This window comes from Virgibacillus ainsalahensis, from assembly GCF_055380755.1.
In genome coordinates, this window is the sequence record NZ_AP043943.1 from 749,728 (window position 1) to 865,070 (window position 115,343).

116 protein-coding genes, 2 pseudogenes and 1 riboswitch (1 of these 119 running past the window's edge) are annotated in these 115,343 nt (G+C 40.6%); of the genes and pseudogenes, 91 read left to right on the plus strand and 27 right to left on the minus strand.

Annotation, left to right across the window (positions count from 1 at the left end; genetic code table 11):
• A protein-coding gene (gene dapA / locus ACZ427_RS03425; protein WP_461178320.1) for a 4-hydroxy-tetrahydrodipicolinate synthase crosses the window boundary here: on the minus strand, window positions 1-559 show its 5' portion. 344 nt of this gene lie to the left of the window's left edge; only the first 559 of its 903 coding nucleotides appear in the window; it begins with the start codon at window positions 557-559; its stop codon lies beyond the left edge, outside the window.
• A gap of 128 nt (window positions 560-687) precedes the next feature.
• Window positions 688-867, minus strand: a riboswitch (Lysine riboswitch).
• A gap of 425 nt (window positions 868-1,292) precedes the next feature.
• On the opposite strand from dapA, the gene ACZ427_RS03430 reads away from it, so the two are divergent.
• From ACZ427_RS03430 to ACZ427_RS03440, 3 genes are all read left to right on the plus strand, one after another.
• On the plus strand, window positions 1,293-1,451 hold the full coding sequence (locus ACZ427_RS03430; protein ID WP_461178321.1) for a hypothetical protein: 159 nt from the start codon (window positions 1,293-1,295) through the stop codon (window positions 1,449-1,451).
• A gap of 559 nt (window positions 1,452-2,010) precedes the next feature.
• Window positions 2,011-2,772, plus strand: coding sequence for a DUF4352 domain-containing protein (locus ACZ427_RS03435; RefSeq protein ID WP_461178322.1), 762 nt, complete (start codon window positions 2,011-2,013; stop codon window positions 2,770-2,772).
• Window positions 2,773-2,796: 24 nt separating this feature from the next.
• Entirely contained in the window at window positions 2,797-4,146 is a 1,350-nt protein-coding gene (locus ACZ427_RS03440) for an outer membrane protein assembly factor BamB family protein (RefSeq protein ID WP_461178323.1), read from the plus strand.
• A gap of 127 nt (window positions 4,147-4,273) precedes the next feature.
• On the opposite strand, the gene ACZ427_RS03445 is transcribed toward ACZ427_RS03440, so the two are convergent.
• The 4 genes from ACZ427_RS03445 to ACZ427_RS03460 form a co-directional block, all read right to left on the minus strand.
• Window positions 4,274-4,483, minus strand: coding sequence for a DUF2187 family protein (locus tag ACZ427_RS03445; RefSeq protein WP_461178324.1), 210 nt, complete (start codon window positions 4,481-4,483; stop codon window positions 4,274-4,276).
• A 16-nt stretch (window positions 4,484-4,499) separates the two neighbouring features.
• Window positions 4,500-5,063: a MerR family transcriptional regulator gene (locus ACZ427_RS03450; protein ID WP_461178325.1), complete on the minus strand. Its 564-nt coding sequence runs from the start codon at window positions 5,061-5,063 to the stop codon at window positions 4,500-4,502.
• Between the two features lie 674 nt (window positions 5,064-5,737).
• On the minus strand, window positions 5,738-6,604 hold the full coding sequence (locus ACZ427_RS03455) for an SDR family oxidoreductase (protein WP_461178326.1): 867 nt from the start codon (window positions 6,602-6,604) through the stop codon (window positions 5,738-5,740).
• Window positions 6,605-7,026: 422 nt separating this feature from the next.
• Complete coding sequence (locus ACZ427_RS03460; RefSeq protein ID WP_461178327.1) at window positions 7,027-7,458, minus strand: S1 domain-containing RNA-binding protein; 432 nt, start codon at window positions 7,456-7,458, stop codon at window positions 7,027-7,029.
• Between the two features lie 233 nt (window positions 7,459-7,691).
• Between ACZ427_RS03460 and ACZ427_RS03465 the strand changes: the two genes are divergently transcribed.
• The 3 genes from ACZ427_RS03465 (at window position 7,692) to ACZ427_RS03475 (ending at window position 13,751) form a co-directional block, all read left to right on the plus strand.
• The gene (locus ACZ427_RS03465; RefSeq protein WP_461178328.1) at window positions 7,692-8,885 is read left to right on the plus strand and encodes an exonuclease SbcCD subunit D; all 1,194 of its coding nucleotides are present in this window, start codon (window positions 7,692-7,694) and stop codon (window positions 8,883-8,885) included.
• Between the two features lie 31 nt (window positions 8,886-8,916).
• The gene (locus tag ACZ427_RS03470) at window positions 8,917-12,009 is read left to right on the plus strand and encodes an AAA family ATPase (RefSeq protein ID WP_461178329.1); all 3,093 of its coding nucleotides are present in this window, start codon (window positions 8,917-8,919) and stop codon (window positions 12,007-12,009) included.
• Window positions 12,010-12,344: 335 nt separating this feature from the next.
• Window positions 12,345-13,751, plus strand: a complete 1,407-nt coding sequence (locus ACZ427_RS03475) for a dipeptidase (RefSeq protein ID WP_461178330.1) — start codon at window positions 12,345-12,347, stop codon at window positions 13,749-13,751.
• Window positions 13,752-14,054: 303 nt separating this feature from the next.
• On the opposite strand, the gene ACZ427_RS03480 is transcribed toward ACZ427_RS03475, so the two are convergent.
• Entirely contained in the window at window positions 14,055-14,222 is a 168-nt protein-coding gene (locus ACZ427_RS03480; protein ID WP_464883526.1) for a hypothetical protein, read from the minus strand.
• A 95-nt stretch (window positions 14,223-14,317) separates the two neighbouring features.
• On the opposite strand from ACZ427_RS03480, the gene ACZ427_RS03485 reads away from it, so the two are divergent.
• The 7 genes from ACZ427_RS03485 to ACZ427_RS03515 all read left to right on the plus strand — a co-directional run bounded on the left by ACZ427_RS03485 (window position 14,318) and on the right by ACZ427_RS03515 (window position 20,938).
• Window positions 14,318-15,646 (plus strand): sigma 54-interacting transcriptional regulator, encoded by a 1,329-nt coding sequence (locus ACZ427_RS03485; protein ID WP_461178331.1) that lies wholly within the window; start codon window positions 14,318-14,320, stop codon window positions 15,644-15,646.
• 17 nt (window positions 15,647-15,663) lie between these two features.
• A complete protein-coding gene (locus ACZ427_RS03490; RefSeq protein WP_461178332.1) occupies window positions 15,664-16,968 on the plus strand; it encodes an aspartate aminotransferase family protein in 1,305 nt (434 codons plus the stop codon).
• A gap of 43 nt (window positions 16,969-17,011) precedes the next feature.
• A complete protein-coding gene (locus tag ACZ427_RS03495; RefSeq protein ID WP_461178333.1) occupies window positions 17,012-18,385 on the plus strand; it encodes a YjiH family protein in 1,374 nt (457 codons plus the stop codon).
• A gap of 63 nt (window positions 18,386-18,448) precedes the next feature.
• Window positions 18,449-19,804: an FAD-binding oxidoreductase gene (locus tag ACZ427_RS03500; protein ID WP_461178334.1), complete on the plus strand. Its 1,356-nt coding sequence runs from the start codon at window positions 18,449-18,451 to the stop codon at window positions 19,802-19,804.
• 263 nt (window positions 19,805-20,067) lie between these two features.
• Window positions 20,068-20,238 carry a hypothetical protein gene (locus ACZ427_RS03505; RefSeq protein ID WP_461178335.1) on the plus strand — a complete coding sequence of 57 codons (171 nt, stop codon included), beginning with the start codon at window positions 20,068-20,070 and terminating at the stop codon, window positions 20,236-20,238.
• Window positions 20,228-20,395 carry a type II toxin-antitoxin system PemK/MazF family toxin gene (locus ACZ427_RS03510; protein ID WP_461178336.1) on the plus strand — a complete coding sequence of 56 codons (168 nt, stop codon included), beginning with the start codon at window positions 20,228-20,230 and terminating at the stop codon, window positions 20,393-20,395. The genes ACZ427_RS03505 and ACZ427_RS03510 overlap by 11 nt, the downstream gene beginning before the upstream one ends.
• A 297-nt stretch (window positions 20,396-20,692) precedes the next feature.
• On the plus strand, window positions 20,693-20,938 hold the full coding sequence (locus ACZ427_RS03515; RefSeq protein WP_461178337.1) for a TIGR04104 family putative zinc finger protein: 246 nt from the start codon (window positions 20,693-20,695) through the stop codon (window positions 20,936-20,938).
• 124 nt (window positions 20,939-21,062) lie between these two features.
• Here the strand turns inward: ACZ427_RS03515 and ACZ427_RS03520 are convergent, their stop codons facing one another.
• Window positions 21,063-21,788: a YczE/YyaS/YitT family protein gene (locus ACZ427_RS03520; protein ID WP_461178338.1), complete on the minus strand. Its 726-nt coding sequence runs from the start codon at window positions 21,786-21,788 to the stop codon at window positions 21,063-21,065.
• Window positions 21,789-21,902: 114 nt separating this feature from the next.
• On the opposite strand from ACZ427_RS03520, the gene ACZ427_RS03525 reads away from it, so the two are divergent.
• The 19 genes from ACZ427_RS03525 (at window position 21,903) to fbp (ending at window position 36,920) form a co-directional block, all read left to right on the plus strand.
• A complete protein-coding gene (locus ACZ427_RS03525) occupies window positions 21,903-22,775 on the plus strand; it encodes a LysR family transcriptional regulator (RefSeq protein ID WP_461178339.1) in 873 nt (290 codons plus the stop codon).
• Between the two features lie 312 nt (window positions 22,776-23,087).
• Window positions 23,088-23,387, plus strand: a complete 300-nt coding sequence (locus ACZ427_RS03530; RefSeq protein ID WP_461178340.1) for a DNA-binding protein — start codon at window positions 23,088-23,090, stop codon at window positions 23,385-23,387.
• Between the two features lie 172 nt (window positions 23,388-23,559).
• Window positions 23,560-23,937: a VOC family protein gene (locus ACZ427_RS03535; protein ID WP_461178341.1), complete on the plus strand. Its 378-nt coding sequence runs from the start codon at window positions 23,560-23,562 to the stop codon at window positions 23,935-23,937.
• A 557-nt stretch (window positions 23,938-24,494) separates the two neighbouring features.
• On the plus strand, window positions 24,495-24,761 hold the full coding sequence (locus ACZ427_RS03540) for a DUF4190 domain-containing protein (protein WP_461178342.1): 267 nt from the start codon (window positions 24,495-24,497) through the stop codon (window positions 24,759-24,761).
• A gap of 212 nt (window positions 24,762-24,973) precedes the next feature.
• On the plus strand, window positions 24,974-25,168 hold the full coding sequence (locus ACZ427_RS03545) for a DUF6366 family protein (protein ID WP_461178343.1): 195 nt from the start codon (window positions 24,974-24,976) through the stop codon (window positions 25,166-25,168).
• A 178-nt stretch (window positions 25,169-25,346) separates the two neighbouring features.
• Window positions 25,347-26,360, plus strand: a complete 1,014-nt coding sequence (locus ACZ427_RS03550; protein ID WP_461178344.1) for a C45 family autoproteolytic acyltransferase/hydolase — start codon at window positions 25,347-25,349, stop codon at window positions 26,358-26,360.
• 67 nt (window positions 26,361-26,427) lie between these two features.
• Entirely contained in the window at window positions 26,428-26,667 is a 240-nt protein-coding gene (locus tag ACZ427_RS03555; RefSeq protein ID WP_461178345.1) for a hypothetical protein, read from the plus strand.
• The gene (locus tag ACZ427_RS03560) at window positions 26,651-26,794 is read left to right on the plus strand and encodes a hypothetical protein (protein WP_464883527.1); all 144 of its coding nucleotides are present in this window, start codon (window positions 26,651-26,653) and stop codon (window positions 26,792-26,794) included. The genes ACZ427_RS03555 and ACZ427_RS03560 overlap by 17 nt, the downstream gene beginning before the upstream one ends.
• A 295-nt stretch (window positions 26,795-27,089) precedes the next feature.
• Complete coding sequence (locus ACZ427_RS03565; protein ID WP_461178347.1) at window positions 27,090-27,533, plus strand: regulatory YrvL family protein; 444 nt, start codon at window positions 27,090-27,092, stop codon at window positions 27,531-27,533.
• 61 nt (window positions 27,534-27,594) lie between these two features.
• Window positions 27,595-27,765 (plus strand): hypothetical protein, encoded by a 171-nt coding sequence (locus ACZ427_RS03570; protein WP_461178348.1) that lies wholly within the window; start codon window positions 27,595-27,597, stop codon window positions 27,763-27,765.
• A 31-nt stretch (window positions 27,766-27,796) separates the two neighbouring features.
• Entirely contained in the window at window positions 27,797-28,267 is a 471-nt protein-coding gene (locus ACZ427_RS03575; protein ID WP_461178349.1) for a GNAT family N-acetyltransferase, read from the plus strand.
• A 123-nt stretch (window positions 28,268-28,390) separates the two neighbouring features.
• Complete coding sequence (locus tag ACZ427_RS03580) at window positions 28,391-28,726, plus strand: hypothetical protein (protein WP_461178350.1); 336 nt, start codon at window positions 28,391-28,393, stop codon at window positions 28,724-28,726.
• Window positions 28,727-28,878: 152 nt separating this feature from the next.
• Window positions 28,879-29,358, plus strand: coding sequence for a GNAT family N-acetyltransferase (locus ACZ427_RS03585; protein WP_461178351.1), 480 nt, complete (start codon window positions 28,879-28,881; stop codon window positions 29,356-29,358).
• Window positions 29,359-29,490: 132 nt separating this feature from the next.
• Window positions 29,491-30,057, plus strand: a complete 567-nt coding sequence (locus ACZ427_RS03590) for a DUF5412 family protein (RefSeq protein WP_461178352.1) — start codon at window positions 29,491-29,493, stop codon at window positions 30,055-30,057.
• Between the two features lie 353 nt (window positions 30,058-30,410).
• Window positions 30,411-31,022, plus strand: a complete 612-nt coding sequence (locus ACZ427_RS03595; protein WP_461178353.1) for an FMN-binding negative transcriptional regulator — start codon at window positions 30,411-30,413, stop codon at window positions 31,020-31,022.
• Window positions 31,023-31,139: 117 nt separating this feature from the next.
• A complete protein-coding gene (locus ACZ427_RS03600) occupies window positions 31,140-31,844 on the plus strand; it encodes an ABC transporter ATP-binding protein (RefSeq protein ID WP_461178354.1) in 705 nt (234 codons plus the stop codon).
• Complete coding sequence (locus ACZ427_RS03605; protein ID WP_461178355.1) at window positions 31,834-32,976, plus strand: ABC transporter permease; 1,143 nt, start codon at window positions 31,834-31,836, stop codon at window positions 32,974-32,976. The genes ACZ427_RS03600 and ACZ427_RS03605 overlap by 11 nt, the downstream gene beginning before the upstream one ends.
• A gap of 664 nt (window positions 32,977-33,640) precedes the next feature.
• Window positions 33,641-34,858 (plus strand): MFS transporter, encoded by a 1,218-nt coding sequence (locus tag ACZ427_RS03610; RefSeq protein WP_461178356.1) that lies wholly within the window; start codon window positions 33,641-33,643, stop codon window positions 34,856-34,858.
• A 130-nt stretch (window positions 34,859-34,988) separates the two neighbouring features.
• A complete protein-coding gene (gene fbp, locus ACZ427_RS03615; RefSeq protein ID WP_461178357.1) occupies window positions 34,989-36,920 on the plus strand; it encodes a fructose-1,6-bisphosphatase in 1,932 nt (643 codons plus the stop codon).
• Between the two features lie 468 nt (window positions 36,921-37,388).
• On the opposite strand, the gene ACZ427_RS03620 is transcribed toward fbp, so the two are convergent.
• Both ACZ427_RS03620 and ACZ427_RS03625 read right to left on the minus strand, forming a co-directional pair.
• Window positions 37,389-38,558 carry an IS256 family transposase gene (locus tag ACZ427_RS03620; protein WP_461180031.1) on the minus strand — a complete coding sequence of 390 codons (1,170 nt, stop codon included), beginning with the start codon at window positions 38,556-38,558 and terminating at the stop codon, window positions 37,389-37,391.
• A 597-nt stretch (window positions 38,559-39,155) separates the two neighbouring features.
• Entirely contained in the window at window positions 39,156-40,199 is a 1,044-nt protein-coding gene (locus ACZ427_RS03625; RefSeq protein WP_461179015.1) for a C45 family autoproteolytic acyltransferase/hydolase, read from the minus strand.
• 169 nt (window positions 40,200-40,368) lie between these two features.
• Here ACZ427_RS03625 and ACZ427_RS03630 point away from each other — a divergent pair, with 169 nt between their 5' ends.
• The 7 genes from ACZ427_RS03630 (at window position 40,369) to ACZ427_RS03660 (ending at window position 45,041) form a co-directional block, all read left to right on the plus strand.
• Window positions 40,369-40,689 carry a cupin domain-containing protein gene (locus ACZ427_RS03630; protein WP_461179016.1) on the plus strand — a complete coding sequence of 107 codons (321 nt, stop codon included), beginning with the start codon at window positions 40,369-40,371 and terminating at the stop codon, window positions 40,687-40,689.
• A 232-nt stretch (window positions 40,690-40,921) separates the two neighbouring features.
• Window positions 40,922-41,245 (plus strand): PadR family transcriptional regulator, encoded by a 324-nt coding sequence (locus ACZ427_RS03635; RefSeq protein ID WP_461179017.1) that lies wholly within the window; start codon window positions 40,922-40,924, stop codon window positions 41,243-41,245.
• Window positions 41,238-41,798 (plus strand): DUF1700 domain-containing protein, encoded by a 561-nt coding sequence (locus ACZ427_RS03640; protein WP_461179018.1) that lies wholly within the window; start codon window positions 41,238-41,240, stop codon window positions 41,796-41,798. Before ACZ427_RS03635 ends, ACZ427_RS03640 begins: the two co-directional genes overlap by 8 nt.
• Window positions 41,791-42,591 carry a DUF4097 family beta strand repeat-containing protein gene (locus ACZ427_RS03645; RefSeq protein ID WP_461179019.1) on the plus strand — a complete coding sequence of 267 codons (801 nt, stop codon included), beginning with the start codon at window positions 41,791-41,793 and terminating at the stop codon, window positions 42,589-42,591. The genes ACZ427_RS03640 and ACZ427_RS03645 overlap by 8 nt, the downstream gene beginning before the upstream one ends.
• Window positions 42,592-42,624: 33 nt before the next feature.
• Complete coding sequence (locus ACZ427_RS03650; RefSeq protein WP_461179020.1) at window positions 42,625-43,062, plus strand: DUF6220 domain-containing protein; 438 nt, start codon at window positions 42,625-42,627, stop codon at window positions 43,060-43,062.
• Window positions 43,063-43,454: 392 nt separating this feature from the next.
• Entirely contained in the window at window positions 43,455-44,159 is a 705-nt protein-coding gene (locus ACZ427_RS03655; protein ID WP_461179021.1) for a hypothetical protein, read from the plus strand.
• 96 nt (window positions 44,160-44,255) lie between these two features.
• On the plus strand, window positions 44,256-45,041 hold the full coding sequence (locus ACZ427_RS03660) for an MBL fold metallo-hydrolase (RefSeq protein WP_461179022.1): 786 nt from the start codon (window positions 44,256-44,258) through the stop codon (window positions 45,039-45,041).
• A gap of 189 nt (window positions 45,042-45,230) precedes the next feature.
• Here ACZ427_RS03660 and ACZ427_RS03665 read toward each other — a convergent pair whose 3' ends face one another.
• Window positions 45,231-45,911, minus strand: a complete 681-nt coding sequence (locus tag ACZ427_RS03665; protein ID WP_461179023.1) for a phosphoribosylaminoimidazolesuccinocarboxamide synthase — start codon at window positions 45,909-45,911, stop codon at window positions 45,231-45,233.
• 618 nt (window positions 45,912-46,529) lie between these two features.
• Between ACZ427_RS03665 and ahpC the strand changes: the two genes are divergently transcribed.
• The 7 genes from ahpC to ACZ427_RS03700 all read left to right on the plus strand — a co-directional run bounded on the left by ahpC (window position 46,530) and on the right by ACZ427_RS03700 (window position 52,846).
• Window positions 46,530-47,096, plus strand: coding sequence for an alkyl hydroperoxide reductase subunit C (gene ahpC / locus ACZ427_RS03670; protein WP_461179024.1), 567 nt, complete (start codon window positions 46,530-46,532; stop codon window positions 47,094-47,096).
• Between the two features lie 12 nt (window positions 47,097-47,108).
• Window positions 47,109-48,674 carry an alkyl hydroperoxide reductase subunit F gene (gene ahpF, locus ACZ427_RS03675; RefSeq protein ID WP_461179097.1) on the plus strand — a complete coding sequence of 522 codons (1,566 nt, stop codon included), beginning with the start codon at window positions 47,109-47,111 and terminating at the stop codon, window positions 48,672-48,674.
• A gap of 321 nt (window positions 48,675-48,995) precedes the next feature.
• Window positions 48,996-49,730, plus strand: a complete 735-nt coding sequence (locus tag ACZ427_RS03680) for a helix-turn-helix transcriptional regulator (RefSeq protein ID WP_461179025.1) — start codon at window positions 48,996-48,998, stop codon at window positions 49,728-49,730.
• Between the two features lie 51 nt (window positions 49,731-49,781).
• A complete protein-coding gene (locus tag ACZ427_RS03685; protein WP_461179026.1) occupies window positions 49,782-50,819 on the plus strand; it encodes a PTS sugar transporter subunit IIC in 1,038 nt (345 codons plus the stop codon).
• Between the two features lie 98 nt (window positions 50,820-50,917).
• Window positions 50,918-51,580: an L-serine ammonia-lyase, iron-sulfur-dependent subunit beta gene (gene sdaAB / locus ACZ427_RS03690; protein ID WP_461179027.1), complete on the plus strand. Its 663-nt coding sequence runs from the start codon at window positions 50,918-50,920 to the stop codon at window positions 51,578-51,580.
• A 23-nt stretch (window positions 51,581-51,603) separates the two neighbouring features.
• Complete coding sequence (gene sdaAA, locus ACZ427_RS03695; RefSeq protein WP_461179028.1) at window positions 51,604-52,497, plus strand: L-serine ammonia-lyase, iron-sulfur-dependent, subunit alpha; 894 nt, start codon at window positions 51,604-51,606, stop codon at window positions 52,495-52,497.
• A gap of 175 nt (window positions 52,498-52,672) precedes the next feature.
• Window positions 52,673-52,846 (plus strand): hypothetical protein, encoded by a 174-nt coding sequence (locus ACZ427_RS03700; protein WP_461179029.1) that lies wholly within the window; start codon window positions 52,673-52,675, stop codon window positions 52,844-52,846.
• 91 nt (window positions 52,847-52,937) lie between these two features.
• Here ACZ427_RS03700 and ACZ427_RS03705 read toward each other — a convergent pair whose 3' ends face one another.
• Window positions 52,938-54,302 carry an alanine/glycine:cation symporter family protein gene (locus ACZ427_RS03705; RefSeq protein ID WP_461179030.1) on the minus strand — a complete coding sequence of 455 codons (1,365 nt, stop codon included), beginning with the start codon at window positions 54,300-54,302 and terminating at the stop codon, window positions 52,938-52,940.
• A gap of 466 nt (window positions 54,303-54,768) precedes the next feature.
• On the opposite strand from ACZ427_RS03705, the gene ACZ427_RS03710 reads away from it, so the two are divergent.
• The 6 genes from ACZ427_RS03710 to purU all read left to right on the plus strand — a co-directional run bounded on the left by ACZ427_RS03710 (window position 54,769) and on the right by purU (window position 60,911).
• The gene (locus ACZ427_RS03710; protein WP_461179031.1) at window positions 54,769-55,185 is read left to right on the plus strand and encodes a helix-turn-helix domain-containing protein; all 417 of its coding nucleotides are present in this window, start codon (window positions 54,769-54,771) and stop codon (window positions 55,183-55,185) included.
• 426 nt (window positions 55,186-55,611) lie between these two features.
• The gene (locus ACZ427_RS03715) at window positions 55,612-55,662 is read left to right on the plus strand and encodes a hypothetical protein (protein ID WP_464883570.1); all 51 of its coding nucleotides are present in this window, start codon (window positions 55,612-55,614) and stop codon (window positions 55,660-55,662) included.
• Between the two features lie 407 nt (window positions 55,663-56,069).
• Complete coding sequence (locus tag ACZ427_RS03720; RefSeq protein ID WP_461179032.1) at window positions 56,070-57,725, plus strand: ATP-binding protein; 1,656 nt, start codon at window positions 56,070-56,072, stop codon at window positions 57,723-57,725.
• Entirely contained in the window at window positions 57,718-58,416 is a 699-nt protein-coding gene (locus tag ACZ427_RS03725; RefSeq protein ID WP_461179033.1) for a response regulator, read from the plus strand. Before ACZ427_RS03720 ends, ACZ427_RS03725 begins: the two co-directional genes overlap by 8 nt.
• Before the next feature lie 159 nt (window positions 58,417-58,575).
• Window positions 58,576-59,916 carry a CitMHS family transporter gene (locus ACZ427_RS03730; RefSeq protein ID WP_461179034.1) on the plus strand — a complete coding sequence of 447 codons (1,341 nt, stop codon included), beginning with the start codon at window positions 58,576-58,578 and terminating at the stop codon, window positions 59,914-59,916.
• Window positions 59,917-60,023: 107 nt separating this feature from the next.
• Entirely contained in the window at window positions 60,024-60,911 is an 888-nt protein-coding gene (gene purU, locus ACZ427_RS03735; protein WP_461179099.1) for a formyltetrahydrofolate deformylase, read from the plus strand.
• On the opposite strand, the gene ACZ427_RS03740 is transcribed toward purU, so the two are convergent.
• The gene (locus ACZ427_RS03740; RefSeq protein ID WP_461179035.1) at window positions 60,877-61,530 is read right to left on the minus strand and encodes a hypothetical protein; all 654 of its coding nucleotides are present in this window, start codon (window positions 61,528-61,530) and stop codon (window positions 60,877-60,879) included. The two genes, purU and ACZ427_RS03740, sit on opposite strands and share 35 nt — an antisense overlap.
• A gap of 233 nt (window positions 61,531-61,763) precedes the next feature.
• On the opposite strand from ACZ427_RS03740, the gene ACZ427_RS03745 reads away from it, so the two are divergent.
• From ACZ427_RS03745 to ACZ427_RS03840, 20 genes and pseudogenes are all read left to right on the plus strand, one after another.
• Window positions 61,764-63,317, plus strand: a complete 1,554-nt coding sequence (locus tag ACZ427_RS03745; protein WP_461179036.1) for a Na+/H+ antiporter NhaC family protein — start codon at window positions 61,764-61,766, stop codon at window positions 63,315-63,317.
• A gap of 119 nt (window positions 63,318-63,436) precedes the next feature.
• Window positions 63,437-63,667: a hypothetical protein gene (locus ACZ427_RS03750; RefSeq protein WP_464883528.1), complete on the plus strand. Its 231-nt coding sequence runs from the start codon at window positions 63,437-63,439 to the stop codon at window positions 63,665-63,667.
• 140 nt (window positions 63,668-63,807) lie between these two features.
• Entirely contained in the window at window positions 63,808-64,725 is a 918-nt protein-coding gene (locus tag ACZ427_RS03755; RefSeq protein WP_461179038.1) for an endonuclease I family protein, read from the plus strand.
• A gap of 173 nt (window positions 64,726-64,898) precedes the next feature.
• Window positions 64,899-65,711, plus strand: a complete 813-nt coding sequence (locus tag ACZ427_RS03760) for a glycerophosphodiester phosphodiesterase (protein ID WP_461179100.1) — start codon at window positions 64,899-64,901, stop codon at window positions 65,709-65,711.
• Window positions 65,712-66,040: 329 nt separating this feature from the next.
• Complete coding sequence (locus ACZ427_RS03765; RefSeq protein ID WP_461179039.1) at window positions 66,041-66,745, plus strand: GntR family transcriptional regulator; 705 nt, start codon at window positions 66,041-66,043, stop codon at window positions 66,743-66,745.
• 224 nt (window positions 66,746-66,969) lie between these two features.
• Window positions 66,970-67,395 (plus strand): phosphonate C-P lyase system protein PhnG, encoded by a 426-nt coding sequence (gene phnG, locus ACZ427_RS03770; protein WP_461179040.1) that lies wholly within the window; start codon window positions 66,970-66,972, stop codon window positions 67,393-67,395.
• Between the two features lie 34 nt (window positions 67,396-67,429).
• Window positions 67,430-68,026: a phosphonate C-P lyase system protein PhnH gene (phnH, locus tag ACZ427_RS03775; protein WP_461179041.1), complete on the plus strand. Its 597-nt coding sequence runs from the start codon at window positions 67,430-67,432 to the stop codon at window positions 68,024-68,026.
• Window positions 68,026-69,141: a carbon-phosphorus lyase complex subunit PhnI gene (locus ACZ427_RS03780; RefSeq protein ID WP_461179042.1), complete on the plus strand. Its 1,116-nt coding sequence runs from the start codon at window positions 68,026-68,028 to the stop codon at window positions 69,139-69,141. The genes phnH and ACZ427_RS03780 overlap by 1 nt, the downstream gene beginning before the upstream one ends.
• Entirely contained in the window at window positions 69,131-69,997 is an 867-nt protein-coding gene (locus ACZ427_RS03785) for an alpha-D-ribose 1-methylphosphonate 5-phosphate C-P-lyase PhnJ (protein WP_461179043.1), read from the plus strand. The genes ACZ427_RS03780 and ACZ427_RS03785 overlap by 11 nt, the downstream gene beginning before the upstream one ends.
• Window positions 69,990-70,829 carry an ATP-binding cassette domain-containing protein gene (locus tag ACZ427_RS03790; RefSeq protein WP_461179044.1) on the plus strand — a complete coding sequence of 280 codons (840 nt, stop codon included), beginning with the start codon at window positions 69,990-69,992 and terminating at the stop codon, window positions 70,827-70,829. Before ACZ427_RS03785 ends, ACZ427_RS03790 begins: the two co-directional genes overlap by 8 nt.
• A 14-nt stretch (window positions 70,830-70,843) precedes the next feature.
• A complete protein-coding gene (gene phnM / locus ACZ427_RS03795; protein ID WP_461179045.1) occupies window positions 70,844-72,025 on the plus strand; it encodes a phosphonate metabolism protein PhnM in 1,182 nt (393 codons plus the stop codon).
• 13 nt (window positions 72,026-72,038) lie between these two features.
• Window positions 72,039-72,755 carry a phosphonate C-P lyase system protein PhnL gene (phnL, locus tag ACZ427_RS03800; protein WP_461179046.1) on the plus strand — a complete coding sequence of 239 codons (717 nt, stop codon included), beginning with the start codon at window positions 72,039-72,041 and terminating at the stop codon, window positions 72,753-72,755.
• Window positions 72,752-73,582, plus strand: a complete 831-nt coding sequence (locus ACZ427_RS03805; protein ID WP_461179047.1) for a PHP domain-containing protein — start codon at window positions 72,752-72,754, stop codon at window positions 73,580-73,582. The genes phnL and ACZ427_RS03805 overlap by 4 nt, the downstream gene beginning before the upstream one ends.
• A gap of 171 nt (window positions 73,583-73,753) precedes the next feature.
• Entirely contained in the window at window positions 73,754-74,791 is a 1,038-nt protein-coding gene (locus ACZ427_RS03810; RefSeq protein WP_461179048.1) for a PhnD/SsuA/transferrin family substrate-binding protein, read from the plus strand.
• Between the two features lie 134 nt (window positions 74,792-74,925).
• On the plus strand, window positions 74,926-75,690 hold the full coding sequence (phnC, locus tag ACZ427_RS03815) for a phosphonate ABC transporter ATP-binding protein (protein ID WP_461179049.1): 765 nt from the start codon (window positions 74,926-74,928) through the stop codon (window positions 75,688-75,690).
• Window positions 75,691-75,704: 14 nt separating this feature from the next.
• The gene (locus tag ACZ427_RS03820; protein WP_461179050.1) at window positions 75,705-76,490 is read left to right on the plus strand and encodes a PhnE/PtxC family ABC transporter permease; all 786 of its coding nucleotides are present in this window, start codon (window positions 75,705-75,707) and stop codon (window positions 76,488-76,490) included.
• Window positions 76,490-77,347 carry an ABC transporter permease subunit gene (locus ACZ427_RS03825; RefSeq protein WP_461179051.1) on the plus strand — a complete coding sequence of 286 codons (858 nt, stop codon included), beginning with the start codon at window positions 76,490-76,492 and terminating at the stop codon, window positions 77,345-77,347. The genes ACZ427_RS03820 and ACZ427_RS03825 overlap by 1 nt, the downstream gene beginning before the upstream one ends.
• Before the next feature lie 225 nt (window positions 77,348-77,572).
• Window positions 77,573-78,820, plus strand: coding sequence for a flavin-dependent oxidoreductase (locus ACZ427_RS03830; protein WP_461179052.1), 1,248 nt, complete (start codon window positions 77,573-77,575; stop codon window positions 78,818-78,820).
• A 12-nt stretch (window positions 78,821-78,832) separates the two neighbouring features.
• The gene (locus tag ACZ427_RS03835; protein WP_461179053.1) at window positions 78,833-79,132 is read left to right on the plus strand and encodes a Dabb family protein; all 300 of its coding nucleotides are present in this window, start codon (window positions 78,833-78,835) and stop codon (window positions 79,130-79,132) included.
• A 195-nt stretch (window positions 79,133-79,327) separates the two neighbouring features.
• Window positions 79,328-79,537 (plus strand): annotated as a pseudogene (locus ACZ427_RS03840) (PTS transporter subunit EIIC); the annotation flags it as partial.
• On the opposite strand, the pseudogene ACZ427_RS03845 reads toward ACZ427_RS03840, so the two are convergent.
• A pseudogene (locus ACZ427_RS03845) lies at window positions 79,526-79,801 on the minus strand (GntR family transcriptional regulator); the annotation flags it as partial. The pseudogenes ACZ427_RS03840 and ACZ427_RS03845 overlap by 12 nt on opposite strands.
• 313 nt (window positions 79,802-80,114) lie before the next feature.
• On the opposite strand from ACZ427_RS03845, the gene nagA reads away from it, so the two are divergent.
• The 6 genes from nagA to ACZ427_RS03875 all read left to right on the plus strand — a co-directional run bounded on the left by nagA (window position 80,115) and on the right by ACZ427_RS03875 (window position 87,977).
• On the plus strand, window positions 80,115-81,290 hold the full coding sequence (nagA, locus tag ACZ427_RS03850; RefSeq protein ID WP_461179054.1) for an N-acetylglucosamine-6-phosphate deacetylase: 1,176 nt from the start codon (window positions 80,115-80,117) through the stop codon (window positions 81,288-81,290).
• Between the two features lies 1 nt (window position 81,291).
• Window positions 81,292-82,014 carry a glucosamine-6-phosphate deaminase gene (gene nagB / locus ACZ427_RS03855; protein WP_461179055.1) on the plus strand — a complete coding sequence of 241 codons (723 nt, stop codon included), beginning with the start codon at window positions 81,292-81,294 and terminating at the stop codon, window positions 82,012-82,014.
• A 94-nt stretch (window positions 82,015-82,108) separates the two neighbouring features.
• A complete protein-coding gene (glcT, locus tag ACZ427_RS03860) occupies window positions 82,109-82,954 on the plus strand; it encodes a glucose PTS transporter transcription antiterminator GlcT (protein WP_461179056.1) in 846 nt (281 codons plus the stop codon).
• A gap of 169 nt (window positions 82,955-83,123) precedes the next feature.
• On the plus strand, window positions 83,124-85,175 hold the full coding sequence (ptsG, locus tag ACZ427_RS03865) for a glucose-specific PTS transporter subunit IIBC (protein WP_461179057.1): 2,052 nt from the start codon (window positions 83,124-83,126) through the stop codon (window positions 85,173-85,175).
• Window positions 85,176-85,347: 172 nt separating this feature from the next.
• Window positions 85,348-86,364, plus strand: coding sequence for a hypothetical protein (locus ACZ427_RS03870; protein ID WP_461179058.1), 1,017 nt, complete (start codon window positions 85,348-85,350; stop codon window positions 86,362-86,364).
• Window positions 86,365-86,906: 542 nt separating this feature from the next.
• Window positions 86,907-87,977 (plus strand): AbrB family transcriptional regulator, encoded by a 1,071-nt coding sequence (locus ACZ427_RS03875; RefSeq protein WP_461179059.1) that lies wholly within the window; start codon window positions 86,907-86,909, stop codon window positions 87,975-87,977.
• Between the two features lie 122 nt (window positions 87,978-88,099).
• Here the strand turns inward: ACZ427_RS03875 and ACZ427_RS03880 are convergent, their stop codons facing one another.
• From ACZ427_RS03880 to ACZ427_RS03895, 4 genes are all read right to left on the minus strand, one after another.
• Window positions 88,100-88,279 carry a hypothetical protein gene (locus ACZ427_RS03880; protein ID WP_461179060.1) on the minus strand — a complete coding sequence of 60 codons (180 nt, stop codon included), beginning with the start codon at window positions 88,277-88,279 and terminating at the stop codon, window positions 88,100-88,102.
• A gap of 314 nt (window positions 88,280-88,593) precedes the next feature.
• Window positions 88,594-88,719 (minus strand): hypothetical protein, encoded by a 126-nt coding sequence (locus ACZ427_RS03885; RefSeq protein ID WP_461179061.1) that lies wholly within the window; start codon window positions 88,717-88,719, stop codon window positions 88,594-88,596.
• Window positions 88,720-88,987: 268 nt separating this feature from the next.
• Window positions 88,988-90,160 carry a pyridoxal phosphate-dependent aminotransferase gene (locus tag ACZ427_RS03890; RefSeq protein WP_461179062.1) on the minus strand — a complete coding sequence of 391 codons (1,173 nt, stop codon included), beginning with the start codon at window positions 90,158-90,160 and terminating at the stop codon, window positions 88,988-88,990.
• Between the two features lie 33 nt (window positions 90,161-90,193).
• The gene (locus ACZ427_RS03895) at window positions 90,194-90,988 is read right to left on the minus strand and encodes a carbon-nitrogen family hydrolase (RefSeq protein ID WP_461179063.1); all 795 of its coding nucleotides are present in this window, start codon (window positions 90,986-90,988) and stop codon (window positions 90,194-90,196) included.
• A gap of 328 nt (window positions 90,989-91,316) precedes the next feature.
• Between ACZ427_RS03895 and ACZ427_RS03900 the strand changes: the two genes are divergently transcribed.
• Together ACZ427_RS03900 and ACZ427_RS03905 are read left to right on the plus strand one after the other, a co-directional pair.
• Window positions 91,317-91,961: a 5-bromo-4-chloroindolyl phosphate hydrolysis family protein gene (locus tag ACZ427_RS03900; RefSeq protein WP_461179064.1), complete on the plus strand. Its 645-nt coding sequence runs from the start codon at window positions 91,317-91,319 to the stop codon at window positions 91,959-91,961.
• The gene (locus ACZ427_RS03905) at window positions 91,958-93,112 is read left to right on the plus strand and encodes a toxic anion resistance protein (protein WP_461179065.1); all 1,155 of its coding nucleotides are present in this window, start codon (window positions 91,958-91,960) and stop codon (window positions 93,110-93,112) included. The genes ACZ427_RS03900 and ACZ427_RS03905 overlap by 4 nt, the downstream gene beginning before the upstream one ends.
• Window positions 93,113-93,392: 280 nt before the next feature.
• Here ACZ427_RS03905 and coaW read toward each other — a convergent pair whose 3' ends face one another.
• The gene (gene coaW, locus ACZ427_RS03910; RefSeq protein WP_461179066.1) at window positions 93,393-94,193 is read right to left on the minus strand and encodes a type II pantothenate kinase; all 801 of its coding nucleotides are present in this window, start codon (window positions 94,191-94,193) and stop codon (window positions 93,393-93,395) included.
• A gap of 191 nt (window positions 94,194-94,384) precedes the next feature.
• Here coaW and ACZ427_RS03915 point away from each other — a divergent pair, with 191 nt between their 5' ends.
• Window positions 94,385-95,227: an HAD family hydrolase gene (locus ACZ427_RS03915; protein ID WP_461179067.1), complete on the plus strand. Its 843-nt coding sequence runs from the start codon at window positions 94,385-94,387 to the stop codon at window positions 95,225-95,227.
• Window positions 95,228-95,462: 235 nt separating this feature from the next.
• On the opposite strand, the gene ACZ427_RS03920 is transcribed toward ACZ427_RS03915, so the two are convergent.
• A complete protein-coding gene (locus ACZ427_RS03920) occupies window positions 95,463-96,770 on the minus strand; it encodes an FAD-binding oxidoreductase (RefSeq protein ID WP_461179068.1) in 1,308 nt (435 codons plus the stop codon).
• 107 nt (window positions 96,771-96,877) lie between these two features.
• The gene (locus tag ACZ427_RS03925; protein ID WP_461179069.1) at window positions 96,878-98,257 is read right to left on the minus strand and encodes a tetratricopeptide repeat protein; all 1,380 of its coding nucleotides are present in this window, start codon (window positions 98,255-98,257) and stop codon (window positions 96,878-96,880) included.
• A gap of 433 nt (window positions 98,258-98,690) precedes the next feature.
• On the opposite strand from ACZ427_RS03925, the gene qoxA reads away from it, so the two are divergent.
• The 5 genes from qoxA to ACZ427_RS03950 are packed head-to-tail and all read left to right on the plus strand — an operon-like array spanning window position 98,691 to window position 102,811.
• Window positions 98,691-99,629, plus strand: coding sequence for a cytochrome aa3 quinol oxidase subunit II (qoxA, locus tag ACZ427_RS03930; RefSeq protein ID WP_461179070.1), 939 nt, complete (start codon window positions 98,691-98,693; stop codon window positions 99,627-99,629).
• A 24-nt stretch (window positions 99,630-99,653) separates the two neighbouring features.
• The gene (qoxB, locus tag ACZ427_RS03935) at window positions 99,654-101,600 is read left to right on the plus strand and encodes a cytochrome aa3 quinol oxidase subunit I (RefSeq protein ID WP_461179071.1); all 1,947 of its coding nucleotides are present in this window, start codon (window positions 99,654-99,656) and stop codon (window positions 101,598-101,600) included.
• The gene (gene qoxC / locus ACZ427_RS03940; protein WP_461179072.1) at window positions 101,593-102,198 is read left to right on the plus strand and encodes a cytochrome aa3 quinol oxidase subunit III; all 606 of its coding nucleotides are present in this window, start codon (window positions 101,593-101,595) and stop codon (window positions 102,196-102,198) included. Before qoxB ends, qoxC begins: the two co-directional genes overlap by 8 nt.
• Before the next feature lies 1 nt (window position 102,199).
• Complete coding sequence (gene qoxD / locus ACZ427_RS03945; RefSeq protein ID WP_461179073.1) at window positions 102,200-102,559, plus strand: cytochrome aa3 quinol oxidase subunit IV; 360 nt, start codon at window positions 102,200-102,202, stop codon at window positions 102,557-102,559.
• A gap of 30 nt (window positions 102,560-102,589) precedes the next feature.
• The gene (locus ACZ427_RS03950) at window positions 102,590-102,811 is read left to right on the plus strand and encodes a hypothetical protein (RefSeq protein WP_464883529.1); all 222 of its coding nucleotides are present in this window, start codon (window positions 102,590-102,592) and stop codon (window positions 102,809-102,811) included.
• A gap of 68 nt (window positions 102,812-102,879) precedes the next feature.
• Here the strand turns inward: ACZ427_RS03950 and ACZ427_RS03955 are convergent, their stop codons facing one another.
• Both ACZ427_RS03955 and ACZ427_RS03960 read right to left on the minus strand, forming a co-directional pair.
• Window positions 102,880-103,152, minus strand: coding sequence for a hypothetical protein (locus ACZ427_RS03955; RefSeq protein WP_461179075.1), 273 nt, complete (start codon window positions 103,150-103,152; stop codon window positions 102,880-102,882).
• Between the two features lie 227 nt (window positions 103,153-103,379).
• Window positions 103,380-104,537, minus strand: coding sequence for a glycerate kinase family protein (locus ACZ427_RS03960; RefSeq protein ID WP_461179076.1), 1,158 nt, complete (start codon window positions 104,535-104,537; stop codon window positions 103,380-103,382).
• 142 nt (window positions 104,538-104,679) lie between these two features.
• Between ACZ427_RS03960 and ACZ427_RS03965 the strand changes: the two genes are divergently transcribed.
• From ACZ427_RS03965 to ACZ427_RS03975, 3 genes are all read left to right on the plus strand, one after another.
• Window positions 104,680-105,777, plus strand: a complete 1,098-nt coding sequence (locus ACZ427_RS03965) for a CdaR family transcriptional regulator (protein WP_461179077.1) — start codon at window positions 104,680-104,682, stop codon at window positions 105,775-105,777.
• 56 nt (window positions 105,778-105,833) lie between these two features.
• The gene (locus ACZ427_RS03970) at window positions 105,834-106,577 is read left to right on the plus strand and encodes a sulfite exporter TauE/SafE family protein (RefSeq protein WP_461179078.1); all 744 of its coding nucleotides are present in this window, start codon (window positions 105,834-105,836) and stop codon (window positions 106,575-106,577) included.
• Between the two features lie 188 nt (window positions 106,578-106,765).
• Window positions 106,766-108,175, plus strand: a complete 1,410-nt coding sequence (locus tag ACZ427_RS03975; protein ID WP_461179079.1) for a hypothetical protein — start codon at window positions 106,766-106,768, stop codon at window positions 108,173-108,175.
• Window positions 108,176-108,426: 251 nt separating this feature from the next.
• Here the strand turns inward: ACZ427_RS03975 and ACZ427_RS03980 are convergent, their stop codons facing one another.
• Together ACZ427_RS03980 and ACZ427_RS03985 are read right to left on the minus strand one after the other, a co-directional pair.
• Window positions 108,427-108,975, minus strand: a complete 549-nt coding sequence (locus ACZ427_RS03980; RefSeq protein WP_461179080.1) for a hypothetical protein — start codon at window positions 108,973-108,975, stop codon at window positions 108,427-108,429.
• Between the two features lie 33 nt (window positions 108,976-109,008).
• Window positions 109,009-110,235, minus strand: coding sequence for an FAD-dependent oxidoreductase (locus tag ACZ427_RS03985; RefSeq protein WP_461179081.1), 1,227 nt, complete (start codon window positions 110,233-110,235; stop codon window positions 109,009-109,011).
• Window positions 110,236-110,480: 245 nt separating this feature from the next.
• Between ACZ427_RS03985 and ACZ427_RS03990 the strand changes: the two genes are divergently transcribed.
• Window positions 110,481-111,260: an IclR family transcriptional regulator gene (locus tag ACZ427_RS03990; RefSeq protein WP_461179082.1), complete on the plus strand. Its 780-nt coding sequence runs from the start codon at window positions 110,481-110,483 to the stop codon at window positions 111,258-111,260.
• On the plus strand, window positions 111,257-112,036 hold the full coding sequence (locus ACZ427_RS03995; protein WP_461179083.1) for an IclR family transcriptional regulator: 780 nt from the start codon (window positions 111,257-111,259) through the stop codon (window positions 112,034-112,036). Before ACZ427_RS03990 ends, ACZ427_RS03995 begins: the two co-directional genes overlap by 4 nt.
• Window positions 112,037-112,100: 64 nt before the next feature.
• Here ACZ427_RS03995 and ACZ427_RS04000 read toward each other — a convergent pair whose 3' ends face one another.
• The 3 genes from ACZ427_RS04000 to ACZ427_RS04010 form a co-directional block, all read right to left on the minus strand.
• Window positions 112,101-113,369, minus strand: coding sequence for a TRAP transporter large permease (locus tag ACZ427_RS04000; RefSeq protein ID WP_461179084.1), 1,269 nt, complete (start codon window positions 113,367-113,369; stop codon window positions 112,101-112,103).
• The gene (locus ACZ427_RS04005) at window positions 113,370-113,855 is read right to left on the minus strand and encodes a TRAP transporter small permease (protein WP_461179085.1); all 486 of its coding nucleotides are present in this window, start codon (window positions 113,853-113,855) and stop codon (window positions 113,370-113,372) included.
• Window positions 113,856-113,975: 120 nt separating this feature from the next.
• The gene (locus tag ACZ427_RS04010; RefSeq protein ID WP_461179086.1) at window positions 113,976-115,043 is read right to left on the minus strand and encodes a TRAP transporter substrate-binding protein; all 1,068 of its coding nucleotides are present in this window, start codon (window positions 115,041-115,043) and stop codon (window positions 113,976-113,978) included.
• Between the last annotated feature and the right edge of the window lie 300 nt (window positions 115,044-115,343).

The window sequence follows — 115,343 nt, forward strand, 5'->3', positions numbered from 1 at the left end:
CGCTGTACAATGTGAAATCATCTGGTGTGTTGCGGATGATTTTTGTCATGGCGCCAAGATCAGCGCTTGCTTCTTTGACTGATACAATATTTTCGATTTCTGAAAGACGCAAAATGGTTTCCACAGACATATTAACACTGCTTCTGCCAGGAATGTTATACATCATTACAGGTAAGTTGGTGGAACTTGCAATTGCCTGAAAATGCTGGAATAATCCTTCCTGGTTTGGTTTGTTATAGTATGGTGTAACGAGCATGATCCCATCAACACCGGCTTCCTCTGCCTGTTTCGTCAACTGGATAGAGGCTTTCGTTCCATTGGAACCTGTTCCGGCAATCACCGGGACACGTCCATTGACAGCCTTCACAACGAATTTGAAAAGATCGACTTTCTCTTCCGGTATCAATGTCGGCGATTCACCGGTTGTACCGGCTACCACCAAACCATCTGATCCGTTCGCAATCAGATAATCCACTAATGTTTGCGTCGCATGATAATCAATTTCTTCCTGGTAATCAAATGGTGTCACCATTGCTGTTAAAACTTGCCCAAAATACATAACTTCCACACCCTTTGCCAAAATTTTAAAAAACAGTAGGTGGAAAGGCCATGCATGGGAAATGCAAAAAAGCAGCAGCGAGGGATTTCGCTACTGCTGTAGAAAGTCATTTTACAATTCGTTTCCATGCGCAAGATAGCCCTCCATATAGTTCCCTATATGACAGTTCCATATTTATTCAATAGCAGAACCAGTCCCGAGAAATATGAGTTTCCCGCCACTTCGGCAATTACCCCTTTTCACAATCCTCATAGAATCTCATCATCCTCCGATTGTGTAGTGATGGCAGTTGCACCTCTATCCTCATTTCAAACTTATGAAATAAGAAAATATTTAATTGACTGTAATATAACAGAAAATATTGAATTGCGCAAGGGAAAGAATGAATAAATTTTATTTTCGTTCAAGCCATGATGGAAATTGGGTGGGGAAAATCCGTTGCAATGTTTAATAGTTTTCGTCGAGAGTCATAAGGAATGATGAATAAATTTTAGGTAGATGTAGGGTTGTAATGGTGAAAACACCCTTTATGATAGGGGGATTAGAAAGCTGAAGATTCTAAAAAATAGGGAAAATATGATAGGGGTTGCATGCGAGAAAGAATATGATAAAATGAGTAGCTGTATGATTAAGTATAAAAATAAAAATTCGGGCGAAAGTCATAGGTTATTGTTCTATTACCACACCGCCACAAGAATATACATGTTCAGGATAGAAAGGAGCTATCATATATATGCTAAGTGACTATCACATCACGTACCAAACAGAGGATGGTCTTGTAAAGCAAACAATTGTTCAGGCAAAGACAAAGAAAGAAGCGGACGAAAAAACAAAAGATCAGCTAAAGGCAATCAAAGTTATTCATACGGAAGAAGGAACACATACAATATAAACGATAGGAAAACCATCAATCGGCGGCCGCTCGATTTGAAACTTCCCACTTGGGTCTGGAAAAGAGGAATTTTTTTCAGGCTTTTCTTTTTGCTCAAAAAGCAGCGATTAAAGGAACGATCAGGAAAATCTGCTGCATGGGAAAGTATATCCATTTCAAACTCGATTTTCATACGCTTTCTTCATTTAGATTTCATCAAATGTGCAGCAGAATCACCTAACATTATAGGACTACCATCGGATGAATATCCAATATCGATTCCATGCACGAATCCCCTCTTTTTCACCCGTATTAAACCTCAATTAATGTTCACCAGTCCTGCCTCGTTACTTTAAGCATATATCTTTATAAGCTCCTTATATTTTATCGCAATTTTCTAACTGTCTTGAAAGGGGGTCAACAGGTTTCATTTTATAGGAAATATCATCATAACAACCTGTGAGAAAATACCTATTTTAATAAGTTGATATGGTTTTGTGTTACTTTCTGTGGATACTTATAGCCAGAGGACTATGCTAGAATACTATTAGTTTTGTAACGTTAGCGAGGAGGTAGGGAAATGAAAAAAGTAATGATGCTGCTTGCTGTGATGATCATGAGCATACTCATTATAAGTGGTTGCGGAAGCAGCGGGGAGACGGTTGATGAAGAGCAATCAACAAGTGCTTCTGAAGAGAATGAAGCCGAAGAAGTAGAGAAAGAAATATCTGAGCAAGAATCAACGGAAGAAGAATCCACCGAAACGGACACAGCGGAAAGTGATGAAGCCAAAGAGGATGAGTATGGTAAGGGCGGAGATGATTTAAGCAATGCGGAAAGAACAACGAATGAAAATGGCGATGATGTCTTTGTTACACCAATGGGGGAGGAAGGTAAGATTAGACATTGGCAGCATCAATATAGTGTCGTAGTTAAAGTAAACGACTTTTTCATTACAGATATACTGCCGGATGAAGTAACAGAGCATGAAGCGATTAAAGAAGCGGGTGAAGGAGAAACCCAGGCCGTTGTTGACGTAACCTTTAAAAACGACGGGGAACATGCGGAATATTATCAAGGGGATGGTACGTTTTCAACAAATTTTGGTCATGAATTCACGATAAGACCAGATTTGGAAAGAAAAGATGCTAGCACTACGATTAATGATGGCGGAAATGTACCTTTTATTGATGGGGAAATGGAAGACGTTACACTTAATCCAGGGGAAGAGCAGCAGGTATATCTCGTATTTCCCATCGATCAGGAATACGCAGATGAAGATTCATATTATCTGAGTAATTATTATGATTTAAGTACCATCTATGCTTGGGAGCTTCAGTAAAAAACGACTTAGGAGTTGTATCATATGAAAGATATAAAACTGTTGGGAATGGCGATGGTTGTCATGGTTTTCGTCATCGGTTGTTCCGATTCAGATACAGCAGAAACCAGTCCAGAAAGTCCGGGTGCTGGAAGTGAAAACCACGGGGAGGAAGCAGAAACAACACCGGAAGACGAGGAATTGGAAATCATAAATATTCATGATTTTAATTTGGAAAAAACAGAAGCTGATCTTGATCAGACGATTTTCTTTTCCAATGAAGAAATGGATGAGGATCCGAAAGTGAAGGGGTCGAGTGTCAATTTTTATATCAGTGAGGATTTTTCCTCATTTACTACCGGGGGAAATACGTTGCTTGCTGATAGTACATTAATGATTAATGAGAATGGTGAGGGAGCAGAACCGGAATACCCGGGTAATAATGATATGCCTTGGACACCGGCAGTATATGCGAATAGCTTTTATTATACAGCCTTCGAAGATATTATTTATAAAGTGGGAGAGGAAGACCATTCGGTTGAAACAATGGTTGAGCCTGGAGTCCCTGTCCATCAAATGAAGGTGGATGAAGAAAGACTTTACTATATTACGAAAGATGAACATACTTATATCCTTCATGCGACGGATCTCCAGGAGGGAAATGAAGGTTGGTCTACAGATCCGTTTGATGCTGGATTGTCTGGTTCGATGATGTCAAACATCACGATGGATGATGAGATGATTATCTACAACACAAACAGCTTTACCAAAGCACTTAACAAAGAAACCGGTGAAGAAATCTGGTCACAGGATACTAGTTACTACACATTGCATCCTACTGATGATGCGTTATTTGCCCTGATGCACACAGGAAGTGGAACAACTGGAGAATATACACTTACAGAGCTGGACAAAGAGACGGGAGAGGAAGTCAGTACACTTGATCTTCCGAAAACATTCGAAATGTATGAGCAAACATATCCTGACGTCCAATCAAATGGGAATATGCTGTTTATTGATCTGGAACAATCTGTCTTAGGTTATCAGATAGATAGTCAGACACTTGCCTGGGCCTTTACAGGAAATGATGGTTTAGAAGCAGAGGGGTATGGAATAAGCGAAGATTTGATGGATGTGGATGTGCGTATCTCAGAAAATGGGACAGTGATTTTGACAGGAACAATGAATAGTCAAAATGCTCAGAAGGCAGAGGATTTCCTTGTAACAGTTGCTCCAACTACCGGAGAAGTTACAGACGGATATGTAATGGATGGTGAAATTACGCCAAGTCAACCGGATGATAATCAGGACAATACGTTTATCGTAGTGCCTTACATCGAGGAAGATCAGGAAGATCCATATGAAAGAGAAGCATTTTTGACAACGATTGACTGAACATAAAAGGTAATTTGCAAGTCAGAATACCAGAAAAAACCGGGCCGCTTTTGCCCGGTTTTCTAATGCATTGGGGGGGTAATTTTTCTGCTGTATAAGTTTAGCAATCACTGTTCTGAAAGCACATCTAGGATTGAATAATCCTGTATTTATCATGCCCTACCACCGTGTTAGGATGGTTGACCTCCAGTGCTGTCATATCATTCAAGGAGGAGATGTCGACAATACTGCTGTTTTTTAATTGGGAATGCAACACCTTTCCTTTCAACAGTTTATCCTCTCGTATAAATTCGATAACATCTCCTGGTTTAGCTTTTTTCTCATCCGGCTGAAACATGACGATTCCTCCCACTTTAGAGCAAATGCATCGGCTCTGATTTTTTAAATAAATTAACGAACGTTTCCTTTTTGATTTCATTTTCTTTTATGTTGGTAAGTTCTTGTTTTAATGTTTGAATCTCTCGTTTTAAATGATTTATTTCTTCTGTTTGTTTTTCTGTGTGTTTGATTCGTTTGTTTTGTTCATACTGCTGCTCCTGGATCGTTTTCAACCATTTTTCCTGGTTGGCTACATTGGATACGGTCATTCCTATCGTCTGCATGACCGATAAAATATTTTCTTTGTAATTTCCCTGTTCCAATGTCGTTTTCACATCTTCTATGGAGCTGTCTACTGTGATCGGAAAACTTCTATTAGCTAACATGTCCATAATTTGCGGCTTTGCATAGTTTTGATCTTTACATTGCTTGATGAATTTCAATACTTCAATCGCTTCAGGATGATAATAGGTAGCATCCTGCTGGTCTGCTTTCGGGATATAAACATTAAAATCCTTAATCCAATCTGCTGCAGTATTCTCTGAAATGCCAACAATATGGCACAAACCATTGATACCTAACAATTCCAATGTTTTCACCGTCTTTCCTTTTTGTTCTTGCTTGCATGTTTTCTTTCTAATTTCCGATCGTATCCTTAGTATAAAAAAATAAAGTGGGATGAGTATGTGATAAATGTGGCAAGTGTGAGTAAATTATATTTCAAATGGAGAGATGTTAGTTTGCCTTGTATGGGCGCAGGATTTTTCGCCATGAGCGCAGAACTATCGGGAATGAACGCAGTGCTATCGTGTGCGAGCGCCGGACTTTTCGCTCCGAACGCCGGACCACCACGAGTGAACGCCGGATTATCGAGTGTGAGCGCCGAACTTTTCGCTCCGAACGCCGGACCACCACGAGTGAACGCCGGATTATCGAGTGTGAGCGCCGAACTTTTCGCTCCGAACGCCGGACCACCACGAGTGAGCGCCGGACTATCGAGTGTGAGTGCAGAACTTATCATTCCGAACGCAGGACCCCCATGAGCGAGCGCCGGATTATCGAGTGTGAGCGTCGAACTTTTCGCTCCGAACGCCGGACCACCATAAGCGAGCACAGTACTATCGAGTATGAACGCCGAACCTCAGGCCATGACTGCAGTCCTCTTGCCTCTGAGTGCCGGCCCCCTACCGCAACACCCGAATCACTGCCTGCCCACCAACCCATACAAAAAAAGCGCAGAAACAGGAGGTTCCTATTTCCGCGCTTTTTCTTCCTATGAAGAAGTCCATGCACCGCCGTTGATATGAATTGCCTGCCCAGTCATATACGATGATTCTTCTGCTGCAAGCATTACGTAAGCCCATGCATGTTCAGATGGTTGTCCGGGACGCTCCATCAGCGTGTCCTGACCGAACTTTTCTACACCATCCTCGTCAAAGGAAGACGGGATAAGAGGGGTCCAAACCGGTCCGGGTGCTACCGTATTTGCACGAATTCCTTTTTTGGCAAGGCTTTGTGCAATACTGCGTGTGAATGCTGTTATTGCTCCTTTCGTTGCAGAATAATCCATGAACACCGGATTTCCACGATAAGCGTTGATCGAAGAAGTGCTTATAATCGAATCTCCAGCTTGCATATGGCGGACAGCGGCTTTTGTTAAATAAAATTGTGAGAAGAAATTGACACGGAATACGTCTTCCATTTGTTCGGATGAAATATCCAGCAGATCTTCCCGGACAAACTGAATGGCCGCATTGTTTACCAAAATATTAATTGCCCCAAATTCCTCTACAGTTTTGTCAACAAGACCCACACAATGGGATTCTTCCTTAATATCTCCCGGAAGTAACAGGCACTGGACACCTTCAGCCTCTACCATTTTCTTTGTTTCCTCTGCATCTTCATGTTCATCTAAATAGGAGATTGCGACATTCGCACCCTCTTTTGCATATAAAATGGAAACAGCTCTTCCAATCCCACTATCACCACCGGTAATCAGCGCGCTTTTCCCTTTTAGTTTATCTGTTCCTTTATAATCTGTCGGCTGAGCAGGAAGCGGGTTCATCTTTGATTCGATACCGGGCTGTTTATCCTGCCGTTGCCGTGGGGTACTTCCTTTTTGCATCTCTCTTGGATCCATAACTGAGTAAATCCTCCTTGTATGGTTCTATTTTCTAATGAGTTGTTTCAATCTAATCATTCCACTTTTATTGATGAAACAAACATCTCATCCGAAGAGAGCATTGCCCCGCCCGTGAGCGCCGGACGACCGCGTATGAACGCAGGATCCCAGGAGGCGAGCGCAGAACCACAAGCCATGAACGCAGGACATCTGCCCCTGAGCGCCGGACCACCGTGTGTGAACGCAGTACCCTGGGCCCAGAGCGCCGGACCTTAGTCCACGAACGCGGTACACTGGCCCGTGAACGCCGAAACACCAGTCATGACCGCAGAACCCCACACGACAAGCACCAGAACAGCCTCCATCTCCCCACCATAACCAATTAAAAAACGCAAGCCTGTACAATCAGGCTTGCGTTTATCTATAGTGTGAATTGTTGATTAGCCGCGTCGTCCGCCTCTGCCGCCACGCTTTGTTTCGGTGCTGCGTTTGAGTGTGGCCAGATTTTCTTCACTTGTTTTAAGGAATTTAGCCATTTTATCTTCAAAGCTTTCCTTGGATTTGAAATTATTTTTTGAACGAGGGCCTTTGGAATTCCTGCCATCTCTTCCTTGACGAGGTGGGCGTTGTCCCTCGGGTTTATCCATTGTTTGTTTAATGGACAAGGCAATTTTGCCATCTTTCTCACTAAGCACCTTGACTTCAACCTGGTCACCTGATGTGAGATGATCGTTTACATCTTTTACATAGCTGTGCGCTACTTCGCTGATATGAACAAGTCCCGTTTTTCCGTCCGATAATTCGACGAATGCTCCAAAATTGGTGATGCCTGTTACTTTACCTTGTACCTTACTTCCTACTTCAATTGACAATAATTTTCCCCCTCAGTTATGTTAAACCACCTTATTTTAACAAATAAAACAAAGAATAGCAATGGAGTTCAAAAACTTTTTCCAGAACCAACATCCTCTATTATCCTATAAACAGGATGTATAGAAATGTTACAATGGTTGGAAATTCATTGAAACTACCACAAAGAGACGTTAAATATATTATAATGTAAATAGATTTATAATCGAAAAAACAATGGAAAGGGGAGAGATGCATGAAGTTATTTCACACAGCTGATTGGCATTTGGGAAAGCTTGTCCAGGGGGTTTACATGACAGACGATCAGCGATATGTTCTCAAACAACTGGTACAGGCCATTGAAAAAGAGAAGCCGGATGCTGTGATCATTGCCGGTGATTTATATGATCGTGCAGTGCCGCCGACAGAGGCTGTTCATTTGTTGGATGAAGTACTTGAAACAATTGTAATGCGCCTGAAAACCCCGGTGCTTGCGGTTGCGGGGAATCATGACAGCCCGGGAAGATTAAATTTTGGAAGCAGGATGATGATGCAGAATGGTTTTCATATCGTTGGTAATTTTTCGAAGGAGACAGAACCGGTAAAACTCCATGACGAGCATGGTGAGGTGCATTTTCATCTAGTTCCTTATTGTGATCCAAGTGTTGTCCGCACGGTTTTTGAAGATGAAACGATTCGTTCACATAATGATGCTGCAGCAAAAATCGTGGAGCATATCAAAAGTGGTATGGATGCTGACGCCAGGCATGTTTTCATCGGTCATTCCTTTGTTACACCTTTTGGGGAGGAAGAGGAAAATACGAGTGATTCGGAGCGTCCGCTTTCAATTGGTGGAGCTGAATATGTCGATGGCCATCAATTTGACGCTTTCCATTACACTGCTTTAGGCCACCTGCATCAGGCACATTATGTTGTAAATGAAACCATCCGCTACTGTGGGTCTATTTTAAAATATTCCATATCTGAAGAACATCATAAAAAAGGGTTTCATATTGTTGAACTGGACGGCGATGGGAATGTATCTGTCGAAAAACGACTCCTGGAGCCAATAAGGGATATTCGAACAGTAGAAGGAACGCTCGAGGAACTGCTTGCCCATCCGGTGAATCAGGATTATGTCTTTGTTCGCTTATTGGACGAGGCACCTGTTCTTTCACCGATGGAGCGAATCCGGTCCGTTTATCCAAACGCCATGCATGTGGAGCGGAAAAATTATTCAACCAATCATGCGTTCACCGAGGAAGGCGAGAGAATTCAGCGCAGTGAGATGAGTGATCTTGATCTTTTTCATGCCTTTTACAAGGAAGTAAAAGGCTCGGAAGCTTCAGAGGAAACAGCTTCGATTTTTAAAGAAGTCCTTGATGAACTTTTGCGTGATGAAAATGAGACAAGCACTTCAACAAAACAAAAGGAATATATACCGAATTAAGCCTTTAAAGGCAGAAAGGAGTCGATACATAATGAGACCGTTGAAATTGACAATGACAGCATTCGGTCCATATAAAACGACAGAAACCATTGATTTTACAGAACTGCATGAGAACAACCTGTTTGTCATTTCCGGGAATACAGGTTCCGGGAAAACGACGATATTTGATGGGATTTGTTTTGCTTTATATGGCAGTGCAAGTGGAACGGACAGGGAAGACAGTAAGATGCTGCGGAGTGACTTTGCCGCTGATGACACGCATACCTCCATCGAACTGGAATTTGAATTGAAGGGCAGGTTTTACCGGATTTTCCGCCAGCTTGGCCATGTAAAAAAAGGAAATAAATCCAGGACTGGTGAGCGGTACGAGTTTTATGAAAAGGTAGACGGAAAGGAAATCCCCTGTGTGGACAGACAAATGGTCTCAGAGATTGATAAAAAGGTGGAGTCGATCATCGGGCTGACACAGGACCAGTTTAAGCAAATTGTCATGCTCCCACAGGGCGAATTCCGCAAACTGTTAACATCGCAAACTGAAAATAAAGAGGCAATATTGCGGAGGCTTTTTAAAACAGAGAATTACAGCCATATCAATGAATTGCTGAAAAATAAACGAACGAAGGCAGATCAGGAATATAAGCAAATGCAGCAAAAGCGGGACCAGTATATTCAAAATATCCCCGCAGCATTGCCTGAGCGGGAAGACTCTCATCTATTCCAGGTAATTCGTGAGGAATATTACAATGTTAATCAGGTTGTTGCCGGATTAGAGCAGGAGATTGCCTTTTATGAAAAACAAATCCAAAACGATAAACAGAAATATGACGAAGCGTACAAAGCACATGACGCAAAACAAACCGAATTTCATCAGGCAAAGACATTAAATGACCGGTTTGCGGAATTGGACCAGCAGGAAAAACAGCTGAAAGAGTTGGAAGAACAGGTGCCGGCTTACGCCAAAAGGGAAAAACAGCTGGATGCGGCAGAGCGGGCGAGCCATATTGCAATCCATGAAAAACAGGCAGACGAATGGCGTCAGGAAGAAAAACAAAAGGACGAGCATCTGAAACATGCTAAAATCGCCAGCAACCAGGCGGCTGAAAAATTGGAACAAGCCCAAAAAACCTACACGCAGGAAGAAAACAACAGTGACAAAAGGGAGGAGACCGGCAAAAGGCTGGATCAATTACATACCCATTTGCCAGTTGTAAAAGAACTTGACGATAAAAAGAACCACTTAATCGAACTTCAGACCAAAGGGAAAAAGGCTTCTGATGAGCTGGAAAACGTAAAAAGTCAACTGGAGAAAAAAAGAGAAGCAGTGGAGGCCGCAAACAAGCGAATTACTGAAATGGATCAGGCTGTCAGCGGTTTATTCGAAAAAGAGCAAACAAGAAATAAAATGAGGGAACAAGTCAAGGTGGTAATGGATTTTACCAAATACAAACAGGAGCGGGCGGAGCTTGATAAGGAGCTCCAACAAAAACAGGAAACCTTTCTTCAGGTAAAAGCAGAATATGAGGAACTGGAAGCAAGCTGGTTGACAAATCAGGCGAGTATCTTAGCCGGCCATCTGCATGACGGTGAAGTGTGTCCGGTTTGTGGGAGCCTGGAACATCCGAATAAAGCGGTGAATCAGGAAAAACAGATAAGCCGTGAGCAGCTTGAGAAATTAAAGAAAAAGCTCGATGAAAAAGACAGCAGCTATCGTGATGCTGTTGCCAAACAAAAAACAAAGACCTCCCAAGTTGAGGAGAAAGAAAAAGAACTGGCTGACTATCAAATTCTAGCCACAGATGCAGAAACGGAAAAGGAAAAATTGATTGAAAAAGGAAAGCAGCTCACGAACGAGATTGCTTTTTTAGAGAAGCAGCGTGAAGAATTGAAAACAAGCAAAGAAAAACTTCAAACAGCAAATGAAGAAATAAAACAAATGGAAGCCACCAAAGAAAAGCATGAAAACACGTTCTATAACCACAAAACTTCCTATGAAAAAGCCAAGGTAGTCTATGATGAACGATTAAGCAACATCCCGGAGGAAGTAAGGGAGCTATCCCGGCTGGAAAAAGAAATCAATGAAACGAAAACAAGCAAGGAAAAGCTGGAGAAGGCATGGGAGGAAGCCCAAAAACAATTGCAGCAGGCAAAAGAAGAACAGACAAAAGCGGCTGCCGATTTTACACATGCAAATAAACAGCTGGATGAAACGAAAGGACGGCGGGAAAAAGCCGAAGAACAGTTTACCACAGCCTTAAGCAATGCGAACTTTGATTCCGAAGCTGCTTATCATGAGGCGAAAATGGCTGAATCAGACCGGCAGCAGTTTAAGGAAGCGATCCAGCGATTTAATGAAAACCTTTCTGTGAAAAAACAGCAGGTGCAGGAGTTAGCCAATGCTTTAAAAGACAAAAACCGTGTCGACCTCACGTTTATTGAAAAAGAATTGCAAGCATTAAAAGAAGCGTATGAGACAGCATACAAAACATTGAATCAATCCAAAGGTTATCTAAAAGATGCCTCCGAGTTGAAGGAAAATATCATTGATGCGAATACGCAGTCAATGGAGCGCGAAAAAGAACTTGCTACAATTACCGATTTATATGATGTACTACGAGGGCAGAATAGCCAGAAAATTTCCTTCGAGCGCTATTTGCAAATCGAATACCTGGAGCGGATCATCGAAGCTGCAAATGGTCGGCTGAGACGGTTGTCAAATGGGCAATTTCACTTAATCCGTAGCGACCGACAGGAATCCCATGGCAGGCAGAGCGGCCTGGCACTCGATGTATATGACGGATATACCGGCCAGACACGTGACGTCAAAACATTGTCCGGCGGGGAAAAATTCAATGCCTCACTCTGTCTGGCGCTTGGCATGTCTGATGTCATCCAAAGCTTCCAGGGAAATATCTCGATTGAGACCATGTTCATTGATGAAGGCTTCGGTTCTTTGGATGAAGAGTCACTGAACAAGTCGATTGATGCATTAATTGATCTCCAGCAGTCCGGCCGGATGATTGGCGTTATTTCCCATGTGCAGGAACTAAAAAACGTCTTCCCGGCAATACTGGAAGTAAAAAAAACAATGGAAGGCCACAGTCAGACAAAATTTGTAGTGAAGTAGGGGGTGGGGGTGTTCCTTGTTGGGGCCAGACCCCATCGCTGAACGCGGAACATCTGGGTCTGAACGCAGGACATTGGTCCGTGAGCGCAGTACTACCCGGTCTGAGCGCAGGACCCCAGGCCGCGAGCGCCGTACTATCCGGTCTGAACGCAGGACCCCAAGCCACGAGCGCCGTACTACCCGGTCTGAGCGCAGGACCCCAGGCCGCGAACGCAGTACTATCTGGTTTGAGCGCAGGACCCCAGGCCGCGAACGCAGGACCCAACCAGTAAACGCAGAACGCCCGTATGTGAATAGTACTAATTGAACCCCCGAGGTGATAGGAGGATACACCGTTGAGAAAAAAACTATTTTATTTAATCATCACTGCAATGCTCACATCACCAGAAATCTTCTCGGCGTTGACTGATTTAGGGCAGGAAACCGATGCGCAAGAACTCCACACGAATGCTATCGTTGTAGACAGCCATCTGGACACACTGATGAAGGTCGTTGATGAACAGACCGGCCTCCCTCAGACAGACATCGGGGGAGATACAGATTTTGAAGCCGATCTTCCTAAACTTCATTCCGGTGGGTTAAATGTGCCTTTCTTTGCGGCATATACACCTGGCTATCACGACAATAACGCGCGCAGTATCAGTGAAACACTTGCCTCGATACATGCACTTTACTGGATAGAGGAGAACAACGCAGGTCAGCTTGAAATTACATCAACATTAAAAGAAATCAATCAGGCAATAAGTGAGGGGAAAATTGTTGCGGTACCAACGATTGAAGGTGCTTATTCCCTCGAAAAGCATAATGCCACCGAATTGCTCCAGCAGTATAAAGATCTTGGGGTAACAACAATCGGCTTCACATGGAATTATTCCAACGCCCTTGGGGAAGGTGCAGACAGGGTTTATGGCGATCCGGCCAGTACACCTTCAGATGGAGGATTAACCGAGCTTGGAGAAAAAGTAGCGCGTGAGATGAATAGACTTGGCATGATGATTGATGTTTCCCATTTGGCTGAAAGCACATTCTGGGATGTGCTGGAAGTTACCGAAGCACCAATTATCGCAACACACTCCGGGGTTGATGCCCTCAACAATCATCCGCGTAACCTGACGGATGAACAGTTAATCGCTCTTGCTGAAAATGGTGGAGTGATCGGAATTGTATTTTATCCGGAGTTTTTAAGCAATGATGGACAGGCAGATATCTCCGATGTCGTTGATCATATTGATTATGCCGTAGATTTGATTGGCATTGATCATGTTGCCCTCGGATCGGATTTTGACGGTGCCACCTTACCAAACGATATGCAGCATGCCAGTGATTTGGATAAAATAACCGAAGAATTGATGGAAAGGGGTTACTCGAGCCGGGATATTAAAAAAATACTTGGAAGGAATACATTGCGGGTGCTCGGAAACGTGCAAGAAGCTGCAGATTCTGATGTGAACAATGAAAGCAATGGCCCGAGCATTACACCTGCCTCTGAGATGGGTGAAGAAGTAGATAGCTGTACTCCCCTTCTCACAGCTGAGGTTACGGTGGATCAAGAAGCTGCCATCGATGAAAGCAGTCTGCGAGTGATAGTGGATGGCATTCCCCATGAGCCGGAATTTGATGGAAAAACGATGTCCCTCCAGCTGACAGAAGCCCTGAATGAACGGTTTCATGTAGTGACATTTGAAGCGGCGAATGAGGCTGGTGAACCCGAGCGGCAAACGAGAATATTTTATGTGGAATGAGATGGAGCGCCGGACTCCAGGTTATGAGCGCAGTACTATCGGGTTTGGGCGCAGAATCATTGGTCGTGAGCGCAGGACCACTACTCCTGAGCGCAGTATGACTGGGCATGAACGCAGCACCATAGCCCCCGAGCGCAGAACCCCGGGCCCTGAGCGCAGTACTATCGGGTTTGGGCGCAGGATCATTGGTCGTGAGCGCAGGACCACCACCCCTGAGCGCAGTACGACTGGACATGAACGCAGCACCATCGCCCCCGAACGCAGAACCCCGGGCCCTGAACGCCGGACTATCGGGAGTGAACGCTAAACATCTAAGCCTGAGCGCAGGATCCCCGTCCCCGAGCACAAGATCAACCACACCACCCATACAACATAACCAAGCTGATAGAAGAAATGTGCCCACTGCACCCAGCCATTTCCTCCATCAGCTTTTTTATTTTCCAAAACATAAGGAACATTCATTAAAATCATTCTTGTAAAAGTCTATGCGATTATGTATAATCATAATAAAATAATGCATAATTATTCAAATTTGAATAAAGCGGACTGGTGAAAGGAGGGATTCGGTGAATAATCTATATCTTCTGCCAAATGCGGAGGAAGAGGTCATTGATTCCTATGATGAAGATATCATCATCACGAATCGCGATGGGAAAATTATAAAAGCGACACATCTAAGTGGGCGGCAATATGGGGTGTCCGCGGAGGAATTGCTCGGTCAATCGGTTTATGAATTGGAAGTCAGGGAGATTTTTTCCCCTGCAATTACGCCATTTGTTCTCAAGCAAAAGAAAAAAGTGGTGCTTATCCAGACGGCATATGATGGTAGAAAAGTGCTGATTACCGGTGTTCCCTTATTCAATGAGCAGCATGAGGTTGAGTTTATCATGAGCTATTCCTATGAAGTATCCGAATTGCTGGCGCTTCAGGAATATTTGAATGAAATGGATGGGGAGATGTCGCGGGTCAAAGAGGAGCTCGTCACACTGCGGGAAGAACAATTGCATATTGATGGACTGATTGCAGAGAGCAAGGAAATGAAACAGGTCTTAAAATCGATGAAGAAAGTAGCGCCGCTGAAAGTCCCGGTCGTCCTGCAGGGGGAGAATGGGGTCGGTAAATCGACACTTGCTAAATGGATGCATAAACAAAGTGATAGGCAGGGCGCGCCTTTCATTGAAGTTGATTGTACAGCAATTCCGGAGGCGATATTCCATTATGAATTAACTGGCAACAACAGCACCAACAAAGTGGACGGGAAGGCAGGATATCTTCAACTCGCCCAATCCGGCAGCCTTTATTTACAAGGGGTGGATGAGCTTTCCCTCTACGCTCAAACGATTTTGTACAAAGCACTCCGAGAAACAAAGGCTAATTTTCGAATCATCAGTTCTAGCACGGAAAATCTGGAGGAACTTGTTGCAAAAAAGGAATTCAGAGAGGATTTATTTTACCTGCTCTATGTTGTGCCTGTTTCTATTAAACCATTAAGAGAGCGGCTGGAAGATTTAAGTACCGTTATTTCGCAGTATGTGGAACGATTTAATGCCACTTATCAACTGAATCGAACCCTCTCCGACGATTTATTCCGCACACTGCTGCATATGGAGTGGAAGGGGAATCATCTGGAAGTGAAAAATCTGATTCAGCGGCTGGTTACTCAAAGCGAATCAACGGTCATGACAAAAGACGACCTGCCTGTAACTTACCGTCAAGCCGAATCAGAATTGGAATTGGAAGTGGATGGGCGTAAATTGGCACACATTCTGGAAAATGTGGAAGAAAAAGTATTGCTTAGTGCGAAAAAACGATACAAAACAACGACGGAAATGGCAGAGATGCTTGGCATCAGTCAGCCATCTGTCGTACGTAAACTGAAAAAATATTCTATCTAAGATAAAGGAGCATTGATATGACGGAAAATAATCAGGATTGGCTGAAATTAGCAGATTCTATTGGCAACTTTCTCGCGCCAAGTATGGCAAAGGATCACCCAAACTTACCTGTCGTAAAAGCGGAAGGCTGTTATTACTATGGAGCGGACGGGAAAAAATATTTGGATTTCACCTCAGGTATTGCGGTGGAAAATGTCGGACATCGTCATCCGAAAGTTGTGGATGCTATTAAGAATGGTTCAGATCACTTAATTCATGGTCCGTCCGGCGTAATAATCTATGAATCTATTTTAAAATTAGCGGAAGAACTGCAAGGAATTCTGCCAGCAAAATTGGATAATTTCTTCTTTGGAAACAGTGGAACGGAAGCAATTGAAGGGGCATTGAAACTTGCCAAGTATGTGAAACAGCGGCCATATGTCATTTCTTTCACCGGAGGATTTCATGGACGGACGATTGGATCCTTAAGTGTTTCCACATCAAAAAGTAAATATCGTAAACATATGCAGCCATCATGGTTAACCTATCAGCTGCCATATGCAAACCCGAGTGAATGTCCAGTAGACACAGACCCGGAAGTGTTTTTCGCTGAAAAGCTGGAAGCAGAAGCAGCAAGTCTGTTTCGTCATCAGGTGGATCCGGAAGAAGTTGCCTGCATGATTGTGGAGCCGGTATTAGGCGAAGGTGGTTATGTCATTCCACCGAAATCCTGGCTGAAAAAAATCCGCGAAATCTGTGATCGCCACGACATTTTGCTGATTTTTGATGAGGTGCAAACAGGATTTGGCCGAACGGGGAACTGGTTTGCTGCTCAAACGTTTGACGTTACACCAGATATTATGGCAGTTGCAAAAGGCATTGCAGCAGGTTTGCCGTTAGGTGTCACCATCGCTTCCAAAGAATTAATGGCGCAATGGCCGATGGGTACACATGCAACAACCTTTGGCGGAAATCCATTGGCTTGTTCTGCTGCACGGGCGTCCATAGGGGTAATCAAAGAGGAAAATCTGCTGGAAAATACCCGCGATATGGGAGATTACGCACTGGGTCAGCTGCGGAAACTGCAGGAGAAGTACTCGGTTATTGCGGATGTTCGTGGTGTCGGCCTCATGCTTGGTGTCGCTTTTCAGAATCCGAAAACGGCTGACCCAGATGGGGATGCTGTCATGAAAGTACTGGATGGTTGTCTGGAAAAAGGCGTGCTGTTTTATCTGTGCGGGAATGCCGGCGAGGTGTTACGTATGATTCCCCCATTGACTGTCACGAAGGAACAAATTGATGCAGGGATAAATGTCCTGGAAGAAGTGTTGAGATCGCTCTAAACAACAGGATGGAGTATTTACTTTTACAAAGGGGGGATTGATTTTGAATTCAACAAATGAACAGAAAGAAGCTACTGAAATTGAGAAATCATTTACGAAAAAAGATTTTCTGAAATTTTTGCTACCATCCTTATTCGGGGTGCTTATTTTCCTTTTTCCAGTAATGGAGGGAGGCTCATTTAACATACCATTAGGTGTCATTACCGAGTCGCTCATTGATTTGTTGACCAATTGGCTGCCTATGATTATTACGTATATCATGATCATTTCTACGGTAATCACGCTTTATACCGTTATCTTTAAACCGAAGCACATGCTCAGGTCTGAATTTCTTACATCCATCTTTGATGTCACGGTATTCTGGACAATCGTTCGGGTATTGGGTACGATTTTTGCGGTTATGACTCATTACGGAATTGGCATGACGGTTATCTATTCGGAAATCACGGGTGGAACCATGTTCGGCCTGTTGACAACCTTGATTGTATGGTTTTTTGTTGCTTCCTTTCTCATGCCCTATTTGATAAATTTTGGGGCGATGGAATTCTTTGGGACGCTGCTTCGTGGTGTGATTAAACCATTATTTACCTTGCCGGGCCGTTCTGCCATTGACCTGCTCGCATCCTGGGTCGGTAATGTGAACGTTGGTGTTGTTATCACACGAGAACAATATCAGGATGGATACTACACTGGACGAGAGGCGGTAGCAATCACCACCTGTTTCTCGACCGTATCCCTTCCTTTTTGTCTCGTCATTGCAGGGATGCTGAATGTAGAGCATGTTTTTCCTCTTTTTTATTTAACGATCGTAATCGCAGGGGTAGTTAGTGCCATCATCATTCCGAGAATTCCACCGGTATCAAAAATACCAGATACGTATTATAAGGAGAGTCAGTTCCGTGAAGCAGTTCCAGAAAATATGTCTGCATTCAAATGGGGACTTCATCAAGCAATAAATCGCGCGAAACACGCTGGTTCTATGAAAGACCAGGTGAAACAAGGGGCTGAGATTTTTGCAGGTATTGCCTTTGTATTACTTCCACAAGTAATGGCGATTGGAACAGTTGCCCTCATTATCGCGGAATTCACACCGGTTTTCCAATGGATTTCACAGCCGATGATTCCACTTCTAAATCTCTTACAGATTCCGGAAGCAACTGCGGCGGCACCTGCGACCATCGTCGGCTTCATTGATATGTTCCTGCCGGCAGTTTTGGCATCAGGAATTGAAGCAGAGATCACCCGATTTGTGATTGGTGCCTTATCATTGGTACAAATTATTTATCTGACTGAAATGGGAACCCTTTTAATTATCTCAAAAATACCGGTAAATTTATGGAAGTTATTGATTATCTTTATTCAACGTACATTGATTTCCTTGCCGATTATTGCGTTGATTGCCCATATTATTTATTAAAATCTTCGTTCAGGCTTCGAAAACAGAAGTCAATTTAGAATGTAACAACAGGTGGTGTTAGCCTTGTATATAAAAAAGCTTATCGATAAACTCGGCAAGCAAAAGGTGAGTCAAAGTGAATCTGAATTATTTCGTCACAGCCATGATGAATCTCCCCATCAGGCTGTTACACCAGATGTCGTATGTTTTCCGGAATCAAGGGAGGATGTGCAAACAATACTTGAAGTTGCTGCAAGTCACCATGTTCCGGTTACTGCATTTGGAGCTGGCTCAGGACTAGAAGGACAGGCCATCCCGGTTCAAAAGGGCATCACGATGAATTTTGAAAAGATGCATCGCATCCTGAATTTTTCCCCGGAGGATATGACGATTACGGTGCAGCCTGGTGTTACACGAATGCAGCTGAATCAGTTTGTGAACAGACATGGACTGATGTTTCCAATTGATCCAGGGGCAGATGCTTCCATTGGTGGCATGGTCGCAACAAATGCAAGTGGAACAACGGCTGTACGCTATGGATCAATGCGTGATCAGTTACTAGATCTGGAAATCGTTTTAGCAGACGGCACTGTAATGCATACAGGCACCCATGCGAAAAAGTCATCTTCCGGCTATCATTTAACCGGTTTATTCGCCGGATCTGAAGGTACATTAGGAATAATCACAGAGATTACGCTCAAGCTTCATGGTATACCGGAGCATACAATGGTGGCGCGCTGTACATTTGAATCAGCTGAAAATTGTGCCGAGGCTGCTCAAACAATTTTATTAAGCGGTACTGCCGTCATGCGAATGGAATTAATTGACGCGAAAAGCATTTCTCATGTAAATCGGCATAGTGGTCTGGATTTTCCGGTAAAGCATTCCTTGTTTCTTGAGTTTGCTGGAGCAAAAGGTTCGGTGGAAGAAGAAGTGAGACTTACCGCCGCATTCATGCATGATTTGGATTGCGCAAACTGGGAAGTCGCAAGTGATCCCACGGAACAAAAAGCAATTTGGAAGGCGAGACATGAATTATCTTATGCTTTTCAACATATCAAGGGAATGAATGAAGTAGGGGCAGATGTTTGTGTGCCAATATCCCGTTTGCCTGAACTTGTTGGCTATGCACGCCAGCTGATGGATGAAAGTGGGTTGGAAGGCGCGATATGGGGACATGTTGGTGATGGAAACTTTCATACGAGTGTGATGTTTGATCCGAAAATAGAAGGAGAACGGGAAAAAGCAAATGGGGTCAATGATGCCCTCGCTACATTGGCTATTAAAGTTGGCGGAACATGTACCGGTGAACACGGTGTCGGTCTTGGCAAGATAAAGTTCCAGGAAGCAGAACACGGCGCAGCACTGAACATCATGAAAATGACCAAAAACATGTATGATCCGGAAGGGATTTTGAATCCTGGAAAAATATTTAATTGAATGTAGCCCATTTTTAAATAAATACAGAATACATTCCGTTGGATATCATTGATATTACATCAGATAGATACCTATGTAACCAAATGGTTGAGCAACATAAATAAAATCAATGAAAATGTTTGACTGTGCCCGAAATAAGTTTAAGCAATAGGACGTCTCTGCAGGATTACTATTTGTAGAAAATTAAAACACTTCTTATTTGAACATTTATGTCGGTGCGAATATAAGATATAATAAGAGTACACCTTAATGGAGGTGCTGATATGTCTATTCCAGATAAAATTATCAAGGAAATTGACATGTTGAGTGAGAAGGAAAGGCAAAAGGTACTCGATAAAATTAAAGAAAAATATATGTCTAGGGATGTCATTTTGCTAAGTGAAAATTATTCTTGGTGGGATAATGAGGAGGATGACATTTACAATGAGCAGTAAGATGAAACAGGGTGATATTTGGTTGGCAGATGTCCTTTTTAAAGGAAGGCGTCAAGCTAACCAGCGCCCTGTTATTATTGTTGGAAATGAATTGGCATTGGATGTGGATGTCATTATTGCTCCAGTTACCAGCCAACAACATAGAAATCCAATTTGATGTTGTTTTGGAGTAATGGAACGAAGCTGGATTGTTAAAACCATCTGTAGCACGTACTTCAAAAAATATTTCTGTCCATGGCTCTGAATTGAAACGTCATATCGGTGTATTACTTAAGCATGATCTTGAACGAGTACTCGATATGTGTAGAAATCTATTTTAGTAGTGTAATTTCTTTTTTCTTCTTTTCTGTAATACGAAGGGCCATTTTGTGGAAAAAGGAGGGTTTGTAATGCCAATTTGCGAGAATTGTAATAACAAGTGGAGTTGGAAGCAGACAATTAAAAACTCACAACATTGGACCCTGCAATGTCTTGCCCCTATTGCGAAGAAAAACAATATCAAACACAAAAATCCAAAACAAAAGCTCCCTTTTTATCTCAAATTGTTTTATTACCACTTCTTATTCAAATTTTCTTTGACGTACCGGGAATTGTCTTACTTAGCTTAATTCCTGTTTTAGCTGTTATTGTCTTTCTTCTATATCCATTTTTAATAGAATTAAGTTGCAAAGAGGAATATATTAATTTTTTTAAGGAATAACAATGAAATCTTGCGAAATTAACAGAAACTTTAATAGCTGTTATTAAGCTAATTGGTCAGGATTGTGAATCAGAAAATCTATAGTTTATTAATGATTGTCGACACTTCGATACGAATCTTCATGTTAAGATGAAGCACTCGTGTTTTCTTTTTGAAGTGCCGTATTTTCTTTCGATTCTTTATATAACTCTTCTTTATTTTTATTAATCCATTGCACTAAATATTTTTGATAATGTTTCATTAACCAGCCTACGATTTTACCGATGAAGTACGCAGCGATGATTGTACCAATACCAATGGATCCTAATGATTGAATGAAAATAATACATACCAAACCAGCCACACCAACATTTAGTAAATCACTGGAAATTTTGGCATGACTAAATGTCATATTAAATCTTTCACTTATGACAGTTGTTAACTCATCATATGGCATTAAAGGAAGTTTTCCACTGAAATATCCAAGTAAACCAATTGCCACAACGAATAAACTAATAATTAAAAATCCCCACCGCATTACTAATGTTTCAGGCGTAGGAAATAGTTGCAACAGTAATAATGTTACATCCATAAAGAAACCAAATAAAAATGCAATAATTAATTGCACGATAGATTCCCGCAAATTGAATCGTTTACTTAATATCACTTGTACGATAATAAACAAAACATTTGCGATTACTGTCATAATACCGACCGATAAACCGGAAGACAGTGCAAATGCATAGGCTAACGATGAGACTGGCGATACACCTAGGTCCGCTTGTATGGAAAAGCTGACACCAAGCGACAGAAAAAACAACCCAAAAACATATAAACTAAGTCGCTTCATGGTCACATTAATATGTTTCATAAAATCCCTCTCCGAAAAACAATCTAACTTCCATATTACCATGGAAGTTGATATATTAAAAATATATATATTTAATAAAGGTCATATGTAAAAACATATAATGGAGTTGAGAATATGGATATTCGTCAGTTACAATATTATAAAGAAATCGTTAAACAAGGGAGTATTTCGAAAGCAGCTGAAGCATTGAACATTGCACAACCCCCATTAAGTCAACTATTAAAAAAACTAGAAACAGAATTAGGTACAACTTTAATTCACCGCTATCGTCAGAAATGGGAATTGACTGAATCTGGTCAGCTGTTATATCAATATGCAGATCAATTATTAAGTCAAATGGAAGAGATGAAAAGACATATTCATGAAATAGAAGAAGGTACCGCGGGGACAGTACGTATAGGTGTCTCATCTGCATGTTCTAATATGCTAATTGATTACATTGCGGAATTTAGAGAACAGTTTGCTCAAATCAAAATTAACATTTTTACAGGGGACTCGGAAGGTTTATTAAAAAAGTTAAAACAAAAAGAAATTGATATTGCTTTACTTCTGCAACCAAGTAATATCGAACAATATGAGACGAAAACGTTGAAAAGAGAACCTGCCATTCTCGTTGTTCCTAATAGTTGGACAACCTCTCTCTCAGCTCAACCGAGGTTAAAGGAAATTGCGCACCTTCCTTTTATAATGCTAGGTGCTATGGAAGGTTACTCCTTTTATGGAAATATATTAAAAGCCTTTGAAAAGCATGAGATAAAACCCAATATTATTATCGAATGCAAAGATATACCAATGCTTATTGCACTTGTCAATCGGGGGTTAGGTATCTCCATTATTCCAAGAATGAACTATAAATCCCTGTTTTTTGAACATTTAAAGATATACGAATTCAGGCAATTTGATTTTAGTGTAGAACCTGTGATGATGAAATTAAAAGATGTACCAGTTTCCAAAGCAGCAGCACAATTTTGGCAAATGGTGAAATAACTCATCCGTAACGACTGTATTCGGAATGAATTTTATTCAATTAACAGTTTGGGATAGATTAAAAAATCTAATAAAAGGTGAGGAGATTTTTTTTGGATAAAGAAGTATTTATTGTTCTCTTTTTAGCTATCTTTTCTGCAATTATCGGAGGTAGTGTTCTTAGAAGTAAAAAGGATTAACAATAAGAAAGGCTAAGTTTACCAGTTGGAACTTTTTCCCTATTGTGATAACGGGAGTTTTTCTTAAAAGAGGGATTGGCCCTTGTTTAATTAACGTAAGGAGATTTGAATAAGAAAAATTGGAGGAGATCAAATGGAAGTAGAGGTATCTGGTTTAGGTATTGGTTTAATTTTGTTAGCTATTGGATTAACTCTTATGGGATATTTTGTAGGAAAAGGTTTACAGAATATGGGTCATCCAGATAAAGGTCATAATTATAACCTCTTTATAAAAGAAAGTGATTTGGAATTTTACCTTAACCTAGATAAAAATGAGATTGAAGAATTATTGAGAAAATATCCTAATGCTCCTAAAATAGAGATAAAAGGAACAACATATTATCCTCATAAACAATTTATGGATTGGGTTTCTTCAAATGAATTCTACAAATAATGTGCTTGTTAAACGAATAGGCAGTTAACTCCCATCTTGTGCTAACTGTTGCAAAAGTTTAATAAGTTATTAGTTCTGCCCTCTAATTGAACTAACGCTGCAAAGAGTTGAATATTGAGAGGTATTTAACCTTGATTTCTACTAGCTAACTGAAGGAAAGGACAGATGAATAATGAAATTAAGACTGGAATTGTTTGTTGATAATATAGAAAAATCAGTGGAATTTTATCGTAACATTTTGGAATTTAACGTACCAAAAGAAATCAAAGAAAATTACATATCTGTTAGAAAAGGGGATGTAGTTTTAGGTTTAGGAGAAATGAAAAACTTATCTGATCATCATCCACTTAAAGCTTCTAGTAATGGTCAACAAATTGGTTTAGGTGTTGAAATAGTTTTAGAAGTTGAAGATATAAATGATGTTTATAATAAAGTAGTTGCAAAAGGGTATCCCATCCAGACAGAATTGACCACAAGACCATGGGGGATGGTTGATTTTAGATTAATTGACCCAGATGGATATTATTTAAGAATAACATCAAGCATTTGACTGTTTTTGCACGAATTGATGCTATACATAAAATATGGATTTTCCCCTTGCTTAATTAACAATTGAAACTAATCCTGTACAGCTTTCGTATAAAAAGTAGAGGGATAAACTTTATCAAATACTAATACTTAACACATTTAGCGATTGTAGAGCGGTGCATTTAAAGAAACTGGTGCAAGAGTTAGATAAAAGTTTTGAAGTCAGGAGGTATTATATGTTAGATTTCTCAAAACCCTCAACAATTAGGTTTTTCAAATTATCCATACATTCATTTTTTATGATGTTCATTATTACTTTTTTATCTCTCCTGGGTACAGATTTAGTTGGTTTCGCACTAGGGCGACCGATAGAAAAAGACACGACGAGCCATGTAGCTTTAATCTTCTTTATCATTTGGTTTTTATTCGCTTTACAAAGTGATAAATATAAAAAGCAAGATAGCAAGTGATGGTAAATATATTCTTAAGCAAAAGGATGCTTTACTAGAATAGGTATTTCACCCTTTATCAATTAATGTGAGCAGGATAGTTGATGTTATATGAGGGAGGGGGATTTTAATGCTTGAGAAAACTGAAACAAATAGTAATTCGATAATTTCTTTGACGCTTGGTATTCTTTCAATCCTCATCCCCTTTATTGGATTAGTTCTTGGAATTATCGGAGTTATAGTTTCAAGAAAGGCGACAAAAGAAATTGGGAAAACAAATGAAGCTGGCAAAGGGTTAGCGATTTCTGGTTTAATCTGTAGTATGGCCGGAACCATTCTTCAAACCTTAGTGGTATTGGGTTATATTGCTTACAATACGATAACTACCATATCTTAGTATTTCTAGTTCTAATTTCGCTATCTGGTGCAAGAGTTAAAAAGGCGATCATCAAAAGGATCGCCTTTACCATTAGAAAGTATTTTTTGAATATTATGGATTGGAGTTACTCTTGTTTCGTTAAATGGTGCTTCACAAAAATTGGGGGATTGAGCCCTTATTCAATGAACGACGTATTATGGAGTAGAGAATGATGCAAGGGGGATAGGATAATGAGTGAAAATCAAGAAACTCCTGAAGAAAGAAGAGAAAGATTAAGACAAGAAGAATTAAAAAGAAACTCTGCTGGGAGCTTTTACGGTGGAGGACTCCCTGATTTAGTCGGAGGATTGGGCTGGAAAGGGACTGGGATCCTTATTTTAATAATAATAGTAGGATTTATAATATATTCCGTTTTCTTTCGTTGATGGGGAAGGGTACCATTTGATTAATCTTTTGGAAAACATATATGGATTATCGATAGCAATATGACTGAAGATTGGAATCAGAAAAAGTTTAACTGGGATATTATGTTAATATTAGCTTGTGAAGATATTGAAATAACCCGCAGGATAGTGGAAGAAAGGATAATATGTAATGACTCTGATGGAAGTATCGATAGAGCAATATAGGGATTCAGTGTACAGAATTGGTTACTTACAAGGAAAGAAAATCGATGGTTATCTTATTTCAAAACTTTCGCTGTTAGAAAATGAGCGTTTTAATATTGATAATGCAAATAAAATTTTCAGTGAATTTGCTCCACATTTATTGGACGAAATATCAGGATTGGCAGATGCATTAGAAATTAGCATAGAAAAGGCTACATCGCTATTTAGCGGCTATGGTGTCCCTATGATTCAAGGAATGGGATGCTCTTCTGTTGTTAATCAAAGATATGCTGTGAGAAATTATGACTTTTCCCCGGAGATATATGACCAACGATTGGTTCTTATTCAGCCAAAAGAAAGTTTTGCCAGCGTAGGGCATAGTCTTCATATTATAGGTAGGCATGAAGGAGTAAACGAAAAGGGGCTTTTCATCTCATTTCATTTTGTGAGCAAAGAAAAACCCAAAGAAGGTTTAACTGCATCGATGGTTGTTAGAATTGTTCTGGATAGTTGTCAGCGTACAGAAGAGGCAATAAAATTATTGAAACAATTACCACATTCTTGGAGTTATAATTTTTCTATCGGTGATAGTCATGGTGAAACTGCTATTGTGGAAATTAGTCCTTATGAAATCAAAGTGAGAGAAAGTAAAGGAACTTTGATGTGTACAAACCATTACCAACATAAAGATTTAATCAATAAAAATAAGGAGGACTATACCGATAGTAACAAACGCATATCTTATTTAGAAAAAAAGAATTTTAATGAATTGAGTGGGAAAGAGGTATTTGATTGGTTTAAATCATCAGATTCTGTCATGTTCTATAAAGATTATAATGGTTTGTTTGGGACATTACATACTTTTGCTTATATTTTTGATACAGATATTGTCTTAACTTCGTTGCCTAATGGTCAAACACTTGAAATTGACTGGAAGGAATGGATAGAGGGAATAAATATAAAATCTACTTTGATAAGGGGGAGTTTGATACAACAAGAACGTGATTAGTTTCACTTAAACAACTGGTATTAGCCTTTATTAATAAAGGCTGAATTGCCGAAATTGGAGTGGTATTGTGAAAAACTATTATCTTGCTGTGACCTATGATGTTTGTGAACATAATGATTTGTTTGAGGATATGAACGCGTATCATTTAATCTCACTGGATAATTTAGATAATTACCTAAAGCATTTAGCAAAAAAAGATAATGCTCCAGTAATAAAAGTCTATGTATCTGATACAAGTGATTTTAAAGAATTAAGGCTCCATAAAGAATATAGATACAGGGAATATGAATGTGGATGTGTTGATTAATTTTGAATTAACTGGTTTTCATACAGCAATCAAAATATTGAATACGTATCAGGGGGAGTATATGGAATCAATTGATTTAAGAAGAATGAGAATGAAACAAATGGGTATTACAAATGTTCTGGTATAATGATACGTTTTCTCATGAATACAAGATAGTGGAAAAAAGGTTTTAAAAGGAGAAGGAGTGTACAATGAGAAACTTTATCATTGCTGTAATTTTATTCGGACTTATAATAATTCTACCATTTTTAAACATAAATAATTCTTTTATTTTTAGATTAATTGAATGGCCAACAATGTTTGTCTTGCCCTGGATCATCTTGTATTGGTTAATCAGATTGGTGAAAGCTTTAGAGAAGAGAAATTGAAGTAACATTTTTTGTGCTAAATGACAGAATATGAACAGAAGGAGACATAGACCTGTGCCGGAACACAAAAATGATTCATTTCATGATATGAATAGAAAAGAAAAGATAGCAACAGTTGCAGGAATAGCACTTCTCATTATCCTGGTGGCAGGTTTTGTATTGGGACTTTATTTCTTTGGAATGGCCGGGATTTTTGAACTGCTTGGCGTTCAGTATAAATCTATCTGGTCATTGATTGTTTTTGTTATCAGTTTCTTTATTCTAGGCGTCATTGTCGAATTGTTTTCCAAAGCAATTTTCAAGCTATCCGTCCGAAATATGACTGGAAAAATAAAGGTAGTTTTTATCCGAGTCATTTTTGAAGCTACATCAAACTGGCTAGTCCTATTTACAGTGGATGAATTTATGAGAAGTATTACACTTTCCTTAAAAACAGAGATTATTATTGCATTGTTTCTTGCCGCATTAGAAATTGTATTCGATGATGATAAGGATTAAGTGCCATTATTGATTGACTGTAGTGGTAGGAGAAAAGTAGATTAAACTTAGGAGGTCTACGGTGGAACTAATAATAATGTTTGTTGTAGCTATTATAGTGGTTATTGTAGCTATAATTGGTATCATTGGCGGCTTAACACAAAGAATTAAAAAACCAACGAATGAATTAAAAGAACAGGTTTCTGAACTTGAAAATAGAGTCAGTGAGCTGGAGGAGAATAATAAAAAATAATTTTAGTCATAAGGACGATTCTGGAATAAAAATGAAAGTGGAGGTGTTCCATTTGATAAGAGAGTTAAGTAAGGATGAAGACTTGCCATTGGAGTTATTATTGTTGGCAGATCCATCAGAAAAGCTTGTTAGAGAATATGTTACAAGAGGTAAGTGCTTTATTATGAATCCTGATGGGATAATTTTAGGTACATATGTCCTTATTCCAACTCGACCAGAAACAGTAGAAATTGTAAATGTGGCAGTGGATGAAAATTACCATGGCCAGGGCTATGGAAAGCAACTTATCCTCCATGCAATTGAAACGGCAAAACGTGATGGTTATAAGACCATCGAAATAGGAACTGGAAATTCAGGAGTCGTTCAGTTGGCATTATATCAAAAATGCGGTTTTAGAATGACTTCTATTGATCGTGATTTTTTTGTTAGGCATTATGATGAACCTATTTTTGAAAACGGTATCCAAGTCCTTGATATGGTTCGACTTTCACAAGATTTATAGAGGGTATAGATCTTCAAAAGAAGTTTTTTTATTACAGAATGTTATTTCAAAAAATCTATTCAACTATTTGTCAGGATTTAATAAGTAGACGAATCTTGAGAAATATTTGCGAAAGGAATTTTCATGTTGCTTGGATTTCTAAGTTTTATACTAATCATTCTTTCTGTTCTATGTTTTCTATTGGGATATGCGTACTTAAATAATAAAGTTGAAGACCTTCTCATGTGGAGTTTTACAGGAAAGATTGAAAAAGTGATTGATAAAGAAGGCTATAAAAAGCAACAAGGAAAGTTTTCAATCTTTATGGGAGTAATTTTCTTTTTAGTACCTGTTTCTTTATATCTGATTGATACATTTGATATAAATCCAAATATACTTTATTTCTGGATCCTTGTTTTAGCTGGTGCGACTATTTCAAATGCAATACAGGTAAGAAAGTATTTTAAACGAAATAGATAAATCAGTACATTAACGGGTGCGATTGTACAACAAAGGTAATCGTATCTTTTGCTACTAAAGCAGCAGATTACTCGAACAAAGAGCTAATTGTATTGAATGATTAGAAGAATAATATTAGAATAAATAAACTATGTAGATATGGAGGGGAAACCATGCCGATTCGTGAAATAGAAGAAAAAGACAATCAAACAATGGAGCAAATTATTAAACGTTCATTGGAATCATTTAACTTAGACATTCCAGGAACAGCCTATTTTGACCCACAACTAAGCAGTTTGGCAAAATTTTACAAGGAACAATCAAATGCAAAGTATTGGGTTGCAGTGAATGAACAAGATAAAGTGGTAGGCGGTGTGGGTATTGCTCCATTTGGACAGAAGACGGGGATTTGCGAGTTACAAAAGCTATACATTACACCCGAAGCTCAAGGCAAGGGTCTGTCGAAGGAGCTGATGAAAGTAGCGCTCGACTTCGCCAGGGAACATTATACACACTGTTACTTAGAAACATTGAAGAAACTCCAGGCAGCTAATCTCCTATATATCAAATTAGGTTTTCAACAACTTGAAAGAGCACTAGATGGTTCAGAGCATAATGCGATGGACCTTTGGTATATAAAAGAATTATCGTAAAGAAGGTATAAGATAAGAAATAAGCCAATTAAATACTACTGATGCTGATAAGTAAAATCTAGTAGAGATTGTGTACCTAATCCACCTGGTGCAATTGTTCAACCCTTGCTAAGGAACTGGATACATAGAGAAATGGAGGAGGTGGTTATCATTCTTTATTTAAATTTATTTGGTCTGTTGGTGCTTTTGATTACCGTTCTGATATTATTAATTTTTTGTCTCAACCTAATTATTTTCATTATAAGAAAGAGACCATTTCCTAAAAAACTGTTAATCGCAACATTGCTAGGTATTGTTGTGGTTTCGATAATCGCTGGATATAATAAATATTTTTTTACATTCGATACGGATGATGGTGAATTTTATAAAGGTCCAGTGAATTCCTCAACAGATAAATATATTGCTAATGCTTACTATAAGCCCTATGGTGGTGCCACTGGTGGCGTTAATATATGGGTAGAAATCACTGATAAAGATGAGGATGAAATGAAGACTATTTATTATAGTGATGCAAAAAGTGACTTTTCGCTGGAATGGAAAGACGAAGATACTCTATATATTGTAAACGAAGAACCTGAATACCCAAGTTCCAATAGAAGTATTGAGTTGGACGTTGAAAAAGAGATTTATCACGATAGTGGGTTAGCTTGCCAAAGTTGGTTAATGAAAAAAACGTACGAAACTTGCTATCAAGACTAAGCGTTCTTGTTGAACAAACGAGGTTCGATTGTTCAACAAAGGTAGTCACATCATGTCTAAAGCAGCAGAAAGCTTGAATAAGAATATAGTAAAGTTAAGCTTTAGGGGGATAACCATTAAAAGTATATTGAAGTTTTGGATAGCGTGGGTTTTTGGTGTAATTGCAGCAGAATTCACACTGAGTTTATGGAGAAACACAGAAGTAGACTGGGAAAGTATTGAACAATGAGTATAGGTGGCCTTATAGGTGGAGCTATTACAATAGGAATAAAGAAGGCTTTTAAAAAAGATGAAGACTAACCCGGCGAAAATGAAGTAACTGGCTTATTGATTTATCAAGGAGGGGTTTAACCATGTATACACCTAAGTATTATAGAGTCACAGATATTGATGAAATCAAAGCATTTATTCAACGGAACGCTTTTGGAACGATTGTAACAACAGAACAAGGTAAACCTGTTGCTACTCATTTGCCTTTGGAGCTACATAAGCAAGGTGATGATTACTATATAACTGGACATTTTGCTTATGCAAACCAGCAATGGAAAACACTTGAAGAAAATAATGAACATGTCCTAGTAATGTATCAGGGTCCACATGCATACATTTCGTCATCCTGGTATAAACAGGACGATGTACCAACATGGAATTATCAATCTGTACATATATATGGGACAGCTCGTATTATGAGCGAACAAGAGTTGAAAGAAGACCTGAAACTACTATTACAAAAATATGAACAACATCGTGAGCATGCGGCTGTATGGGAAAATCTTTCCCCGCAAACGAAAAAACAAATAAAAGGTATCGTTGGATTTAAAATGATAGTCCAAGAAGTTCAAGCTGCCTATAAATTGAGTCAAAATCGAAGTGAAGAAGATTATCACAACATCATTGATCAACTGAACGAGGAAGAAGACCTCAATGCCCACCAACTAGCAGAAGTAATGAAAAATCAAGAGTAGGTAAGGTCATATTTGCATAAAGTCTATGTACTTTCCTGGCTTTTAGAGGTGAAATTGTGTGAATAATGGAAATAACATATAGCTTATTTTAAAATTAGATTTCCAGGGGTGATTTTAGTGATTGTATCCAGCGATATAAGGGAAGCTGGTTATTCAAAAGATTCTCCTGTATTGAAAAATATTCAGTTCTCGATTGAGTCAGGAGAGCTAGTTGGATTGATTGGCCCCAATGGTGCAGGAAAGAGTTCTACGATTAAATCGTTATTGGGAATTATTAATCATATTGATGGACATATAGAAGTAGAGGACTACGCATATATACCAGAAAGGCCGATTTTTTATCATGGTTTAACGTTAATGGAGCATTTTTACTTCCTTTGTTCAACGCTTGAAGCAGATGAAAAGCAATTTATGTCGCGGGTTCATACATTGCTCAAGGAGTTTGATTTAGAGGAAGTGGCTAATCATTATCCAGACAGCTTTTCCAAAGGTATGCAACAGAAAGCAATGATCATGCTTGCATTTTTGCAACAGCCATCTTTACATATTATTGATGAACCTTTTATGGGGTTAGATCCCAAAGTGGTAAAAAAGCTTCTGCATATGATTCAAAAAGAAAAGGAACGCGGTGCAGGTATTCTGATGTCCACCCATGTGCTGGATACAGCAGAAAAGATCTGTGACCGTTTTCTGCTTATTTCCCATGGCAGCTTGATTGCAGAAGGTACGTTGGATGACATTCGTGAGCAAAGCGGGTTGCAGGAAGGGTCATTATTTGATTGTTTCGATGTGCTGACAGAGCGTGATACTTATGACCGGTAGAACTATTTTCTTTAAGCGAATACGCGAAGCATTTCAATTTCAATGGAAAGTTATTCGTTCTGTACTAGATTTAACGAACATGATGTATACAATCGTTCCTGCTTTAATTATCGGCTTTTTAATTTACGTGCAACTATGGCAGGATATCCATTCGTATTGGCACAAGGAAATTCCGTTTTTCGTACTCATTGGTATTATTCTTTTGCTTTTATTGTGGGGGAATTTTCGCACCTTTCTTCGGGAAGCTGATATATTATTTTTAATTCAGCGTACATCGCTTTTTAATAAACTGAAGCTATGGAGTTTTCATTACTCGCTGCTGCAGCTCATATTAGGAACGGCTTTTCTGATTATACTAATTCTGCCGATTCTCTCGTTAGCATATGGATTGTCGAGGATGGAAATTGTCGTTTTGTTTACCATTTTACTAGCGTATCGTTTGTTAATGTTAACGATGAAGAAGCTGCTAATAAAATCATTGTATCGGTGGGCAGTGCTTTCCTTACTTTTTTTCATAACGGTCTATTTCATATTGATGCTGGATGGCTTTTTATTAATGACTATCAGTATTTTGACTATCTTTGGTGTATATTATTTCTATTTCTCTCATTTTGTAAAAACCAAGCGCTATTTTCTTCAGGAAATAGTGATTGAGCAGAGGGAGAAGGTTAAGTATATCAAAATCATATTTGGTTTTTCCATGGAGGTGGAGAAAGCTCCAACGAGTTCAGCAAATAAACCATCTTATTCGCGACATGCGAAGCGTATTTTTCGTGTACAGAACAAAGAAAATGGCTTACTTGAATTTTTACTCAAAGCTTTTTTGCGGAATAAGATTTATTTCAGTAGTTACATACAATTAATGGTTGCAACTGTATTTGCATTATTCATCTTACCAGTTTGGTTAAAATGGGTCCTCTTTATTTGTTTTATCTTATTTATGAATCATTTGTTAAAAAATATATACAATCGGATGCTGGATCATCCGTTTTTTGGAGTAGTTCCTTATGATAGAGAGTGCATACCCAATGTGTGGACCCGTTTCAAGCGGTGGATTTTTATTCCTTCTTTTATTTTAGTAGGGGGACTGGCATTATTGTTTAGTTTCTTAGAATTTTTTGTTGGTAGTTAAAACAGTATAATATAGGTGTTTAGCAAGAAAGCCAGTGTCAGAAATGGTTTATTTAAATCAGTCTGTATTCATATTAGTTTTGTAATCCATTTAAATTAGTAATGAACGCCCGAACGCAGAGGAAAAGCCTTCATACGGTCACACATTGGGATGATGAACGACCGAACGCAGAGGAAGAGCCTTCATACGGTCACACATTGGGATGATGAACGACCGAATGTAGAGGAAGAGCCTTCATACGGTCATTCATTAGGATGATGAACGCCCGAACGCGGAGGAAAAACTATCATACGGTCACACATTGGGATGATGAACGACCGAATGCAGAGGAAGAGCCTTCATACGGTCATTCATTAGGATGATGAACGCCCGAACGCAGAGGGAGAGCCTTCATACGGTCATTCATTAGGATGATGAACGCCCGAACGCAGAGGAAAAGTCGTCATTCGAGCATTCATATAATTCATTACTTCTTTTAGTCCTATCAATTATTATCACTTGGGCTGCTATTCCCATAGACATAAAAATTGGTTTTTCTGAACCTGAATGAAAACAAGAAGATAATATCATATCTATAGTAGAGCAAATGTTTATCTGGCGCCAAGAAAGGTAGCGCAATCCGTATCATAAAGTACGTACGATTATACTCATAGGGAGATTTCGTATGATAAAAAGCTGGAAAGATCCAACGGTATTATTGTGCTCAATCGGGATTTCAAGTATCGGTGACTTCATTTATTTAGTTGCAATCAATATTATTGTATATCAACTTACCGGGTCAGCTGCAGCTGTTGCAGGACTATGGGTGATTGGGCCATTAACCAATATTGTAACAAAGTTCTGGACGGGGAGTTTCATTGATTATCGAAGCAAGCGAAAAGTAATGGTCGTAACATACATAATTCGGGCAGTGTTCATCTTTCTCATTCCATTGGCATCAAATATGACAGTAATCTATGGGATTTTAGTAGTCTTAAGTATAGCAAAATCCTTTTTTGGCCCATCCTCCATGACATATGTTGCAATGCTTGTTCCGAAAGAAAAAAGAAAACGTTTTAACTCGATACGCTCGTTTGCCAGTTCCGGTGCATTCATCAGCGGTCCAGCAATCGGTGGTTCGCTTATTTTGTTAACATCCGTAGAGACAACTTTATGGGTTAATGCATGCTTCTTTGTTATTTCAGCAATTCTATTATTATTTCTCCCGGAAAAAGAGAGCATTGATAAAGAATCGATTCCAACATTGACTTTTTCCCAAGTGGTTCGTGATTTTACAGTCGTTCAGAATTTCATGTTAACTAATAAATATGTATCTCTTATATACCTTGGTTTTATCATGATTATGATTTTTTCCTTTGCTATGGATGCACAGGAAGTAGTTTTTACTCAACAAGTCATCGAACTCTCTGAAATGGAGTATAGCTTATTGATAAGTATAACTGGAATTGGTTCGGTTACAGGAGCATTATTATTGTCACTTTTTTCAAATGTTTTCCCACTTCGATACATGATTGTCATTGGTCTTGTCATGATGACGGTAGGTTATGTCATCTATGCATTTTCATGGTCTTTTTCGTCCATTGTTGTTGGATTTGTAATCTTAGGTTTCTTTAATGTGTTCTTAAATGCTGGGATTATGACGTTCTATCAAAATAATGTTCCAGTTGAAATCATGGGTAGGGTGACGAGTATTTATCAACTGATCCAAAGTGCTGTTCAAGTTGTATTTATTCTAGCCATTGGATTTGTAGCTGATCTTATTTCATTACGACTTACCATCGTCACTTTGGCACTTGTCATGTTGCTTTCATCTTTTATTTTCTCATTTTCGGTATTGCTGCCAAATAAAAAGAACGTTTACCTGGAAGACGATATCTATTAATCATTATGGTAAGATAGAAGAATAAAAGACTCTATACCTACAAAAGTTTGATAATTTCGAATTATGATTTCTGTTTTTTTCAATCGATTAGCTATAAAACAATCATGCATGTTGAAAGGAGATACATCTTTTGAATAAAAAATACTTAGATTTACTGGCTGAAAAATATGATAGTGAAGAAAAAGTGGTAACGGAAATAATTAATCTGGAAGCGATTCTTAATCTGCCGAAGGGAACAGAACATTTTGTCAGTGATTTACATGGGGAATATCAAGCTTTTCAACATGTATTAAGAAACGGTTCAGGAAGGGTAAAGGAAAAAATTGAAGAACTTTTTCAGGATATATTATCGGAAGAGCAAATCAATGAATTGAAGACATTGGTTTATTATCCGGAAGAAAAGTTGCAGTTAATTAAGAGCAATTTTAGCAATAAACAGGAATTATCCCAATGGTATGCAGAAACCATTGAGCAAATGATTAAACTCATTTCTCATGCTTCCTCCAAATATACACGCTCGAAATTACGTAAAGCATTACCTGAGCAGTTTGTCTATATTATAGAAGAACTGTTATACAAAACGGATGAATCCACAAATAAGGAACATTATTACACAAAAATTATCCAGCAAATTATTTCTCTCCATCAGGCGGACAAGCTTATTATAGGGCTTGCTTATTGCACGCAGCGATTGGTAGTTGACCATCTTCATGTAGTGGGGGATATTTATGATCGTGGACCGGAACCAGATAAAATTATGGATACGCTCATCGATTATCACTCTCTTGATATTCAGTGGGGAAACCATGATGTCCTTTGGATAGGTGCCTTTGCAGGTTCGAAGGTGTGTCTTGCTAATATTCTCCGTATCTGTGCCCGGTACGACAATTTGGATATTATTGAAGATGTGTATGGAATAAACTTGCGGCCACTTCTTAATCTTGCGGAGAAATACTATGAAGACAATCCTGCCTTTAGACCAAAGAGACAGTCGGATGAAAAACTAGCTGAACAGGAACAATTACAAATTACGAAAATACATCAAGCCATTGCAATGATTCAGTTCAAACTGGAAAGTCCTATTATAAAGAGACGACCTTACTTTAATATGTCAGAAAGACTTTTACTGGAAAAAGTTGATTATGATAAAAACGAAATAACCATTTACGGGAAAACGTACCCACTGGAAAATACTTGCTTTGCTACCATTAACAAAGAACAACCCGAACAACTATTAGAGGAAGAACAGCAGGTGATAGACGGACTGTTATTTTCGGTTCAGCACTCAGAAAAGCTGGCCAGACATATGAAATTTCTGATGAAGAAAGGCAGTCTTTATTTGAAATATAACGGTAACTTATTAATACATGGCTGTATTCCTTTGGATGAAAACGGCGATATGGAAAAAATGATGATTGAGAATACATCTTACGAAGGCCGTGATTTACTTGATATTTTTGAACATCACCTGCGCCATGCTTTTGCACATATGGAAGAAACCGATGATTTATCTACAGATATGGCCTGGTATTTATGGACAGGAGAATATTCCTCACTCTTTGGGAAAAGGGAAATGACAACTTTTGAACGGTATTTCATTAAGGATAAGGAGACTCATAAAGAGAGAAAGAATCGATATTACCATTTACGTGAAAATGAGGACATCTGCCGTAAAATATTAACAGAATTTGATCTAAATCCGGATCAGGGTCATATTATAAACGGCCACACACCTGTTAAAGAAATTGAAGGGGAAAACCCAATCAAAGCAAATGGAAAAATGATTGTTATTGATGGAGGATTTTCAAAGGCTTATCAATCAACAACCGGAATTGCTGGATATACATTATTATATAATTCATACGATATGCAGCTTGTTGCCCATAAACATTTTAATTCCAAAGAAAACGTTCTGTTAAACAGAACGGACGTTTTGTCGGTGAAAAGGTTGGTGGACAAAGAAGTAGAAAGAAAAAAAGTTATGGAAACAAATGTGGGAGAGGAATTATTGCAAGAAGTCGCTGCATTAAATAGTCTACTGGAATATCGTTATATGAATTAAAATAAATCATTATATTTATTAGATTCCAGCATAATAAGTAAGTCCTGATTAGAGGCTATAAAATTAAAATGAACGACCGAACGCGTCGGAAGAGCTCTCATTCGGTCACTCATCGAGGTGATGAACACCCGAATGCGGAAGAAAAGGCGTGACTCGGTCACTCATCGGCTTGATGAACGACTGAACACGGAGGAAAAACCGTGACTCGGTCACTCATCTGATTGATGAACGCCCGAATGCGGAAGAAAAGGCGTGATTTGGTCACTCATCGAGGTGATGAACGCCCGAACGCGTAGGAAAAGGCGTGCCTCAGTCACTCATCGGCTTGATGAACAGTCAAGTACCTTTTATTGTGTAAAATTCTATTTACAAGTTTACAACCACTTTATAGTATTTAGTTGAATTTGTTTTGGAAAGGAGGGGTACCCCTCCTTTCCAAAACAAATTTTCGCGCGCGATCAGGCCATGCTAGTCCCTTTTGAATATGGGTCTTTTCTTTTGCTCTTCTTCTTCATAATCCATTAATACAGCTCCAATCAGACGGAATGCTGATTGCGTATTAGGGAAGATACGTATCACTCTTTCCCTGCGTCTTACCTCTTGATTAAGTCGTTCGAGGGAATTTGTACTACGAATAAACTTTTGGTATTCTTGTGGTTCATTTAGATACTGAATGGCATCATCAAAACCATTCTCCAGGTTATCAATAACTTTATTCAGCTTAGAATTATCTTGGTAACGACTTACGAAATCATCTTTTCGTTTTCTTGCTTTCTCAGGTGTAGTTACATCAAAAATTTGTTTTAATTCTTCCTTTACATCATTCATGCTTTTCTTTGGCAGCTCATCAATAAGATTCTTCTTAAAATGAACGGTACAACGCTGCCATGAAGTTCCGATAAACACCTTCGGAATAGCTTTTTTTAGTCCGGAATGAGCATCTGAAATAACCAATTTTGGTGATTGTAAACCACGCGCGATGAGTTCACTTAAAAATTCATTCCAGGCTTCGTAGCTTTCTTCATGACTTACTTTTAAACCTAGTACTTCTCTTTTATTTCCTTCGTTAAGCCCAGTAGCAATATAAACCGCTTTAGATACCACTTTATGATGCTCACGAACTTTGATATACATAGCGTCTACGTATATATACCGATAGTATTCGGTGCCTAAAGAACGATTTGCCCATTCATTCACAATGGGATCCAGTTTCTCCGTGAGTGAGGATACAAAGGACTTAGAGACATATTCACCACACAATTGTTCCACAACATTTTTTACCTTTCGAGTGGACACACCGTTGACGACCATTTCAAGCATAGATAAAGCAAATGCCTGATCACAACGTCTATATTTTTCAAATGCAGTAGTTGAAAATTCCCCACTGCGAGTACGAGGTACATGTAACTTAACCTTTCCAATACTCAACATATAATCTCGATCATAGTAGCCATTCCGATAATCTTGACGTTCATCTGAACGTTCATAAGCACCGGCTTTTAAATACTCATCACGTTCTTTTTCCATGTACTCGTTCAAAACTAGAACAATAGTTGATTTAACAACGTTATCAATGTTCGAATTCATTAATGATTCTTTTAAAAAGTCCATATCTAGGTTAAACTGTAACTGGGTCATCATTAATTCCTCCTTGTTTTTCGTGGTTGTTAAACATTGTATCATAGGAATTAATGTGGCCCTTTTTCCTTTTTACACAATTATACGGACTTAATCTTGATGAACGACTGAACACGTAGGAAAAGGCGTGCCTCAGTCACTCATCTGATTGATGAACGACCGAACACGGAGGAAAAACCGTGACTCGGTCACTCATCTGATTGATGAACGCCCGAACGCGTCGGAAGAGCTCTCATTCGGTCACTCATCGAGGCGATGAACGCCCGAACGCGTAGGAAAAGGCGTGCCTCAGTCACTCATCGAGTTGATGAACGACCGAACACGTAGGAAAAGGCGTGCCTCAGTCACTCATCGAGTTGATGAGCGACCAAACGCGTAGGAGAAGCCGTCCCTTCAGTCACTCATCGGGATGATGAACGACCGAACACGAAGGAAAAGCCGTGACTCGGTCACTCCTTGAGTTGATGAACGACTGAACGCGGAGGAAGAGCCCTCCCTCGGTCCCTCATCGAAGTGATGATCCCCCCGAACGCGTAGGAAAAGCCATCACTCGATCACTCATTTGATTAATATCCTTAAATGAATGCAAGATTAAGTCTATTCCATGTTTACAAATGGCGCTGGATAATCAAGTTTGCCTTTGACCCGTTTGACATAAACATTGTCACCCTGGAGCCACTTGGTAAAGTCAAAAATTACCGGTTTTCGATCAGGGCCGATTACGAACCATGCTTTCATTTCTTTGGGAAAGTAAGTTGACGTGTGAATCGTACCGGCTGCTGCATCGTATTTATTTGAGAATACGCCGTAATCCGGATCGTTCATCACTTTGAAAGCCTGATAAGGGTTCGTTGCATGCTGTTGCCGCTCCTGTATGGTTTTTTCCCGATGACGTGTTTCCTCCTGACGGTAGCGATTTTCTTCATCCAGCAAATGAAAATGGTTCGTACATACATTGGATTTGCGTACCTCGACTTGTCTTGGCGAGGCTTCGACTACATAGGATTCTCCGGCAGAATCTAAAAGGACATAACTAAAGGAATGTCTGTGTGGGATTTCCTTAAGTAAGTTAATTGCCTCCTCCACGTTTCTGCAAGTCTCTAAAATGAGGCGGCCAATCATATTGCACAGAAACCCATCTCCTGATTTTTTGCTATGCGTGAAATTATACCCCATTACAAGGCCTTTTTCGTTCATTCCATCAATTCGCCCGGTGATTTGCATGGACGGTCCGATAAATGCATATCCCTGATCTGACGGCTCATATAGCATATAACGTCCTTCATAACCTTTAGGATGACTATCGTAATTACGTACCATGAAATTAGAGTCGGCAAAAATGGAACAGCCGCTTCGGGTATATTCCAGATAATAACCGCCAAATAAACGAAACGCCTTTTCCATATCCATACGAAGCGCATCGGCAAGTCCGCGGATTTCATGCAGTATGGCTGGCGCAAATTTTCTCATGATCCCTTTATACTTTTCGGGATCGATTAAAAAGTGTCGATCTTTCTTTGGACCCCATTGTTTTTCACGGTTAGGTAAAATAGGTGAATCTCTAAGAAGCTCCCCTTGAAAATAACCGAAGTCATAATGGGTTCCTCTAAATTGGATGACATCACTGTGAAATTTTTTCATACTATTCATTCCTCTTTTGATTTCGCTATTGTCAGTGTACAGTATGTTACAGTTTAAACAAATTAATTTTGTGTGCTGGCATATATCATTGGTTTCTTAAGGCGATTAACGGTAAACTAATAATATAGATATTTCCAAATATACGTAAAAAGAAAAGGAGCTGGATAGAATGGAAAACCAATCAGTTACTTCCGCTCAGCAATTTAGTGAAGAAAGGTTTACAAAAATAAATATCATTAAGAACGAAAGAAGTACGGCATTTTTACTAAACTTTCTCCCAGGCCAAATTATGAAAGCCCACAACCATCCAGGACGTGAATTATATTTGAATGTTCTGGAAGGGAATGGGACATTTTCGATTGACGGGAAGGATCTTGAAGTAGTAAAAGGGGATGTTATCTATTGTGACCCCGAGGAACAGATAGGTTTCACAAACAATGGAGAGGACCAAGTATCCATCTATGCCACAATGACTAAAATCAAAGATTAGTATCTTTTTATGAAAATCAAAATTAAATATTTCCATCAGACCAGGTATTCGAGAAATTAATATTTCTGATTTCCTGGTCTTTTTTTAATTTTATACACTTTTATGTGGTCCGATAAAAAAATTATACAGTACCTTGCAATAAACAGTAGTATATGGTAAGTTGTTTTTTGCAAGGTATTTTTATATTACAGTACTGTTTATTAAACAGTAGTGAAAATGAGGTGCACATCCAATGAACATACAGTTTAAAAAAGGAGCTTTAGAACTATGCGTACTTGCATTACTAAATAAGCAGGATCGTTATGGGTATGAAATTGTTCAAAAGATTTCAGATCAGATAGTCATTTCTGAAGGCTCTGTATACCCACTGTTAAGGAGACTAAAAAAAGAGGAGTACTTAACAACCTATTTACAAGAGTCAAAAGAAGGCCCTTCCCGAAAGTATTACAGTCTTACGGATAAAGGCAGGGAATACCTTCACGTCCTTAGTGATGAGTGGGACCAATTTACAGTTGGAGTTAATCAAATAATAAAGGAAGGTGTTAATGATGAATAAAGAGCAATTCCTGAAGAGCTTGGAAAATGGATTAAAAAAGCTCCCTCAAGAAGAGCGTGAAGATATTCTACAAGATTTCAGGGAGCATTTTGACATTGGTTTAGCAGATGGTAGAACACAGGAGCAAATTTCTGAATCACTTGGATCACCTAAACACATAGCAAAAGAATTACAGGCTAATTATCATATAGAAAAAGTAGAGGCAACGGCAACAACGGGGAATATTTTCCGTGCAGTATGGGCTGTTATAGGATTGGGTTTCTTTAACCTTGTAATTGTATTGGGGCCATTTATTGCAATGACAGCAGTGATCATTGCTGGTTGGGTAGTTGCAGCTGCTTTTATTGCTTCACCATTACTTGTGCTAATAAACAGTTTAATTTATCCGCAAATATTCGAGTTCTTTGATTTGTTCTTCTCTATTGGGCTGGCAGGTCTTGGATTATTTATTGCCATTGGAGTCTATTTCGCAAGCCGGGCAGTCACAAGTGGGTTTATACGCTATTTAAAATATAATGTAAGAATTGTAAAAGGAGGAATGAAGGATGTTTAATATAAAAAGTATAGCTGTCATTGCGTTAATTCTCCTGTTGGTTGGTATTACTGGGGCTGTCTTCACATTCAAATCAGCAGAACCAGAGGTATTAGAGGAAGAAATAGAAGTTAGTGATGAAGAATTTACTCATGTAGATATTATAGTGGACAATTCGGAAGTGAAGGTTCTGCCAACTAATGAGCAAACAGCAACCGTGGAATTTCTTGGAAACCAGGCAAATGAATCGAAATATAATCTTCGTGCAAAGGTTGAAGGAGATACGCTCTTCATTTCTATGAAGGAAAAACGATTTAAATGGTTAAATGTTGACTTTACATTACCGAATTCATCGTTAACCGTCTATTTACCTGAGAAATTGTATGAGTCCGTACGGATTGAGACTGACAATGGACGTGTCCAAGCAGGCGAATTGCAAACAAAAGATGTAAATGTAAATTCAAACAATGGGCAAATTGAATTGGAAAATGTTAATGGTTCTACGATCACTACAAAAACAGATAATGGGAGGATTATGTTAGAAGATGTAGAAGGAAAGCTTTCCGCAAGAACGGGTAATGGAGAAATATCACTTAGAACTGATCACTTAGATCGTCCCATTGAATTTGAAACAGATAATGGGCGTATCGAGATTCAAACGGAAAATGAGCCTACAAACGCAATCTTTGAGATACAAGTGGATAATGGAAAAGCTACTATCTTTGGAAACTCTCACTGGAACACCGGCGTTGGAAATGGAGACAATCTCATAAAATTAACAACGAACAATGGGAATATTAACGTTGCAAAATAATGCAACGATTGATTATAGAAGGGGATGAAAGAAGTGAAAGTAACAAGAAGCGTTCGTGTTTGGAGAAGCGTATTCTTTTATCTGGCAGTGATTTTTGTATTAACTGTTGCAATACAAGTATTTCTGGCTGGATTTGCTACTTTTATGGATCCGGCTAAATGGATGATACATGTAACTTTTGTGAAAATCATTGAATACTTGCCACTTCTCATGCTGATTGCGAGTTTTGTGGGAAAGCTGCCCAAAAGCTTGAAATGGCAGAGTATCGGCTTATTTATGCTAATCATTCTAATGTATGCTACTGCTAATATACCTAATGCCGGGGCATTTCACCCTGTAATCGCATTGGTGATGTTCTGGATGGCTATCTCAGTCAGTCAGAAGGCTTGGGTGTTTGCATATAAAACGGAGAATAGCAAAGATTACGAGGAATCTGTTACACAAAAAGAAAACCACCCCACTTCTTCATAAGAAACAGGTGGCTCTCAAGAATAAGAATAAACGCCTACTACTTAGTAATAGGTCTTTAAAAAGAGAGGAGTGTTGGCGCACTTCTCTCTTTTATTATACATGAAGGTTGCAAATGATTTCCAGGGTGCTGTTAATATAATGTCCTTTCTTGGAAGTTTTACTTTATGCCAGTATCGTCTCTTATGTTGAAAGAATACACCCATCAATGGAATACCCTTTGTATCCAATGAAAGAAAAGTAAATCACTTCGCTTAGCAGGAATATCATAACTCGTGTTGAAATAGTTTATGTGCGCACTCATTGGGGATCCAGCAACTAAGAATATACCAGCATAATCAATAGTAATAGGTGTTGGGGCCAGTATAGGTTAACCAGCCATTGGAGGAATCAAGTTGAAATTTGTTGGTTGGGTCGCTGTTGTACATGCATTTTTTATAGTGTTTTGGATGATATTTAACATCATTTTTTCACTGATTTATCCACTGGAATTGGAAGAAGGCAAAAGCTTTACAGAACTGGGAATGGAATATCATTCAGATTTTATCGGTTATTTATCGATGGATCATGGGAGTAAATCTTTATTGATGCTGGTGACAATAGTTGTCCCTATTGCTACGTACAACCTACTGAAAAAGAAACGCCACTTTGAGTTGTGCAATACGATTGGCCTTTTTGCTGGTACTCTGGGGTTTTTCTTATACTCCATATCATTAATGATCCAGGCAGTGAGTGTTGCGTATGCTATTAATTTGTTTAATTCCGACGCTAATGACACTTTTGCTCTTTATTTATATGAGTGGGTCATGTTAGAGGGTGGATTTTCCACCAGCTTATATATACTGGCAAATCTTTTAATTTCATTTTGGCTCATTCTACATTTCAGAGGTTTTTATCGTTACGCAAACATTAAAAAAATCAGTGTGTTCGGAATGATAACCGGTCTCTTACTCATTACCGCTTATCTTATATCCTGGGTATTTTTAATGTTTGGGATACACATGATGCATATGTTAACGGAAGCAACAGGATTGCTGTTTTTAGGTTTTATTTTATTGCTGGGATTATCATTGATGAAAGATAAAATAAGAGTTACATGATAATAAAAAAAAACAAATGAGTGATTATTCAGTCATCTTCATGTTAGAATAAAAATAACTTATATATTATTAACAAGACGAGGAGAGTGAGTCAATTTGTTTCAAGTATATGAAAGAGAAGATATTACCTGTGTTGAAATGACTGTTCCGAAAATGGGCAATGTTTTTGCATTCTTAGTTGATGGCATGTTAATTGATACTGGACCTCAACACCTTGAAACAGAATTAATTCCTTTTTATGAAAATGTTTCGTTTGACTTAGTAGCTTTAACACATAGTCATGAAGACCACACAGGTACGGCTCCATGGATTCAAGATAATCTGAATATTCCAATCTATATTCATCCAATGGGAATCGATATCTGTTCACAGCCATATCCGTACCCGAAATATCGTCAAGATACATGGGGACTCCGAAAAGAATTTAAAGGTCTACCCATCAAAGATACCATTCAATCCCGAAAAAAAGAATGGAAAGTGATTGAGACACCAGGGCATGCAGCTGATCATATTTCTCTATTTCATAAAGAAACGGGGACACTGTTTTCAGGTGATTTATTCGTGACTCCAAAGACAAAGGTAATTATGAGAAGTGAATCGATTCCTCAAATTATGGATTCAATCCGAACCATACTCACCCATGATGTCGGCCCGATGTTTTGCTGTCATGCTGGATACATACAGGATGGACAAGAGAAGTTGAAGCAAAAATTAGAGTATCTTGAAAATCTTTATGGAGAAGTGAAATACCTGCATGAAGAAGGACTTTCAATGGAAGAAATCGATAAAAAACTTTTTCGAAAAAAATACCCAATTACTTCTGTATCTGAAGGAGAATGGGACTCTTTCCATATTGTCTCTTCGATTGTCTCAGATATTTAAGTAAGGAATTGGAATAAAAAATTACGACAAGCAAAAAAAGATAGAGTGGACAACAGAATACACTCTATCGAAGAGGTCTTTTAAGAAAAGTAGATAGCTAAGAAAGACAACAATGTAATAGCTTTCTTAGCTATTTTTTTCTAAAAATTTCATCAGAAACGGCGATTCAAGGGGATTATGTCTTGTGTTTTATAAGAACATTTTTTCTAATTCTAATGGTTCGATGTGTGCCCCGTCTTTATATGCACGCATGTTTCCTCCGGAGATTTCATCAATAAGTACAACTTGTTTATCCTCGGCCGTTCGTCCAAATTCAAATTTAATGTCATATAATTCGATGCCTTTTTTACTAAGTTCCTCTTTAACCACATTTCCGGTTTGCTGCGTGAGCTCTTTTAACACATTGTATTCATCTTTGGACAGGATACCAAGCATATCTAAAGCATCTTCACTAATGGGAGGATCCTCGCGCTCGTCATCCTTTAAGGTAACTTCTACAAAAGCATCAAGGGCTTGTCCTTCTTCTGCATATAAGCCATACCTGCGCAGGAAACTTCCTACTGCCCGGTACCTGCAGATTACCTCCAGCCCTTTTCCAAAAACTTCAGCAGGTTTAACGGTCATGGTTTTCTTTTCGATATCCGCATCAATGTAATGGGTAGGAATTCCTTTTTCCTTTAAAATTTCAAAAAAGAATTTGGTTAATCGTAAGCCAGCACGGCCTGCACCTTCCATGGTTAAACCAACCGTATTTGCTCCTGGGTCGAAAACGCCGTCTGCACCTGTGACATCATCTTTAAATTGAAGCAAATAATTTCCATCTTCCAATTCATAGACATCTTTTGTTTTTCCTGTGTATGTCAGCTTCATGTACAAATCTCCCTTATGTTATTGGCATTTACATAGATTAATACGTTTTATTATAATGATAAAGTTATAGAAGGACAAGGCTTATTTTTGTAGATGAACATAATGATTTATCTATATTGCTATTGAAATTGAAAACTTCTCGGCTGGGGAGAAATGTAGCGCAGCAGAAGCAAATAATTTTATAAATAATAATGGTTTCACTTATGCTTTGGAGGTAGAAGCGGCCAAGTGATGTGATTAGGAAAATTTAATTTATTTTATCGATTGGGATAATTTGTTCCATACTATTTGAACATATTCTATTTCTTTAATTTTTTTCATTCCATGTTTATTCTGGTCATTTAATTGGGAATAGTACTTACTAATTGAGTTTCACTCCATAGAATGTATGTCGTGATAGTGAGCAAATAAATAACGATTTTCACCTAAAGATTAACAAAATCCGCAAGTTATTTTTAAAAGAATAAGATAGGTTTTTTTACGTAAATAGGTACTAACCGATATCGTTCATAAAACTGTCGTTATTACTTTGTTACTTCCGTTGACATTTAATGAATAATATACAATAATGAGTATGTGATTAAAATTATTATAAATAACAACTAGGAGGATGTACCAATGGCATTAATTGGAAAAGAAGTAGAACCATTCACAGCACAGGCTTACCGAGAAGGTGACGATTTTATAGAGGTTACAGAGGAAGATCTAAAAGGTCACTGGAGTGTTGTTTGTTTTTACCCTGCAGACTTTACATTCGTTTGCCCAACAGAACTTGAAGATCTGCAAAGTGAATATCCAAAATTACAAGAACTTGGTGTAGAAGTATTTTCTGTTTCAACAGATACGCACTTTACACATAAAGCTTGGCATGACCACTCCGAAGCAATCAACAAAATCAAATATACAATGATTGGTGATCCATCCCATAAAATCTCCCGCAATTTTGATGTTTTAGTCGAGGAAGAAGGTCGTGCTGATCGTGGTACGTTCATCATTGACCCAGACGGTGTTATCCAGGCTGTTGAAATCAACGCAGAAGGAATCGGCCGTGATGCAACGACACTTATCGACAAAATCAAAGCAGCACAATATGTGCGAAACAATCCAGGTGAAGTTTGCCCGGCTAAATGGAAAGAAGGCGAAGAAACACTTAAACCAAGCCTTGATTTAGTAGGGAAAATATAAGGAGAGCGATAAATCATGTTAGATGCTGATATCAAAGCACAATTAGAGCAATATATTCAACTGTTGGAAGATGATATCGTATTGAAAGTCAGCGCAGGCTCAGATGATGTATCGAAAGAGATGCTGGAGCTGGTGGATGAATTGGCTGCAATGACTTCCAAGATTAAAGTTGAACACACGAAATTGCAACGCACACCAAGCTTTAGTGTGAATCGTGTGGGTGAGGACAGCGGCGTAACATTTGCCGGTGTGCCTTTAGGACATGAATTCACATCATTAGTATTAGCATTACTGCAAGTGAGTGGACGAGCTCCAAAAGAAGATCAGAAGGTTATTGACCAAATTAAAGACATCAAAGGCGAATATCATTTCGAAACATATGTCAGCTTGAGCTGTCACAACTGTCCTGTCGTTGTACAGGCACTGAACATCATGAGTGTTCTGAATCCTGGTATCACACATACCATGATTGAAGGCGGAGCATTCAAAGATGAAGTAGACAGTAAAAACGTCATGGCAGTGCCAACGGTTTACCTGAATGGTGAAGAGTTCGGCGGTGGACGGATGGAACTTCAGGAAATTCTCGCCAAAATTGGCAGTGGCCCGGATGCCTCTGAATTTGAAGAGAAAGATCCATTTGATGTACTTGTTGTGGGTGGAGGCCCGGCTGGAGCCAGCGCTGCGATTTATGCTGCTCGTAAAGGAATCAATACAGGCGTTGTATCCGAGCGCTTTGGCGGACAGGTTATGGATACAGCGGCTATTGAGAACTTTATCAGTGTAAAAGAAACAGAAGGTCCGAAGCTTGGAGCCAGTCTGGAAGCGCATGTCAATGACTATGATGTTGATGTGATGAACTTACAACGTGTTCAAGGACTCGAAAAGAAAGATGACTTCATTGAAGTTGAACTGGAAAATGGAGCTGTGCTAAAAAGTAAAACAGCTGTCATTTCAACAGGGGCTCAATGGCGCAATATAGGTGTCCCTGGCGAAGCTGAATTTAAGAACAAAGGGGTTGCCTACTGCCCACACTGTGATGGTCCGTTATTTGAAGGTAAACATGTAGCTGTTATTGGTGGCGGAAACTCCGGTGTTGAAGCTGCTATTGACCTTGCAGGTGTTGTAGATTATGTTACCGTTCTTGAATTCGCATCAGAATTAAAAGCTGATTCTGTACTTCAGGATCGCCTTTACAGTCTGTCGAATGTAACAGTTATCACGAGTGCTGCAACTACCGAAATCACTGGGGATGAGACAGTCAACGGTATTACCTACAAAGACCGCGAAACAGAGCAAGAGCACCATATTGAATTAGAAGGTGTATTTGTTCAGATTGGTCTTGTGCCAAGTACTAAGTGGTTGGAAGGTAGCGGCGTTGAACTTACAAAAACTGGTGAAATCGTTGTAGACAAGAAAGGTGCTACAAATATACCTGGTGTGTTTGCTGCAGGAGACTGTACAGACAGTGTATATAAACAGATCATCATCTCAATGGGATCAGGTGCAACCGCCGCTTTAGGCGCATTTGATCACATCATCCGGAATGTACCTTCGGATAAGCGTACTGCAACTGTATAACAAAATAAGTTACGCTTTACTAATCGCTTTACAACCTCTTTGGTTGTAAAGCGATTTTTTTATTGCATTTAAAAATCACCCGCACAGATAAAAATGGTTACGAAACATTTGAAATGCACGAGAAAATTGTAACAGAGCCCGAAACAACGTTCAAACCAGTTGAAAGACTAACATCATAATCCCAATAATTGATTCACTAACCCAGCGAGTGTTAGATCTCAATACCAATCCTGGCTTTTTTGTTATCTAATAAGCATGAATCTTTTAATCTTTAAAACAATTTTTTAAGAGTTAAAAATTTGTTTTAAATACAATCTATTTATGTTACAGTACAAATTGGCGCTCGAAGGAAAGCGATTACATAAAGGGGTGATTAAAATAGATGAAAAAAATAAATTGATTTTTGATCATGCGATAAGAACAGCAGATATGATGGTCAACATGTTTGGACCAAGATGTGAAGTAGCCGTACATGACTTTTCAGATTTACAGCGATCATTAATCCATATTGCAGGGAATGTCACATCAAGAAAAATCGGTTCTCCGATTACAGATTTAGTTCTAAACGAATTGCGTAAAAAACAGGAAGATATTACAGATATACCGAGTTATCGGACGCAGACGTCGAAAGGACAAATTATGAAATCGACTACTGTGTTTTTGAGAGATGAAGAGAATAAAATTATCGGTGCACTTTGTACGAATTACGATATTAGTCTGCTGATGGAAATGGGTGGTGAAATCGAACATTTTATAGACTTCAAGGAAAATAAACAGACGAAACATATATCGGAAACGTTTTTCAAGTCTGTTCATGATGTCATCCAGGATATGGTTGATCAAGTGATTCGTCGTTTAAATAAAGCACCATTACAGATGACGATGGAAGAAAAAGTACATTGTGTCGGTGAGTTAGATGAAAAGGGGACATTTTTGATTAAAGGAGCAACAGAATATGTTGCACATGTCTTAGGGGTTTCTAAATTCACCGTTTACAATTACTTGAACAGGGTTCGCTCAATGAATGAATACAAAGTTGATGAAGATGTACGCTAAAAAAGTTAATCAACATGAATGCGCATACAAACAATCAAGGGAGAGAACATCATGGAAATTATTAAAGGAACAGTCCTATTACTCATTGTACTAGCTTTTTTTACATTTTTTAGCTACAAAGCACCTAGAGGGATGAAAGCAATGGGGGCTCTCGCAAGTGCGGCCATTGCCACTTTTTTAGTAGAGGCATTTCAACGGTATGTAGGGGGAGATTTATTAAATATTGAATTTTTAGGTGAAGTTGGGGACGCTGCTGGCAGTATGGGTGGAGTTGCTGCGGCAGCTCTTGTTGCACTGGCTATGGGTGTTTCACCTGTGTATGCTTTAATGCTTGGTGTGTCCTGTGCAGGTTTAGGACTTTTACCAGGATTCTTTGCAGGTTATTTAATGTCATTTATCGTCAAGAAAATTGAAACAAAGGTGCCTGATGGACTTGATTTAATTGTTACCATTATTGTTGCAGCTCCACTGGCCCGTATAATAGCGGTTTATGCTAATCCACTCGTCGACGCTACACTACTTAATATCGGTGGGATTATTACAGAAATAACCGATGCAAATCCTATTGTTATGGGGATTATTTTAGGCGGGGTTACTACTGTCGTTGCTACAGCGCCTTTAAGTTCCATGGCATTGACGGCAATGTTAGGGTTAACAGGAGTGCCGATGGCAATTGGTGCTTTAGCCGTATTTGGTTCGTCCTTTATGAATTTTGTCTTTTTCCATCGTATGAAGTTTGGAGATCGGAAAACAACTATTTCAGTTGCAATTGAACCATTATCACAAGTTGATATTATTTCTGCCAATCCAATCCCGGTTTATGTTACTAATTTTCTTGGTGGTGCAACGTCAGGAATTTTTATTGCATTGTCAGGATTAGTGAATGGAGCAACTGGAACGGCTACGCCAATTGCGGGATTCGCCGTTATGTATGGGTTTAATGATCCGATCAAAGTAACGATTGTCGCAGGTTTGTGTGCAGGCTTTAGTGCACTGTGGGGTTTCATTGGATCAATTATTTTTAAAAACTATAAAATCCGCCGAGTTGATCAGCTCACTGAAGTAAATGAGAAAGCAGAGTCAGCTTAAGTATCGTATATTAGACAGAGATTAGATGCTAGATTACATGTTGAAAAAATAAATAATAAAATGTAATAGTTTACTATAAAACGCAAGAGGTGAGCGTCGTGAAATTTAATTCAGTATTCAATATTATTGGGCCCGTAATGATCGGGCCTTCGAGTTCACATACAGCAGGAGCGGTAATCATCGGAAAAGCTGCACGTGATTTATTAAGGGGAGAACCTCGTTGGGCAGAAATTCACTTATACGAATCATTTGCCAAAACATATAAAGGACACAGAACAGATTTTGCTTTAGCAGGTGGATTATTAGGTTTTGAAACAGATGATCCTCGAATGAACCAGGCATTGGACATAGCTAAAGAGCGCCATTTGGAAATTAAATTTATTGAAGATACAGCAGCCGTTGACCATCCAAATACAGCCCGCTTAATTGTTGGCAATGATACAGAACAGGTCGAACTGATTGGGATATCCATCGGTGGCGGGAAAGTCGAGATAATTGAACTGAATGGGTTTGCGTTGCGTTTGTCAGGCAATCACCCGGCCATTTTAGTCATGCATAATGACCGTTTTGGTGCTATTTCTTCAGTGACAACTGTTTTGGCAAAACACGAAATAAATATCGGGCACATGGAAGTGAATCGGAAAGATACAGGGAAAGAAGCGCTAATGGTTATTGAAACTGACCACAATATCGATAACGATGTTATGAAAGAGTTAGAAAACACTGATCATATTAATCATATATTTAAAGTTGTTAGTTGAGAATAAGAGAGGAGAGAGATTCTATGTTTCGTACGGTAGCTGAGTTGGTTGAAATGGCAGAAAAAGAAGACATTTTAATATCTGAAGTCATGATTCGTCAGGAAATGGATGTTAAAGAAAAGTCACGTGAAGAAGTATATGGGGAGATGGAAAAAAATCTTGAAGTCATGGAAAAGGCAATTGAAGACAGCTTAAAAGGAGTGCAATCAGTTACAGGACTAACTGGGGGAGATGCTGTTTTAATTCAAGAATATATGAAAAATGAAACCCCTTTATCTGGTCATTTATTGTTAGATGCGGTAAGTAAAGCAATGGGGACAAATGAAGTGAATGCAGCCATGGGAACAATTTGTGCCACCCCTACAGCAGGGAGTGCAGGCTGTGTTCCAGGTACCTTATTCGCTGTGAAAAATCAGCTTAATCCCACACGTGAGCAGATGATTCGGTACTTGTTTACTTCAGGGGCCTTTGGTTTCGTAGTCGCCAATAATGCGTTTATCTCAGGTGCAGCAGGCGGCTGTCAAGCGGAGGTCGGTTCAGCCGGAGCAATGGCCTCAGCAGCGATTGTTGAAATGGCGGGCGGCACCCCGCAACAATCAGCTGATGCATTTGCGATTACCTTAAAAAACATGCTTGGACTTGTTTGTGATCCTGTCGCTGGTCTTGTGGAAGTCCCGTGTGTGAAGCGAAACGCAGCAGGTTCTTCGCTTGCCATTGTTTCAGCGGATATGGCGTTAGCAGGGGTCACAAGCCGTATTCCATGTGATGAAGTGATTGGGGCGATGTATCGGATTGGGAAAACAATGCCTTCAGCCTTAAGAGAAACCGGAGAAGGTGGTCTCGCCGATACACCCACAGGACGTCTGTTAAAAGAGAAGATATTTGGTTCGCCAACTACATCGGACGTAGGGATTTAAAAGTTAAAATCAATCGAAATAGTTAACACTAGCACTTTCAGGTAGCGCTTCTTCAAAAGAGGAGCGCTCTTTTATTTAAATAGTGAGCAGATAATACAATAGGGGAACTTCCTACTTTCTAATCCGTATGTATAGTTTTCTATTACTGTTTTCATTATTCTAGGTTTTATCCTTAATGTTTCTTACACTTATATATACTCCAGATATAACAGAGCCATGGAATTCGAGTGGTCATTCAGCTCAGGAAGTTGTTATTAAAAGCAGTTCCTTTTTACCTGCATTAATTGTTGCTTTTCTTTCTGTCACAATTGCTTATTTTATCCCTAAAGTATTTACGAAAAAACAATAAGAATATTTTTTGAACAGGAGCTTTTGCTGCATAGGAAAAATAAATGATGAAGACAAAGAAACGCTCAGACCACTTCTGAGCGTTTCTTTGTCTAACTTCCCGTACTTCGAAGTTTACCTTGTTTCTCCTGCTTATGCAGTTCATTGAACTTTTTCGTTTCTCTTACGATAACGCCGGATAGGAATAATAGACCAATTAAGTTTGGAATTGCCATTAAGCCATTAAAGATATCTCCAAAGTTCCATACCGTCTGCAGGGATAATGTAGCACCAGGAATGATCGCTAATACGAAGATAATACGATATAGCAAAGTAAAACTGTCACCAAACAGGTAGGTGAAACATTTTTCCCCGAAATATCCCCAGCCTAAAACAGTGGAGAAGATAAAAGATAACAGTGTTATTGCGACCACAACATCACCATATCCTGGCAGAAGTGCATCAAAAGATTGCGATGTCAGTGCTGCTCCATCTACACCACTGGTATAAAGGTTGGCCATGGTGAGTGTAAGACCAGTAATCGTACATACGATAATTGTATCAATAAATACCTGTGTCATGGAAATGAGTGCTTGTCTGGCCGGGATATCTGTACGGGCAGCGGCAGCAGCGATACCACCTGTCCCCAAACCTGCTTCGTTTGAAAATAGTCCGCGCTGAACACCCATCTGAATAACCGTTCCAATTGCACCACCGGCAACAGCCTGTCCTGTAAATGCATCTGAAAAAATTAATCCGAATGCCGCAGGTACTTCGCTGACATTCAAAAACAGGATCAGTACGCCTGCAGCAATATAAAAGACGATCATAACAGGAACAATAATACTTGCTACCCGGCCGATACTTTTAACCCCACCGATAAGAACCAATCCTACGAGAATCGCCAATACAACACCAGTGACCCAAAGCGGGATATTGAAAACATCAAGCGCAACGCCTGAAGCGGCATTTGCCTGGATCATATTTCCGATACCGAAGATTGCTGCAAATACGGCAAAAAAAGCAAAAAGGATACCGAGCCATTTCTGTCCGAGCCCTTTTTCCAGATAATACATCGGACCACCGGACATTTCTCCCTTGGCATTTTTCTCCCGATATTTCACCCCAAGAATAGCCTCAGAATATTTTGTCGCCATCCCGACAAATGCGGTGATCCACATCCAGAATACAGCACCAGGACCGCCTGCTACAACAGCCGTTGCTACACCGACGACGTTACCAGTCCCTACAGTTGCAGCAAGGGAAGTAGACAGTGCCTGGAAATGGGATATATCTCCTTTGGCATCGCCATTATGCTTTTTAAATGTGATTTTCAGGGCGTATGGTAACATTCGAAACGAAAAAAACAATAATCGTACGGTTAAGTATAGTCCAGTTCCGACCAATAGAATGATCAGAGGCAAGCCCCAGATAAAACCACTTATCTCGCCACTTATGTTTTCAAGCCACTCTCCCATATTTGTCCCCCTATGTAAATGATTTATACTAAAAGTATATAAATTTTAGAAAAATGTCAATAGTTACTCCACGAATTAAAATAGCACATTGCCAGTAGAGTTTTTTCCCGATCAAAATAAAAAAAGCTGCTGATTCTTGAACGTATGTGTTCATTGAATCAGCAGCTTTTTTAGCAGAAAAGTACATATGCACTTCCCATATAAGTGCAGTAAGACACACGCCTAAGGCTTGTCAAAAGTTAAGTTTTAAAAAATTCCCTCTAGAGACATATCCCAATATTCAAAGGGCATTTTCAGCAGGTAAATGGAATATGTAATAAAAGGAGTTCATTACTTTTGACTTATCCATTTCTGCCTTTATCAAATGTTTCATGGATAACTTCGATTACATCTTCTTTATCATTATGTTTTACCATGCGTATCATCCTTTCAATTATACATTTACCAGAAGTGAGGTGATTTATACATGAAAGAAGTGACAATCCAGCTGAATGACGAAACGTATCATCAAATTAAGGAAATTACCGATTTGGAAAACCTGATCAATCGTCATCGGGATAAAAACAGAAGTGACAATTATAAAGTTGAGGAGTTTATTGTTGGCAGCATATTGGATAAAATTGACCAAATTCAGCATTTCAATGCGGTTAACCCTTTTCTGGAATCTGATAAGCAACCACTAATCAAGAATCGCTTTAAGGAAATAGCCAAACAGAAAAATATCTACATTAAAGATGTTGCAGATCAACTGCATATGAAGCCACCGAATGTAAGCAAAATATTCAATAATGTGTCACAGCCGAGGTTGGAGCTGTTCATTAAAATTTGGCTGGTGCTCGGATGTCCACCCATGCATCGCTGTATTTATCTGGAGGAAGAGTAAAATGCTTGTCCTTTTTGGTGAAATTCAAGTTTTCTTCGCAGTTAAGAAAGCATAAAGCATTCTTACTGCATAAGTGCAACTAAGCCTTTTTTCTAAAAAAACAAGAAAAAAGTCAAGTTTTCTAACATTTTTTTGAATAATTGGCATAGGACAAGTTGGTGAGTCCATATCATAAAATATAATAATAACCATACCAACAGATCAGAAACATTATGGAAAAATAAAACAAGAAAATAACATATGGACACAATAGTTTTTTTAGCAGTTAAGATAGATAAAACTTTCTGACTGCATAAGTTCAGGCTAAGGCACTCGCCATTAAACGCTTGGCTAATGCAAGCAATTCTAAGGGTGACGGTTCATTCTCCCGACTAAAAGGTTGGGGAGGGGGGATGCCGGATGACAGTATTCGAATCGCTTGTTCTGATGATTACGTTTGGAACATTAATGGTCGGTATTGTCAAAGGAAAAAAATAACCACCCTAAGCCGCTAAGCATGTTGGGTCGTTATTTTAACAGTAAAGAACGTATTTCCATATTTCTTTCTGCACAAGTGAGGACTTTGGCAATTCGCCTAACCTATAGCGAATGCCAAGTTTCTAATGAAAAAACCTGATAGATGATCCGTCCCCTGAGGGATGGTTACGATGAGTCCGCAGCGTGTTTCCCGCACGAAGCGGCCTCTTTTTTAGCATATGCCTAATTATCAGTTTTAGTACCTTGGGTGGAGATGAAGGGGTCTGTCCCCCGCCGCGCTAATGCGTTAACGCTTTAATGTGGCGGGGGACAGACCCCTTCATTATGTTTTTTTCTGCTTTGTTCTGATAAAATAAGCTTGATGACAATGCTGGCTGTCGACTCCAATAATGAAGGAGGCAGGTAATGTGATTCGACTGCCTTGGAGGCGTAGAAAGCGTATGTATGAGACGAAAACAAAATTCAGTCTGAAGTTAAAAATGATTGCCTTGATCAGTTTATTACTGGTTGGCGTCTTTCTAATATTTTCTGCATTCCTACATCCATTTATATCATCTACATTGGAAGACCAGATCGGTAAACGAGCGTTAAGTGTAGCACAAAGTGTTGCTAATATCCCGGAAGTTTCCGACGCCTTTCGCCTGGAGGATCCATCTGCTGAGGTTCAGCATATCGTCGAGCCAATTCGCGAGGAAACTGGGGCGGAATTTATCGTCGTTGGAAACAAGGAAGGGATACGATACTCCCACCCTGAACCGGAAAGGATTGGTGAGGAGATGATTGGCGGGGACAATGAACGGGCACTTGAGGAAGGGATGTCCTATGTTTCTGAAAGCACTGGTTCACTTGGCTTATCCATTCGTGGGAAAACACCGGTGTATAATGATGCCGGAGAGATCATCGGCATTGTATCTGTTGGTTTTCTAAACCAGGAGATTCAGGGTATCATCGCGGATCAGAGCCAATCCCTGTGGCTTACTTTAATTGGTATCCTACTTCTTGGGATAGGTGGTGCCATTTGGATTGCCCATTATTTGAAGCAGACTTTATCAGGGATGGAACCGGAAGAGATTTCCCGGATACTCCTGCAAAAGGAAGCGATTTTACAGTCTACTCATGAAGGAATTATTGCTGTTGATAATAAGGGGCTTGTAACGATGATGAATACCGCGGCGAAAAAAATCATCTTTAAAGAGGAAGCGTTCGATCATACATACGGAAGGCCGGTAGAAGAATTGCTTCCACATACCGGACTGTATGATGTCCTCGGCCAAGGTCACAGTCATTATGACAGGGAAATGGTGCTTGGAGATAGTGTTGTACTCGTCAACCGCATGCCTGTATACAGTGATGGAGCGATTGTGGGGGCACTTTCTACCTTTCGCAGGAAAACAGAATTGGAACATGTTACAAACGAATTATTACAAATTAAGCAATACGCAAATGCCCAGCGCGCCCAGACACATGAATTTTCCAATAAGCTTTATACGATCCTTGGCCTGCTGCAGCTGGATCAGAAGCAGGAAGCCTTTGATTTTCTAAAAAAAGAAAAGAATATACAGCAGGAATGGTCAACATTCCTCACGCGTCAAGTTAAGGATCCTATGGTACATGGGCTTCTGTTGGGAAAACATAATCAGGCTAATGAACTCGGGATAGAGATGAATCTTCAACCGGAAAGTCAACTGTCCTATCGTCTGTATGGAATGAAACAAAACGCATTCCTCACTGGACTTGGTAATTTACTTGAAAATGCAATTGACGCTGTAAAACATGAACAGCGAAATGGTGATCAGAAGATTTCTGTATTCTTTACAGATATTGGAAATGATATCGTGGTAGAGGTGGAGGATTCTGGCCCGGGAATTGCTCCTGAAGACGCACCTTTTATATTTGTACAGGGTTTTTCTACAAAAGAGAGCGGATCCCGCGGCACCGGTCTTGCATTATCCAGGCATCTGGTCCTGGAGGCTGGTGGAGAAATCGTGCTGGAAGAAGGCGAACTTGGCGGAGCCTGTTTTGTAATGATCATTCCAAAAGAGGGAGGGAACCGAAATGGATGAAAAATTTCATGTGCTGATTGTAGAAGATGATTTTCGGATTGCGGATATTCACCGGCAATACGTGGAAAAGGTGGAAGGATATGTCGTAGGTGAAGCGGTAAAGACAGGAGAGGATGCATTGTCCTACATGAAAGCATGCACCTTTCAACCGGATTTGATTCTTCTTGATATTTACATACCAGATGTGAAAGGGATGGAGTTATTCTGGGAAATCCGGGAAACGTACCATGATATGGATATTATCGTCATTACAGCCGCACAGGAAGTAGAAGTCATTGAAGAGGCACTACGGGGAGGCGTTTTTGATTATATTGTAAAACCCGTGGACGCCCTCCGTTTTGAAGAAGCATTGAATCGGTATAAACAGCACCGTCAATTTTTTGCTACAAAAGAGATACTTGAACAGGAGGAAATCGATTTACTAACAGGATTACAGCATACATTGGTTTCTGCAGGCAGTAGTCATACGAATCTTCCAAAAGGGATTGATTCCATTACCCTGGATGAAATTACCGATTTACTGAAATCAAGGAGAGATGAAGGAATTACCGCTGTTGAAGTGGCAAAACAGTCTGGTATAAGCAGGTCCACAGCAAGACGGTATCTGGAGTATCTTGTGTCCATCAAGGAAATCCGTACGACACTGAAATATGGGACTGTTGGTAGACCGGAAAGACAATATATCTCATGAAACTTATGAACAAAATAAAGAGAATGGAGAATAAACCACTTATGATAAGAAGGTTTATTCTCCATTTTTTTCGTGCTAATTTTAATAAATCAAACGATAAATATGCTAGCGTTTTCATTATAGAGAAAATCGCGTAACAAGAAACAAGGGGGAAATTATATGTTGAGTTTAATCGGGTTTTTAACCATATTAGCGATTGTTATTTTACTCATAAGAGGGAGAATAATTCCAATTATCGCATTAACCCTTATCCCAATTCTTGGTGCATTTGTGGCCGGGTTTGGTTTAGGAGAGATTGGCAGCTTTTTCAATTCAGGTATGGCATCCGTCATGGATGTTGCGATTATGTTTATTTTTGCCATCTTATTTTTTGGAATTATGCAAGATGTCGGACTTTTTGATCCTTTAATCAACAAGATGATTGCGATTTCAAAAGGAAATATCATTGCTGTGAGCATCGCAACTGTACTGATTGCGGCGGTTGCACAGCTGGACGGGTCCGGCGCATCGACATTCTTGATTTCGATTCCGGCACTGCTTCCATTGTATAAGCGCTTGAAAATGAGCCCTTATTTTCTGCTCTTATTGGTAGCTGGAAGTGCTGCAATCATGAATATGATGCCATGGGCAGGTCCTGTTGGGCGAACAGCATCTGTCCTGAGCGCAGATGTTACGGAATTATGGCATGGACTCATCCCGATTCAGATTATCGGAATGGTACTAATGATTGGTTTAGCAGCTTTTCTCGGCTTTCTTGAAAAACGAAAAATTGAGAAACGTTTTGGCTCTACACAAGCGGCAGCTGCCGCAGTTGTGGAAACATCTGAGGTTGAGGAGGAGTTGAGTTCCGGGGAAGAGGCAGATTCTTCAACAGAAAATACGTTGGCCCGTCCGAAATTATATTGGGTGAATGTTATACTGGCACTCGGTGTAATTGCCTTGCTCGTATCAGGAATTATTCCGGCAGGATTTGCATTTATGATCGGTGTTACGGTTGCATTGCCGATCAATTATCCGAATGTGAAACATCAGACGGAAAGAATCCGATCCCATTCAGCTAATGCTCTGACAATGGCCACAATTATTCTTGCTGCTGGTTCCTTTTTGGGAATTTTAACAGAAACAGGAATGCTGGACTCCCTGGCAGCAGATATCGTGACAGTTCTGCCAGCATTTATGGGACCATATATACATCTTATTATCGCATTTTTTGGTGTTCCATTCGATTTATTACTGAGTACAGATGCTTATTATTTCGCATTGCTTCCGGTCGTGGATCAAATTGCCATCGGATTTGGTGTAGATTCCATCGCCACTGCATATGCGATGATTATTGGGAACATTGTAGGTACATTTATCAGCCCATTCTCTCCAGCGCTCTGGCTTGCACTCGGTCTGGCTGGGCTGGAGATGGGAAAACATATAAGATACTCGCTTCCATGGCTGTGGGGTTTAAGTATTATACTTGTTATCATCGCATGGGTGATCGGAGTTATTTAAGTGGGATACTGTCCTTGCTATCTATAACTCTCCTTGACCTGTCTGCCAAAATCAAATAAAGTATTAGATAAATAAGAAATGAAGAGGTAGACATGATGAACAATTATATGAAAGAAACAATACAATCTTTTGAAGAGAAAAATAGAAACCGTGCACGTTTTCTAATCAATTGTCCGGATCAGCCGGGAATTGTGGCGGCAGTCTCCCAGTTTCTCCATGAACATGGAGCAAATATTGTAGAATCGGACCAATATACAATGGACCCGATGGGCGGGGAGTTTTTTATCCGGATTGAGTTCGAGTGCCCGGATTTAAAAGATAAAGCAAGCCAATTGGAAGAAGCTTTTATCCCGATTGCAGAAAAATTCAAGATGGATTGGAAAATCAATTATGTAAGTGAGGTTAAAAACGTGGCAGTGTTTGTCTCCAAAGAGCCTCACTGCTTGTTGGAGCTCCTTTGGGAATGGCAGAGTGGGGACCTGATGGCAAATATCGCTGTTGTCATCAGCAACCATGAAACTGCGAGGGAAATGGTAGAGTCACTTGGTATTCCCTTCTATTACATCCCTGCAAACAAGGATATCCGCGCCCAAGTAGAAGAAGAGCAGAAAAAGCTGCTGCAGCAATATGATATTGATGTGATTGTCCTGGCTCGCTATATGCAGATCCTTTCACCACGTTTTGTGGAGGTCTACACAAATCGCATCATCAACATCCATCATTCCTTTCTTCCTGCATTTGTTGGTGCCAAGCCGTATGAGCGTGCCTTTGCCCGCGGAGTAAAAATGATTGGCGCCACGTCCCATTATGTAACGAATGATCTGGATGAAGGACCAATCATTGAACAGGATATCGGCAGGGTTGATCACCATGATGATATTAGCGCCATGAAAAAGATTGGCCAGAGCATTGAACGCAGTGTCCTGTCACGGGCCGTGAAATGGCATTTGGATGATCGAATTATTGTGCATGGAAATAAGACAATCGTTTTTTAGAAGACAGGGTTACACGCCCTGTCTTATTTATTTTGGCTTCATGCCTGATTAACGCTCTCAGGCTAGGGTGCATCGCTTGAATATCGTTTTTTAGGCTGGGGTGCATCCCCCGAATCTTGTTAAATATCGCCCTCAGGCTGAATGGCATCCCCCGAATCTCGCAAAACATCGCCCTCAGGCTGAATGGCATCCCCCGAATCTCGCAAAACATCGCCCTCAGGCTAGATGGCATCACCTGAATCTTGTTAAACATCGCCTCCGGGCTTGATAGCATCCCCTGAATCTCGCAAAACATCGCCCTCAGGCCAGGGAGCATCACCTGAATCTTGTTAAATATCGCCCTCAGGCTGGATGGCATCACCCGAATCTCGCAAAACATCACCCTCAGGCTGAATGGCATCACCTGAATCTTGTTAAACATCGCCTCCGGGCTGGATAGCATCCCCTGAATCTCGCAAAATATCGCCCTCAAGCTGGATGGCATCGCCTGAATCTTGTTAAACATCGCCCCCGGGCTTGATAGCATCACCTGAATCTCGCAAAACATCGCCCTCCGGCCAAGGCGCATCCCCCGAATCGTTCTGACGGGGTAATGGAAGTTACTGAAAGTGCTTGTCAAACATTATCTGCTTGTTAAGACATACATCAACAACTCTGGAAATATACTATAATAATCGTTCGAACGATAAGATTCTCCCCCTTATCTTTCTACAAATCTTCCAATCGCCTCTGTAAGAAACATTACCTTATTCCTGTAATGAATTTACAAGAAATCGAACAGGAGGTGAGCAAGTTACTGACTTCATAGCCTTATTTCCGATTGATAAAAAATATCGAAGGGAGTAGAACACAATGGAATTTGGCATTCTTTCTTTATTGCCTCCCGTACTGGCCATTGTGCTGGCACTTATCACACGAAATGTCATTCCGGCGTTGTTTGCAGGTGTTTGGCTTGGTGCAACGATGGTTCATGACTGGAATCCGTTTATGGGCTTGTATGCAAGCTTTGGTGACTTTATTTTGCCAAACCTTGGGGATGAGTGGAGTGCGACTGTTTTACTTTACTGTGGGCTGTTCGGTGTATTAATCACTGTCCTGCAGAAAACAGGTGGCGCCCATGCAATCGCCCAGGCCATTTCAAGAAAAGTTCGGACAGACCGGGGAGCACAGGGGTCCACGATGTTGTTTGGTATCATTATTTTCTTCGAGGATTACTTCAATGCGCTTACGGTTGGTAGTGTGATGCGTTCAGTGACAGATAAAATGCGGGTTTCGAGGGAGAAGCTTGCATATATTGTGGACTCGACCGCGGCTCCGATGTGTTTGCTGGCACCAGTCTCTACATGGGTTGTGTTTGTGATGGGGCTGATTGGGGCACAGTTTGTGGATTTGGGTATAGAAAAATCAGAGTACATGACGTATCTTGCTACGATTCCGTTTAACTTCTATTCAATATTAGCACTCTTGCTTGTAGCGATTGTCATTTATAAAAAATGGGATTATGGTCCGATGGCACAGGCTGAATATCGGGCGAGAACGACAGGGGAAGTGCTTCGTGATGGGGCAGAGCCGCCGTCCGATGATTCCATGATGGATGTTGAAATGAAGGAAGGAAACACACCGAAAATGCGAAATATGATCGTGCCACTTGTGGTACTGCTTGGGCTGATTCCGCCATTATTTTTATGGACTGGCGGTTTTCCTGAAAATGATTTCGTTACAGCTGTCGGCGAGTCTAATGGCGGCTTGTCCATCTTAATGGCAGCATTTGGGGCAGTTATAGTCGCTCTTCTGATGGGGATGAGACAGAAGCTGTTTAACTTCAAGGAAGCGATGAGTATTGTTGTGACCGGCTTTCGCAGTATGATGCTTGTCTATATTATTTTAACACTTGCCTGGTCGATAGGAAGTGTGACATCCGTATTGGGAACAGCTGAGTTTATTGTCAGTTTAGCGGAACAAACAACTTCGCCGGCTATTATCCCGATATTGCTATTTTTAGTCGGTGGTGTGATTGCATATACAACAGGGACCTCGTATGGAACCTTTGCGATAATGATTCCAATTGCCATGCCACTTGCAGCCTCCATGGATATTTCAATGTTATTATGCATCGCTGCCGTTCTCAGTGGAGGGGTTTTCGGAGACCACTGTTCACCAATTTCAGATACGACAATTCTATCTTCAGCGGGGGCATCCAGTGATCATATTGACCATGTGAATACACAAATGCCTTTTGCGTTAACTGCCGGTATTAGTGGAATTGCTTCTTTTTTAATTGCAGGTATAACTGGTTCTGTGCTGCTCTCCCTTGCCGTCGGGATTGTAATCATGATTCTGCTGGCATATCTCCTGAATCGCTTTTGGGGGAAGAAAATACCTGATGAGATAAAGACTTCTGCATAAAACCAATGCCGCTAACTCTGGCGGCTTTTTCTTTTGGGATTTTTAAATGGAATAGCTGAATTTTATAATAATTTTACATTATTTTTATATTCAGGAAACAAATGTGTTCTATACTAGAGGTGAATCAAATTTGGTTAAGTGAGGTGATTACGATGGGCTTCAGGAAATTAACGTTAGGTATGTCTACAGTAATCCTTTCCACTGGGGTATTGTTTGGATGTGGAACAGATGAAGAACAAGAACAAGAACAAGATCCAACAACCGAAGATCCAGCCCAACAAGAACAACAGCAGGAAGAAGAAGAGCAAAATGATACGGAAATGGACGAAGAATCGGAAACTGGCGAATAACCTCCACTTACATGAAGCAGCTGTCTCATCAAGATCTACACCATCTTATGGGACAGCCTTTTATTTTCATTTGGACGAATCGAAACGTTAAGTAGATCACAAATGACACATGAAAGAAAATTGTAGAAGGGATGATGTGCATGTTAACCAGCCGGCAAAAAGAAGTGATGTTACCTGTAACAATCGATCGGGAGCGTGTGAATGCGTTGCATGCAAAGCTGAAGAAAGATAGGAAGAGGATGCAGGATGATGAAAAGGCCTATTATGACAAGGAGAAGGATCAGCGGGATATGGAGGCTTTTTATCAGGGGATTGATTTTGAGCTTGATGGAGATCAAGTGATTCAGGCAATGAAAGACCTGCTTCGTGAAAGACATATCAACAAGGTGACTTATGATCCGAGTGAGTATGTGTACCCATGGGTGGATTTGCGACCAGATGGCAATCTAATGAGTATCTACAATGGAAAAAGTCGAAATCCAGAAGATGTTATAGAGGCGGATTATATGACATCCTTAAAGCGGGAGGAAGAAATGAATAAGATATCGGATGAGGACAAAGAACGTTTCGCACAAATTGCGGCAGATTTTAAATATAACTGTGAACATGCTGTGCCACAGTCCTGGTTCAATGAACAAGAACCGATGCGTGGGGATATCCATCATTTATTCACATGTGATCCTACTTGTAATTCTTTTCGGAGCAATTATCCTTATCATGATTTTACAGCGTATACACCAGAAATAGAAGTAAGCCGGATTGATGAAGGATGTGGAAAGGCAGCGGGGGAATTATTTGAGCCGGAATATGGAAAGGGAGCCGTCGCAAGGGCGATGCTGTATTTTTTAATACGATATCCAAATCAGATCGAAGCGGCATATATGGAGCAAGTGGATACAGATCTTCTTCTGGAATGGCATGTGAAATTTCCTCCGGATTTGTATGAAAGACACAGGAATAAGGCGATCTATGACATCCAGGGGAATCGTAATCCATTTATTGATCTTCCGCAACGAATGCTGGAGGTGGTGAAAAGAATCAGGGGACTGGCTCTCTGATTCTTTTTTTCTGTTTAATACAGGACTTATGACATCCTACTAATCTAGTGATTTTCCTTACATGGATTTATCATTGTATTCATTCAAGATTAATAGTCTTTCTTTACAATAATAGATAATACATCATAAAGGAGAGGATTTTGTTGAGGAAACGCATTTTTACAATACTATTGATGTTTATTGTTTTGGTAAGCCTTTTTGCAGCACCTACATATGCCAGCAGTGAAAATTCGGGCAAACCTAGGGACGTGGCGAATGTTGCACACCGTGGCGCATCCGGGCACGCACCTGAAAATACAATGGCTGCTTTTCAAAAGGCATTTGAGATGAAGGCGGATTACATTGAGATTGATGTCCAGATGACTGCAGATGGTGAACTGATCGCCATCCATGATACAACAGTAGACCGCACCACAGATGGGGCTGGTTTTGTCGGTGATTTCACACTGGAGGAAATTCAAGCACTGGATGCGGGAAGTTGGTTCGGTGAAGCATTTGTAGGAGAACAGATTCCTACATTTGAGGAAATTCTTGATGAATACCGAGGGAAAATAGGGATATTGATTGAATTGAAATCACCGGAGTTATACCCCGGAATTGAAGAAAAGGTTGCGGAAACTTTAATGGAACGTAATATGCACCGTCCGCAAAATGGAAAAATCATTGTCCAATCGTTCAACCATGAATCTGTACAAACATCCAAAGAGTTTTTGCCAGGAATTCCTCATGGTGTGCTTGCAGGCATTACTTGGGCAGGAGTTAGTGATGAACAGTTAGAGGAATTTGCTGGCTATGCCGATTACTTTAATCCGAACATGAATATTGTTGACTATGAGCTTGTAGAACGGGTACATATATCAGGCATGGAGATTTATCCGTATACAGTAAGAGCACAGGAAGAAGCTGATCGCTTGATGGATCTTGGTGTTGATGGAATTATTACAGATTTTCCAGAATATGTGTATAAACATCCTGTACATCATTAGATTGATGTGACGCACCGAATAAACCGGGCCTTTAATGGCTCGGTTTTTGCCCAGGTTTTTTTCTGGAAATTTCGAACTGCGATAAAGCTTCCTACCGAAAAGATTTGGGACTGCGATAACGCTTCCTACCGAAGTGATTTGGGACTGTGATTACTCGTCCCACCGAAGTGATTTGTTGTTGTTGTTGCCGCAAATTTTATAAAGTGCGACGTAACGCTGGGTTGATTTTCGCTGTGGTATGGTACGTAGCAGTATATACCAATTACAAAGGTTAGAAAGCAACAAAATTTATGAAAAGATTAAGGAGAGGATTTACGATTACTGCGAATATGGAAACACAGATAATTGATGATATGATGCAGGAAATTGTGTCGAAAAGCATGGAGACAGGGGATAAACTACCTTCTGAAAATGAGCTTGCCGAAAAGTATCAAGTACCAAGAATGACTGTAAGAAATTCGCTAACTAAATTAGAGGAACAGGGGATTATTTATTCCAGGCAGGGCAAGGGACGATATGTAAAGGAGAAATCACTAAAGATTCAATTGCATTTAACAGGGAAAACCAGTTTCACCGATAAAATGAAGGAATCCGGTTATCGCTTAGTCACCCGGAATATCTCCTGTGATAAAATCAACTATGATGAAAAAATTTATCATATCCTGGATGCGGATGAAAGGGATTCTGTTTATAAAATTGCACGATTACGCTATATCAATGATGAACCAATTGCTGTTCACAACTCTTACGTCCGTGCAGCAACTTTCCCAGGGATTGTGGAAGACGGCAGGAAGATTGAATCGATGTTTGCTTATTACAGAAGGTTGGGATATATCAATTTTACCAGTAATAAAACATTACTCAGTGTCACATTTCCAACGTTTGACGAACAGCAGCTGCTTTCATGCAATCGGCTGGAGCCGCTCCTTGTTATTGAAAGTGATTGCATGGATGCAGACTCTGGAGATGTGCTGGAGCATACAAAAATCGTATACCGGAGTGATAAGTTTAAATATGACATCACAATGGATTAAGGGACAGGATAGCGTCTGTATTTTGACGGCCTTATTTTCGTGTGCAAAGCATAAAAAACAATCCAATCGCTTGCGAAATCACAGCTGATTTTGCAGGCGATTTTTTTAGTGAAAGAGAATAGCCGTACGACAATGTTAAGAAGCTTTACAAATTCTTAACTGTATCTTATCACACAACAACTTGGCAACAAGTTACGATAGATTTGTAAGGGAGGTTATGGTTCATGATGAAACGACGCAGGAGAACGGAAATTCTAATTCAGGGAGAACCCAGTCTGGCACATAAATTTGCAACAGAGATTATAGAAACCTATGACTGCATGGAAATAATCGCACCACATTATGGGATGACGATGGTCAAGATGCGGGAATCCGCGAAGAATTCCTTATTCTATCTTGGTGAAGTACTCGTCACCGAAGCAAAAGTTGAAATTCAGCAGCAAATCGGGATTGGCTTAGTTGCAGGGATGCATGAGGAACTTGCAATGGATCTCGCAATTATTGACGCAGCATACAAGGCTGATTTACCTGAAAGTAGAAAATGGGAAGAAGAACTTCTTCACGCTGAACAGTACATTGAGGAAGCAAAAGCGAAAAAGCAGGCGGAATTGTTTGAGACGAAGGTCAATTTTGAAACGATGGATATTTAATATATAAAATCTGAAAAAAACAGGAGGGAATCTTGTGGCAGTTGAGCAGATACATGATGTACAGCAAGTATATCGAGAAATATTACATAGTATGTCCAGACCAGGGACCATTTCAACCATCGATGCGGCTTCAGCGGAATTAGCTCATCATCTTCCGTGTTTTAACGCAACCATACACAGTGCTATGACACTGCTGGATGCGGAGGTAACTTTTCATGTACTTACAGAAAACCACTCGGATATAAACGGGAAAATTTCAGCCTATACGTTGGCAAGTGAGGCACCGATTGCCGAAGCTGATTATATCATCGTTTTAAGTGATGCAACGGAATGTAAAATTCTTCGTGCCATGAGGAATTGTAAAATCGGAAACTTGATCAATCCCCAGCATTCAGCTACATGGATCATGGAAAGTTCCTTGCTTACAAATGTTGGTGAACTGACATTATCAGGGCCTGGGATTAAAGAGGATATAACGCTTGATACACGCTTTTCTCCACTTGTTTGGGAGGCAAGAAATGAAAGGATAAAGGAATATCCGATGGGGATTGATTTGATTTTTACAGATGAAGCGGGGCAGATTGCCTGTCTTCCGAGAACAACAGTGGTAAAACTTCCGGAGGTGAAGTAATGGGCTATGTTGCAGTGAAGGGCGGTACACAGGCTATCGAGGCTTCCCTAAAACGGTTGGAGTATGAACGGTTAAAGGGAGAGGAAATTATTGAAATCAAAACAATCCTGGCCTCGATGCGGACAATGGTAGATCAGGTCATGTCGGAAAGTAGTCTCTATTCTCCGTTTCTGGCAGCACTGGCGATCAAACAGGCAGAAGGAAGTATGGAAGAAGCGGTTTTCCTGATGCGTGCCCATCGCTCGACTTTACCGCGCCTCTATTACAGCCGGGCGGCAGATTCTGAATCGATGCTGGTGGAGCGCAGGATTTCCGCAAGCTTTAAAGATATTCCAGGTGGACAGTTGCTTGGTGCAACAACGGATTATACGCACAGGCTGCTTGATTTTCGGCTGGCAGAAGAGAACGCCAAGGAAAATGAACAATGGCTGACAACGTATAAAAAAATACTACAAGAAGTTGAACCAACCGGTGAAGTCCAATACTTCCCCAAAGTAGTTGAATATTTACGAAAGGAAGGACTTTTTGAAACTTATCCGCATGATGATACCCCTCCAGTGGACATCACGAAGGAAAGTTTGCAGTTTCCTGTCTCCAGGAGTGCAAGACTGCAAGTGCTCACACGTGGTCAGACTGGTGCGGTAACTTCACTGGGCTATGCATCACTTAGGGGCTATGGCCAAGTGCATCCGACAGTTGGCGAGGTGAGAGTCGGCGTCCTCCCCATTTATGTGGAGCATCCAAACGAAGGGACAGGTGACACAGAAGATGATTTTTATATTGGGGATATTCGCCTCACCGAAGTGGAATCCTTCGTGCCAGTGCATGTAAAAAATGAATATCATGAAGATGAATTGGAGTTTGAAATCGGCTATGGTGCTTGTTACGGGCAAAATGAAACGAAGGCAATTGCCATGAGTATCCTGGATCAGTGTCTGGAACATCCGGAAGCTGATTTTCCGACACATGATGAGGAGTTTGTTCTGCTACATATTGATTCCGTTGAGTCGACAGGTTTCATATCGCATCTGAAATTGCCGCACTATGTGACATTTCAGTCGAAGCTGGATAGTGTCCGCAACGTAAAGAAGGGGGGAGACGAAAATGAGAACTGAAAGGCAATTTGCTTTTTTGGATGAAGGGTCGAAAAAGGAAATCCGCCGCACCATCTTAAAAGCTGTGGCGATTCCGGGTTACCAGGTGCCATTTGCATCAAGGGAAATGCCGATTGCTCGCGGATGGGGAACAGGAGGACTGCAAATTACACTGTCACTTATCGGGAGAGAAGACGTGCTTAAAGTGATTGATCAGGGAGCTGATGAGTCGGTGAATGCAGTCAGTATTAAGAAATTAGTGAAAGATACCACAGGTGTGGACCTGACCGAAAGCACAAAGAATTCCACACTCATCCAGTCAAGGCACAGGGTTCCGGAAATTCCGTTAAGCAAGGACCAGATACTCATATTGCAGGTACCGATGCCGGAACCACTTCGGTCTGTGGAAGCAAGGGAATACATGACGAAGCGGCTTCATGCGGATGAGGAATATAGTGGAGCCTGGCTGATGCTTTTTGAGCAAATTATGAAATACGGATCCACAGCAACGGATGCAGATCATCCGGTCATTGTAAATAACCGTTATATTACAGCCCCAAGCCCGATTCCAAGATTTGATAATCCGAAATTGCATCAGTCGGAGGCATTAATTCTCCTCGGAGCAGGAAGGGAGAAGAAGATCTATGCTATCCCGCCATATACGGATGTTGAGTCCCTTGCTTTTGAGGATTATCCATTTCAAGTGGAAGATTTTGAAGGAAAGCATTGCCATCTTTGCGGGGCAACGGGAGTTTTCATGGATGAATTAATTGATCCTGTAACGGATGAAACTGTTTATCAGTGCAATGATACGAGCTATTGTCTGGAGCGGTTAAATAAGAAGGGGAAAGTGGAGGTGGAGAAGATCCATGTATGAAGAATCGTTACTCCGTGTGCGGAATTTACACAAGCAATTTGGCCCCGGGTGTAATCAATGCAGCGAGGCAAAGGGTCGGGAGCTTGAGAAAAATTATTGCCCGGCATGTGGCACGGTATATGCCTGTCGGGATGTTTCTTTTGATTTATTCCCCGGGGAAATTATCGGCATTGTCGGGGAAAGTGGCAGCGGAAAGTCGACAATGATGCAGTGCTTGTATTTTGATGCAGCTGTTACCTCTGGGGAAATATACCTAAATGACCCGGTCTTTGAAGGGCAAAATGTGTTGGAATTGTCTTCCCAGAAAAAACGGTACATTCGAAATCATAAATACGGCATGGTTTATCAAAACCCTGTTCAAGGACTGAAAATGAATTTTTCTTCAGTTGGTAATATTGCCGAAAAGCTGATTGCAGCGGGAAATCGGAATGTATCAGACATGGAAGAAACGAGTGAAAAGCTATTGGAAAGTGTGCATATCCCACTATTTCGCATGAAAGATGAACCACAGAATTTCTCCGGCGGGATGCAGCAGCGTGTGCAGATTGCCAAGGCATTATCAAATAACCCGCCTGTTTTGTTTCTGGACGAAGTAACGACAGGGTTGGACTTATCGGTACAGGCAAATGTGCTTGACTTAATTAAGAAAATTCAGCGTGAATCCGGGATTGGCATGATTGTGGTATCCCATGATCTGGCGGTTATCCGGATGCTTTGTGACCGTACTGTTGTCATGCTGAATGGGGAGATGATTGAAACAGGGCTGACGGATCAAATTCTTGAGGATCCTCAGCATTCATATACACAGCAATTAGTTTATTCATTGATATAGGAGGATTTATCACGGTGTACATTATTCATAATGGAAAAGTTGTTACAGAAGAAGCGATTATTGAAGGGCATGCTGTCATCACAGAAGGGGAGACAATCCGAGGCATTATTCCAGAGTGTGAAATTTCATCCTACCCAGAGGCGGAAAGGATTGATGCAAACGGTGGCTATATTTCACCGGGGTTCATTGACATTCATTCTGATTATATTGAGACAATCGCATCCCCGAGACCGACAAGTATGATGGATTTTAACATCAGTTTGCGGGAAGCGGAAAAGATCTTAATAAGCCATGGAATTACGACGATGTTTCATTCCCTTTCGTTCTATCGGGAGGATATTTTTACTAATAAACCAATGCGAAGACCGGAAAATGTCCAGCGGATGGTTGATGCAATAGACAGCACCCATCACGAACTTCATCTGATTCGCCACAGACTCCATGCCCGATTTGAGATTGATAATCTCGATGAAGTGCATCAGCTTGTCCAAAATATTGAGGACGATAAAGTACATCTATTGTCGTTTATGGATCATACCCCCGGCCAGGGACAGTACCGCGATCTGGAAGTGTATCGCCAAACATTGCAGGGGTATCGTGAATTAAGTAATCATGACGTTCAGACGATTATCATGGAACGTCAGACGGCAGAAGTGATCACAATGGAAAAGATGAAAGAAATAGCAGGCAAAGCGATGGACAAAGGCATAGCAGTGGCTTCCCATGATGACGATAATATTCAAAAATTGGAACTTGTGAAATCCTTTGGCACTACCATTAGTGAATTCCCAATTACCCTGGATGTTGCAAAAAAAGCCAGAGAGATGGGGATTTCGACCATTGTCGGTGCTCCAAATGTCCTGCTTGGTGGTTCCCATTCCGGAAATTTAGCTGCAGTCGAGGCTATTGCGCATAATTGTGCGGATATTCTATGCAGTGACTATTATCCTGCTGCCCTGCTCCATGCGATATTTGATTTAAACGAGAAACATGGAAATGATCTGCACCACATGTTTATGATGGTCACGCATAATCCGGCAAAAGCAGTACACATGGATTCGGAGATTGGATCCATCAAAGCAGGTAAAAAAGCAGATCTGCTAGTTATTGAACGAATGGAAGACGGGTATCCGATGCTGACAAAAACGATTGTCAATGGATCCTTAATTACAACGACTAATTACCGTACGAAATAAAAAAGGAGTTGTTTTGCTGATGCTTGAAGTGAAGGAGTTTGGCAAACGGTTTACGATTCACCACATAGGTAAAACCATCCAGGCAGCTGAACACATTGATTTCACCCTGAAAAAGGGGGAATTCATTGGGATTGTCGGAAAAAGCGGCAGCGGGAAGTCGACGGTCCTTAAGAGCATTTATCGTACTTATTTGCCGGATAAGGGGCAGATTCTATATGATTCGGCTCGTTTTGGCCGCATTGATTTAACAAAAGCAACAGAACGGGAGATGCTTTATCTTAGAAAATATGAAATCGGCTATGTGTCGCAATTTCTGAATGTGATGCCGAGAACGACATCACGAAAGCTGGTGGAAAAAGCATTACTTGAAATGGGGAAGTCTGAAGCAGTTGCACAACTTGAAGCAGAGAAAGCATTAACACATTTTGAACTGGATTCAAAATTATGGGATACCTATCCGAATACATTCTCCGGTGGGGAAAAACTCCGCCTTAATATTGCCATGGCAACGGTAAAAAAACCGAGACTGCTATTGCTTGATGAGCCGACTGCAAGTCTTGACAGGCAATCGAAACAAAAGGTCAGGGAAATCATTGAAAGCCTGAAAGCTCAAGGGACAACGCTTGTGGGCATTTTCCACGATATTGAATTTATGGATGGTTTATGTGACAACATTTTTGATATAAAAAACAGCCGAGCAGCCAGACACCAGGCGGGTGTTGTAAAGTGAAAGCAGACCTGCACGTACATAGCAGCTATTCCGATGGTTCTGATTCCGTCGGGGAAGTGATGAAAAAAGCGAAGAAACGCGGGCTATCCCAAATTAGTTTTGTCGAACATGATACGATTACAGGCTGGTATGAAGTACAACGGATGGGGGAGAAATATGAAATTGAAACAATCCCAGGCATTGAACTATCGGCGTATGATTTTAAACGAAGCCGGAAAGTTCATATTCTTGGCTATTTCTACAACCCGGAAGCATCGAATATACAAGCGGTAACGGAACCGGTACGAGAGCGGAGGCAGGCACATTCCCTATGGCAAATCGAGCAGTTGAATAAGAATGGCTACGCACTAGATGCGGAAAGGATTATGAAGATGGTCAAGCCAGGCAGTACCATATATAAACAGCATATCATGAAGGATCTGACAGCGGCGTCGTATTCATCGAGAGAGTATAAACAGTTATATCAAATGTTATTTAAAGGAAATGGTATTGCCTCCGGAGACATCCGCTATATGGATGTGTTTGATGCCCTGCAGGCAATTGTGGCAGATGGCGGGATTGCTGTCGTTGCGCATCCTGGTCAGCTGGATTCCTATGAGCTCATTCCGGAGCTGGTTGATGCTGGATTAGGCGGGATTGAATGTAATCACCCGGACCATGTGAAACAGGACCATCAGAAAGTGGTTGAATTGGCGAGTGAATACCAGCTGATGATGACTGGCGGTACAGATTACCATGGTGATTTTGGAGAAGTGATCGGGGTGGGAGAAATTTTAAGTCCTGCAACGATTACCCCCCTAAGATCAAGGACATGTAAACAACCTTAAGATAGGGTTAAGAGTCTGTAAATTTGCACTATTTTGTTTCGGGTTATGTTTCAATATAACTAGCTAAACAGAGTGAGAGGAATGGGGTGATTTCTTCTGTGAATTTGTAGAATGATAGCTTTGAGATTAGGTACATTTCGTTACAAAAACTTTCTAAAGAGGTGCATGGTGATGAAAAGGAATTTATCTTTGATTGTAATGCTGTCTGTATTTATGGTATTTTTAGCTGCTTGTTCCCAAAGTAGTGCCAATGAAGGTGGAGAGCCTGATGATGTAATCGATATTGTCTGGTACCCGAATGAATCTGGTAGTGAACTAAAATCTTCCCGTGACGCCATTGGCAGTACAATTGCAGATGCTACCGGCAAGGAAGTGGAACATCACTTAACAACAGATTATGCGATTGCTATTGAAACATTGGTTAATAATAATGCTGATTTGGCATTCATGGGAGCTCAAGGATATATCGAAGCAAATGCCAGTAATGATGCCATCCAGCCTTTAGCTGTACCAACAGGGCCATCAGGAACATTGGACGACGCTTTATATCACAGCTGGCTTGCATTGAACGTAGATGAGCAGGAAAATTATAAAGTTGACGGTGAATTTTCACTGGACACAATTGCAGACAAATCGTTTTCCTTTGTATCAACAAGTTCAACATCAGGATTTAAGGTTCCAACTTCCACAATCCTTGGGCATTTCAATGAGCAGGAAGAATACGCTAATCTGACGGAAGAGGACTTAATGGAAGGCGGCGCATTATTTTCCCAGGTATTATTTGGAAATTCCCACCAGGGATCAGCAGTGAATCTATTAACAGGTAATGCCGATGTAGCTGCATTCTGTGATACATGTGTGGAAAATTATGTGGAAATTGCAGAAGGGGAAGAAAATACGGAAGGCGCGGTCTATCGTGTAAAGGATGATGCAGAAGAGCCTTTTAACAATGTAACTGGCAGCGAGTTCACGTTAATGAGTGTAACTCCAGTGTTGAATGCTCCATTTGTTGCCAACATGGAAGCATTAGGTCAGGAAGATTTTGACAAATTGTTGGAAGTCTTCACTTCAGATGAAGTTGCAAACAATGAAGCGATTTTCGTACCGGAAGATTCTGAGGACTCCGCGTTATTCACAAAATCTGGTGATGAACGATTTGCACCAGTTGAAGATGAGTGGTTCGACCCAATTCGTGAGCTTTCCAACTAATCGTTTTGCTCAGGGGGCCAGACCCCTCTGAGAAAGTATAAAACTTTGTTACTGCATGATAGTTCGGAATAAGGCTTTATCGCCAAAAAAGATTAGCGAAAATCTAAGTTTTCTAAATAAAGGAGTTTATATTCATGTCATTATTACAGGTTGAGGGACTTGGTAAATCATATGACTTAGCAACAAAGGTATTAAAGGATATCCATTTTGAGGTGGAAGCAGGAGAATTTGTTTCCATTATAGGACCATCCGGTGCAGGAAAGTCGACCCTTTTGCGCTGTATCAATCGAATGGTTGACATCAATGAGGGTCGTGTAACGTTTGATGATTTGGACGTAGGAAGTCTGAAGAAGAAAGAACTTCGTAAATTGCGGACAAATATTGGGATGATTTTTCAACATTATAATCTAGTACCAAGGTTGACGGTCATTGAAAATGTGCTGCATGGACGTTTTGGCTACAAGACAGTCATGCAGGGAGTCCTGGGAAGGTTTACGGAAGAAGAGAAAGAGCATGCTTTTTACCTTCTTGAAAAACTGGGTATTGAAGAACATGCATATAAACGCTGTGATCAGCTAAGCGGCGGACAGCAGCAACGTGTTGGAATTTGCCGAGCCCTTATTCAGAAACCGAAGCTTGTTCTTTGTGATGAACCGATTGCTTCCCTTGATCCGAATGCATCAAAAGTAATTATGGACCATTTAAAATCCATCACAACTGAAATGAACATCACCTGCCTTGTAAATCTCCATCAGGTGGAAGTTGCTCAAAGCTATTCGGATCGTATTATCGGCTTGAAAAAAGGAGAAGTCGTTTTTGACGGACCTAATCTGAAACTGTCCGAGGAACAGATCAATCATATTTATGGTACAGCAACGAGAGAGTTAATTACGGTATAAGGAGACAGCCTGTGATGGATGCTAAACGAATGCGCAAACGCAAATGGCAGACAAGTCTGGTTTTTATAATCATTATCGTAATCACCTATTTGTCTGCTGTGATAACAAATTTTAATTTTCTGCAGGGTCTTGCCACATTTCCTGCAGCAATCGGATGGATTTTTTCTAACCTGCTGATTACACAAGAATCCCTGGAAAGATTGCCGGATGTATTGGTGAAATTGAATGAAACAATCTTCATGTCGATTGCTGCCACAACAACAGCTGCCGTCGTTTCCCTTTTTTTGGGACTAATGGGATCCAAAATAACGAGAATTAATGGCTTCATCAGTACGTTGGCCCGGTTTATCGCATCGTTTTCCAGAAATATTCCAGTAGTGGCGTGGGCGCTAATCCTGCTGCTCTCCTTTGGGCAAAATTCAGTGACCGGCTATTTGGCACTATTCGTCGGAAGTGTTGGATTTCTGACACGGGCGTTCATTGAATCCATCGATGAAGCAAGCCACAGTTCGGTGGAGGCATTAACAGCCACTGGAGCATCTTATTTTCATATTGTAAATAAGGCGGTTATACCTCAATGCAAGCCACAGCTGATCAGCTGGATCTTATTTATGATTGAAACAAATATCCGCAGTGCAACACTCGTCGGGATACTGACAGGTACAGGGATTGGGTTCATTTTTGATTTATACTATAAGACGATGAACTATAACATGGTCGCTCTTATTACTTTCACGATTGTTCTTGCCGTCATCCTGATTGAACTAATCTCCAACTATATACGGAAGGTGATTCTGTAATGGAAGTCATTCAAACAAGACCCTACATAAAACGAAAGAGAGATGGCAGGATTAATCTGAAAGCAGGAAGCAAATCAGAGCGTGTGATGCGAGTAACACTTATTCTTTTTGTTGTATTAACAGGAATGGCTTTTCTGTTTTTCGATTATACCGGATTGGAGCTGTCGAGTGCGATTACAGAAACGGCTCATAATCTGAAGGTGATGTTTCTTCAGCCGGGATTAAGCCATTTTGGGTTAGGGGAAGCGATGTATCAAATTGGAATAACACTCGGATTGGCAGTTTTATCAACAGTTTTTGGTGGAGTGATTGCCCTGTTTCTGGCCTTGATGGCAGCAACGAATTTATCGAAGGAGTGGCTCTCTAAAAGTGTACGGATTGTTGTTGCTTTTATACGGGCTGTGCCAACCGTATTATGGGTGCTCATCTTTGCAATAGCAGCAGGCCTGGGGAGTGAGGCCGCAATCCTTGGTATGCTGTTTCATTCGGTAGCATACCTGGTTAAAGCATTTTCCGAGTCCTTTGAGGAAATAGACCCTGGCATTATTGAAGCTTTACGGGCAACTGGCTCCAGCTGGTGGCATATTGTCACACATGCTGTGCTTCCATCCACTTTTACCTATTTGATGTCATGGACATTTCTGCGGTTTGAAATTAACTTTGGTGTAGCCGTCGCAATGGGAGCTGCAGCAGGTGCAGGGGGTATCGGCTTTGAGCTTTCCATGGCATCCGGATTCTACTTTGATCTTAGTGAGGTTGGATTTATTACCTATGCCATCTTATTAATCGCCATTTTCCTGGAAGTCCTTTCCACTAAAATGAAAAACCGCTATTTTCCGGCAACGTTAGAGAAGTAATAAACGAAAACCGAAAATAATTGCCCCTGATGTGGGAGCCTTTCTCTTTATGGAAGGCTCCCACTAGCATTTTGAAGTACATCCCCCAGATTATTGCAAAAGAAAAAGACTGAAGATTCTTTTCTATTTCCCATTGAAAAAATCTCCTTTTATGTAATAATTAATAGAAACGAAAAGTCTGAATTGATTACATAATTTCATTATCAGTCATCAGGGGGAGTTTTCATGTCTAACAGCAAAACAGCCATCATCGTTGGCGGAGGAATTGGCGGGCTTGTAACAGCACTTAAGTTGCACCGCTCAGGCGTAAAAGTAAATGTTTTTGAAAGTGTAGGAACGATTCGTGCGCTAGGTGTTGGAATTAATCTACTGCCACATGCGGTAAGAATTTTAACGGAACTGGGGCTTAGTGAGGATCTGGAAAAGATTGGCGTTCCTACAGCAGAACTCAGTTATTTCAATAAATTTGGACAGCAAATCTGGCAGGAACCAAGAGGAAAAGACGCGGGCTATCGCTGGTCGCAATATTCCATTCACCGGGGCAGGCTGCAGATGCTTCTGTTAAAAGCGGCACAGGAACAACTAGGTGAGGAAGCTGTGAAGACAAGTCACCATCTGACTTCATTTGAGTCTTTTTCCGATAAGGTGGAAGCACATTTCGAGAATAAAAAAACAGGAGCGTCACTGGGAAAATACAGTGCGGATATCCTAATCGCAGCAGATGGAATTCATTCGGCTGTGCGGAAATCCTTTTATCCAAATGAAGGAGAGCCGAAATTCAGTGGACGGATTTTATGGCGCGGCCTTACAGAAGCTTCTTCCTTCCTGACAGGAAAATCAATGATTATGGCAGGATTCCAGGATCAGAAGTTTGTTGCTTATCCGGTTGACCCGGAAATTTCAGGTGACCGTTCACTTGTTAATTGGATTGCAGAGCTCACCATTGAGGAAGATGCACCAACACGGGCGGATTGGAACAGGAAAATCGATAAGCAGAAATTTGCCCCTGCTTTTGCCGATTGGGACTTTGGCTGGCTGGATGTGCCAAGGCTCATTGAGGAAACTGAGGCTGTCTATGAATTTCCGATGGTAGACAGAGATCCACTGCCAGCGTGGACGTTTGGCAGAGTGACGTTACTCGGGGATGCTGCCCATCCGATGTATCCAATTGGGTCAAATGGCGCGTCCCAGGCGATCCTCGATGCGGATGCATTGGGACAGGCTATAATGGAAGAACCTGATGTTGAATCTGCATTAAAGGCATATGAAAAAGTGCGGTTAGAGCCCACAGCCAATATTGTAAAAAGCAACCGGAAAAACGGCCCGGAACACGTCATGCAAATTGTTGAAGAACGTGCACCAGAGGGCTTTGCCGAATTGCATGACATCATCTCAAAAGGAGAGCTTGAGGAGATAACAGGCGGCTATAAGAAAATTGCCGGATTTGACCAGAAATCACTGAATAAGAAATAGGAGTAAGAAAACATGATCGAACATATTGTATTAATCAAATTCTCTCCGGAGACAAAAATGGAAGAAAAAGATGAATTAATCCGAAGAACATTGGCGCTGAAAAACGTTATTCCGGGCATTGTGGACATTCAGCAGGGACATAACTTTTCCGATCGAAGCAAGGGGTACGAAGTCGGGCTGACCGTCCGCTTTACAGACCGGGACGCGCTGGAAGGCTATGGCCCCCATCCACAGCATCAAAAGATTGTTTCCTATCTGAAGGAAATTGGTGTAGAAGATAGTATCGTAGTTGATTTTCCGGTGGATGCTTGATGGTATCGTTGCGTAGTTTTATGCCGAGAACGCTATTTAATTAATAAAAAGATGAGCCCCTGAACACTTTAGGTGCTCATCTTTTTTATATGTATTGTAAAATAGTAACCTAGGTAAAGTAATCCAAATAAAGGAGAGATTTCAATGATCCATACCTAGTTTAATGAATTGGTAACGGATTGATGCTTCCGGAGACAGGCTGGATTCTTTCCAATTATGATGTTCGGTCTTCCTGCTGCGGTGTTAGCAATGTATCACACAGCGAAAACCAAAAAGAAAAAAACTGCAGCGTCTTTATTGATGGCCGCAGCGTTTGCATCCTTCTTTACCGGTGTTACAGAAATGCTTGAATTCTCCTTTATGTTTTTGGCACCAGCTCTTTATGTGGTTCAGCATATCCTCACTGAAACTTGATAAGCCTGATAAGTCCTGTTCGAATTTTTCTTCAGCGATAAAGGTTCCTCTTCCTTTTTGCCGGTATACCAGACCTTGTGCAACTAAATTATTGATAGCTTGCCTTACTGTCATTCTGTTTATCTTGTACTTTTCCGACATCTCACGCTCGGAAGGCAATATATCTCCAGGGGCAAGATTTTCAGATTGTATGAAGTTTTTAATTTGTTCTTCTAATTGATAATATATCGGGATAGGCGAATGTTTATCGATCATGAAAGACCCCCCCTTTTTTCGAATTGTATTCTGCACGAACTGGTATAAAGAAGTCCCTTGCTGCAAAATTCATGGAGCAATCAAGAAACTGGCAGTATAAAAGAAATCTGTCGTCCAAAGAAATTCCATATTATAAACGCAGTAGGTATCGTCCGATTTTAGAAGAAACATGTTCCTTCTCATCATATAAGAACTTGATGATTAGCTGAATTTTCTAATCAATTGTACCAGATTGCTATACTTGTATAGATAAAGGTATAGACCACTATAATGGTGTTACGGTTGAAATTGTAATTGGAAAGGAAGATGAAATATGCCACATGAACATCTTTTTATTAAAAATGTATCGGTTTTTCTTGAAGACAAGGTGCTGCCAAACGGTGGTATATATATTGAAAATAATCAAATCAAAGACATTGTGGAAATGAAAGATAATGAAAAGTACACAGACGGGGATATTGAGGTCATCGACGCCAAAGGTCTCCATGCTATTCCCGGATTCATCGATGGTCATATCCATGGAGCGAATGGAGCGGATGTGATGGATGCAACAGAAGCAGCGCTTGATTCCATGACTTCGGTTTTACCAAGGGAAGGGACGACAAGCTTTTTAGCAACGACAATCACCCAATCCCCGGAGAATATTGAAAAAGCACTAAGTAACATTGCGGCATATAAAAATAAATCCGGACAGGCAGAAATAATCGGTGTACATTTAGAAGGACCATTTGTTGAGAAGAAGCGGGCAGGCGCCCAACCGCTCGATTATATCATCGAACCTGATATTGGATTGTTTGAAAAATGGCAGCAGCTTTCAGGTAATTCAATAAAAACAATAACAATGGCTCCTGAATATGATGGGGAAGGAGACTTTATTAAGAAGCTTGTTGCTTCAGGTGTGAATGTTTCTGCAGGCCATACGGATACGAATTTTGCCGGGATGAAAAAAGCTGTCTCACATGGGGTCAGGCAGGTTACCCATTTATGTAATGCGATGTCAGGAATTCATCATCGGGATATCGGTGTCGTCGGTGCGGCATTTCAATTGGAGGAATTACGTGCTGAACTGATTGCAGACGGGGTCCATGTGGAGCAGGAAATGCTGCAGTTGATTTATCATAATATCGGGGCAGAACGCCTTATTTTGATCACAGATGCCATGCGTGCCAAATGCTTATCAATGGGAGATTTTGAGCTTGGTGGTCAGCCTGTTAAAGTGACGGAGGACCGCGCTATGCTCGAAGATGGAACATTAGCTGGAAGCATTTTGAAAATGAATGAAGGCGCCCGGAAAATGTTACAATTGACTGGAGTTTCCATGCAGGATATTATAAAAATGGCATCCATCAATCCGGCAAAACAGATCGGTATGTTTGAGACAAAGGGAAGTATTTCAGTAGGAAAAGATGCGGATGTTTTACTTATTGATGAGAAGTTGAATATAAAATACACGATTTGTCGCGGTGTTGTGGCATATAAAGGAGAATAGTATGGATATTATTAAAGTGAAAAATTACGAAGCTATGAGTGAACAGGCATGTGCGATCATTCTAAAAGAGATTGCTGCCCTGAATAATCCGGTGCTGGGACTTGCTACAGGTTCTACTCCAGAGGGAATGTATAAGCATCTTGTTGAAGCAAACAAGAAGAACGAAGGATCATTTGAAGATGTTTCTACATTCAATCTGGATGAATATGTAGGCCTGGATCCGGATGATAAAAATAGCTATAACCATTATATGTATGAAAAATTATTCAATCATATTGATATAAAGTCTGAAAACGTTCATTTGCCAAAGGGAAATGCTGCAGATTTACAGCAGACTTGCCAGGATTATGAAGCGCTGATCCAGGATGCAGGAGGTATTGATCTACAGGTATTAGGCATTGGTATCAATGGCCATATCGGATTTAACGAACCAGGTACTCCGTTTGATTCCAGAACGCATGTCGTTGATTTGGAAGAATCAACAAGGCAGGCAAATGCCCGATTTTTCCGATCATTGGATGATGTGCCAAAGCAGGCAATTACCATGGGGATTGATACGATTATGGAAAGCAAGAAGATTATATTGCTTGTTTCAGGTGAAAGTAAACGGGAAGCGCTAAACAAACTTATGAATAGGGAAGTAACGGAGGATGTTCCGGCATCTGTATTGCAAAACCATAAGAATGTTGTTGTTGTGGCAGATGAGGCAGCAATAGGGGAATAACCACAGTGCCGCCAGAGTAGAAATATTCCCCCCACAGTGGTACGCTTTACCGTAGAGCAAATTATCAGCTTGCTTTGTTAAGGGGACGGAAATGTTGAATACATTAATGGTAGAAAAAGTTTTGAATAACAATGTGCTGATCGCGGTAGCGGAGCCGGATCAAGAGGAAGTTATTGTCATAGGAAAAGGGATTGGCTTCAATAAGAAAAAACATGATGCCATTCGTGAAGATATGATTGAGAAGTTATTTGTATTGCGGAATGAAAAAGAGAAGGAGCATTACAAACAGCTTTTGCCTCAAATAGATGAAGCTATGTTAAATACGATTATTGCTTCGATTGAAATGATTCGAAGCAGGTCAAACGTGATGCTGAATGAGCAGGTGCATGTGGCCCTGACGGATCATATTCTGTTTGCCATCCATCGTTTGAAAAAGGGAATGGAAATTAAAAATCCTTTTTTGACCGAGACAAAAGCGCTTTACCCATTTGAATATGAAATTGCTGCTGAAGTGGTGGATTATATTAATCAATCATTGGCAATAAATCTGCCTGATGGTGAGATTGGCTTTGTGGCATTGCATGTACACAGTGCGATTACAGATAAAACAATTTCCGATGTAAATAAATATTCACAGCTGGTCATACAACTGGTTGAACTAATTGAAAGTCAATTAAAGATAACAATCGACCACAACGGAATCGATTATATCCGGCTCGTAAGACATATCCGTTATACGATTGAAAGAGTTTTGCAGGATGAAAAACTGGAGGAGCCATTAAAAATTGCTAGCCTCTTGAAAACGGAATACCCGACGTGCTATAATCTTTCATGGAAGTTAATGAAAATAATGCAACAAACATTGAAAAAACCTGTGTATGATGCAGAAGCGGTTTATCTGACGATGCATTTGCAGAGATTACATGCTAAATTTGAATAATATATGTTTCTACGTGTAACTGATTCGATCAGGCATGAGTGAGAAAGCATGAGAGAAAAGATTTTGGGAAAGCTACCCTTATCTTTGTTTTTCATGTTTTTAAACTCATGCCTTTTTTGTTTTTTAGCCAGGATTTTGAATGTTTGCTGTGAAATAGGAGGTTTTTTACATGTTTAAAAAGGCTTTTGGAGTTCTTCAAAAAGTCGGAAAAGCATTAATGCTGCCAGTGGCACTCCTGCCGGCAGCTGGTCTATTGCTTGGGTTTGGTAATGCGGCCCAGCAGGATACAATGCTTGAGTATCTTCCTTTTCTAGGAGCGGAGTGGATTCAGCTCATTGCGACAGTGATGGAAGATGCCGGTGGAATTATTTTTGATAACTTGCCACTCATTTTCGCAATTGGTGTTGCGATTGGCCTGGCAAGTGATGGAGCAGCTGGACTTGCTGCACTGGTTGGTTATCTGGTATTGAACCAGGTGATGGGGTCATGGATCGGTGTTACACCGGAAATGATTGAAAATAATCCGGCTTATGCCAGTATATTAGGAATTCCAACATTACAGACAGGGGTATTTGGCGGGATTATCGTCGGATTAATTGCGGCATTCTGTTACAATCGCTACCACGATATTGAAATGCCGTCATTCTTAGGATTCTTTGCAGGGAAACGATTTGTGCCAATTATGACAGCAGCCGTTTCCTTTGTTGCAGGTATTTTACTAATGTTCATCTGGCCATCGGTACAGGAAGCGATGAACAGTGCATCCTACTGGTTAATTGAAGAAGGAACGTATTTGGCGGTATTTTTATTTGGATTTATTAAACGATTGCTCATCCCATTTGGGTTACATCATATTTTCCATGCGCCTTTCTGGTATGAGTTCGGTTCCTATACAACAGCTGCAGGCGATATTGTCCGCGGTGATATGACCATCTTCTTCGCACAACTTAGAGAAGGTGTTGAAATTACAGCAGGTAACTTCATGGCCGGGGAATTTCCGATTATGATGTTTGGTTTGCCAGCAGCAGCTTTAGCGATGTATCATGCAGCAAAACCTGCAAGGAAAAAACTTGTGGCAGGTTTATTAGCTTCAGGGGCATTAACATCCTTCTTAACAGGGATTACCGAGCCGCTTGAGTTTTCATTTATGTTTATCTCACCAATGCTGTTCGTTATTCACGCCATATTGGATGGGCTATCCTTCATGCTCATGACATTCTTCAGTGTGAATATCGGTTACACATTCTCCGGTGGTGCCATTGACTTTGCATTATTCGGTATTCTGCCTGGACAGGAACCATGGTGGATCGCAGTACTTGCCGGGCTGGTGTTCGCAGTTATTTATTATGTGCTTTTCCGGTTCTTCATTAAAAAATTCAACCTGATGACGCCAGGGCGTGAAGAAACAGACGAAGATCAGGAAGCGAAAAAAGGTGAAACCGGAGATCTTGCGTATAATGTATTGGAAGCAATGGGCGGTGAGAAAAATATCGCACATCTTGATGCTTGTATTACTCGCCTTCGTGTTTCCGTGAATTCTATTAGCAATGTCGATAAAGACGGTCTGAAACAACTGGGCGCTGCAGGCGTATTGGAAGTGGGAGATAATATCCAGGCCATTTTCGGACCGCGCTCAGAAACAATCAAAGGTCAAATGCAGGATATCATATCTGGTAAAACACCTCGTGCTACAGAAACAGATCAACAGGAAGAAATTCAACAGCAAATTGAGGAAGTAAATCCGGATGCATTGCAGAACGAAAAGATAGATGAAGTCATTTTTGCGCCAATGAAAGGGAAGGTTGTACCAATTACGGAAGTACCTGATGATGTTTTCGCAGGGAAAATGATGGGTGATGGATTTGCAATGGTTCCGGAAGAAGGGAAAATTGTCTCCCCGGTAAACGGTAAAATTGTAAATGTCTTCCCGACGAAACATGCAATTGGTATTCAATCTGAAGGCGGAAAAGAAATTCTGATCCATGTGGGAATTGATACTGTCCACTTGAATGGTGACGGCTTTGAAACACTTGTAGAAGAAGGGGACGATGTCAAAGTCGGACAGCCTTTATTACATGCAGATCTTTCTTATATTGGTAAGAACGCCAAGTCCACGATTACACCAGTCGTCTTCACAAATCTGGGTGAAGCAGAACAGATGGTGTTGAAAAAAGAAGGAAATGTAGAGAGAGAAGAAAAAGGAATTGTAGAAATAGAGTAAGAAGTTTTCATAGGTATATGTTGAAATGAATATTCCATAAAAAGCTTGCACAATTAATGAAAACTGCTGAAGCGCTTGACTTCAGCAGTTTTTTTCACCTTGTTAAATAATTGATAAATTCTAAAAACTATGCTCATAATGAAGGTAATGACGAAGAAGGGGGAATGATTCGATGGATACATTATTTCAAAAGCAGGAAGAGGTTTTTACGTTTTACGATGGAGAAGGACAAAAGATGGAACAAAAAACGGAGGTACGATTTGACCCGCTGACAGGGGAATCATCACGTCTTGTCGTTAATCCCGGTTTAAACCTGACACCACCCGATTATACAGAAGCCGCAGAACAAACCAGTGGGAAGAATTGCCCGTTTTGTCCGGAAAATGTGCTGAAATTAACACCGGTATTCCCAAAGGAAGTCACGACAGAAGGACGGATTTCAAAGGGGGAAGCTATTGTCTTTCCAAATTTGTTTCCTTACAGTAAGCATAATGGGGTTGTCGTTTTTTCAGGTGATCATTATGTTCGCTTGCAAGAATTTTCAACTACAATGATAAAGGATGCATTTATGGCAGCACAGACCTATATCAAGCAGGCGATGTCTGAAGAAGAAGAGGGAGCTTATGCATCCATCAACTGGAATTACCTCCCACAATCCGGTGGCAGCATTCTCCATCCGCATCTGCATGTTGTCGTCTCGGAAACAGCAACCAATTATCAAAACGTTTTTGATAGAAAAGGAAAGGCCTTTCAGGAAAACCACGGAGAGGAATATTTATCCTATCTGTATGAAAAAGAGAAAGATGGCGAACGCTGGATTGGCGAACATGGCAATGTGGCGTGGATGCATGCATTCGCACCGAAAAGCCATAATGATTTTCTCACGATTTTTAAGGGAGCAACTTCGATTGATGATATCACTGAGGCGGACTGGCTTAATTTTGCAAAAGGGCTGCAGGCAGTGTTTCAAACATTGGATGAGCAGGGACTCGCAAGCTTTAATATGGCAATAACCTTTTCCAATGAAGGTTCACCAGTCCATGCACGATTGATTCCAAGACTCACGATTGGCGGGCTCGATACAAGTGATATCAACTTCTTCCAGGCCCTTCATCAAGAATCCATGACTTATAAAGCACCAGAGGATGTGGCTAAGATGGCAAGAAAGCATTTTTCCGGGGAGGAATAGTATTTTCTTGTTGCAGTGGTGGCGAATAAGTTCTGCGCTCGGGATAGGAGGTTCTGCGTTCAAGGCGAGTGGTGCTGCGCTCGCGGCTCGAAGTTCTGCGTTTATGTCGATGAGTCCTGCGCTCGTGGTCCGAGGTACCGCTTTCGCGATGATTAGTCCTGCGTTCACGTGGGTTAGTCCAGTGTTCAAGTCGAGCTGTCTCGCGCTTACGTGGATTAGTCAAGTGGTTACAGTGCTTGTGACCCGAACTCCAGCATCCGTGGGAAAAGTAGTGTTTCTGTATAGATGTTACAGAAGCGCTGCTTTTTTAGCAGTAAGAAAGTATAAAACTTTCTTACTGCATAAGTGAGGGCTTTGGCAATTCGCCTAACCTATAGCGAATGCCAAGTTTTCTAATGTATTGAAGCGTTCATGGTTGGATTTTTATAATTCTATTGCTATCTGCTGTTAACTATGCTCATAATGAAATTATCTGTGTCCTTTTCCTTAAGAATGCGGCCCAGCGACTAGAAAGATATTTAGATATTAAAAGGAGTACTATCATGACAAAGGAACAAAATCTGAGGTTAATGGAAACCATTCTGATAGCCACACTCGGCGGCTGGCTGTTCAGTCTGGCGAATTTGCCGCTGCCATGGGTGCTTGGATCATTGACATTTGTGATGCTTTGGCAGGGGCTGACAAATAGAGAGGCATACCTTCCAGCGTCCATCAAAAATGGTGGGCTTATTATCCTTGGAATCTATTTCGGTTTATATTTTACTGCGGACACGTTTCAGACCATCTTGCCATACTTTCTTCCATACCTTTTCCTGACGATTGTTCTGATTACGGCAAGTATCTTGTTAGGCATTGCTGTAACGCGGTGGATTCATGTTGATAAAGTCACAAGTGTGTTTGCCAGCATCCCTGGTGGACTCACAGAGATGACAATTGCCAGTGAATCACTCAACGCAAAATCTTCCTTTGTTGTTATTTTTCAGTCGATCCGGTTAATGACTGTCCTTTTTACGGTTCCAACCGTGATAACCTTACTTTTTACGGAGGACGTTCAAGGCACAATGGGTTCAGAAATGATGGAAAATTCAGTAGTGGGGCTGGAGTGGAATTATTTATGGTTTATTTTACCAGTCATCATTGCATTGCTCATTCGTAACAAGATCCCTGCTGGAATTATTATTGGAGCACTCGGTGTTACAGCTGTGATGAATGTCAGCCCCATCGATATGGCATCGGTCCCGACCTTTTTGCTGAATGCCGGACAAATCACAATTGGTGCAAGCCTGGGGAAAAATATTCTATTTCGTGATGTCAAACAGGGCGGAAAGTATACGCTTGTTTATTTTGGCCTAACCATGCTTATCATTATAATTGCCTTTGGCCTTGGCCTCCTGCTGGCAAATTTCACATCGCTAAATAATGCCACAGCTATTTTAAGCCTTGCTCCTGGAGGGTTATTTGAAATGGTGCTTACCGCATATAGTGTTGGAGGAGACCCGGCGGTGGTCAGTGCTCTGCAGTTGACACGGATTTTAATGATTGTCATGTTTGTACCATCCATTTTAAAATGGCTTTTTAAAGGAAGAACAGGAACATTGCCTAAATCCGGTTAAACATTGCTCTCAGGCGATGGGGTATTCGCTTGAATTTAGCGAAGCATCCCCCCCGGGCCAGGAGTCATCGCCTGAATCCGGTTAAACATCGCCGCCGGGCCAGTGGTTATCACCCGAATCTATTAAACATCGCTGCCGTGCCAAGGGTCATCGCCTGAATCTGATAAAACATCGCCGCCGGGCCAAGCGCCATCACCCGAATCTATTAAAACATCGTCCCTGTGCCAGTGGTCATCACCTGAATCTGATAAAACATCGCTGCCGTGCCAGGAGTCATCATCACCCCGAATCTGATAAAACATCGCCGCCGGGCCAAGCGCTATCACCCGAATCTAATAAAACATCGCCCCCAGACCAAGCGCCATCACCCGAATCTATTAAAACATCGCCCTCAGGCCAAGCGCTATCACCCGAATCCAATAAAACATCGCCGCCGGGCCAAGGTTCATCACCCGAATCTATTAAAACATCGCCGCCGGGCCAAGCGCCATCACCCGAATCCATTAAAACATCGTCCCCAGGCCAAACGCCATCACCCGAATCCATTAAAACATCGTCCCCAGGCCAAGGTTCATCACCCGAATCTATAAAAACATCGCCGCCGGGCCAGTGGTTATCACCCGAATCTATTAAACATCGCTGCCGTGCCAAGGTTCATCGCCTGAATCTGATAAAACATCGTCGCCGGGCCAAGCGCCGTCACCCGAATCCACAAAAACATCGCCCTCAGGCCAAGCGCCATCACCCGAATCTATTAAAACATCGCCCCCAGACCAAGCGCCATCACCTGAATCTATAAAAACATCGTCCCCAGGCCAAAGTTCATCACCCGAATCTATAAAAACATCGCCGCCGGGCCAAGCGCCATCACCCGAATCTATAAAAACATCGCACCAGGCCAAGCGCCATCCCCCGAATCCATTAAAGCATCGCCCCCAGGCCGAGCGTCATCCCCCGAATCCAATAAAACATCGCTCCCCCAGCCCAAGCGTCATCATCTCCAGCTCATACTAAAACAAGTCCAGCCTGCCAATCCGTTCTGCCGCTTCTTCCAGCCGTTCCTCACTATCCAACAGGCCAACACGTACATAGCCCTCTCCCATTTCACCAAATCCATTACCGGCAGCAACTGCCACATGTGCTTTATTCAATAATAAATCAGCGAATTGTTCGGAGGTGAATCCTTCAGGAACCCTGAGCCAGGCAAAGAACGTTCCTTTGGGCGCTTCGACGTTCCAGCCGATGGCATTTAGTTTATCGATAAAGGCATTCCTTCTTTTTTTATAGGTTTCTGCCAATTCCTTAACAGCTTGCTGATCATTGGTCAATGCTTTTGCTGCAGCTTTTTGGACTGCACTGAACAAGCTGACATAGATATGGTCCTGAATCAAATTGATGCTTTCAATGACAGAAGGATTACCAACAGCAAATGCGACGCGCCAGCCTGCCATGTTATAGGTTTTGGATAATGTATACATTTCAACACCGATCTCTTTCGCACCATCAAATTGTAGAAAACTGAGCGGCTTCTTTCCCTCAAAACCGATCGCTCCATATGCAAAGTCATGAACGACACAAATGTTGTGTTTTTTTGCAACATCAACAGTCTTTTCGAAAAAATCGGTTGTAGCAGTAGCAGCGGTTGGATTATTGGGGTAGTTTAGGAACATTAATTTTGCCTGATCTAATGTGTTTGGATCCAGCTTCGTATAGTCGGGAAGGAAATCGTTCTCCGAAAGCAATGGCATCGTTGCTCGTGTCGCATTAGCAAGTGCAACGCCTGACAGATAATCCGGATAGCCCGGATCTGGCAGCAATACGGTGTCTCCCGGATTGAGCAGGCATTGGCTGATCTCAACCAGGCCGGTTTTTGCTCCTGACATAATAGCAACTTCTGTATCCGGGTCGACATCGACATCATATTCACGCTTATAAAAAGCGGCTACAGCTTCCTTTAAAAACGATTGGCCACGAAATGGGGAATACTTGTGGAAATCGGGATTACCTGCAGCATTTTTTAGTTCATTTACAATATGCTCCGGTGTGGGAAGGTCCGGGTTTCCCTGTCCGAGATTGATAATGTCATGCCCTTCATTCATCAGCTTCTTGACCCTTTGAACAAGGCTGGCAAAAAACTGTTCGGGTAATCGCTTTAATGTATCTGATTGTTCGAAGCTCCGCATTGCTTTCACTCTCCTATTATGTGAAATTCGTTATTAGTCGTACATTTCCGGCACTCTGCTGTCAAATACGGGAACATCTTTCCTTATTTTATCCACGGATGAAAGGTCAATGGATGCCGTAACCGTTTCTTCTTTGGAGGAATCACCAATGGCGAGTGCCTTTCCCCATGGATCAATGACCATCGAGCGTCCTGCAAAATCTGTGCCGTCATATACCCCGACACTATTGCTGGATACGACAAAGAATTGATTCTCAATTGCCCTCGCAAGCTGCAAATGTTTCCAGTGGTCAACTCTTGCTTCAGGCCATTCGGCAACAACATGCAGAACTTGAGCACCTTCCAATGCAAGGCTTCGGGCCAACTCCGGAAAACGCAGGTCATAACAGATAATCAGACCCATTTTAATATTGTCCAGTTCGAATGGTTTTACTTTTTCTTTTCCGCCCGTCAAATAGTTATGTTCATTCAGCATCGGTACAAGGTGAATTTTATCGTATTGATAGATCCGTTCACCATTTCGATTGAATACAAGACTCGTATTATAAAATTGCTCTCCTTTTTTATTTCCGATTGAGCCACCGATAATATTAATGTGATAGGTTTTAGCAAGCTTACTTAAAAAAGAAGCACTTGGCTCTTCATGCCGGTCGGCTGTATTTTCCAATTCAGTTAAGGCATAGCCGGTATTCCACATTTCCGGAAGAACAATGGTGTCAGGCTTATCCTGATCCGTGATTTCTTGTACCCAGGCCTCAATATTCTTCCGGTTTTCCTTTGGGTTTGCTGCTTCAATCTTCATTTGATAGATTGCATATTTCATCTCCATGACCCATCCACTCCTTTACAGCATCATACCATGCAGTTATCAACGGGACAAAAAATAGAAATCGGAATATACTTCCGAAATTTCCGGATTTGTCGAACGCGGTGGCATTTTCTAACTGGCATCTTTGCTGATTGTCGATTAAAATAGAAGTGAAACCTTTTTACGGTTACTTTCGTATGAAATGGTACAGATTTTATCAACATAATCCAACTGGTTGGATGTTTAGAAAATGTGGCTTTTCGTCAGCCTTTATGGCGAAAACCTTCGTTATACTTATGTAATAACAAGGTTTTATACCTATATAACTGTGAAATAGGAGCTGGAATCAATGAGAGCTTTTCTACAATTTATCGCACGTTTCATGGCAGGTTCTTCTGCCGCCGTCCTGACATGGCTGATCAGTTTTTTTGCTTTTGAGCAATCCTTTTTGCTTGCAGGACTATATGGCTTACTGGGCGGAGGTACGGTATATTTTTCCAACAAGCAGATCACACATTACCGTTATCTGAGAAGTATTGGCCTGAGTCGAAGAGAATACAACTATATTGAACAAAACCTGAAAGAAGCAAAACAGAAAATCACACGACTGCAGCGGGCATTGAGGAGTGTTGGCAGCGGTTCGCAGCGAAAGCAGAACATCGCGATTATGCTCACCGTCCGCAAAATTTATTCAAATACAAAAAAAGAGCCGAAACGCTTCTATCAAGCGGAATCGTTTTATTATAAACATCTCGATTCCCTTGTGGCATTAGCCGAAAAATATGCCTATTTAAACGCACAGCCATCAAAAACGAAGGAAATGGCTGAATCACTAAGGGATACCCGCCATACCATCATGATTATGGAGACAACGGTGAAGAAAGATTTATATACCATGCTGAATGATGATTTTGATACATTGGATTTTGAATTGGATGTGGCCAGAAAGTCGATAGGCAGCGTAAATAAAAGTCATGGGAGGGCATTGAAATGAACGAACAACATCAATCTGACGAAATAGATGATTTACTAATGAATCCGTTCGGCACAGACAAAACCGCAGAAAAACCGACTGAAGTAGAGCAGAAAGGGGACAAGCCCAACCGCCTGATTGATGTATTACCGGAAGAAAAAAAGGAAAAGGCACACCAACTGGCGAAACAGATTGACCCGAATAATCATCAGGCGATTACCCAGTATGGAACCGAAGCACAGTCAAAACTTCTCAATTTTTCCCATTCCATGCTGGAGCATGTCCAAAGTAATGAGGTTGGAGAAATCGGTCATATTCTTGATGACCTGATGAAAAGGTTACAGCAGGTAAATCCGGATGATTTGCAGCCACAGAAGCGGGGATTATTCTCCCGTATGTTTGGAAAAATTTCTAGCTCTGTTAATGAAATTCTTTCAAAATACCAGAAAACCGGTGCCCAAATTGAGCGGATCAGTGTGAAGCTCGATCACCATAAAAGCACACTCACAAAAGATAATGACATGCTGCAACAAGTCTTTGATAAGAATAGAGATTACTTCGATGCATTGAATATTTATATTGCTGCAGGTGAAATAAAGCTGGAAGAATTGGAAACCAAATTGATTCCCGAGCTGAAGCAAAAAGCAGATGTGAGTAAAAACCAAATGGATGTGCAAGAGGTAAATGACATGATGCAGTTTGCAGAGAGACTTGAGAAACGTATGCATGATTTGAAACTAAGCAGGCAAATCACAACCCAAAGTGCTCCACAAATTCGACTGATCCAAAATACAAATCAGGCATTGGTTGAAAAAATCCAATCATCCATTTTGACTGCCATTCCACTTTGGAAAAATCAAATCGCAATTGCACTCACACTTATCCGCCAGCGTCATGCAGTCGAAGCACAGAAACAAGTGTCCAACACTACGAATGAGCTGTTGGAACGAAATTCAGAAATGCTGAAAGTTAATTCTATTGAGACAGCAAAAGAAAACGAACGTGGCCTTGTCGATATTGAAACACTGAAGAAAACACAGGAAAACCTGATGTCGACCATTGAAGAAACCATTCATATTCAAACAGAAGGCCGGGAAAAACGTCACCAGGCCGAGAAGGAAATGATTACAATGGAAAACGAACTGAAGAACAAGCTGCTTGAGTTGAAATAAATTTTGATACGTATCTAAAAACAGCAAAAGCCGTCGCTTACCTCATAAGCGACGGCTTTTTCAATGATAATTATTTCTTCTTAAACTTGCTCCCACTGCTTTTTACTCTTAGTTTTCCCATTCGATCAGATGTCTGCGATAATTAGAATCGTATGAAGCTATTGAGAGGAGGTGGAAGAAAGTAGAATCGAGCGAGACGCATAACCGAACAGCCGCCATGCCGAACCAAGCGAACACGATCCTAATTCAAACGCGGCACTTTACGACGATTCAATTCATCTTACAAAGTAAAAGCACCAATTGCTCCAGCATAGGCGCCTCTATCCAGAAAAACCGGCTCGTATGGCAGCATTTCCCGATATCCGCCCAACACATCCTTCAGTGGCCTGTTACCGTTGAGTGTACTGCCTATGAAAACAATTTTGCCAACATTATGAGCGGCAGCCGCTTGTCCGGCAAGCAAAATGATGGATTCACCTATTAATTGGATTAGACTTGACATATGGTCGGTTTCATTGGCATTATTTTCCCTATGAGCTTTTCCAAAGTTTGCTGCAGTTAAATCACCTGAAAGCGGTGGCTTACCGGGTGCATAGATATCTTTGACCAATAGATCACTATTTGCCCGGTTGCCTTTACCAGCCAGTTCAACAAGCTCCAGAAAATTATTCTTTCCACAGATCAGTGTTCCAAGTCCCATCAGCGTACCACCGCCGATTCCGCTTCCAAATAGCCGAACATGGGATTCCTGTGTTACATGAAAGATAGAAGTTCCTGTGCCAATACTTACCAATATAAATTCCTTATCCAGCACACTTTTTTCTTGTTGCAGTAAAAAGCGCGTTCCTTCAGCGGTTGCTTCAAACTCATCAACGTGAAACGTCTTTTGCTGAACGGTGCGCTCTAAATAAGCACTTTTTCCACCTGTCAAATGTAAGAGAGCGCCTGGAGATACAATTCGTAACCAATCCATAAGCTGATCCATTTTATCACTGGGAAATGTTTTTACATGGATTTTCCCACGTTCTTCATAAGCAATTTTCGTCAGCGAACCGCCGGCATCAATTCCTATATTTCTCATCGTACATCCACCGCCATTCATTGAGATTCATTTTCTTAATTAAAGGATATGTGGTGTAGTAAAATTATTCAAATGATGGGCTTCCCTGAGACATAATTGTGCTGTGTCAACTTCATTTACGATTATGTGGTAAAATTATATATTAGGAAGTTTTATCACCAGAATTTTATCGAAAACAGGGAGGAAGCACATTGAAATTCATAGCAATTGACATGGATGGAACATTACTTTCAGAAGATATTTCCATCAGTGAGGCAAATAAAAAAGCAATCCATGAGGCACAACGAAGGGGGCATGTTGTCGCTATTTCTTCCGGGCGTTCGCTCCATGACACGGATCAGCTTTTAAAAGATGCAAATCTCAAGTGCCCGATTATTACCGGAAATGGCGGACTTGCTTTCAACAATGGAGAGGTTTTAGAGCATCATATTTTACATACCGACCTTATATCTGAGCTAATCGAAACAATTGAAGATAGCGATGTCTATTATGAAATTTATACGAATAATGGTGTGTTAATCAAAGAAGAAGGGAAAAGCCTGCTGCACAATGAGTTAAAGCAGCTTGAGGATCAGACGAATCTAGAATGGGCAAAGAATATCATTGCGATTCAATACAAGCAGCATCGACTTATACCAGTCCCGGACTACAGCACCATCGATTTCTCGGAAAAAGGTGTCTATAAAATTTTTATTCTGTCATTTGATGAGGAAAAGCTGGCAAAACTAAGGGAAACGTTAGAAGGAAGAGAAGATATTGCAATTACAACTTCAGGTGAGCAAAAACTGGAAATTTCACATAATAAAGCAAGCAAGGGAAATGCCATGAAGTTTCTAGCAGAGCACTTTAATATTCCGTTCGGGGAGACGGTTGCCATAGGCGATAATTTCAATGACATTTCCATGTTCGAAGCAGCAAGCATAAGTATTGCCATGGAAAATGCTAAAGATGCTGTGAAAGGCCAGGCCGATCATGTGACGAAGAATCATAATGAGGATGGAGTGGCGTATGCTTTTTGGCAGTGGATTTTGTAGACGGGTCAGCAGGTGCCACGAATGCAGAACATGTTGATCTGAGCGCAGGATTCTAAACCATGACCGCAGGACCTCCTGATCTGAGTGCAGGAGCAAAGTCTATGAACGCAGAATACTCAGGTCCGAGCGCAGGACTAAAGCGCATGACCGCAGAACATCCTGGCCTGAGCACCGGACCCAAACTGCAATCGCAGCATCCCCGGCCCGAGCGCAGAAACCATCCCAATCCTCACAACTAAATAAATATCTTTCCAGGATTCAATATTCCTTGTGGATCAAACAGCTGCTTGATTTCTTTCATCAGATGAAGCGCCTCACCGTGCTCCATCTCCTGGAATTTTTGTTTCCCTAATCCGACACCATGTTCACCTGTGCATGTACCGCCGACAGCAATTGCGTGATGGGCAAGTGCTTCATTGATATTTTCCGCCTTTTGCTGTTCTTCTTGATTTGTCGGGTCAAAAACAAGCAGTGTATGAAAATTGCCATCACCAATATGTCCAAAGACGCCGCCTTTTAAGTTATTTTTCTCCATAAGGTCGCGGGCAAGAACGACAAGTTCAGGAATCTGGGATATTGGTACACAGACATCACCGCCGATTGCCTTTTTACCTTTCCTGTGTCGAAATGCATAAGACATCTCCTGTCTTGCTTTCCAGAGTTCAGCACGCTGGTTGGAATCCATTGACGCTTCCCAGTTTTTGCAATTAAGGTCATACATGAATTCTCTGACTAATTCCACTTGTTCATTCACTGCAGTCTTAGAATCCGCAAATTCCAAGAATAAGGAATGTTCTACAGGGAAGCTATAGCCGCCATATGCATTAACTTCCTTAATGGTAATTGCATCCACGAGTTCCATTCGCATTACTGGGATGCCACTTTCTAATATCGTTTTGGCAGCAACTGCGCATTCCCTGGCAGTGGAGAAGGTACACCTTGCTGCAATTGCTTCTTCTGGTATCCCTTGCAGTTTTAACGTAATTTCAGTCACCAGGCCGAGCGTTCCTTCTGACCCGGCAATGAGCTCTGTTAAACGATAGCCGGATGATGATTTTCTGGCTTTTGAACCTGTTCGGATGACAGATCCGTTTGCTAAAACGACCTCCAAATTCAAAAGTTGAGCACTTATTGAGCCATATCTTACAGCAGTCGTTCCACTGGCATTAGTTGCGACCATCCCCCCAATGCTGGCATCAGCACCTGGATCAATGGGAAACATAAGCCCATGTTTATTGACAATCTGATTCAGCTGAAGACGGGTAATGCCTGGTTGAACGGTAATTAGCAAATCTTCCGGGGAAAATTCCACAACATTGTTCATATTTTCGAAATTAACAACAATTCCTTTTTGAACAGGGATTGCCTGTCCTTCCAATCCGGATCCAGCACCATATGCGGTGACTGGAATGCTGTATTTGCGGGCAATTTCCAATATACTTTCCACATCCGATCGGTTTTCTGGAAAGCAGACGATATCAGGTTCAACCGATTGGTGAAAGGATTCATCCTGGCTGTGTCGAAATAGCTCTGTCTCATTCACACTGGATTTATCTGCACCAAGACAATGGATTAATTCGTTGATAAAAATCGTGGCTTCCCCCTTTAATCAATTTTGTAAACAGTTTAACATATCCGGTATGGTGGTGATCATCGCTGCATTTGCATCAACAACTCCCGATATACTGAAGCTTCCTCAGCATTGCCGATTTCCTGATAGACTTTTGATAAGTAATTGACCGGTTTGGGATCTTCGGGGTAAAGTTCCATATCCCACTTAAAACAGTCAATTGATTTTTCAAATTGATGGAAATAGACGTATAATTCGCCTAAATCGAATTGGCGGTCAGGGTCTTCGGATAAGGTTTGCATTTTTTTCAATTTCTGTTCAATTGGAAGGTGGTAGTTTTCATTGCGAAAAGGAGTCAGCCAATCAATGATGTCGTCTAAATCATAATCCTGTAAAAACGTGGAGACGAATGGACGAATCAGTCTTTCCATTGTATGGGGATGATGATTGCCTAATTTTAGCAAACGCTGATTGGAGGTCTTGAAAAAAGATGATAGCAGGCTGCAGTCAGCTTGTTCGAAGCTCGTAATAATGCTTGTTAATTGCTCTTCTTTTGGTTGGATATTTGTCGTCATTATGAATTCGGTAATCTCATTTGGATTTCCAGTTGCAAGCAGTCGACTGATCAATTTTTCCGTAACAACCGGACTATTCCTTGTTTGATTCAATTCCTGTAGTAAAACGAGCTGCTCCTCTTCAGAAAAACCCTCGTTCATTTTCTGGATTGCTTCGAAATTCTTCTCTGTAAAGTAATGGTTGAGCAAGCTGATTCTTACCGCAAGTTCATCGATGCTGCGATGTTCATCTTTATACAATGAAAGGAGCAAGGCAGGAAATGCGTCATCGTCTAAATGCTCAAAGCATACCGATTCAAATTGAATGGGGTCTTTTTCAGCCATTTTTTCTATGGTTTCATAAACGGATTCGTAACGCTGAAATTGCAGGTTATTAATCATATCCAATGCAAAGGAATTCCCGCTATCATAGTCTATATGAATTTTTAATACTTGGTAGGCTTTAAAGGATTGACCGTTACGCTGGTAGTGGTAAAACATTTCTTTGAGCAGTTTATGAATGGTGTCTGGCGATGTGAAGGAGTCAACGTACGTGGTAATCAGGGCAGATTCAATGTGGGTATAGGTGTTTTGAACATGTTTAAAAAATTGATCGAATGGAAGGAATGGTAACGCTTTTTGTTGACGGATTAATTGGCCGGTCAGTGGATGTGAACCGTTAAAATGAATGCCATGCTTACAGGCGCGGTGAACATGGGATCCGATTTGAATCTGGTCTGTTTTTATCCCATTCAAGAAGTTATCCTTATAAAAAAATAAGTAGTAATGCTCTGTGTTTTCGTCGGTTGCTTCGATGATTTTGCTTTGTTTATAGATGACCAGCTTCTGGGCGGTTAGGGTATGTTTCTTTTTACTAATTAGAACCTTTAGTTGGTTGGTATTCATCGAGAATTCCCCCTTCGTTTATTTCATTCTATCATATAAGTTTTACGATTATTACTATTTGCTATTAGAAAACGAAGGAAAACAATACAAATTAGATAGAATGATGTGCCTCAAGGAAGAACCGACTTTCTCCCGTCCCACTTTGTCGTATTATGCTAATAGTTGCTTTGAGAAACTGAGCAATATTCGATAAATATTTCCCGGGTAATAAAAGGGGCCTGTCCCCCGGTACGCTAAAGTGCTAAAGCGGTGGGGGACAGGCCCCTAAAAAATTTGAACATTTTATCACAAAAATAACCCATAAAAGTGAAAATTATATAAAAAGATTGTGGAAGCCTCCGATAATTCTGCTTCATTTGTTAACATTTCGGGTAATAGGTATAAATAGCAAAATAATAAAGCAGTTAATTTTGTCAATGCAGGAGTGTTTCTAATGAAGAAAAAACGACATTCTTTTAAAAAATGGTTCGCCTTGCTGCTGCTTGGCTTCGTTGTCTTTTTGAGTGGTTGTGGCGAATTGGCTGTGCTTGACCCGAAAGGTCCTGTTGCACAGAGCCAGAAAGATTTGATTTTATATTCCCTTATTTTTATGTTTGGGATTATCTTCGTTGTATTTGTCCTGTTTGGTTTTATGATATTTAAATATCGGGACAACAAACCAAACCGGAAAGAGAGTGACTATAATCCAAATCTGAATGGGAATATCAAGATTGAAATTATTTGGACGGTCATTCCGTTGATAATTGTAACAGCGTTATCGATTCCAACAGTGGGAACACTATTCGACCTGGAGGAACCACCGGAATCCAGTGCTGACAAAGAACCACTGGTAGTCTACGCGACATCGGCAGACTGGAAATGGATTTTCAGTTATCCAGAGCAGGGAATTGAAACGGTGAACTATCTGCATATTCCGACAGATAGAGCAATTGAATTCCGTCTGTCTTCTGCTGATTCGATGGCATCTTTCTGGGTACCGCAGCTCGGTGGTCAGAAGTATAACATGGCTGGTATGGAAAATACACTTTACCTGCAGGCGGATGAGACGGGGGTCTTTGACGGACGAAATGCCAACTTCACTGGAGAAGGTTTCACCGGGCAGACCTTTGATGTACATGCTCAAGAGGAAGAGGAGTTCAACGATTGGGTGGAGGTGACGCAGAATCAGGCTCCCGAATTAACACAGCAGGAATATGATGAGTTGCTTAAGCCAGGTTTACTTGATGAGATGGCGTTCTCTTCCACACACCTGGAATTTGTTGATCATGGAAGTAATGATGGCCGGGATTATGCAGTAGAAAGACATCGAGAGTTATACGGAGAACAGTTACATCTGGAAAATGACGCCAGTTGGCGTGAAGAGAACGAATAGTAAGTTGAAAGCAGGTGAGGAAACATGCAATTGGATGAATTTTTTGTTACCGGCGAACCGCTGATATATGCAGGAATGGTTGCCATCGTACTTGTATCATCAGCCATTATCTTTCTTTTGACCTATTTTAAAAAATGGAAATGGTTGTGGAAGGAATGGCTGACAACGGTCGACCATAAAAAAATTGGTATTATGTATATATTAAGTGCTCTTGTGATGCTGTTCCGTGCAGGGGCAGACGCGCTAATGATGCGGACACAGTTGGCTTTTCCAACAATGAATTTTTTAAATGCCCAACATTATGATGAAATTTTTACAACACACGGTACAATTATGATTATATTCATGGCAATGCCGTTTTTAATCGGATTGATGAACATTGTTGTACCACTACAGATTGGAGCGCGTGATTTTGCTTTTCCGTTTGTTAATGCGCTCAGTTTTTGGTCCTTTTTCTTTGGTGCGATGCTGTTTAATATTTCCTTTGTAATAGGTGGAGCACCGGATGCTGGTTGGACCAACTATGCTCCGCTTGCCGGATCCGCATTGAGTCCCGGGCCGGGAATTAATTTTTACCTGCTCGGTGTGCAATTATCGGGAATCGGGACACTGGCTACAGGGATTAATCTGATGGTAACAATTTTAAGAATGCGGGCACCTGGCATGACATTATTTAAAATGCCAATATTCACATGGTCCACGTTAATTACATCCTTTATTATCATTTTTGCATTCCCTATCTTAACGGTTGCGCTGGCGTTGTTCACGATTGATCGTATTTTTGGGTCTCAGTTCTTTACACTGACCGGAGAAGGGCTACCGATGATGTGGGCAAATCTGTTCTGGATGTGGGGCCATCCGGAGGTTTACATTGTTATCTTACCAGCTTTTGGTATCTTTTCGGAAATTATTGCGACCTTCGCACGAAAACAGCTATTCGGCTATACTGCGATGGTCTGGGCGATTATTATCATTGCTGGATTGAGTTTCGTTGTGTGGGTACACCACTTCTTTACCATGGGTGCAGGCGCATTCGTAAACTCTGTATTTTCGATTACAACGATGATGATTGCCGTGCCGACAGGGGTGAAAATCTTCAATTGGCTGGCGACGCTGTATAAGTCACGGATTGTGACAACAGTGCCAATGTTGTGGTCTCTGGCATTTATACCAAGTTTCACGATCGGCGGGGTCACCGGGGTTATGCTCGGGATGGCAGCAACAGATTACCAGTATCATAACACATACTTCCTTATCTCCCATTTCCATTATGTGTTGATCCCGGGTACCGTTTTTGCTTGTTTTGCCGGCCTTGTCTACTGGTATCCGAAAATGTTTGGACATAAATTAAATGAACGGATCGGTAAATGGAGCTTTTGGTTATTCCTGATCGGTTTCCATGTTTGTTTCTTCCCGCAATACTTTTTGGGACTGGACGGCATGGCAAGAAGGATTTTTACCATTGTTCCGGAATGGATGCCGCTAAATCTGATTTCAACGATTGGCGGATTTACGATGGGGCTGGCTTTTGCTATCTTCGTCTACGGTATTTATTACAGTTACCGGTACAGTGAACGCGAAACCAGTGGAGACGGCTGGAGCTACGGAAGGACACTTGAATGGGCGACACCAACACCAATACCGAAATATAATTTTGCTACCATTCCGCATGTGTCCACACACGATGCCTTGATTGATATGAAGGAAAGAGGAGAGACGACCTTTGATGAAGAGAAGGTAGAGCCGATTCATATGCCGAGTAATACTGGACAACCGTTTATTATGATGTCTATCCTGTTCTTTGCCGGTTTTGCCCTGGTTTTTGAGTGGATTACACTTGCAGTTATCGGTCTTATCGGTGTGCTTATTATGATGGGGATTCGTTCATTTGATTATGATGAAGGCTATCATATCGGTGTAGAGGAAATTAAGCGAACAGAAAGAGCGGCAAGGGGGTTATCAGATGAGTGAAAATGAATTAAATCCAGTCCCTTTAGAATACAGGTCAAATGAGGGGCAGACGAACATCGTTGGTTTCTGGATTTTCCTTGCTGCAGAGATATCATTATTTGCGACGTTGTTTGCAACATATGCCGTGCTATTTGGCAGAACTGCCGATGCACCGGGTCCAGGAGAATTGTTTCAGCCGGGAATCGTACTTGTGATGACTTTTCTCCTCTTAACGAGCAGTTTCACTTGTGGAATCGCTATTCACAATATGCGGGAGAACAAGGTGAAAAGACTGATTACCTGGCTGATCATCACCCTATTGCTTGGTCTTACGTTTCTGGGCTTTGAGATTTATGAATTTGTCCATTATGTGAGTAAAGGGGCAACATTGCCTTCAAGCGCATACTGGTCTGCATTTTATATCCTGGCAGGTACACATGGTGTCCACGTGGCACTTGGTACCGGCTGGATGATTCTTCTCTTAATTCAGCTTAAACAGCGGGGAATAACTTCGGTCACCAGCAGGAAAGTTTTTATTATCGGGTTATACTGGCACTTTCTTGATGTTATCTGGATTTTCATATTTACCAGTGTTTATTTGATTGGGATGGTGATATAATATGGCAAAACAATCCAGAAAATACCCTGTAAAACACATTATCGGATTTATTGTATCGATTGTATTAACAATCGTAGCAGCATGGACGGCACTTGGATCGGATTTGCCAGTGCTGTGGATCATCGTAGCAATTATGGCTCTGGCAGTGATTCAGGCAGGTATCCAGCTGTTCATGTTCATGCATATCATTGAATCTGGTGTCACCAATACGCCATGGAATATGATGTTCCACGCTTTTGTTGTAGCAAGTATAGTTGTTGCAGGCTCACTGTTTACGATGTCATTTGGTTTTACACATGACCATGATGAAGAAGGCGATCATCAGCAAATGGAGCAACATGAAGATCATGGCGGTCATTAATCTATTTAAATGAAAGGAATTGTGGTGGGTATGGAGAACAGTCGAGATACAAATAGACAGAAAACAGTAACCCTACAATGGAAGCCGCTTGTCGGTTTTACCCTTTGCATTGTGCTAACTGCAATTGCATTTTGGGCAGCATTATACGCTGACTATTCACCGAAAATTATATTCCTGATGATTGCAGTCTTCGCTTTTATCCAGGCTGTTCTGCAGCTGTTTCAAATAGAGTTATTGGAAAATGACAAATAACAAGCAAAACAAAACAGAAAACACCCCGCTTTTCTTTGGAAATAGAGAAGCGGGGTGTTTCGTTTCATTTACTGCAGTTTTTTTCTTCTGTATGACATGAATTTGACTTCGTATATGATAAACATAATCCAGGCGACTTCAGCAACAATGAGACTCAAGTAAAACATAATCCATGAGATGGAGAAAGGGGCGGGAGGTGTCTGAAACATAACTGCGAAAAAGTAGAGCCACATCCCTACCAACAGTATAGATTGGATGACAGCATATAATTTCTTGTTTAATCGCAGGAACAAAAATGGTGTCAATGTCGCAAGCACCATAAACATAATGGTGACACCCATTTAAATCATCTCCTTATTGAGGTGAATTCATGAAAAGGCTTACTTTGATTCATTATAACAGGAAAATCCCAGATTTGTCACAAATATGACACAAATTTTCCGCTTTTTAAAAAGGCTTATGCTAAATACTATATGTAATATTTTCCCGACCCGAGCGCATTTATAAACATAATGACTGGGAAACTGCCCCACCACACTAAATCATTAGCGTGATGGGAACAGCTCCCCTAAATTCGACTGCCTGTTTCTTTTGCATTAAGGTAGAAAAAAGATCTGACAATCTGCTCCGTACTTAATTCCATCAATTCCCCAGCATTCTCGATCGCTTCCTGCAGGGACATTGGTCTGTTTATCATGCTGTTTACACTTACAACACCAAAATCATAGAGCACCTCAATTCCTTCACCAACAGACCCAGCGATAATAATCGTTGGAACACCATGTTTTTTAGCTGCCTGGGCAACTCCCAACGGTGTTTTTCCGGAAGCTGTCTGACTGTCAACCTGTCCTTCCCCTGTAATAACGAGATCTGCGTCTTTCAGTTTTTCATCCAACTGAATAAAATCAAGGACGACATCAATACCACGTTTCATCTCTCCTGGAAAAAACGCCTGAAATGCACCACCTATCCCACCGGCAGCACCAGCCCCAGGCATATCATACAGCTTCATCCCGGTAACCTTTGAAACCTTATCTGCAAAATGGGTGAGATGCTGATCCAGCAAAACCACATCTTCTGGTGTCGCCCCTTTTTGCGGACCGAAAACCGCTGACGCCCCATTTGGGCCAGTCAATGGATTCTCTACATCAGAAGCAATTAAAAAATTACTTTTGCTGATTCGTTCGTCAATTTTGCGGGAGTCTATCGAATTAATTTCACCTAGTTCTCCACCGCCATAACCGATTTCATTTCCCTTCTCATCCAATAGGTGAACCCCCAGTGCTTGCAGCATTCCTGCACCACCGTCATTGGTAGCCGATCCTCCCAGTCCAATAATAAAGGAAGTAAATCCGTCATCAAGCGCCTGTCGAATGAGCTCACCACTGCCGAATGTAGTAGCATGAAGCGGTGCCAATTTACCTTTAGGGATTAGATCCAGTCCGGAAGCTGATGCTATTTCTATCACACAGGTTTCACCTTCTCCCAATATGCCATAAGCTGCTTCTACGGGATCTCCCAACGGTCCAGTAACCGAAACTGTTTTTGTGCTCCCATTCGTTGCTGCAACCAGTGTTTCCATTGTTCCCTCGCCGCCATCGCCAACAGGAAGAAGGATTGTTTCCGCATCCGGATAGCAGTTCTTAACTCCCTGGTTTATCGATTCTGCAGCCTCCACTGCGGTCAAGCTTCCTTTGAATGAATCTGGTGCTATAATTATTTTCATAAAATCCTCCCTTGAGAACGCGATTAATAAACTTTATTTAAATTATAAGAATCTTGACGAAATAAGTCTATAGCTATACCATATGAAAATAGAATGATATTATCTTTTATTTTTGTATGTTTTAACTAAAGGGGAAAGATAGATGGATATCTTAACAGAAAAAATTGCAACAGAGATTGTACATGAGACTTCTGCGAGGCTCCACAGCAACGTGAATATCATGAACCGGAATGGCGTTATTATAGCGACACAGGATACATCAAGGATTGGATCGATTCACGAAGGTGCAGTAGAGGTACTTCAAACCGGTGAAACCCTGATTATCCAGGTTAATGAAAAGAAAACATGGGGAGGAACACAACCCGGTGTAAATCTGCCAATTATCTTCCAGGATCAAATTATTGGTGTCATTGGTATTACCGGCGATCCGGATGAAATGGAAAATATTGGTGAATTGGTTAAAATGACGACAGAATTGATGATTAAGCAGGAGTTCATGGCCTCACAACTGGAATGGAAGCAACGGACGAAAGAAATGATCATTGAGCAATTACTTAAAACCGACCCTTCTGTAACAAGTATTGACAGGGGGATGAGCAGCCTCGGTGCAAAGCTTGCACCACCGTTTACAACAATAATTATCCAGTTAACTGAGCGTAAAATCCTTAACCAGACATTTATACAAAAAATGGAAGAGGCAGTTGGTAAGGAACATTCTATTGTAGGATTTATCAACGTGAACAGGGTGTTTATCGCTATACACAGTTTGGAAGAGAAAGAAATCGATCAGAAAATAGCGTATGTCTACAAAGCGTTAAAAAAAATGAATGCCGTGTTCCGAATGGCATACAGCCTACCTTTTTATACGCTGAAAAAATTCAGCCAATCATACAGAGACTGTGAAATCACATTGAAAATAAGTGACCCATCAAAAGAGTTGGTTTCTTTTGCCCAGATTGAAGTGAAAGCACTAATCTATCAGGTTGATGAGGCGATAACCGAAAGATTTGCTCGTCGGGTGCTTAGAAGTTTTGATGAAAATAAAAAGCTATCATTGACTGCCTTTTTCACCAATAATCTTAATATCCAGAAAGCTGCGGAAAGCTTGTTTGTACATCGGAACACATTGATCTACCGATTGAATAAGATTACCGAAGAGACAGGTTATGATCCGAGAAACTTCAGAGATGCATTAATATTGCAGATGGCAATTTGGGGTTTTGAGAGGGGATCAGCGTAATGAATGTGTAGATAATATGTTGTTAACAGCTGAAAATAATAGATAGGAGAATACATATGTTTGAATTAACACTGATGGAATGGCTCATCGTCATTCTCTGTGCAGTCTTCATCGGCTTTTCAAAATCTGGTCTCCCAAATATGATCATACTTGTCGTAACAATACTCATGTTTGTGTTCCCGGCAAGAGAATCTGTTGGAATACTGCTGCCGATGCTGATGGTTGGGGATTTATTTGCGGTGGCTTACTATCGCAGAAATGTTATCTGGAGACACCTGATATCACTGATTCCTTGGGTGCTGCTTGGAATCCTTGCCGGCTATTTTGTATTGGCACAGGTGGATAGTGATCAATTGAAACCGATGATTGGAATAATCGTGCTTGCTATGATTGCATTGCATGTATTCCGTGAAAAATTTGGAGTACGGTTTAATGAACTTTTGCCAACATCCTTATGGTTCACTGCCTTAATGGGAATATTAGGTGGTTTTACCACAATGGTAGGGAACGCTGCAGGTGGAGTGATGGCTATTTATCTCCTGGTGAAAGGACTTCCGAAAAAAGAATTTGTTGGTACATCCGCATGGTTTTTCCTGACCGTGAATCTGATTAAGTTTCCATTTTACCTACAGTTGGGGTTAATAAACCAGACTTCATTGACATTTAATGCTACTCTGGTTCCGGCGATTATTATTGGGGCGCTGATTGGCATAAGAATCCTGCCTCATATTCCACAAAAAGTTTTTCAATGGCTGGTTCTTGGACTCGCGACAATTGGCGGCATCAATCTCTTATTCTAGCTACTCCTATTCTTGTGTTTTATAAGATTGGTAACTTTTTAACAATAAAAGAAAAGCTACAGTGATCCAGGTTCATACAACAACAGTTAATACAAAAAAGGCTCTTCGATAAGCATAAAGAAGGACTGATTAAGCAAGCGAAACATGCTATAGTAGAAGCAGAGAACTGTAAGATTAGGAGAATACCAATGAAAGTTTTTTTAAAATGGGGACTCATTGTGTCCATTTTCAGTTTTACGATACTTCACTTTATTACATATTTTTTTGAAAGCAATATATTGCTTAAGCTGTTATCCATCAGTGGTGTTAGCTTGTTTGTCTTTACCGTACTCATTTACACTCCAAAAAAGGTGAAAATGCCGCTTTCTTTATTTCTTATCGGATTCGGTTTGATAATTTTCTCAGACGGTAATTTTATAAATGGGCTGCTGGATGGAGTCCTGCAAATGCGCAACATCATTGGGTTGATTGTGATGATTCCAATGATCGGCTGGGTGCTGCGTGGCGAAACCTATATGGAAGCCATCATGACAGCAGGACACAGGTTATTTAGCACAAGCCGGAGATTTTATGCATCCATGCTCTCTTTAACGCAGGTAATTGCCTATTTTTTGATGTTTGGTGCGATCCCGATGATGCATCAATTTGAAAATTGGCTCCTAAAAGATGAAAAAGGCGAGGCCTGGGAACGGCTGAAGGGAACTGCAGTTTTAAGGGGGTTCTCTTTATCTGTCATGTGGGTTGTTTCCATCCCAAGTTTCGCCTTTGTTGTGGAAATCATGGGCGCCTCTTTAGGACTTTCCATTTTACAGGGCTTGGTCATGTCAGTCATTGGAATCATTACCGCACTCATTTTTTCCAAATTTGAAGAGAAAAAGTATGGCGTGAATTTGACTGCTGGGTTGCAGAAGGAGATTAAAAATGTCCTTCGCCATACAGAAGGTAAAAAGGAAACAGATCGGCTGGTAAGAGAATTTATTATATTATTTATTTCATTATTCGGCACGATTTTTCTACTAAATGCATGGATAGATATTGAACTGCTTGTACTCATTCCCTTGGTTGTACTTGTTTGGATTGCTGCTTACTATGTCTTTAAAGGCAGATTGAATATCATGCTCTCCGAAGCAAAAGGCTTTATAAAGAATGATATGGTCCACCAATCATATCAGGTCTCTGTCATGCTGGGGGCAGGGATGATGATTTTTGGACTGAACCAGACAGCATTTCCAGACATGCTCGTCAATGGGATTTATTCGTTTCAGGAAAGCATTGCATTTTTGAATGTATTGCATATCCTGCCATTTATGGTAATTATCCTGGGGTTCTTTGGCTTGGGTCCATTAACCGTGATGGTATTGGTCGGTGGGATTTTGCAAAGTATCCATCTTCCGTATCCACCTGAACTAATCGTGTTGGCCATTACTTCTGGAAGCGCGATTTCCATTCTTTTGTCCCCACTGATTATGCCACTGATTGTATTAAGTGGTGAAAATGGATTAAGTGGTGTGAAAAACGGAATTATGTTTAATTGGAAGTATGCGTTAATACTTTATGTCATTGTCCAGGTTTATATCCAGATAATGGCATTGTTGTAACTATCTTAGGATGAGCCTGCATTAAATGTTTAAGAAATGTTGGAGCCATCAATTGTTTCGCTTATAGATTTATAACTATTTCAATCACAATCATATCTATTAAACGATTACCAAAACATAGAAAGCACCCTCTTAAACAGTAGTTAAGAGGGTGCTTTTTGTTCTCAGTTAAGAAAGTATAAAATTCTCTTACTGCATAAGTGCGGGCTAATGTCTTCACCTAGCCTATAGCGAATACCAAAGTTTTCTAATTATATTACATAAATTAGGTTTCCATCGATTCCAATTGGCGCATGACCGGATTCGATGATTGTAAGAATCGGTTTTAATAACTTTTCTTCTCCAGCAAGTTCTGCGGTTGATACCATTAAACCGAGATACATGGCAAGTGTGGTCAGAAATTTAATCGATTTTTCGTCTTCAAATTGCTTGTATGCCCCATCATATGCCGGGTGAAAAATTGCTTCCGGCAGTCTATCAACAAGTCTTTCCAAGTGTTCTTCCAGATTTTGGGCATCAATCTTTTCTTTCAGTTGATCTGGAAGTTCTTTCAATACTTCCCACAGATTGCTATCCTCAAATGAAAGGTTTTCTATCAAAGAAGGCACTTTATCTTTGGTAACCCATTTCACCTCATATTCCTTTACATTTAAAAGGTTCAAAAGCTCTTCCAATTGTTTTACAGTTTCTTCTTCCTTTACACCTGCCTGATGATACCAGTTGGCAGAAGTCAGTTGGTCAATGATTTCATTTGCATTTTCTATTTTAGTTTCATCTGTACCTTCTAATAAAATACTCATCTATAGTCACTCTCCCTTCCCAAAGGTTGTCAATTAATATTTGGTTGTTAATTCAGGCGGGCCGAATTTTGGTCCATAAGGGCCTTCATCCAGCCACCGTCCAAGTCGTGGAACGATGGATACAAGGGAAGCGGCCAGTTCTTTTTTCATGTTCATTTCTTTCGATTCACCCTGTATATGGTGAAGTGCTGTTGTAGATGCATCACGGTTCCATCTTGCAGCAATTCGGCGTTCCGTTGCAGATTCATTAATTGCTGCCTGGCGCTGTTCTTCATTTTCAGCTTTCAAAGCCTTTTCGATTCCCCTAACTGCAATAATTGCATCAGGAACACCAGAATTTAGACCGCGGGCACCAAATGGAGCAAATAAGTGTGCTGCTTCTCCAGCCAGCAATACGCGATGATTTTTATCTGTAAAGGAATCAGCAACTACCTGATGGAATCGATAAGAGGACACCCAGGAAATGCGTTCTGCATATTTTGGATCCATTACTTTAGGAAGCCATTCCTTTACACCATCTATGCTTGAAAATTCCTCAACATCATCCCCAGACAGGAGCTGGAGGTCAATTCGCCATCCACCTTTAAAAGGTACGTGCATTACGTTACGGCCGCCCATGGCAGGGTGCTGATAGTGGAATAACCTTTCTACAGGCATTGGATTTTCTTCATCTTCTTCTACATCAATTACCAGGAATGTATCGTTTGTGCGTGGTCCTTCAAATGTTAGACCTGCTTTTTCACGTACAACGGAACGGGCTCCATCACTACCAATGATGTATGTTGACTCCCATTTATCCCCGGAAGCAGTTGTTAATGTTACGCCGTCTTCTCTGATTTCCAGATCTTCAGCTGGCTGTCCCCAGACAAATTCAACTCCAGCTTCGATACATGCTTGATAGATGTATTTTTCAATTTCATGCTGATGAAGGGATGTGAAATGCGGTAATTTATTTGGATCTTGATTATCGGTAATACCATAGTTTCGCTTATAAATTTCTTTCCCGCGGTAGAATGAACGTTTTATCGGCCAGATAACCCCGTTTCTTCCTAGTTCGAAACCGAGTCCTTCTGAAATTTCTTCTAATAATTTCAGCGTGGCGCTATGTAGAAAAATAGCGCGGCTGCCGGGACGTGGTGCATCCTTTTCTTTTGCCTCAATTATTGCACAGGAAATCCCTTTGTTTTGGAGCGCAAGTGCTGCGGTAAGCCCAACTGGACCAGCACCGACTACAAGTGCATCATATTTTTGATTTGCCATGATTTAAACTCTCCTTTGTAAATAGCTAAGATCTTCAATAACTTAATTATAGGTAACATTGAAAATGAAAGCGATTTAATTGTTCCTCTATGTGGTACAATGGTTGGATTATTCATAAAATATTATATAATAGAGTAGAGAATAGTACAGGTATAAACAGTGTTTGACGAAATATATACAGGGTTGTAGAATATTTTAATCCTATTTAATGATGTAATATCCATATCCTTTAAGAAGGTGAGAAAATGACTGAAAAAAAGCAGAGAAACACATCATTGGAAAACGCTTTGGCAATGTTAAAACAGTTTTCTATTGATACACCTGAAATAGGGGTAACTTCTTTATCCCATAGACTCGATATTTCCAAGAGTACGGCACATCGGCTGCTCTCATCACTGGCACAGGAAGGATTTGTATATAAAGATCCACAAACTAATTTATACAGCCTGGGTTCTTCCATATTATCTCTTGTTAACATCGTTAATACGCAAATCCATATTTCCAATGAGGTAATCCCCATTTTGAATCTCCTTGTAGAAAAGACAAATGAAAATACACATCTGACAATTTTGGAAGGATTGGAAGTCGTCTATATACAAACCATTGGCGGAGAATATGCATCAAAAGACAAAATACTGCTCGGATCCAGAAGACCCGCTTTCTGTACAAGTGCAGGTCAATCCATTCTTGCATATCATTTAGATGCCGAAAGTGAAGCAGCCCGGAATCTGAACTATTATACTTCCAAAACGATTACTTCACAAAAATTGTTTTTGGAGAAATGCTGTAAAATCAGAAAAGAAGGTTTTTCTCTTTCAGAAGAGGAATATGAGGAAGGGGTTACCGGGATTAGTGTGCCCGTCTTTGACGAGTCGGGAAAAGTGATTGCTTCATTGGGCGTTACTGGAAACACAAAACGAATTGCGTCTTTGAATCTACAGCAAAAATATATTCACTTACTGAATAACTCATCAAAAGAACTGACGAAAATCATAAAATTAAGGAAAAGACGTGGTATAAAATGACAGGACAAAATCAAAAAAAGAATACATTATCTTCGGTAACGAACGCAATGCGTATTTTACGTCTTTTTAATCGAAAACAAATGGAACTGAGCTTCACTGATATAACTCGTCAGACAGACCTTCCTAAAGGTACTGCCCACAGGCTTATTTCTTCATTAGTAAAGGAAGGCTTTATAAGCAAAAACCCAAGAACAAATCATTATCGGCTGGGGCTTTCCATTTTAAGTCTTGGCGGGGCAGTATACAGTCATAACGAATTATACAAAGAAGCACTTCCAGTCGTAAAAAAAGTTTCGGAAACCTTAGATGAATCGGCACATCTTTGTTTAATGGAAAATGAAAAAGTAGTCTACTTATTTCGGGTAGAAAGTCGTCACCCTGAGCGCCTTGTGACAGAGATCGGACGAATGAATCCGATTCATTGTACAAGTGAGGGGTTATGTATATTGGCATTTCAGGAAGCGGAATATATTGAGGATTTTCTTAGACAGGATTTTCATGCGTATACATCACATACGGTAACAGAGCGGGAGAAGCTGCTTGATATTCTTTCGGACATTCGAAAGAAAGATTATTGCATCCTGGAATCTTCCTATTATGAAGGATATATAAGTATTGCAGCACCGATTCGGAATCATAATGGAGAAGTTACGGCATCACTATCAATTATCGGGAATTCAAAACGTATCAGAAACGCACAAAAAGAAGACGTAATTTCTAAAATAAAAGAAGGTGCTCAGCGTATTTCTGAACACCTTGGTTATTTTGATATTTAATTGAGTTTTAAAATCCCGCAAGATTTGCTTCGGTGATAAAAGCTTATGTTTTGATATTTAACACCTACAACCAAAGAGGGAACATTACGAGATAAGGTAAGAGTACCATTAAAACTAATGCGATAAGTAATGCTAAAATAAGGTACATAGATTGGTAAGAAGCCTTTAGCAATGGTACTTTTGCTATATCTGTTGTTACTAGTAATGTTTGTCCAAATGGTGGTGTACACATACCAATCGCAGTATTAACAATAACCAACACGCCAAAATAAACAGGATCTATCCCCATCGTTTCAATTACTGGTAAGAACATTGGCACAACAATCACGATAATCGCAATTGTATCTACAAACATACCAAATACCAATAGAATGACATTGATAATAAGAAGTGTAATCAGCGGGCTATCGCTAATGTTTAGAAAACCGGATACGATCATGTTAGGAATGTTTTCATATGCCAGGACATATGCCAATAAATAAGCATTGGCAATAATAAACATGATTGTCGCTGTTGTTTTCGCAGAATCAAAAATTACTTTACCCAATTGTTTGAAATTTAGTTCGCGATATACAAACATTCCAATAACAATAGCATAAACGACTGCAACAACCCCGGATTCCGTTGGGGTAAATATACCTGAAAAAACCCCGCCAACCAAAATAATCGGTGTTCCAAGCGCCCAAAAAGCATTTATGAAGGATTTGCCAAAATCTTTTATTTTAAAAGGTTCTCCGCTCCCTTTATAACCTCTCTTTCTGGAAATCAAGTAGGCTCCCCCAAGCAGGACGCCTCCTACGATGATACCCGCTGGAATTCCGACAGTGTATAAGTCTGAAATGGAAGATCCGGAGAGGCTCCCATATACAATTAAAGTTACACTTGGAGGTATAATTGCACCTAATGGACTTGCAGTAGAAACGACGGATGCTGCGAAATCCTTGTCGTATCCCTTTTTAACCATTGCAGGTATCATAAGGGATGATAAAGCTGCTGCAGTTGCAACTGCACTACCAGAGATAGCTGCAAAGAATACACAGCCAAGAATGGTTACCATTGCTAAACCACCTGTAGTACGCCCTATAAGTGAATTTGCTAAATTAATGATTCGTTGGGCAAGTCCACCGGTCAACATCAGATTACCAGCAAGAATAAAGAAAGGGATCGCCATTAAAGCGGAGTTATTTACCCCTGTGAAAAGCTGCTGAATAATAATCATAGGATTGATATCCGCAAGTAAAATATAAACCATTGAGGATAGACCAATTGTAAACCCCAAGGGAACTCCTAATAGAAATAATAGTACTGTTAGAACAAAGAATAGTATTACCAATTACTCGTTCCCCCCTTCTTCTGTATTACGATCTTTACCAATTCTGGCGATTAAGTGGATAATCATGATAGCTGCAGAAATAGGTAATACAGCATATACAATTCCCATAGATATTACCATATTCGATGAACGCTGTGGTCCGACTATTTCCAGTGTGTCTAAACCAAACTTCACAAGAATCCCGGCATATAATAGCATAGCTATCCACTGAAGAGGTGCAAACCATTTTCTTAAAGATGGTTTCCAATCTTCAAATATGGAGACAGTGATATGACTTTTGTCCCGGACTGCCAAAGCTGCCCCAAAAAATATCATTGCAACCATTAAAAACCTTGCTAATTCATCTGTCCATACTGCTCCACCCTGAAATACTGAACGGGCAATAATCTGTACGGTCAATATAATCGTCATAACTGATAAGAATATTGTGATGAAGCTGCGTACAATGAGATCAATCCAATAACTGATTTTTTCTACGATACCCATATTCTGTCACCTCTTTTTCTATGTAAAGTATTTTTTATATAACGGCATTTCATTATTTAAAGCAGGCGCTTTTTCGTAATAGAATGGAATATTTTCCAAGATTCATCAACATATCATTTGTTATTCTGCCATACCTGAAATTTCGTTTAACAGATCACTTCCATGTTGGTCCGTCCAATTTTGATAAATGCCTTCCACTTTTTCTTTAAATGGTTCTAAATCCAATTCATTAATCTCCATCCCTTTTTCTTCTAAAACTTCTTCATATTCCGCTTCATTTTCTTCATTTTCTTTATTTATTTCTGTCAGCACTTCTTCACTGGCTTCAAGTATTGCAACTTGAGCATCTTCCGGTAAAGATTCAAAACGATCTTTACTGCCCATTAGGAAAGCGAATGCAAAATGGATGCTGGTCTTGGATACATGGCTGTTGACGTCATAAATATTCTCATCGTCATTAATATCCAATGTATTTTCCTGGCCATCAATTGCACCTTGTTCAAGCGCAGTGTATGCGTCACCAAAATTCATACTTTGAGGACTTGCTCCAAGTGCTTCATATGCCTCAATGTAGATAGGGCTTTCACTTACACGGATGGTAAGCCCATTGAAATCATCCAGGCTCTCAATAGGTCCAGTTGATGTGGAAACATGTCTGAAGCCCCTGGCCATTAGACCAAATGTTTTTAAATTTACATCTTCTGTTATAGCGCGATACTCATCTTCCGTCTCTGAACCTAAAAATTCATTTACATGATCCCATCCTTCAAAGAGGTAGGGTAAATCCAATACAGCTGTTTCAGGAGCAAAACCTGATACTGCCGGACCGGTAATCATGCCTAAATCAAGTGTTCCAAACTGCATTGCTTCCAGTAGTTCTCTATCTGTTCCCAACTGACGAAATGGATAAATATCTATCTGTACCTTCCCATCTGTTTTTTCTGCTACAAGTTCTTTAAACCGAAGCGATGCAGTATGGTAATTGGTTGATTCCGGCGTTTGATGTCCTAATCGAAGTGTTATAACATCCCCATCTTCTCCTTTTTGAGGCTCTTGACTGACATTAGCTGTTACAGGGCTATCTGCTGCTTCAGTTGTTGCTTCTAAATTAGGGTTTGAATATCCCCCGCAAGCCGACAGAAATAGGAAAAGAGAGAAAACAGCTGTTAAAAGAATTCGTTGTGGCATAATCTCATTCCTTCCTCTATTTAATTAATCTTTAATTTCACTGTAAGCAGTAAGAAAGTATAAAAATTTCTTACTTCGGGCTTTCCACAATTCGCTTAAAGGCGTGGTAAAAGCCAGGTGTTCTAATAATACTTCAGTACCTAAATATCTGAATGAATTGTCAAATAGATGTTTTAAACGATTCTTTCGTTCATCAATCAATCACTCTAATTCCGTTCGTTTCAAATTATCCAGTTTAGCGCTTTCAAAACTTCCGTATCAATCTTATACTAATGAACTGACGCAGCCGTACAGTAAATT

Excerpts from the sequence above, each read along its gene's own strand:
- ACZ427_RS03430 (WP_461178321.1), top strand. The coding sequence starts at position 1,293 with ATGCTAAGTGACTATCACATCACGTACCAAACAGAGGATGGTCTTGTA.
- ACZ427_RS03435 (WP_461178322.1), top strand. The coding sequence starts at position 2,011 with ATGAAAAAAGTAATGATGCTGCTTGCTGTGATGATCATGAGCATACTC.
- ACZ427_RS03440 (WP_461178323.1), top strand. The coding sequence starts at position 2,797 with ATGAAAGATATAAAACTGTTGGGAATGGCGATGGTTGTCATGGTTTTC.
- ACZ427_RS03445 (WP_461178324.1), bottom strand. The coding sequence starts at position 4,483 with ATGTTTCAGCCGGATGAGAAAAAAGCTAAACCAGGAGATGTTATCGAA.
- ACZ427_RS03455 (WP_461178326.1), bottom strand. The coding sequence starts at position 6,604 with ATGGATCCAAGAGAGATGCAAAAAGGAAGTACCCCACGGCAACGGCAG.
- ACZ427_RS03465 (WP_461178328.1), top strand. The coding sequence starts at position 7,692 with ATGAAGTTATTTCACACAGCTGATTGGCATTTGGGAAAGCTTGTCCAG.
- ACZ427_RS03470 (WP_461178329.1), top strand. The coding sequence starts at position 8,917 with ATGAGACCGTTGAAATTGACAATGACAGCATTCGGTCCATATAAAACG.
- ACZ427_RS03480 (WP_464883526.1), bottom strand. The coding sequence starts at position 14,222 with ATGATTTTAATGAATGTTCCTTATGTTTTGGAAAATAAAAAAGCTGAT.
- ACZ427_RS03490 (WP_461178332.1), top strand. The coding sequence starts at position 15,664 with ATGACGGAAAATAATCAGGATTGGCTGAAATTAGCAGATTCTATTGGC.
- ACZ427_RS03505 (WP_461178335.1), top strand. The coding sequence starts at position 20,068 with ATGTCTATTCCAGATAAAATTATCAAGGAAATTGACATGTTGAGTGAG.
- ACZ427_RS03510 (WP_461178336.1), top strand. The coding sequence starts at position 20,228 with ATGAGCAGTAAGATGAAACAGGGTGATATTTGGTTGGCAGATGTCCTT.
- ACZ427_RS03520 (WP_461178338.1), bottom strand. The coding sequence starts at position 21,788 with ATGAAACATATTAATGTGACCATGAAGCGACTTAGTTTATATGTTTTT.
- ACZ427_RS03525 (WP_461178339.1), top strand. The coding sequence starts at position 21,903 with ATGGATATTCGTCAGTTACAATATTATAAAGAAATCGTTAAACAAGGG.
- ACZ427_RS03530 (WP_461178340.1), top strand. The coding sequence starts at position 23,088 with ATGGAAGTAGAGGTATCTGGTTTAGGTATTGGTTTAATTTTGTTAGCT.
- ACZ427_RS03535 (WP_461178341.1), top strand. The coding sequence starts at position 23,560 with ATGAAATTAAGACTGGAATTGTTTGTTGATAATATAGAAAAATCAGTG.
- ACZ427_RS03540 (WP_461178342.1), top strand. The coding sequence starts at position 24,495 with ATGCTTGAGAAAACTGAAACAAATAGTAATTCGATAATTTCTTTGACG.
- ACZ427_RS03545 (WP_461178343.1), top strand. The coding sequence starts at position 24,974 with ATGAGTGAAAATCAAGAAACTCCTGAAGAAAGAAGAGAAAGATTAAGA.
- ACZ427_RS03550 (WP_461178344.1), top strand. The coding sequence starts at position 25,347 with ATGGAAGTATCGATAGAGCAATATAGGGATTCAGTGTACAGAATTGGT.
- ACZ427_RS03575 (WP_461178349.1), top strand. The coding sequence starts at position 27,797 with ATGAAAGTGGAGGTGTTCCATTTGATAAGAGAGTTAAGTAAGGATGAA.
- ACZ427_RS03580 (WP_461178350.1), top strand. The coding sequence starts at position 28,391 with ATGTTGCTTGGATTTCTAAGTTTTATACTAATCATTCTTTCTGTTCTA.
- ACZ427_RS03585 (WP_461178351.1), top strand. The coding sequence starts at position 28,879 with ATGCCGATTCGTGAAATAGAAGAAAAAGACAATCAAACAATGGAGCAA.
- ACZ427_RS03590 (WP_461178352.1), top strand. The coding sequence starts at position 29,491 with ATGGAGGAGGTGGTTATCATTCTTTATTTAAATTTATTTGGTCTGTTG.
- ACZ427_RS03595 (WP_461178353.1), top strand. The coding sequence starts at position 30,411 with ATGTATACACCTAAGTATTATAGAGTCACAGATATTGATGAAATCAAA.
- ACZ427_RS03605 (WP_461178355.1), top strand. The coding sequence starts at position 31,834 with ATGACCGGTAGAACTATTTTCTTTAAGCGAATACGCGAAGCATTTCAA.
- ACZ427_RS03610 (WP_461178356.1), top strand. The coding sequence starts at position 33,641 with ATGATAAAAAGCTGGAAAGATCCAACGGTATTATTGTGCTCAATCGGG.
- ACZ427_RS03620 (WP_461180031.1), bottom strand. The coding sequence starts at position 38,558 with ATGACCCAGTTACAGTTTAACCTAGATATGGACTTTTTAAAAGAATCA.
- ACZ427_RS03625 (WP_461179015.1), bottom strand. The coding sequence starts at position 40,199 with ATGAAAAAATTTCACAGTGATGTCATCCAATTTAGAGGAACCCATTAT.
- ACZ427_RS03630 (WP_461179016.1), top strand. The coding sequence starts at position 40,369 with ATGGAAAACCAATCAGTTACTTCCGCTCAGCAATTTAGTGAAGAAAGG.
- ACZ427_RS03635 (WP_461179017.1), top strand. The coding sequence starts at position 40,922 with ATGAACATACAGTTTAAAAAAGGAGCTTTAGAACTATGCGTACTTGCA.
- ACZ427_RS03640 (WP_461179018.1), top strand. The coding sequence starts at position 41,238 with ATGAATAAAGAGCAATTCCTGAAGAGCTTGGAAAATGGATTAAAAAAG.
- ACZ427_RS03645 (WP_461179019.1), top strand. The coding sequence starts at position 41,791 with ATGTTTAATATAAAAAGTATAGCTGTCATTGCGTTAATTCTCCTGTTG.
- ACZ427_RS03665 (WP_461179023.1), bottom strand. The coding sequence starts at position 45,911 with ATGAAGCTGACATACACAGGAAAAACAAAAGATGTCTATGAATTGGAA.
- ahpC (WP_461179024.1), top strand. The coding sequence starts at position 46,530 with ATGGCATTAATTGGAAAAGAAGTAGAACCATTCACAGCACAGGCTTAC.
- ACZ427_RS03680 (WP_461179025.1), top strand. The coding sequence starts at position 48,996 with ATGTTACAGTACAAATTGGCGCTCGAAGGAAAGCGATTACATAAAGGG.
- ACZ427_RS03685 (WP_461179026.1), top strand. The coding sequence starts at position 49,782 with ATGGAAATTATTAAAGGAACAGTCCTATTACTCATTGTACTAGCTTTT.
- sdaAA (WP_461179028.1), top strand. The coding sequence starts at position 51,604 with ATGTTTCGTACGGTAGCTGAGTTGGTTGAAATGGCAGAAAAAGAAGAC.
- ACZ427_RS03700 (WP_461179029.1), top strand. The coding sequence starts at position 52,673 with ATGTTTCTTACACTTATATATACTCCAGATATAACAGAGCCATGGAAT.
- ACZ427_RS03705 (WP_461179030.1), bottom strand. The coding sequence starts at position 54,302 with ATGGGAGAGTGGCTTGAAAACATAAGTGGCGAGATAAGTGGTTTTATC.
- ACZ427_RS03710 (WP_461179031.1), top strand. The coding sequence starts at position 54,769 with ATGAAAGAAGTGACAATCCAGCTGAATGACGAAACGTATCATCAAATT.
- ACZ427_RS03725 (WP_461179033.1), top strand. The coding sequence starts at position 57,718 with ATGGATGAAAAATTTCATGTGCTGATTGTAGAAGATGATTTTCGGATT.
- ACZ427_RS03730 (WP_461179034.1), top strand. The coding sequence starts at position 58,576 with ATGTTGAGTTTAATCGGGTTTTTAACCATATTAGCGATTGTTATTTTA.
- purU (WP_461179099.1), top strand. The coding sequence starts at position 60,024 with ATGAAAGAAACAATACAATCTTTTGAAGAGAAAAATAGAAACCGTGCA.
- ACZ427_RS03745 (WP_461179036.1), top strand. The coding sequence starts at position 61,764 with ATGGAATTTGGCATTCTTTCTTTATTGCCTCCCGTACTGGCCATTGTG.
- ACZ427_RS03755 (WP_461179038.1), top strand. The coding sequence starts at position 63,808 with ATGTTAACCAGCCGGCAAAAAGAAGTGATGTTACCTGTAACAATCGAT.
- ACZ427_RS03760 (WP_461179100.1), top strand. The coding sequence starts at position 64,899 with ATGTTTATTGTTTTGGTAAGCCTTTTTGCAGCACCTACATATGCCAGC.
- ACZ427_RS03765 (WP_461179039.1), top strand. The coding sequence starts at position 66,041 with ATGGAAACACAGATAATTGATGATATGATGCAGGAAATTGTGTCGAAA.
- phnG (WP_461179040.1), top strand. The coding sequence starts at position 66,970 with ATGATGAAACGACGCAGGAGAACGGAAATTCTAATTCAGGGAGAACCC.
- ACZ427_RS03780 (WP_461179042.1), top strand. The coding sequence starts at position 68,026 with ATGGGCTATGTTGCAGTGAAGGGCGGTACACAGGCTATCGAGGCTTCC.
- ACZ427_RS03785 (WP_461179043.1), top strand. The coding sequence starts at position 69,131 with ATGAGAACTGAAAGGCAATTTGCTTTTTTGGATGAAGGGTCGAAAAAG.
- ACZ427_RS03790 (WP_461179044.1), top strand. The coding sequence starts at position 69,990 with ATGTATGAAGAATCGTTACTCCGTGTGCGGAATTTACACAAGCAATTT.
- ACZ427_RS03810 (WP_461179048.1), top strand. The coding sequence starts at position 73,754 with ATGAAAAGGAATTTATCTTTGATTGTAATGCTGTCTGTATTTATGGTA.
- phnC (WP_461179049.1), top strand. The coding sequence starts at position 74,926 with ATGTCATTATTACAGGTTGAGGGACTTGGTAAATCATATGACTTAGCA.
- ACZ427_RS03820 (WP_461179050.1), top strand. The coding sequence starts at position 75,705 with ATGGATGCTAAACGAATGCGCAAACGCAAATGGCAGACAAGTCTGGTT.
- ACZ427_RS03825 (WP_461179051.1), top strand. The coding sequence starts at position 76,490 with ATGGAAGTCATTCAAACAAGACCCTACATAAAACGAAAGAGAGATGGC.
- ACZ427_RS03830 (WP_461179052.1), top strand. The coding sequence starts at position 77,573 with ATGTCTAACAGCAAAACAGCCATCATCGTTGGCGGAGGAATTGGCGGG.
- ACZ427_RS03835 (WP_461179053.1), top strand. The coding sequence starts at position 78,833 with ATGATCGAACATATTGTATTAATCAAATTCTCTCCGGAGACAAAAATG.
- nagA (WP_461179054.1), top strand. The coding sequence starts at position 80,115 with ATGCCACATGAACATCTTTTTATTAAAAATGTATCGGTTTTTCTTGAA.
- nagB (WP_461179055.1), top strand. The coding sequence starts at position 81,292 with ATGGATATTATTAAAGTGAAAAATTACGAAGCTATGAGTGAACAGGCA.
- ptsG (WP_461179057.1), top strand. The coding sequence starts at position 83,124 with ATGTTTAAAAAGGCTTTTGGAGTTCTTCAAAAAGTCGGAAAAGCATTA.
- ACZ427_RS03870 (WP_461179058.1), top strand. The coding sequence starts at position 85,348 with ATGGATACATTATTTCAAAAGCAGGAAGAGGTTTTTACGTTTTACGAT.
- ACZ427_RS03875 (WP_461179059.1), top strand. The coding sequence starts at position 86,907 with ATGACAAAGGAACAAAATCTGAGGTTAATGGAAACCATTCTGATAGCC.
- ACZ427_RS03880 (WP_461179060.1), bottom strand. The coding sequence starts at position 88,279 with ATGTTTTATCAGATTCGGGGTGATGATGACTCCTGGCACGGCAGCGAT.
- ACZ427_RS03885 (WP_461179061.1), bottom strand. The coding sequence starts at position 88,719 with ATGGCGCTTGGCCTGAGGGCGATGTTTTTGTGGATTCGGGTGACGGCG.
- ACZ427_RS03890 (WP_461179062.1), bottom strand. The coding sequence starts at position 90,160 with ATGCGGAGCTTCGAACAATCAGATACATTAAAGCGATTACCCGAACAG.
- ACZ427_RS03895 (WP_461179063.1), bottom strand. The coding sequence starts at position 90,988 with ATGGAGATGAAATATGCAATCTATCAAATGAAGATTGAAGCAGCAAAC.
- ACZ427_RS03900 (WP_461179064.1), top strand. The coding sequence starts at position 91,317 with ATGAGAGCTTTTCTACAATTTATCGCACGTTTCATGGCAGGTTCTTCT.
- ACZ427_RS03905 (WP_461179065.1), top strand. The coding sequence starts at position 91,958 with ATGAACGAACAACATCAATCTGACGAAATAGATGATTTACTAATGAAT.
- coaW (WP_461179066.1), bottom strand. The coding sequence starts at position 94,193 with ATGAGAAATATAGGAATTGATGCCGGCGGTTCGCTGACGAAAATTGCT.
- ACZ427_RS03925 (WP_461179069.1), bottom strand. The coding sequence starts at position 98,257 with ATGAATACCAACCAACTAAAGGTTCTAATTAGTAAAAAGAAACATACC.
- qoxA (WP_461179070.1), top strand. The coding sequence starts at position 98,691 with ATGAAGAAAAAACGACATTCTTTTAAAAAATGGTTCGCCTTGCTGCTG.
- qoxB (WP_461179071.1), top strand. The coding sequence starts at position 99,654 with ATGCAATTGGATGAATTTTTTGTTACCGGCGAACCGCTGATATATGCA.
- qoxC (WP_461179072.1), top strand. The coding sequence starts at position 101,593 with ATGAGTGAAAATGAATTAAATCCAGTCCCTTTAGAATACAGGTCAAAT.
- qoxD (WP_461179073.1), top strand. The coding sequence starts at position 102,200 with ATGGCAAAACAATCCAGAAAATACCCTGTAAAACACATTATCGGATTT.
- ACZ427_RS03950 (WP_464883529.1), top strand. The coding sequence starts at position 102,590 with ATGGAGAACAGTCGAGATACAAATAGACAGAAAACAGTAACCCTACAA.
- ACZ427_RS03955 (WP_461179075.1), bottom strand. The coding sequence starts at position 103,152 with ATGGGTGTCACCATTATGTTTATGGTGCTTGCGACATTGACACCATTT.
- ACZ427_RS03960 (WP_461179076.1), bottom strand. The coding sequence starts at position 104,537 with ATGAAAATAATTATAGCACCAGATTCATTCAAAGGAAGCTTGACCGCA.
- ACZ427_RS03965 (WP_461179077.1), top strand. The coding sequence starts at position 104,680 with ATGGATATCTTAACAGAAAAAATTGCAACAGAGATTGTACATGAGACT.
- ACZ427_RS03970 (WP_461179078.1), top strand. The coding sequence starts at position 105,834 with ATGTTTGAATTAACACTGATGGAATGGCTCATCGTCATTCTCTGTGCA.
- ACZ427_RS03975 (WP_461179079.1), top strand. The coding sequence starts at position 106,766 with ATGAAAGTTTTTTTAAAATGGGGACTCATTGTGTCCATTTTCAGTTTT.
- ACZ427_RS03980 (WP_461179080.1), bottom strand. The coding sequence starts at position 108,975 with ATGAGTATTTTATTAGAAGGTACAGATGAAACTAAAATAGAAAATGCA.
- ACZ427_RS03985 (WP_461179081.1), bottom strand. The coding sequence starts at position 110,235 with ATGGCAAATCAAAAATATGATGCACTTGTAGTCGGTGCTGGTCCAGTT.
- ACZ427_RS03990 (WP_461179082.1), top strand. The coding sequence starts at position 110,481 with ATGACTGAAAAAAAGCAGAGAAACACATCATTGGAAAACGCTTTGGCA.
- ACZ427_RS03995 (WP_461179083.1), top strand. The coding sequence starts at position 111,257 with ATGACAGGACAAAATCAAAAAAAGAATACATTATCTTCGGTAACGAAC.
- ACZ427_RS04005 (WP_461179085.1), bottom strand. The coding sequence starts at position 113,855 with ATGGGTATCGTAGAAAAAATCAGTTATTGGATTGATCTCATTGTACGC.
- ACZ427_RS04010 (WP_461179086.1), bottom strand. The coding sequence starts at position 115,043 with ATGCCACAACGAATTCTTTTAACAGCTGTTTTCTCTCTTTTCCTATTT.